The organism is Marinobacter sp. LV10R510-11A, assembly GCF_900215155.1.
In the GTDB taxonomy this organism is placed as follows: domain Bacteria; phylum Pseudomonadota; class Gammaproteobacteria; order Pseudomonadales; family Oleiphilaceae; genus Marinobacter.
This window is the reverse complement of the sequence record NZ_LT907980.1, coordinates 343,021-458,124: the sequence shown is the minus strand read 5'-3', so window position 1 is coordinate 458,124 and position 115,104 is coordinate 343,021. Positions and strand designations below refer to the sequence as shown.

General features: G+C 53.6%; 113 protein-coding genes and 2 pseudogenes (2 of these 115 cut by a window edge). 34 read left to right on the top strand and 81 right to left on the bottom strand.

Features of this window, described 5'->3' with window-relative positions; all coding sequences use genetic code 11:
* From CPH80_RS02285 to CPH80_RS02270, 4 genes are all read right to left on the bottom strand, one after another.
* Positions 1–131 carry the 5' portion of a DUF488 domain-containing protein gene (locus CPH80_RS02285; protein ID WP_413772257.1) on the bottom strand. The gene continues 250 nt to the left of window position 1, outside the view, so the window shows 131 of its 381 coding nt (coding positions 1–131); its start codon is at positions 129–131; its stop codon lies off the left edge, out of view.
* Positions 132–169: 38 nt separating this feature from the next.
* On the bottom strand, positions 170–1,312 hold the full coding sequence (locus CPH80_RS02280; protein ID WP_096275432.1) for an L-lactate dehydrogenase: 1,143 nt from the start codon (positions 1,310–1,312) through the stop codon (positions 170–172).
* Positions 1,309–3,294: a putative bifunctional diguanylate cyclase/phosphodiesterase gene (locus CPH80_RS02275; RefSeq protein WP_096275430.1), complete on the bottom strand. Its 1,986-nt coding sequence runs from the start codon at positions 3,292–3,294 to the stop codon at positions 1,309–1,311. Before CPH80_RS02275 ends, CPH80_RS02280 begins: the two co-directional genes overlap by 4 nt.
* Positions 3,295–3,372: 78 nt before the next feature.
* A complete protein-coding gene (locus tag CPH80_RS02270; RefSeq protein ID WP_197703599.1) occupies positions 3,373–4,308 on the bottom strand; it encodes an AraC family transcriptional regulator in 936 nt (311 codons plus the stop codon).
* Positions 4,309–4,424: 116 nt separating this feature from the next.
* On the opposite strand from CPH80_RS02270, the gene CPH80_RS02265 reads away from it, so the two are divergent.
* The 7 genes from CPH80_RS02265 (at position 4,425) to CPH80_RS02235 (ending at position 10,436) form a co-directional block, all read left to right on the top strand.
* Positions 4,425–5,555, top strand: coding sequence for an acyl-CoA dehydrogenase family protein (locus CPH80_RS02265; RefSeq protein ID WP_096275427.1), 1,131 nt, complete (start codon positions 4,425–4,427; stop codon positions 5,553–5,555).
* Positions 5,552–6,943 (top strand): acyl-CoA dehydrogenase family protein, encoded by a 1,392-nt coding sequence (locus tag CPH80_RS02260; protein ID WP_197703598.1) that lies wholly within the window; start codon positions 5,552–5,554, stop codon positions 6,941–6,943. Before CPH80_RS02265 ends, CPH80_RS02260 begins: the two co-directional genes overlap by 4 nt.
* 2 nt (positions 6,944–6,945) lie before the next feature.
* Positions 6,946–7,731 carry an acetoacetate decarboxylase family protein gene (locus CPH80_RS02255; protein WP_096275426.1) on the top strand — a complete coding sequence of 262 codons (786 nt, stop codon included), beginning with the start codon at positions 6,946–6,948 and terminating at the stop codon, positions 7,729–7,731.
* A 90-nt stretch (positions 7,732–7,821) separates the two neighbouring features.
* A complete protein-coding gene (locus CPH80_RS02250) occupies positions 7,822–8,283 on the top strand; it encodes a cytochrome c (RefSeq protein ID WP_157746840.1) in 462 nt (153 codons plus the stop codon).
* Positions 8,284–8,345: 62 nt separating this feature from the next.
* Entirely contained in the window at positions 8,346–9,059 is a 714-nt protein-coding gene (locus CPH80_RS02245) for a succinate dehydrogenase iron-sulfur subunit (RefSeq protein WP_096275424.1), read from the top strand.
* A gap of 118 nt (positions 9,060–9,177) precedes the next feature.
* Entirely contained in the window at positions 9,178–9,579 is a 402-nt protein-coding gene (locus CPH80_RS02240) for a PA2779 family protein (protein WP_096275422.1), read from the top strand.
* A 5-nt stretch (positions 9,580–9,584) separates the two neighbouring features.
* The gene (locus CPH80_RS02235) at positions 9,585–10,436 is read left to right on the top strand and encodes a PA2778 family cysteine peptidase (RefSeq protein WP_096275420.1); all 852 of its coding nucleotides are present in this window, start codon (positions 9,585–9,587) and stop codon (positions 10,434–10,436) included.
* Here the strand turns inward: CPH80_RS02235 and CPH80_RS02230 are convergent.
* The 3 genes from CPH80_RS02230 to CPH80_RS02220 all read right to left on the bottom strand — a co-directional run bounded on the left by CPH80_RS02230 (position 10,433) and on the right by CPH80_RS02220 (position 15,796).
* On the bottom strand, positions 10,433–10,978 hold the full coding sequence (locus CPH80_RS02230) for a DUF5610 domain-containing protein (protein WP_096275419.1): 546 nt from the start codon (positions 10,976–10,978) through the stop codon (positions 10,433–10,435). The two genes, CPH80_RS02235 and CPH80_RS02230, sit on opposite strands and share 4 nt — an antisense overlap.
* A gap of 106 nt (positions 10,979–11,084) precedes the next feature.
* Complete coding sequence (locus tag CPH80_RS02225; protein WP_319823060.1) at positions 11,085–11,186, bottom strand: hypothetical protein; 102 nt, start codon at positions 11,184–11,186, stop codon at positions 11,085–11,087.
* 1,088 nt (positions 11,187–12,274) lie between these two features.
* Complete coding sequence (locus CPH80_RS02220; RefSeq protein WP_096275417.1) at positions 12,275–15,796, bottom strand: indolepyruvate ferredoxin oxidoreductase family protein; 3,522 nt, start codon at positions 15,794–15,796, stop codon at positions 12,275–12,277.
* A 158-nt stretch (positions 15,797–15,954) separates the two neighbouring features.
* On the opposite strand from CPH80_RS02220, the gene CPH80_RS02215 reads away from it, so the two are divergent.
* On the top strand, positions 15,955–16,434 hold the full coding sequence (locus CPH80_RS02215) for an Lrp/AsnC family transcriptional regulator (protein ID WP_096275416.1): 480 nt from the start codon (positions 15,955–15,957) through the stop codon (positions 16,432–16,434).
* 34 nt (positions 16,435–16,468) lie between these two features.
* Here CPH80_RS02215 and CPH80_RS02210 read toward each other — a convergent pair whose 3' ends face one another.
* Positions 16,469–17,620 (bottom strand): MFS transporter, encoded by a 1,152-nt coding sequence (locus CPH80_RS02210; RefSeq protein ID WP_264754814.1) that lies wholly within the window; start codon positions 17,618–17,620, stop codon positions 16,469–16,471.
* 117 nt (positions 17,621–17,737) lie between these two features.
* Positions 17,738–18,664, bottom strand: coding sequence for a DMT family transporter (locus tag CPH80_RS02205; RefSeq protein WP_096275414.1), 927 nt, complete (start codon positions 18,662–18,664; stop codon positions 17,738–17,740).
* Between the two features lie 129 nt (positions 18,665–18,793).
* Between CPH80_RS02205 and CPH80_RS02200 the strand changes: the two genes are divergently transcribed.
* Together CPH80_RS02200 and CPH80_RS02195 are read left to right on the top strand one after the other, a co-directional pair.
* Positions 18,794–19,657 carry a LysR family transcriptional regulator gene (locus tag CPH80_RS02200; protein ID WP_096275413.1) on the top strand — a complete coding sequence of 288 codons (864 nt, stop codon included), beginning with the start codon at positions 18,794–18,796 and terminating at the stop codon, positions 19,655–19,657.
* Between the two features lie 61 nt (positions 19,658–19,718).
* Positions 19,719–19,943 (top strand): SDR family oxidoreductase, encoded by a 225-nt coding sequence (locus CPH80_RS02195; RefSeq protein WP_197703597.1) that lies wholly within the window; start codon positions 19,719–19,721, stop codon positions 19,941–19,943.
* On the opposite strand, the gene CPH80_RS02190 is transcribed toward CPH80_RS02195, so the two are convergent.
* The 5 genes from CPH80_RS02190 to CPH80_RS02170 form a co-directional block, all read right to left on the bottom strand.
* A complete protein-coding gene (locus CPH80_RS02190; RefSeq protein ID WP_096275412.1) occupies positions 19,944–20,495 on the bottom strand; it encodes a hemerythrin domain-containing protein in 552 nt (183 codons plus the stop codon).
* Between the two features lie 317 nt (positions 20,496–20,812).
* Positions 20,813–21,115: a death-on-curing protein gene (locus tag CPH80_RS22230; protein ID WP_227520322.1), complete on the bottom strand. Its 303-nt coding sequence runs from the start codon at positions 21,113–21,115 to the stop codon at positions 20,813–20,815.
* 160 nt (positions 21,116–21,275) lie between these two features.
* Entirely contained in the window at positions 21,276–23,087 is a 1,812-nt protein-coding gene (locus tag CPH80_RS21920) for an ADP-ribosylglycohydrolase family protein (protein ID WP_197703596.1), read from the bottom strand.
* A 100-nt stretch (positions 23,088–23,187) separates the two neighbouring features.
* Positions 23,188–25,293: a DUF262 and DUF1524 domain-containing protein gene (locus CPH80_RS02175; RefSeq protein WP_096275411.1), complete on the bottom strand. Its 2,106-nt coding sequence runs from the start codon at positions 25,291–25,293 to the stop codon at positions 23,188–23,190.
* 332 nt (positions 25,294–25,625) lie between these two features.
* Positions 25,626–26,540: an ADP-ribosylglycohydrolase family protein gene (locus CPH80_RS02170; RefSeq protein WP_096275410.1), complete on the bottom strand. Its 915-nt coding sequence runs from the start codon at positions 26,538–26,540 to the stop codon at positions 25,626–25,628.
* A 113-nt stretch (positions 26,541–26,653) separates the two neighbouring features.
* Between CPH80_RS02170 and CPH80_RS02165 the strand changes: the two genes are divergently transcribed.
* From CPH80_RS02165 to CPH80_RS02155, 3 genes are all read left to right on the top strand, one after another.
* Positions 26,654–27,559 carry an ADP-ribosylglycohydrolase family protein gene (locus CPH80_RS02165; protein WP_157746839.1) on the top strand — a complete coding sequence of 302 codons (906 nt, stop codon included), beginning with the start codon at positions 26,654–26,656 and terminating at the stop codon, positions 27,557–27,559.
* A 22-nt stretch (positions 27,560–27,581) separates the two neighbouring features.
* Positions 27,582–28,556 carry a helix-turn-helix transcriptional regulator gene (locus tag CPH80_RS02160; RefSeq protein ID WP_096275408.1) on the top strand — a complete coding sequence of 325 codons (975 nt, stop codon included), beginning with the start codon at positions 27,582–27,584 and terminating at the stop codon, positions 28,554–28,556.
* A 227-nt stretch (positions 28,557–28,783) separates the two neighbouring features.
* On the top strand, positions 28,784–29,152 hold the full coding sequence (locus tag CPH80_RS02155; protein ID WP_096275406.1) for a hypothetical protein: 369 nt from the start codon (positions 28,784–28,786) through the stop codon (positions 29,150–29,152).
* A 58-nt stretch (positions 29,153–29,210) separates the two neighbouring features.
* Here the strand turns inward: CPH80_RS02155 and CPH80_RS02150 are convergent, their stop codons facing one another.
* The 9 genes from CPH80_RS02150 to CPH80_RS02115 all read right to left on the bottom strand — a co-directional run bounded on the left by CPH80_RS02150 (position 29,211) and on the right by CPH80_RS02115 (position 39,164).
* On the bottom strand, positions 29,211–31,565 hold the full coding sequence (locus CPH80_RS02150; RefSeq protein ID WP_319823050.1) for a type I restriction endonuclease subunit R: 2,355 nt from the start codon (positions 31,563–31,565) through the stop codon (positions 29,211–29,213).
* Positions 31,566–31,577: 12 nt separating this feature from the next.
* Complete coding sequence (locus CPH80_RS22880) at positions 31,578–32,324, bottom strand: type I restriction endonuclease (RefSeq protein WP_264754813.1); 747 nt, start codon at positions 32,322–32,324, stop codon at positions 31,578–31,580.
* Positions 32,321–33,238, bottom strand: a complete 918-nt coding sequence (locus CPH80_RS02145) for a virulence RhuM family protein (protein ID WP_227520321.1) — start codon at positions 33,236–33,238, stop codon at positions 32,321–32,323. The genes CPH80_RS22880 and CPH80_RS02145 overlap by 4 nt, the downstream gene beginning before the upstream one ends.
* A 135-nt stretch (positions 33,239–33,373) precedes the next feature.
* The gene (locus CPH80_RS02140) at positions 33,374–34,519 is read right to left on the bottom strand and encodes a restriction endonuclease subunit S (RefSeq protein WP_096275403.1); all 1,146 of its coding nucleotides are present in this window, start codon (positions 34,517–34,519) and stop codon (positions 33,374–33,376) included.
* Entirely contained in the window at positions 34,516–36,087 is a 1,572-nt protein-coding gene (locus tag CPH80_RS02135) for a type I restriction-modification system subunit M (protein ID WP_096275402.1), read from the bottom strand. Before CPH80_RS02135 ends, CPH80_RS02140 begins: the two co-directional genes overlap by 4 nt.
* A gap of 89 nt (positions 36,088–36,176) precedes the next feature.
* Positions 36,177–37,190, bottom strand: coding sequence for a metallophosphoesterase (locus CPH80_RS02130; RefSeq protein WP_096275401.1), 1,014 nt, complete (start codon positions 37,188–37,190; stop codon positions 36,177–36,179).
* 104 nt (positions 37,191–37,294) lie between these two features.
* Positions 37,295–37,933: a hypothetical protein gene (locus CPH80_RS02125; protein ID WP_096275400.1), complete on the bottom strand. Its 639-nt coding sequence runs from the start codon at positions 37,931–37,933 to the stop codon at positions 37,295–37,297.
* Entirely contained in the window at positions 37,930–38,196 is a 267-nt protein-coding gene (locus CPH80_RS02120; protein WP_096275399.1) for a hypothetical protein, read from the bottom strand. The genes CPH80_RS02125 and CPH80_RS02120 overlap by 4 nt, the downstream gene beginning before the upstream one ends.
* A gap of 320 nt (positions 38,197–38,516) precedes the next feature.
* Positions 38,517–39,164: a hypothetical protein gene (locus tag CPH80_RS02115; RefSeq protein WP_096275397.1), complete on the bottom strand. Its 648-nt coding sequence runs from the start codon at positions 39,162–39,164 to the stop codon at positions 38,517–38,519.
* Between the two features lie 128 nt (positions 39,165–39,292).
* Between CPH80_RS02115 and CPH80_RS02110 the strand changes: the two genes are divergently transcribed.
* From CPH80_RS02110 to CPH80_RS02100, 3 genes are all read left to right on the top strand, one after another.
* Positions 39,293–40,240: a 5'-nucleotidase gene (locus CPH80_RS02110; protein WP_096275394.1), complete on the top strand. Its 948-nt coding sequence runs from the start codon at positions 39,293–39,295 to the stop codon at positions 40,238–40,240.
* 94 nt (positions 40,241–40,334) lie between these two features.
* Positions 40,335–40,559: an addiction module protein gene (locus tag CPH80_RS02105; protein WP_096275392.1), complete on the top strand. Its 225-nt coding sequence runs from the start codon at positions 40,335–40,337 to the stop codon at positions 40,557–40,559.
* Complete coding sequence (locus CPH80_RS02100; protein ID WP_197703595.1) at positions 40,559–40,774, top strand: type II toxin-antitoxin system RelE/ParE family toxin; 216 nt, start codon at positions 40,559–40,561, stop codon at positions 40,772–40,774. Before CPH80_RS02105 ends, CPH80_RS02100 begins: the two co-directional genes overlap by 1 nt.
* 188 nt (positions 40,775–40,962) lie before the next feature.
* Here the strand turns inward: CPH80_RS02100 and CPH80_RS02095 are convergent, their stop codons facing one another.
* Together CPH80_RS02095 and CPH80_RS02090 are read right to left on the bottom strand one after the other, a co-directional pair.
* Positions 40,963–41,451 carry an acyl-CoA thioesterase gene (locus tag CPH80_RS02095; protein WP_096275390.1) on the bottom strand — a complete coding sequence of 163 codons (489 nt, stop codon included), beginning with the start codon at positions 41,449–41,451 and terminating at the stop codon, positions 40,963–40,965.
* 13 nt (positions 41,452–41,464) lie between these two features.
* Positions 41,465–42,268, bottom strand: a complete 804-nt coding sequence (locus CPH80_RS02090; RefSeq protein ID WP_197703594.1) for a DMT family transporter — start codon at positions 42,266–42,268, stop codon at positions 41,465–41,467.
* A gap of 235 nt (positions 42,269–42,503) precedes the next feature.
* Here CPH80_RS02090 and dusA point away from each other — a divergent pair, with 235 nt between their 5' ends.
* The 5 genes from dusA to CPH80_RS02065 all read left to right on the top strand — a co-directional run bounded on the left by dusA (position 42,504) and on the right by CPH80_RS02065 (position 47,152).
* The gene (dusA, locus tag CPH80_RS02085; protein WP_096275389.1) at positions 42,504–43,574 is read left to right on the top strand and encodes a tRNA dihydrouridine(20/20a) synthase DusA; all 1,071 of its coding nucleotides are present in this window, start codon (positions 42,504–42,506) and stop codon (positions 43,572–43,574) included.
* A 162-nt stretch (positions 43,575–43,736) separates the two neighbouring features.
* Positions 43,737–44,696, top strand: a complete 960-nt coding sequence (gene tal / locus CPH80_RS02080; RefSeq protein WP_096275387.1) for a transaldolase — start codon at positions 43,737–43,739, stop codon at positions 44,694–44,696.
* A gap of 63 nt (positions 44,697–44,759) precedes the next feature.
* Entirely contained in the window at positions 44,760–45,209 is a 450-nt protein-coding gene (locus CPH80_RS02075; RefSeq protein ID WP_096275386.1) for a TerB family tellurite resistance protein, read from the top strand.
* A 24-nt stretch (positions 45,210–45,233) separates the two neighbouring features.
* Positions 45,234–46,361 (top strand): 3-deoxy-7-phosphoheptulonate synthase, encoded by a 1,128-nt coding sequence (locus CPH80_RS02070; protein ID WP_096275384.1) that lies wholly within the window; start codon positions 45,234–45,236, stop codon positions 46,359–46,361.
* Positions 46,358–47,152, top strand: a complete 795-nt coding sequence (locus CPH80_RS02065; protein WP_096275383.1) for a glycerophosphodiester phosphodiesterase — start codon at positions 46,358–46,360, stop codon at positions 47,150–47,152. Before CPH80_RS02070 ends, CPH80_RS02065 begins: the two co-directional genes overlap by 4 nt.
* Before the next feature lie 50 nt (positions 47,153–47,202).
* Here CPH80_RS02065 and sthA read toward each other — a convergent pair whose 3' ends face one another.
* From sthA to CPH80_RS02015, 10 genes are all read right to left on the bottom strand, one after another.
* Entirely contained in the window at positions 47,203–48,594 is a 1,392-nt protein-coding gene (sthA, locus tag CPH80_RS02060; protein ID WP_096275382.1) for a Si-specific NAD(P)(+) transhydrogenase, read from the bottom strand.
* A 66-nt stretch (positions 48,595–48,660) separates the two neighbouring features.
* Positions 48,661–48,903, bottom strand: a complete 243-nt coding sequence (nqrM, locus tag CPH80_RS02055; RefSeq protein WP_096275381.1) for a (Na+)-NQR maturation NqrM — start codon at positions 48,901–48,903, stop codon at positions 48,661–48,663.
* A gap of 12 nt (positions 48,904–48,915) precedes the next feature.
* The gene (locus CPH80_RS02050; protein WP_096275380.1) at positions 48,916–49,968 is read right to left on the bottom strand and encodes an FAD:protein FMN transferase; all 1,053 of its coding nucleotides are present in this window, start codon (positions 49,966–49,968) and stop codon (positions 48,916–48,918) included.
* A gap of 9 nt (positions 49,969–49,977) precedes the next feature.
* The gene (gene nqrF / locus CPH80_RS02045; RefSeq protein ID WP_096275379.1) at positions 49,978–51,204 is read right to left on the bottom strand and encodes an NADH:ubiquinone reductase (Na(+)-transporting) subunit F; all 1,227 of its coding nucleotides are present in this window, start codon (positions 51,202–51,204) and stop codon (positions 49,978–49,980) included.
* A gap of 37 nt (positions 51,205–51,241) precedes the next feature.
* The gene (gene nqrE / locus CPH80_RS02040; protein WP_072796844.1) at positions 51,242–51,850 is read right to left on the bottom strand and encodes an NADH:ubiquinone reductase (Na(+)-transporting) subunit E; all 609 of its coding nucleotides are present in this window, start codon (positions 51,848–51,850) and stop codon (positions 51,242–51,244) included.
* Positions 51,850–52,515: an NADH:ubiquinone reductase (Na(+)-transporting) subunit D gene (locus CPH80_RS02035; RefSeq protein WP_096275378.1), complete on the bottom strand. Its 666-nt coding sequence runs from the start codon at positions 52,513–52,515 to the stop codon at positions 51,850–51,852. The genes nqrE and CPH80_RS02035 overlap by 1 nt, the downstream gene beginning before the upstream one ends.
* Before the next feature lie 2 nt (positions 52,516–52,517).
* Positions 52,518–53,321: a Na(+)-translocating NADH-quinone reductase subunit C gene (locus tag CPH80_RS02030; RefSeq protein WP_096275377.1), complete on the bottom strand. Its 804-nt coding sequence runs from the start codon at positions 53,319–53,321 to the stop codon at positions 52,518–52,520.
* On the bottom strand, positions 53,314–54,522 hold the full coding sequence (locus tag CPH80_RS02025) for an NADH:ubiquinone reductase (Na(+)-transporting) subunit B (RefSeq protein ID WP_096275376.1): 1,209 nt from the start codon (positions 54,520–54,522) through the stop codon (positions 53,314–53,316). Before CPH80_RS02025 ends, CPH80_RS02030 begins: the two co-directional genes overlap by 8 nt.
* A gap of 5 nt (positions 54,523–54,527) precedes the next feature.
* Positions 54,528–55,874: a Na(+)-translocating NADH-quinone reductase subunit A gene (locus CPH80_RS02020; RefSeq protein WP_096275375.1), complete on the bottom strand. Its 1,347-nt coding sequence runs from the start codon at positions 55,872–55,874 to the stop codon at positions 54,528–54,530.
* A gap of 262 nt (positions 55,875–56,136) precedes the next feature.
* Positions 56,137–57,651, bottom strand: coding sequence for a glyceraldehyde-3-phosphate dehydrogenase (locus CPH80_RS02015; protein ID WP_172898578.1), 1,515 nt, complete (start codon positions 57,649–57,651; stop codon positions 56,137–56,139).
* A gap of 141 nt (positions 57,652–57,792) precedes the next feature.
* On the opposite strand from CPH80_RS02015, the gene mfd reads away from it, so the two are divergent.
* Positions 57,793–61,323, top strand: coding sequence for a transcription-repair coupling factor (gene mfd / locus CPH80_RS02010; RefSeq protein ID WP_096275373.1), 3,531 nt, complete (start codon positions 57,793–57,795; stop codon positions 61,321–61,323).
* Between the two features lie 29 nt (positions 61,324–61,352).
* Positions 61,353–62,060: a CsiV family protein gene (locus tag CPH80_RS02005; RefSeq protein WP_227520319.1), complete on the top strand. Its 708-nt coding sequence runs from the start codon at positions 61,353–61,355 to the stop codon at positions 62,058–62,060.
* Here CPH80_RS02005 and CPH80_RS02000 read toward each other — a convergent pair.
* The 5 genes from CPH80_RS02000 to CPH80_RS01980 all read right to left on the bottom strand — a co-directional run bounded on the left by CPH80_RS02000 (position 62,035) and on the right by CPH80_RS01980 (position 66,264).
* Entirely contained in the window at positions 62,035–62,829 is a 795-nt protein-coding gene (locus CPH80_RS02000) for an S-methyl-5'-thioinosine phosphorylase (protein WP_096275372.1), read from the bottom strand. The two genes, CPH80_RS02005 and CPH80_RS02000, sit on opposite strands and share 26 nt — an antisense overlap.
* Positions 62,829–64,112: a mechanosensitive ion channel family protein gene (locus CPH80_RS01995; protein ID WP_096275371.1), complete on the bottom strand. Its 1,284-nt coding sequence runs from the start codon at positions 64,110–64,112 to the stop codon at positions 62,829–62,831. The genes CPH80_RS02000 and CPH80_RS01995 overlap by 1 nt, the downstream gene beginning before the upstream one ends.
* 33 nt (positions 64,113–64,145) lie before the next feature.
* Complete coding sequence (locus tag CPH80_RS01990) at positions 64,146–64,610, bottom strand: L,D-transpeptidase family protein (RefSeq protein WP_413772282.1); 465 nt, start codon at positions 64,608–64,610, stop codon at positions 64,146–64,148.
* 91 nt (positions 64,611–64,701) lie between these two features.
* On the bottom strand, positions 64,702–65,379 hold the full coding sequence (locus tag CPH80_RS01985; RefSeq protein ID WP_096275369.1) for a TetR/AcrR family transcriptional regulator: 678 nt from the start codon (positions 65,377–65,379) through the stop codon (positions 64,702–64,704).
* Positions 65,380–65,439: 60 nt separating this feature from the next.
* Positions 65,440–66,264, bottom strand: a complete 825-nt coding sequence (locus CPH80_RS01980) for a hypothetical protein (RefSeq protein ID WP_096275368.1) — start codon at positions 66,262–66,264, stop codon at positions 65,440–65,442.
* Positions 66,265–66,402: 138 nt separating this feature from the next.
* Between CPH80_RS01980 and CPH80_RS01975 the strand changes: the two genes are divergently transcribed.
* Positions 66,403–67,023, top strand: a complete 621-nt coding sequence (locus CPH80_RS01975; protein ID WP_096275367.1) for a riboflavin synthase subunit alpha — start codon at positions 66,403–66,405, stop codon at positions 67,021–67,023.
* A 13-nt stretch (positions 67,024–67,036) separates the two neighbouring features.
* On the opposite strand, the pseudogene CPH80_RS22225 reads toward CPH80_RS01975, so the two are convergent.
* The 5 genes and pseudogenes from CPH80_RS22225 to CPH80_RS01955 form a co-directional block, all read right to left on the bottom strand.
* Positions 67,037–67,558 (bottom strand): annotated as a pseudogene (locus CPH80_RS22225) (class I SAM-dependent methyltransferase).
* A 95-nt stretch (positions 67,559–67,653) separates the two neighbouring features.
* Positions 67,654–67,845 carry a hypothetical protein gene (locus CPH80_RS22220; RefSeq protein WP_227520317.1) on the bottom strand — a complete coding sequence of 64 codons (192 nt, stop codon included), beginning with the start codon at positions 67,843–67,845 and terminating at the stop codon, positions 67,654–67,656.
* On the bottom strand, positions 67,846–68,913 hold the full coding sequence (locus CPH80_RS01965; protein WP_096275366.1) for a class I SAM-dependent methyltransferase: 1,068 nt from the start codon (positions 68,911–68,913) through the stop codon (positions 67,846–67,848). It abuts the gene before it with no gap.
* Between the two features lie 30 nt (positions 68,914–68,943).
* Positions 68,944–69,624 (bottom strand): carbonate dehydratase, encoded by a 681-nt coding sequence (gene can / locus CPH80_RS01960; protein ID WP_096275365.1) that lies wholly within the window; start codon positions 69,622–69,624, stop codon positions 68,944–68,946.
* A 124-nt stretch (positions 69,625–69,748) separates the two neighbouring features.
* Entirely contained in the window at positions 69,749–74,617 is a 4,869-nt protein-coding gene (locus tag CPH80_RS01955) for an NAD-glutamate dehydrogenase (protein ID WP_096275364.1), read from the bottom strand.
* 151 nt (positions 74,618–74,768) lie between these two features.
* Between CPH80_RS01955 and CPH80_RS01950 the strand changes: the two genes are divergently transcribed.
* Genes CPH80_RS01950 through CPH80_RS01925 form a run of 6 tightly spaced genes read left to right on the top strand, consistent with a single transcriptional unit; the run spans position 74,769 to position 81,726 of the window.
* Entirely contained in the window at positions 74,769–75,731 is a 963-nt protein-coding gene (locus CPH80_RS01950; RefSeq protein WP_096275363.1) for an AAA family ATPase, read from the top strand.
* An 8-nt stretch (positions 75,732–75,739) separates the two neighbouring features.
* A complete protein-coding gene (locus CPH80_RS01945; RefSeq protein WP_096275362.1) occupies positions 75,740–76,672 on the top strand; it encodes a DUF58 domain-containing protein in 933 nt (310 codons plus the stop codon).
* Positions 76,669–77,139 carry a DUF4381 domain-containing protein gene (locus tag CPH80_RS01940; protein ID WP_096275361.1) on the top strand — a complete coding sequence of 157 codons (471 nt, stop codon included), beginning with the start codon at positions 76,669–76,671 and terminating at the stop codon, positions 77,137–77,139. The genes CPH80_RS01945 and CPH80_RS01940 overlap by 4 nt, the downstream gene beginning before the upstream one ends.
* Positions 77,133–78,116 (top strand): vWA domain-containing protein, encoded by a 984-nt coding sequence (locus CPH80_RS01935; RefSeq protein WP_096275360.1) that lies wholly within the window; start codon positions 77,133–77,135, stop codon positions 78,114–78,116. The genes CPH80_RS01940 and CPH80_RS01935 overlap by 7 nt, the downstream gene beginning before the upstream one ends.
* Positions 78,113–79,948, top strand: coding sequence for a VWA domain-containing protein (locus CPH80_RS01930; RefSeq protein ID WP_096275359.1), 1,836 nt, complete (start codon positions 78,113–78,115; stop codon positions 79,946–79,948). Before CPH80_RS01935 ends, CPH80_RS01930 begins: the two co-directional genes overlap by 4 nt.
* The gene (locus CPH80_RS01925) at positions 79,942–81,726 is read left to right on the top strand and encodes a BatD family protein (RefSeq protein WP_096275358.1); all 1,785 of its coding nucleotides are present in this window, start codon (positions 79,942–79,944) and stop codon (positions 81,724–81,726) included. The genes CPH80_RS01930 and CPH80_RS01925 overlap by 7 nt, the downstream gene beginning before the upstream one ends.
* Positions 81,727–81,736: 10 nt before the next feature.
* Here CPH80_RS01925 and ccmI read toward each other — a convergent pair whose 3' ends face one another.
* From ccmI to ccmA, 9 genes are read right to left on the bottom strand one after another with little or no spacing between them, the layout of a single operon-like run.
* Positions 81,737–83,026: a c-type cytochrome biogenesis protein CcmI gene (ccmI, locus tag CPH80_RS01920; RefSeq protein ID WP_096275357.1), complete on the bottom strand. Its 1,290-nt coding sequence runs from the start codon at positions 83,024–83,026 to the stop codon at positions 81,737–81,739.
* 43 nt (positions 83,027–83,069) lie between these two features.
* Positions 83,070–83,549 carry a cytochrome c-type biogenesis protein gene (locus CPH80_RS01915; RefSeq protein WP_172898577.1) on the bottom strand — a complete coding sequence of 160 codons (480 nt, stop codon included), beginning with the start codon at positions 83,547–83,549 and terminating at the stop codon, positions 83,070–83,072.
* Positions 83,549–84,085 carry a DsbE family thiol:disulfide interchange protein gene (locus CPH80_RS01910; RefSeq protein WP_096275356.1) on the bottom strand — a complete coding sequence of 179 codons (537 nt, stop codon included), beginning with the start codon at positions 84,083–84,085 and terminating at the stop codon, positions 83,549–83,551. The genes CPH80_RS01915 and CPH80_RS01910 overlap by 1 nt, the downstream gene beginning before the upstream one ends.
* Positions 84,082–86,097, bottom strand: a complete 2,016-nt coding sequence (locus CPH80_RS01905) for a heme lyase CcmF/NrfE family subunit (protein ID WP_197703593.1) — start codon at positions 86,095–86,097, stop codon at positions 84,082–84,084. The genes CPH80_RS01910 and CPH80_RS01905 overlap by 4 nt, the downstream gene beginning before the upstream one ends.
* Positions 86,098–86,136: 39 nt before the next feature.
* Complete coding sequence (ccmE, locus tag CPH80_RS01900) at positions 86,137–86,610, bottom strand: cytochrome c maturation protein CcmE (protein ID WP_096275355.1); 474 nt, start codon at positions 86,608–86,610, stop codon at positions 86,137–86,139.
* Positions 86,611–86,625: 15 nt separating this feature from the next.
* Positions 86,626–86,862, bottom strand: a complete 237-nt coding sequence (ccmD, locus tag CPH80_RS01895; RefSeq protein WP_096275354.1) for a heme exporter protein CcmD — start codon at positions 86,860–86,862, stop codon at positions 86,626–86,628.
* A 3-nt stretch (positions 86,863–86,865) separates the two neighbouring features.
* Positions 86,866–87,609, bottom strand: a complete 744-nt coding sequence (gene ccmC / locus CPH80_RS01890) for a heme ABC transporter permease CcmC (protein ID WP_096275353.1) — start codon at positions 87,607–87,609, stop codon at positions 86,866–86,868.
* A 32-nt stretch (positions 87,610–87,641) separates the two neighbouring features.
* Complete coding sequence (gene ccmB / locus CPH80_RS01885) at positions 87,642–88,367, bottom strand: heme exporter protein CcmB (protein WP_096275352.1); 726 nt, start codon at positions 88,365–88,367, stop codon at positions 87,642–87,644.
* Entirely contained in the window at positions 88,357–88,998 is a 642-nt protein-coding gene (gene ccmA, locus CPH80_RS01880) for a cytochrome c biogenesis heme-transporting ATPase CcmA (RefSeq protein ID WP_096281308.1), read from the bottom strand. Before ccmA ends, ccmB begins: the two co-directional genes overlap by 11 nt.
* A 145-nt stretch (positions 88,999–89,143) precedes the next feature.
* Here ccmA and CPH80_RS01875 point away from each other — a divergent pair, with 145 nt between their 5' ends.
* Complete coding sequence (locus tag CPH80_RS01875) at positions 89,144–90,502, top strand: flagellar hook-length control protein FliK (RefSeq protein ID WP_096275351.1); 1,359 nt, start codon at positions 89,144–89,146, stop codon at positions 90,500–90,502.
* Positions 90,499–90,810 carry an EscU/YscU/HrcU family type III secretion system export apparatus switch protein gene (locus tag CPH80_RS01870; RefSeq protein WP_096275350.1) on the top strand — a complete coding sequence of 104 codons (312 nt, stop codon included), beginning with the start codon at positions 90,499–90,501 and terminating at the stop codon, positions 90,808–90,810. The genes CPH80_RS01875 and CPH80_RS01870 overlap by 4 nt, the downstream gene beginning before the upstream one ends.
* A 17-nt stretch (positions 90,811–90,827) precedes the next feature.
* On the opposite strand, the gene CPH80_RS01865 is transcribed toward CPH80_RS01870, so the two are convergent.
* From CPH80_RS01865 to flhA, 14 genes are all read right to left on the bottom strand, one after another.
* Positions 90,828–91,220 carry a DUF2802 domain-containing protein gene (locus tag CPH80_RS01865; RefSeq protein WP_096275349.1) on the bottom strand — a complete coding sequence of 131 codons (393 nt, stop codon included), beginning with the start codon at positions 91,218–91,220 and terminating at the stop codon, positions 90,828–90,830.
* A gap of 67 nt (positions 91,221–91,287) precedes the next feature.
* Positions 91,288–91,776, bottom strand: a complete 489-nt coding sequence (locus tag CPH80_RS01860) for a chemotaxis protein CheW (RefSeq protein ID WP_096275348.1) — start codon at positions 91,774–91,776, stop codon at positions 91,288–91,290.
* 134 nt (positions 91,777–91,910) lie between these two features.
* Positions 91,911–92,675, bottom strand: a complete 765-nt coding sequence (locus CPH80_RS01855; RefSeq protein WP_096275347.1) for a chemotaxis protein CheW — start codon at positions 92,673–92,675, stop codon at positions 91,911–91,913.
* Positions 92,668–93,465, bottom strand: coding sequence for a ParA family protein (locus CPH80_RS01850; protein ID WP_096275346.1), 798 nt, complete (start codon positions 93,463–93,465; stop codon positions 92,668–92,670). The genes CPH80_RS01855 and CPH80_RS01850 overlap by 8 nt, the downstream gene beginning before the upstream one ends.
* Positions 93,466–93,563: 98 nt before the next feature.
* Positions 93,564–94,346 (bottom strand): flagellar motor protein MotD, encoded by a 783-nt coding sequence (gene motD, locus CPH80_RS01845; protein WP_096275345.1) that lies wholly within the window; start codon positions 94,344–94,346, stop codon positions 93,564–93,566.
* A gap of 18 nt (positions 94,347–94,364) precedes the next feature.
* Positions 94,365–95,105, bottom strand: coding sequence for a flagellar motor protein (locus CPH80_RS01840; RefSeq protein ID WP_096275344.1), 741 nt, complete (start codon positions 95,103–95,105; stop codon positions 94,365–94,367).
* Positions 95,105–96,238, bottom strand: coding sequence for a protein-glutamate methylesterase/protein-glutamine glutaminase (locus CPH80_RS01835; protein WP_096275343.1), 1,134 nt, complete (start codon positions 96,236–96,238; stop codon positions 95,105–95,107). Before CPH80_RS01835 ends, CPH80_RS01840 begins: the two co-directional genes overlap by 1 nt.
* A gap of 77 nt (positions 96,239–96,315) precedes the next feature.
* Positions 96,316–98,391: a chemotaxis protein CheA gene (locus tag CPH80_RS01830; RefSeq protein WP_096275342.1), complete on the bottom strand. Its 2,076-nt coding sequence runs from the start codon at positions 98,389–98,391 to the stop codon at positions 96,316–96,318.
* Between the two features lie 17 nt (positions 98,392–98,408).
* A complete protein-coding gene (locus CPH80_RS01825; protein WP_096275341.1) occupies positions 98,409–99,194 on the bottom strand; it encodes a protein phosphatase CheZ in 786 nt (261 codons plus the stop codon).
* 20 nt (positions 99,195–99,214) lie between these two features.
* Positions 99,215–99,598 carry a chemotaxis response regulator CheY gene (gene cheY, locus CPH80_RS01820; protein WP_096275340.1) on the bottom strand — a complete coding sequence of 128 codons (384 nt, stop codon included), beginning with the start codon at positions 99,596–99,598 and terminating at the stop codon, positions 99,215–99,217.
* A 25-nt stretch (positions 99,599–99,623) separates the two neighbouring features.
* Positions 99,624–100,367 (bottom strand): RNA polymerase sigma factor FliA, encoded by a 744-nt coding sequence (locus tag CPH80_RS01815; RefSeq protein ID WP_096275339.1) that lies wholly within the window; start codon positions 100,365–100,367, stop codon positions 99,624–99,626.
* A 29-nt stretch (positions 100,368–100,396) separates the two neighbouring features.
* The gene (locus CPH80_RS01810; protein WP_096275338.1) at positions 100,397–101,209 is read right to left on the bottom strand and encodes a MinD/ParA family protein; all 813 of its coding nucleotides are present in this window, start codon (positions 101,207–101,209) and stop codon (positions 100,397–100,399) included.
* A 72-nt stretch (positions 101,210–101,281) separates the two neighbouring features.
* Complete coding sequence (gene flhF / locus CPH80_RS01805; RefSeq protein ID WP_096275337.1) at positions 101,282–102,601, bottom strand: flagellar biosynthesis protein FlhF; 1,320 nt, start codon at positions 102,599–102,601, stop codon at positions 101,282–101,284.
* A 60-nt stretch (positions 102,602–102,661) separates the two neighbouring features.
* Positions 102,662–104,839 (bottom strand): flagellar biosynthesis protein FlhA, encoded by a 2,178-nt coding sequence (flhA, locus tag CPH80_RS01800; RefSeq protein ID WP_096275336.1) that lies wholly within the window; start codon positions 104,837–104,839, stop codon positions 102,662–102,664.
* Positions 104,840–105,065: 226 nt separating this feature from the next.
* Here flhA and upp point away from each other — a divergent pair, with 226 nt between their 5' ends.
* Both upp and CPH80_RS01790 read left to right on the top strand, forming a co-directional pair.
* A complete protein-coding gene (upp, locus tag CPH80_RS01795; RefSeq protein WP_096275335.1) occupies positions 105,066–105,704 on the top strand; it encodes a uracil phosphoribosyltransferase in 639 nt (212 codons plus the stop codon).
* A 2-nt stretch (positions 105,705–105,706) separates the two neighbouring features.
* A complete protein-coding gene (locus CPH80_RS01790; protein WP_096275334.1) occupies positions 105,707–106,963 on the top strand; it encodes a uracil-xanthine permease family protein in 1,257 nt (418 codons plus the stop codon).
* Between the two features lie 83 nt (positions 106,964–107,046).
* On the opposite strand, the gene flhB is transcribed toward CPH80_RS01790, so the two are convergent.
* From flhB to CPH80_RS22875, 13 genes and pseudogenes are all read right to left on the bottom strand, one after another.
* A complete protein-coding gene (gene flhB, locus CPH80_RS01785) occupies positions 107,047–108,180 on the bottom strand; it encodes a flagellar biosynthesis protein FlhB (protein WP_096275333.1) in 1,134 nt (377 codons plus the stop codon).
* A 27-nt stretch (positions 108,181–108,207) separates the two neighbouring features.
* Positions 108,208–108,993: a flagellar biosynthetic protein FliR gene (fliR, locus tag CPH80_RS01780; protein WP_096275332.1), complete on the bottom strand. Its 786-nt coding sequence runs from the start codon at positions 108,991–108,993 to the stop codon at positions 108,208–108,210.
* 3 nt (positions 108,994–108,996) lie between these two features.
* Positions 108,997–109,266 carry a flagellar biosynthesis protein FliQ gene (fliQ, locus tag CPH80_RS01775; protein ID WP_096275331.1) on the bottom strand — a complete coding sequence of 90 codons (270 nt, stop codon included), beginning with the start codon at positions 109,264–109,266 and terminating at the stop codon, positions 108,997–108,999.
* Positions 109,267–109,293: 27 nt separating this feature from the next.
* Entirely contained in the window at positions 109,294–110,058 is a 765-nt protein-coding gene (gene fliP / locus CPH80_RS01770; protein ID WP_096275330.1) for a flagellar type III secretion system pore protein FliP, read from the bottom strand.
* A gap of 8 nt (positions 110,059–110,066) precedes the next feature.
* Complete coding sequence (gene fliO / locus CPH80_RS01765; protein ID WP_096275329.1) at positions 110,067–110,522, bottom strand: flagellar biosynthetic protein FliO; 456 nt, start codon at positions 110,520–110,522, stop codon at positions 110,067–110,069.
* Between the two features lies 1 nt (position 110,523).
* Entirely contained in the window at positions 110,524–111,027 is a 504-nt protein-coding gene (gene fliN / locus CPH80_RS01760; protein ID WP_096275328.1) for a flagellar motor switch protein FliN, read from the bottom strand.
* Complete coding sequence (gene fliM / locus CPH80_RS01755; protein WP_096275327.1) at positions 111,020–112,018, bottom strand: flagellar motor switch protein FliM; 999 nt, start codon at positions 112,016–112,018, stop codon at positions 111,020–111,022. The genes fliN and fliM overlap by 8 nt, the downstream gene beginning before the upstream one ends.
* A gap of 53 nt (positions 112,019–112,071) precedes the next feature.
* Positions 112,072–112,581: a flagellar basal body-associated protein FliL gene (fliL, locus tag CPH80_RS01750; RefSeq protein ID WP_096275326.1), complete on the bottom strand. Its 510-nt coding sequence runs from the start codon at positions 112,579–112,581 to the stop codon at positions 112,072–112,074.
* A 173-nt stretch (positions 112,582–112,754) separates the two neighbouring features.
* A complete protein-coding gene (locus CPH80_RS01745) occupies positions 112,755–113,906 on the bottom strand; it encodes a flagellar hook-length control protein FliK (protein ID WP_096275325.1) in 1,152 nt (383 codons plus the stop codon).
* A gap of 125 nt (positions 113,907–114,031) precedes the next feature.
* Positions 114,032–114,388 (bottom strand): Hpt domain-containing protein, encoded by a 357-nt coding sequence (locus CPH80_RS01740; RefSeq protein WP_096275324.1) that lies wholly within the window; start codon positions 114,386–114,388, stop codon positions 114,032–114,034.
* Positions 114,389–114,421: 33 nt separating this feature from the next.
* Positions 114,422–114,841 (bottom strand): ATP-binding protein, encoded by a 420-nt coding sequence (locus CPH80_RS01735; RefSeq protein ID WP_413772281.1) that lies wholly within the window; start codon positions 114,839–114,841, stop codon positions 114,422–114,424.
* Positions 114,842–115,003, bottom strand: a pseudogene (locus tag CPH80_RS23250) (hypothetical protein); the annotation flags it as partial. It abuts the gene before it with no gap.
* A protein-coding gene (locus CPH80_RS22875) for a hypothetical protein (protein WP_264754809.1) crosses the window boundary here: on the bottom strand, positions 114,996–115,104 show its 3' portion. The gene runs 23 nt beyond the window's last position; 109 of the gene's 132 nt are visible here — the last part of the coding sequence; its start codon lies beyond the right edge, outside the window — the gene reads right to left on this strand; it ends in the stop codon at positions 114,996–114,998. The pseudogene CPH80_RS23250 and the gene CPH80_RS22875, both read right to left, overlap by 8 nt.

Below are 115,104 nucleotides of genomic sequence, written 5' to 3'. Positions count from 1 at the left end.
CCTTTCAGCCAGGTCTCAAGCTCTGCGTCTTCCTTGGCAACGCCACGGGGCCATATTCTATCGACAAGAATACGCGGCCCATCAGAGCGCGCAGCCTCTTCGTAAGCTCTTTTGATTCGAATTTCCATCATCAAGCCTCCGTTTCACCACTCAGAAAAACAAACACCGGTTAGATAATATCGTCCGGGCTCAACTGTTCTACCGAATTTTTACCCAGCAGTGCAAGCGTCAACTCCACCTCATAACGAAAGTTTTCCAGCATTTTAGACACGGCTGCCTCGCCACCGGCTGCCAGCGCATAAGCCCAAGCACGGCCCACCAGGCAGGCGTCTGCGCCCAAGCAAAGTGCTCGCACAATATCCTGGCCCGACTGTATGCCACCATCAAACAAAATCTCGGTTTTCCCGGATACGGCTTCTACGATAGCTGGCAACGCCGAGATGGTTGAAGGCGCGCCATCAAGCTGTCGCCCACCGTGGTTAGACACAACAATCCCATCAGCCCCAACATCCACCGCCGAACGGGCGTCGTCGGGATCCATAATCCCTTTTATCACAAGCTTGCCTGGCCAATGGTGCCGTACCCATTCCAAATCCTTCCAGGTAACAGATGCATCAAACTGTTGATCAACCCAGGCTTTAAAATCCTCCGGGCTGCGGCCCGAAGGAACCGCATCGGAGAGATTACCAAACGTGAGAGGCTTACCCTTGATGGCAACGTCCCACAGCCAGAGTGGATGGTAAAGCAGGTCAGACAGTTTCTGCATTTTCCCCCAAGCTGAAAGCCCCCCATTCATGCCGTTGCGCACATCCCGATACCGCACGCCAAGTTTGGGAAGATCCACCGTGAAAACCAGTGTGGAATATCCGGCTTTGTGCGCCCGATTGAGCAGAGCTTCTGAGTAGGCCCTGTCCTTCAGCACGTACAACTGAAACCAGTTGGCCGAATTAGTTGCCTCAGCAACCTCTTCCAGCGAGCAGATGGAGACGGTGCTCAGGCAAAACGGCACGCCTCTGTTCTGAGCTGCCCGGGCCGCCTGCACCTCTCCCCGACGCGCGAGCATGCCGGCAAGGCCAACCGGTGCGAGTACCAGTGGCAGTGAAACGTCCTGGCCCAATATCCGGGCTGCGGCAGAAGCGCTGGAAACGTCCCGCATAACCCGCTGGCGAAAATGCAGGTTTTGGAAATCCCCCGTGTTCTCTCTGAGAGTTTGTTCAGAAAAAGCACCGCCATCAAAATAGTCGAACATCATCCGGGGCAACCGGGCTTTGGCAAGTTTGCGGTTATCCGTTGTATTGGCAGGTGTAATCATAGCGTTGCATTCTCTCCGGCAGACCATTCAGGGTAAGGTCGCCACTGGTTTTTCCAGGCTGCTATTTTCTCCGGTTTCATCGGCCTGGCAATGGCATAACCCTGAGCATCGTAGCAGCCAAGGCTGATCAGTAGCTCCCCGTGCTCTCTGGTTTCCACGCCCTCAGCGACCAACTTCCTGTCAAATGCCTTAGACAGGCCGATGATGCCTTTAAGTATGGCAATGTCATCCGCGTTCGAGAGTGCGCCTCTCACAAAACCCTGATCTATTTTCAGGGTTTTAACCGGTAACTGCTTAAGGTATGAAAGCGAAGAGTAACCCGTGCCAAAATCATCCAGAGAAAAAGTTACGCCAAGGCTCTCGCAGTCCCGGATAATACTGCATGCTTTATCAAGCTCGCTAAGTGCCGCCGTTTCAAGTATTTCGAGGTCGAGCCGTTGCGGGGCCACATGGGGGTAGCGTGCCAGAATTCCCGCCAGATTTTCCGCAAAGCCCGATTGCTGAAGATGCATTGCCGCGATATTCACCCCGACATCCAGAGTTAGCCCTTCGCTATCCCAAGTGGTCATCTGCCGGAACGCCTGTTCAATAACCCATTCGCCAATATCGATAATCAATGGGTGGTGCTCAAGTGCCGGTATAAAGTGTATCGGGCTTAACAAGCCTTTTATCGGATGATCCCAACGGATAAGCGCTTCCACACCAACCACATTGCCCGACCGCATGCAAACTTTGGGCTGGTACTCCAATCTGAACTGGTTGTCGGCAAGCCCTGCTCTAACGTCGGCCAGAAGCTGCTGACGCTCCACGGATTGGCGCTGTTCGTCAGCATCCAGAAACAGCCAGTCGCCCTTTTGCTCCTGCTTGGCACGAAACAGTGTGTTATCTGCTTGCCGCAGAACCGTATCTGCATCACCTGCGCCACCATGGGGGAACAGGACAACACCGGCGGTGAAGGCTATAGAAATACTGCCACCATCCAGAATAAACGGTTGCCCCGCTGTGAGTCTCAGTGCGTTTAACTGGGCTTCCACTTTCCCGCTGTCGGCCAGCAGCAGCACAAACTCGTCTCCACTAATTCGCGCGAGCTGCCCGCCTTGGGCTAAGGTCTCCCCCCAACGCCTCGCAAGCAAGCCAAGCAGCCGGTCGGCAGTCTCTTCACCAAAACGGGCATTCACTTTATGAAAATTATCCAGATCGATGGAGATCAACGCTGCGGATCCAGCTGGCAAATGGTTCTGCTGCATAACTCCGCGGATTTCCCTGAGCATTCCGTTACGATTCATCAGGCCGGTTACAGGATCTGAATACGCCAAAAACTGAAGCTGTTCCTCATGGTCCGACGCCTGTTCCTCCAGTGCAGCATGGAGTTTTTCATGCTGCAGCCGGGCCAATTCATCCTCGGCTCTGAGCCTCGCCATTTTTTCGCGCATCAACTGTATGGTGCTGGAAGAGAGCCTGCCGTATATCTCCAGCAAAGCCGAGACCATGACGGATACCGCCCCGCTCAGCTTGCCATCAACTTCGCTTCTGGCTTCAGAAATGGAGGCTCCGCGCTCTACTGCTTTGATAGTCATGGCCATTCGACGATCCGACTCCAGAATATGAAAAGCCAGCCATCGGGTCAGATAGCTGAAGAGCTCACCCATCACTTTCTCCTCTGGCTCATCGCTTGAGCGGTACATCTGGATCTGTACAAAAAAAAGCTGGTGGCCATCATGATGACTTCGCACCATTTCCTGCTCACCCAGAGCCGTTTTCCATATTTCCTCCTCCGCTTTGAAGTGATAGGCGGCATAAGAAAGCAGTTCATCAAGAATATGACCGCATTCAAGCTCCGAATTGCTAGAAGCGAAATGCCAGGCGAGCCGATTCAGAATTTCAACAAGCACCTTGTGCTGTTCGTCGATCTTCGCGATACCCGTTTCGAAATTCCGGTTCCACGGAAAAATTTCAAAAACTGTGTCGGCGGCATCACTCATGTCGGAGGGCTCTGCAGTAAAAAAGGAAATATTCTCAATAGCATAGCCTATGAACGTAAGGGCTACACTGGGTTTATCTCATTTTCCAGCCCAGTAGCTGGGAGCCTCTCCTGTCCAGCGTTTGAATGCCTGAGAGAATGTCGAGGCATCGCTGAAGCCCAAGCGGTCTGCAATCTCAGAAATGCTCATTGCACCCTGATTCAGCAGGCGCTCGGCTCTGTTTTTACGGACGAGCTCTAGCAATTGCCGGAAACTGACTCCTTCGGCCTGCAAATGGCGTTTCAGGGTTCGTTCGCTTATATGAAGATGGCGCGCGGCGGCCGTTAAAGTAGGCATACGCGTACCGGAATTTTGCAGATAATGCATGACGATCGCTTGAACTCCGGCAGTGCTGCGCCGCCGCTCCATTAACGTACGACACTGTTGTTCGCATAATTCTGCGGTTACCGGATTCGCCTGCGGCAATTTTCGGGACAATTGCTCTCTGGCAAACACAAACGTGTTGTCGGAAACCTCCGCAACCTCGAAAGACTCCCCCATCAACTCCTGCATCAGAACGGCTGCTGCCGCCATATCCCGTGCGACAACAAACTGCCTCAAGCGATCCTCAAGCTGCGGCTCACCGAAATCCAGAACGCCCATACCATTTTCTTCGTGATATGAAATTACCGTATAAGCATAGGTGAGTGGTAAAAAACGCAGCGCCAACTGCAGGGCATCTCTTGCTGTAGCACTACACATGAGGCCGTAGCCCCATAGCCCGTAGGCAGAACAGTGGTATCTTTGTCCAATATTCCGGGCGGTGCGCTCCACATCATCAAGCTTGTCTACGAGATTCCGGATTACCTGCAATTCCTGGCTCGCCGTGATTTCAGTGTTTGGATTCATCAGCAACGCCGGGGATATCTGGCTGCCCTCGAGCAACTCTCCGATAGTCACTCCGTGTTCAACGCCATAATCAGCCATCAAACGGACACTGGTGATACTGCGCCTGAAATTCAAGAATCCGGTCATGCAAGCCTCCATGGCCCAGAAACTAAAATTATTGACCCTGTTCAGCATTCACGCAAGGTAATTAAAGAAATACTCTGAGCCTGACCAGACAAAAACAACAGATCAGGTACCTTTTTATGGCCCCCTCCCTCCTTTCGGCCGACGACCTTCAGCCACTGCTGGACGAGGTCTCTCGATTCTGCAGTGCCGAAATGGCCTTAATAACCATCCGTCCGGAAACACCGGCTTCTGTTGAAGATATTTCGAAGCTCAGTCAATCTGCTTTCGAATTTGGCATTCTGCCCGGGGATTCTCAGGAGCCAGATTTTGCTCTGTGGGAGCAGCCTGAGAATGTGAATGCAATCGCTTTCAGTATCGACGCCCTTAAACAGATAGCTTCCGTTAATGCCAGTATAGCTCTGGCATGGCACCGTAATGCATTAGCCCGTTTCCTGGCACGGTCTATCGAATCCCGCCTTACCGCAGCGCAGCAAGCGCCACTGGCCTTAACAGTAATCTCAACGGGCCACCATGGCCTTGCCAGAGGCTCTCTGGCCCGCTGGCTAAACCAGAAAGCTGTGAACGAGGATCAATCCATGCTGGCCGACTGGCTGGATCGAGATGTTCACAAGACGACCGTCACAGCACCTTCACAGTGGCAGAACCTGATCTGGCCTGTATGGCACAACGGCGTTATGAGCTGGCAATTTCTGAACCGCAGGGAGATTGCAATTACGCCATGCCTTCCGCAGCACGGGCTCGATGAACTGAACACTTGGCAAGTCAGCGCAAGTTTAGAGGCAGGTGTAGTCAACAAAGCAACGCAGCAACAGGTCTCCTCCATGCTTATTCTGGACGCCTTGGGACTGCTTGCCATAGCGGCTGGCATCAACCAGCACGGCGAAACCATGGCGCAGGCATTTGCGAGTCAGCGCCGTCAGGGTGGCCAAGTCATCAATCAGCACGCCGCTGTCCAGTCTATGCTGGCAACCATTGAGCAAGCTCAATGGGAAACTGAGATCACCCTTGGCAGTCTTACGAAGCCGCTTTCCGCCCTAACCGTCAAAGATGCGCTGATGGCACGCCAGCAACTCCATCCTAAACTATGCCTGGCTGCCAATCTTGTGATGCAAGTTCACGGCGGCCTCGGGTATATGCAGGATTGTGGGCCGGAGAAACTGTTGCGAGATCAGAATATGTTGCGCTTACAAAGTGGCGGTATCCGAGAGATACCCTTGTTCACTCACGCATGGGGAGAAGGTAAATGATGACCCGAGTAACGCATTTGGAAGGCCACCTCCCGGCAGACCACAGACTGGCGCCCCATTGGCAGTTCCGTGATCTGTCCAAGATCGCTCAACAGATCACCAGTTACCAGCGTGATGACTTGTGGGAATCTGATACCCGCACACTACCCGCGCCACTGGCCGATCTTCGACGCCGAGCCCGAGCTTTCGCCGAAACACATATCGCTCCTCTTTCTGCAGAAGCTGATCTTGCCGCACACAAGGCGCCGGGAAAGCCTTCACAGGCAATCACCGACATGCTGAAAACTGCCGCACGCGAGGGATGGTTGAGTTACTTCCTGCCCAGCCCCTTGGGCAGCATGAAATGGAGGAGAGGCCTTTACCCGCCCGTGTGGCAATCCAGCTTGGTGGTTGAGGAGTTCAGCAGGGCCTGCGGCGGGCTTATGCTTTTGCTCTCAGCTCACCATCTCGGCTGTATACCACTATTACTCTCTGGAGATATAGGTGTTGTTCGGCGCTTTTTGGCGCCCGTGTACCGCTCTTGCCACAAAGGCGATCCGCATCTAGTGGCTTTCGCCATTACCGAGCCAGGCGCGGGCTCGGACGCCGAGGACGGTCATGGCGCCCAGGATTACCGCCCAGGGGTCGTTGCCACCCGCTGCCATGGTGGCTGGAATCTCAATGGTCGCAAGTGTTTTATAAGTGGCGGAGATATAGCGCGAACCCTGACTGTATTCGCAGCGCTCGAAGGCGAGGGTATGGAGTCCTGGACGTGCTTTTATGTGGACGCGGCAAGCCAGGGATTCAGGGTTGCGCGAAATGAAATGAAAATGGGTATGCGCGCATCCGGGGCCTCAGAGCTGGAGTTCATGGATGTATTCGTACCAGATAGCCATGTTATCGGCGGCTTGCGCAAAGGCTGGGTGCTAAACCGGGCAAGCCTGAACACATCTAGAATCCCCGTGGCCTCGATGGCTGTGGGATTTGCCCGTGCAGCAACCGAACAAGCCATCACCTTCGCTTGCCGCTATCAGCTCGGCGGCAAACCGCTGATCCAATATCAGGATGTGCAGCAACACATTGTCACCATGCTCGCGGAAACCCGGGCATTACGCAGCCTAGTCTGGCAAGAGGCGCGGAATGCTTGGAAGCCGCGCCAACTAAACGCTTCAGCCTGCAAATTCCACGCGACAGATCGTGCTCAAGTTGTTGTAGAAATGGCACTGGATCTGCTTGCCGATCAGGGCGGTCTGCATGAGCAGAACGTTGAAAAGATATTCAGAGACGTTCGTCTAACCCGGATTTTCGAAGGCACCAACCAGATCAATCAGCTTTCTGTTATCGAAGACTGGCAAGACCAGCTAGTTCCACTTTGTTCGCAATCATCAACAACAGGCATTGGAGTGTAATCATGACCAACTGGCAGCAGGATCCGTTTTTTCAATACCCACTTATCCCCTTCAAAACCAGTGAAGGCGAAATAGATTTACCCATTCTGTACTATGACAATTCGAATTTTCTGGCGCTTTATGAAATCGAACTGGATAAAGCAAGCTCGATGTTGAATAGCCAAGCCGTTGAGGCAGTGAAATTTCCGGGTGGTAAGGCCCTGCTTGCCATTGCCACGTACGAGTACCGCGACACGGCTGTTGGTGTCTATAACGAAGTCGGTGTCGCCATTGCCACGGTACCTGCCGGAACGCCTCAGCCCAAACAACCATGGCTGGCGATGTATCAGGCCCTGGACACGCGCAGGCTTGGGCTCACAGTCATTGACCTTCCAGTCACCACAGCCGCAGCCTGCAGCGCCGGCAAAGAAGTCTGGGGATTCCCGAAGTTCATCACCAACATCAGCTTCTCACTTTCCAAAACCGGGTTTTCCAGCACGACTAAAGACCCGGAAGGCGAAGAAAGCATTCTAACCATCAGTGGCAAACCGGGCGCTGGCTTACCCGGCCCGCAGCTGGATCTTGTTCTTTATTCAGAACACAAAGACGAACTATTGAGAACTCTGGTGGTTACTCGTGGTGGTGGTCGCTTGTGTTTGCCGGGCAGCATCCGGGCTTCCGTTGGCGCAAGCTCCCATGCAATGGCCCAGCGGCTGCGGGATCTGGGGATTCATGGGCAAAAGCCCAAGCTGGTATTTTATAGCCATGGCTTGCAGCTGCGACTGAATGCAGGAGCGAAAGTTGCTTGAGGTCACGACGGCTTCTTGAAGATATCTCGCCATGTAGTAGTATTTCTCATGGACATTTATTCCGCATACTTCTTTAAAAAGGTCAGGCTCATGAAAACTCACGTCTTAAGATTATCAGCTGTGCTTGTGGCAACTCTACTTTTCTCCACATTCGCCACTGCAGCTGAGCCTGTTACTCCAAAACTGACAGAAAAACTGGACAGACTCCTGCGGGAGGAAATGCGGTCAATACAGTCCGCAATGGGCCAAGTGCATTCTGCAATTGTAATGGGTGACCACGCCACCGTTGCCAAGAGTGCACAAGCCATTCATGACAGTTTTATTCTCCAGCAGTCGCTGACCGACCAAGACAAGAAAGATCTTATGTCCGCTGTCCCAGAGGGCTTCATAAAACTCGATAAAGAATTCCACCAGCTGGCTGCAGAACTGGCCGCTGCTGGAAGCAAAAACAATACCGGCAAGCAACTCACAATATTCAATGAAATGACGCAAAACTGCGTTCAGTGTCACGAAGAATATGTTTCTGATCGTTTTCCCGGGCTTTCCAAGTGACTCCAGCGCTAAGTTAACCACACGGCTAGCCGTGACCGTGACCAGCAAAGGATGATTATTCCATGGATACAATCACCGTTCAGCTTTATCGCTACAACCCGGAAACCGACAATGCGCCCTATGTGCAGGACTTCGAGGTGGATTCGAGTTACCGAAAGCGCATGGTTTTGGATGTTTTGGAGCACCTGAAAACAATTGATCCCACCCTCTCCTTCCGCCGCTCCTGCCGCGAGGGTGTTTGCGGCTCCGATGGTCTGAACATGAACGGTCGCAACGGGCTAGGTTGTATCACTCGAGTAACCGACGCGCTTGGCAAATCCAAAAAACTGGTCATTCGGCCGTTGCCCGGCATGCCAGTTATTCGTGATTTAGTGGTCGACCAAACGCTCTTCTTCAAGCAGTACGAAAGTATTCAGCCGTGGTTAATCAACGACACGCCCCGGCCGGCCATTGAGCGGCTGCAGAGCCCAGAAGACCGAGCAAAGCTCGATGGTTTGTATGAATGTATTCTGTGCGCCTGTTGCTCTTCTGCCTGCCCATCTTGGTGGTGGAACCCAGAAAAATACGTGGGGCCCGCAGGCTTGCTGCAAGCCCATCGTTTTCTGCTCGACTCGCGAGACACAGCGACCGCAGAACGGCTGGCAAAGCTGGAAGACCCGTTCAGCGTGTTCCGCTGCAGGGGGATAGGCAACTGCGTAGCTTATTGCCCAAAAGGGCTCAACCCTATGAAAGAAATTGGCCGAATCAAGGCTATGCTCGTTCGACACCAAGTCTAAACTGGCCATTAATGCTTCTTAATCCGATTTAATCGGCAAATGGCGCGCAAGTGTTTACACTTGTGCGCTAACTGACCCCAAGCACGAACCTGAATAGGTCAATAGAAGGAGCAGCCTGATGCAAGCAATCCGATCCTATACCCAGTCCGTTTCAGCGATTATGACGCTGGTAATGATCTTGAGCTCAATGTGGGCAATTCCCGCCTCTGCCAGCATTGTCGGCACGGGCGAACTCCTCACTGAGCAACGCGCTGATATCGATCGCGAGGCTTTAACGGGCATGCTAGAGCGCGAAGACGTTAAAAATACCTTGACCAGCATGGGCGTGGGCGAACAAGAAGTGCGCGACAGGATTCAAAGCCTCACACCTTCTGAACTTTCTGACTTCAAACAGCAGCTGGCCGAAGCCCCTACCGGCGAGGGTGTCGTGGGTATAATCGTGCTGTTCCTGCTGGTTTTCATCATTACAGACATGCTGTGCGCAACGGATATATTTCCGTTCATTAACTGCGTCCGCTAAGCGGAATGGCCTTTCAGGCTTTGCGGCTGAAACCAGCCCGGCTTCTTTTGGCTGCGCTCCTGGGAGTCATACTCTCAGGCTGCGCCAGCCAGCCGCCATGGCCAGACTCCTTTAACACCACCACACTCATCGATGTGCCGTTTCATCCACAGGAGCAATACCAGTGTGGGCCTGCCTCACTGGCGATGATGCTCAATACACAGGATGTGGAGGCTACGCCCGATGAGTTGGTAAGCAAGGTGTACCTGCCGCAACGCAAAGGCGCCCTGCAAGTAGAGATGGTTGCAGCTGCACGCCAATACGGAATGTTGGTTTATCCCCTGGCACCCGAGCTAGACGATGTTTTGGAAGAAGTTAAAGCCGGGAACCCGGTTCTAATTCTGCAAAACCTGCGCTTTGGCTGGTGGCCACAATGGCATTTTGCAGTAGTGATTGGTTACGACAGACAAACCAAAGCGCTGATCCTCCATACAGGTATGGAAGAGAATTACCGCCAGCCCGCCAGCGCGTTTATGGCAACCTGGGATCGCTCAGAACGCTGGGCACGGGTAATCCTGCCACCAGAGCAGATTCCCGCAACAGCCGAACCGCTCACTTTTTTGATGGCGGCCCACGACTTAGAAACAACACAACAAACTGCAGCGGCAAAATCTGCTTACAAGGCCGCAGCCGGCGTTTGGCCGGACCAGCCTGCCGCTTTGTTAGGTTTGGGTAACATTGCCTACCAGCAAGGCCTGTGGTCAGAAGCAGAAAATTACTACCGCGCCATGACCGAGAAGTTCCCGGACATTAACGCCGGCTGGAATAACCTAGCCGAGGCATTGGCCAAACAAGGCAAGCCCAAGGCAGTCGATTAACCGGTTTCGGTTGGGCTATCCACTTCCGGTTCTTTACCTAAAAAAAGCTTCTCTAAATTCAGAATGCCTTCTCGGATAAGATTGAAACCTTCGTCGATTTCCGCGCCAAGGGTCTCGTTCATCATGCCCAGAGCCGCAATTTGATCTCGGGCTTCCGCATAGCCTTTCTCAATACCCGCGCGGGCTTGTTCCATCAAACCGGCAAGCTTCTCAACGTCTGCGCCGCCGTCTGCCTCTTGTTGTAGGCGATTTTGCACAAATCCAAGAATCACACCGGCAACGTCAGAAGCGGTGGGAGGTTGTGCCTGCGCGGCGTACTTATCGGCCCCAGCGACAGCCTTGTTCTGGCCGCCCATGGCTTCCTGTAACCGCTGTTCTATGCGCGCACGCATAACATTAATGGCATCTGCGGGTGTGCGGATAGAGGCCTGCTTATCGACACGTGCCTCTGTGGCTACACGCCCGGCGGGTTTAGCCTCTAACTGCCCAGTATTCACTCGACCGGCTACATCCGGCCCGCGACCAATGATTGGCGCTACCATAGCCTTTACCTCCTGCAAGGTTCTATCTGTAACGTTTATCGGCAGGCATTGGCTCGGCATTAAGATCGATTGGTTATAAAGCCCTCAAACAGCTAACGGTTGGCTCCTATTTTTTTATCCAGTGCTCATCTACCTGGATATACTGCCCAGACGGCGTTTTTTCGACCGCTTTCTGGCCTGCGACTGTCTCTACTTTGGTAGCCGTAATACCATGTTTTTCCGCAATTTTCTTGTAAGCCTCGCGCCGGCCATGGCTGGGGCACTCGCGCCTGAGCGCTCACGCTCCCCGTCGCCTGCGCCAAAAAATTCTCGTCTCCAGGGCCTTCCAGCTTCCAACTGGCTTCTACTGAACCCGTCTCCGGCTGTTCTGGCCACTGCTCCATGGGAATACTCTGCCAGGTTTGCAGCCAGGCCAGTAACCAGTCTGTCTGGGGTAGATCCGGCATTTCAACTGAGCCACGCCAAGACACCAGGGCACTCGCATTCCGACGACTGAAGCCCGAAACCGCAGACAGATAGCGCTTACCGTCAATCGACAGTTCTGCGGTAAAGTTCAGGTCATCGTTCGGGGAGCCATCAAGAGTCGCCAATACATCCACTCGATGGCTTTCGTGATCAAGCTGCACATGGGCTTTGATTGGAAACCGTCTGCTTATGACCGCGAGCAAAGGATCAGCAGATGCAGCCTCAGAAACCGGCCCCTGTTGCGAACTGGTAACCGACAGGCTCCCGGCCAGCGGGCAACGCCCTGCTTCACAGGGAAGAGTCACCTCAAACTGCTGAACGGTTACTTCCGAAGGCAGCCAGGCTAGCAATTCTGACCGCCATTGATTCTTTTGTCGCGGCTCAGCTTCGAGCGGCTCACCCAGTTTTGTGTACAAATCGAGCCTCAGATACCCGGCCGTCAGTGCCGTCAACTGCGGCTGCCACCCGCCTCCCCATTCAGGCAAGCGCCAACCCAGTGACACATCCCTGCCGTGCAACGCTACATCCCTTGCCGGAACGGACTGGGTAAGCGTTAGCTCGCGCACCGATACGCCACTGAACGAGAGATCCAGCCCCTGCCACTCCAGCGTTTCAATACCGTTTTGTTGCAGCGTCTCGTTCCAGAAGTGGCGAACCGCCAGAGCACTCAACAGTATGGATACTACCCAAACCGTGAACAGACCCCATGCAAGTGGTTTCCAGGCAATGCGCATTGCGGGCTATCTCCTGAGCCTTTACCGATTTGATAATACAGCTCTACCGCACATTGGTCGCTATAGCTGAAAAGGTTATAGTAACTGCTCAAATGCCTCAAACATGATCTGCCTCCTTGTTGTCTGCCTGGCTGGTTCGTATCAGTGTCGGGCGGCCTGTATCCAGCGCTTTGATCAACTGGCCTTGCTTCTCCTGAATACCCTGTGCAGCCTGCTCACGCACCGGGCCATAGCCCCGCACTTCACTAACCAGTTCCGCCAGCTGAAGGAAGGTGTCGTAATTGCTGGCATCCAGCTCTCTGACAATCCGCTCAACCAATTGCCGATAATCTTTTAGCTGAGCCCGATCCATCTTCCGGTCGGCGGAATAGCTGAACGGATCAATAGCCGTGCCACGCAGCACGCGGAATTTTGCCAACAGTTTGAATGCGCGGAACATCCAGGGACCAAACTGGCGCTTTTTAGGCCGGCCCTGGACATCAGTGCCCCGATTCATAATGGGCGGAGCCAGGTGGAAGTGAACCTTGAAGTCGCCTTCGAAGGTGTTGTTCACCTCCTTCATGAAGTCAGTTTCCGCAAAAAGGCGGGCCACTTCGTATTCGTCCTTGAAGGCCATAAACCGATATAACTGCTGGGCTACGGCACGAGTCAGCAAGTTGTTGCTCTCGCCCAGTTTCGCCTCTGCTTTACGAACGCGCTTTACCATCTCCGTATAGCGATCCGCCCAGCGCCGGTTCTGATAGTTCACCAGATGCTTGTGGCGGATAGCGATCAGCTCGTCCAGCCCCGGCTCCGGCTTCACGTCTTCTACTCTGGCCTCGCCGGTATTCAGCAGGTCGGTAATGACCTTCACATCTGTAGCGGCCACGCGCCCCCAGCCGAAGGCTTCCTTGTTGCGCTCAACCGCCACGCCATTCAGCTCAATGGCTTTCATCAGCGCAGCCTGAGACAGAGGTAACAGGCTGCGCTGCCAGGCAAAGCCCAGCATCATCACGTTGGAAAACACCGTGTCGCCCAACAGCTTCTCGGCAATGCCATTGGCATCCATCTGTGCAAAGTTATTATCGCCAACAGCGTTACGGATCAGATCCAGGCGTTTGTCTGCCTGCATGTCCGCATCCCTAAACAGCACATAATCTGCAGTAGGCAGTTCCGCTTCGTTGGCCACTACACGGGTGTGATTGGGCCGCAGAACGCTCAGCGCTTTCTGGGAAGAAGCAACTACCAGATCACAGGCAATCACTGCATCGGCCTGGCCGTTACTGATACGAACCTGATGCAGTTTGTCTGGAGACGGTGCCATGCGAACGTAACTGAGTACCGTACCGCCCTTCTGGGCAAAGCCGGTGAAATCCAGCACCGAGGTGCCCTTTGATTCAAGGTGCGCCGCCATGGTGATGAGCTGGCCCACGGTTACGACGCCGGTGCCGCCGACACCACCCACCAACAGATCGTATGAACCCGTCAGCTCCGGCAAAACTGGCTCCTGGATATCGGTAAGCTTGCCTGTGAGCACAGAGCCCGTATCCATGCCGCGGGATTTGCGCAGCTGGCCACCTTCGATGGTGACAAAGCTCGGGCAGAATCCATTCAAGCACGAGAAATCCTTGTTGCAGGAAGACTGATCAATCTTGCGTTTGCGGCCCAGCTCCGTTTGGCGCGGCACCACCGAAAGACAGTTCGACTGCACAGAACAGTCGCCACAGCCTTCACACACGTGATGGTTGATAAACGCCCGCTTGGCGGGATCCGGATACAGGTTACGCTTGCGCCGGCGACGCTTCTCTGCAGCACAGGTCTGGTCGTAAATCAGAACGGTACAGCCGGGAATGTCACGCAGTTCCCTCTGTACTCCATCCAGCTCGGACCGGTCATGAAAGGTTACGTCATCTGGAAACAGCTGCTTGTGGCCATCGTACTTTTCGGGCTCATCACTAAGCACCACAACCCGGCGCACGCCCTCAGCGGCAACCTGCTGCGCGATCATCGGTACGGTGATCTCGCCATCCACGGGTTGGCCGCCGGTCATGGCCACCGCGTCGTTGAACAGGATCTTGTAGGTAATGTTGATGCCGGCCGCCACCGCCTGGCGAATAGCCATGGATCCGGAATGAAAATACGTGCCCTCACCCAGGTTCTGGAATATATGGGGGTTGCCGATGTACCGGCTCTTGCCGACCCAATTAACCCCTTCGCCCCCCATCTGGGTCAGCGATTCCGTGTTACGGTCCATCCAGGTCGCCATAACATGGCAGCCGATACCGGCCTGTGCCTTACTGCCGTCCGGCACTTTGGTAGACGTATTATGGGGGCAGCCCGAACAGAAATACGGCAGGCGTTTTACGCCACCCGGGTCCTGAGCGTTGCTCATACTGTTTATAGCGGCCAGACGCTCGCTGAAATCCTCGCCGAAGAAGCGGCCGAGGCGGGCGGCCAGAAAGCCGGCTATCAGAAGGGGGCTCAGCTCGCCGACATAGGGAATCAAGGGGCGGCCCAGTTCATCCTGCTTACCGGTAATCAGCACCTCGCCGGGGCGATCCGGTTCAGACATAGCCTCTTTGATCTGGCTCTCAATAATGCCCCGCTTTTCCTCGACAACCAGCACTTCTTCCTTGCTGTGCACAAAGTTGAGAATACCACGGCGCTCGATCGGCCATACCAGGCCCACTTTGTAGATATCCAGCCCCATCTCACGGGCACGATCTTCATCAATACCCAGCAGATCAAGCGCTTCCAGCAGATCAAGGTGGCCTTTACCGGTGGTGACAATGCCAAAACGTGCCTGGGCATCATTGAACAGGCAGCGGTCGATGGGGTTAGCGCGAGCAAACGCCTGCACAGCCGCCAGCTTGTGCTCAATGCGGGTTTCCAGCTGAGGGCCCGGCAGATCCGGCCAGCGATAGTGAAGGCCGGTTTCAGGCGGAGTGAAATCGTCCGGGGTTACAAACTCCGGCAACGGCGGCAGCTCTACCGACGCAGCACTTTCCACGGTTTCAGACACCGCTTTGAAGCCCACCCAGCAGCCGCTGTAGCGCGACAACGCAATACCCCAAAGCCCAAACTCCAGGTACTCGGCAATATTAGCCGGGTTAATCGTGGGCATGAAAAAGCTCATGAACGCCACATCAGACTGGTGCGGCATGGAGGACGACACACAGCCGTGGTCATCACCGGCAACCACCAGAACGCCACCATGAGGTGAACTGCCATATGTGGTGCCGTGCTTCAATGCATCCCCGGCACGGTCAACACCGGGCCCTTTGCCGTACCAGATCCCGAATACGCCATCCACCTGGCGATCATCATCGGTCTCCACCTGCTGAGTACCCAGCATGATGGTCGCCGCAAGGTCCTCATTAATCGCGGGCACAAAATCGATGCGGTTTTCATCAAGGTGCTTTTGAGCTTGCCAAAGGGCCAGATCATAAGCACCCAGGGGTGAGCCTCGATAGCCGCTCACCATACCGGCCGTATTGAGCCCCAGCTTGCGATCCAGCGCGGCCTGCATCAAAGGAATGCGAACCAGCGCCTGGGTTCCAGTCAGGAATACCCGGCCCGAGTCCCGCAGGTAGCGATCTTCAAGTGTGTAATTATCTAGCTGAGAGATGTCGGCTGACATGGCACCCTCCTTCATTGTCGATTTTATGACCAAAAGTCTAGAGGGAAGTTCGCAAAAGGTGCTTGCTTATTGGGCGAGAATTTTTACTGATTGCACAAGATTCTTTGATGAATGACAATTCTACCGAAGATCCTTTTGTGAAAATCAGGTGTTACTAAATGAAACAGGTGGGACTGGATAAACTCGACCAGCGCATTCTTGCGATACTGCAACAGGATGGCCGAATCAGTAACCAGCAACTGGCAGAGCAGATCGGGCTATCACCAGCAGCCTGCTGGCGGCGGGTAAGAACGCTTGAAGAAAGCGGCGTCATCACAGGTTATAGCGCACACCTCGCCGCGGAACGCATCGGCCAGGGGCTGTGCGTACTGATCAACCTTTCCCTTCTGCGGCACACCATAGACAGTACGGCGGAGATCGAACAGCAGGTGAGCAGTTACCCGGAGGTACTGCAATGCTTCGCAGTTACCGGTAATGCGGATTTTGTATTGCGGGTAATCGTGCCGGATATGGCCAGTTACGACCGCTTCCTGAACGAAAAAATCTTCACCTTGCAGGGCATTGCGCAGGTTAACTCCAACTTCGTGCTGCGGGAGATCAAAAACACCCAGACGATTCCTCTAGGGAGTGCTGTGTAGAGAGTGCTACGTAGAGCGCGCTATGTAGCGATTGCTAAATAGCTCTGCGCTGGCCGTGAAGCCACAGCAGTACAACGGCAACCAAGGCTATGAACATGCCTGAAAGCCCAAAAGACAAACCAAAACCACTCATTCCAAGAACCGCGCCGAACAGTAGCGGTGCCACAAAGTGAACAGCCCGGTTGGCCATCAGGCGCATACCCAGCGCCCCGGACCTCTGCTCCCGCCCTACACTCTCAGCCAGAACAACCATCGACAGGGGTTGCGTGAGACCCCCACCCAGCCCCACCAGCATCGACAAGAGTGCAATTGCAAACACATTACTCGCGAATCCCATACAGGCCAGGCCTGCCGACATAGTGCACAACGCCAGAATTGTTGCTTTCTCGCGCCCGCCAACGGCGTGAATAATCCGGGGAATAAACGGCCGTATCACCATGGAAACGCCCGACCTCAGGCTGATCAGCACACCGATCATCACCGCGCTCATTTCCAGGCTATCAAGGTAGACGGGCATATAACTGCCGTAAACACCCAGAGCAAACATACCCGCCACAGTAATGGCGATTGATACCTGAACACCTGTATTGCCGCGTATCAGTGAGGCCTGGGCACGAAACCCGGTCTGCTTGCCGCTAACAGACATGCCCAATGTTGCATCACCGGTCAGCGCCAAGCCTGAGAGCCCGCCCAGCAAAGCAATACCGGCCATAACCAGAAACAGGTTATCGACGCCACCTGCCCAATGAATCCAGCCACCTGCCAGCAAAGGCCCAATCACCTGCCCGCCAGACAGCCAGGTGGCATACCAGCCAAAATAGCCTTCCAGCTTTGGGCCGGTTGCCAGCGACGAGATGATCGTCTGGGCCGACAACACCATCTGAAGGTGTGCCAGCCCTATTAACAGCTGGCCGCCAATGAGCCCGTAATAGCCGGGCAGAAGCTGCATAAGCAGCAGGCCCGCAGTCATTACAAGCGCGCCGGCCACCAGTGTAATCCGGCCTCCGTGGCGCGCCACCAAGCCGCCCAGAGGAATGGCCAGCAAAAAAGGAAGCAGATACTGAGAACTAAGAATGACACCCAGCATCAGGGGAGAAGCACCGAGCTCGAGGCCGTAAACCGGTACGGTCACCAGTAGCATCGAGTAAACAACGAAGCAGAAAGTGAGCGATACACACACGGCCACGAAGTTCTGGCCGGCTTCATCAGTCGGCCGTCTCAGGAGGTTTTGCAGCGTTGGTTTTTTAATAGGTCACCGGGTTGCAGCGATAAATCCGTCAACCTGCAGTCTATTACTTTTGCATCAACATTTCAGACGGTCATCACTGCGCTTCATGGTCGCCACAATCGATCCGGCGACCACCAGTAAAGCCGCAAGTGGTAACCGCCAATCCGGAGCCGTAACGCCAGCAATCACCAGAAACGCAGCCGCCAGCACGGGCACTCCATAGGCGAGGCTACCCACCAGGGCCGCCGGTCCATTACGGAGCGCCAGGTCCCATGCCACCATGGCAAGCCCATAAGGCCCGACGCCAAGCGCAACGCCGGCAACAAGCGCCAGGCCGGATGGCAACCCGAAAGCGCTACCCGAAAGAACATCAGCGATTGCCGCTCCCACCGCCGCCAGCAGAAAAAGCCCGGGCATTAGCGGTGCAATCGCAACAGGCGCCGCCTGGCAAATCCACGAATACAATGCCCAGCAGCAACCGGCCATCAGAGCCAGCGCGTACCCGACCATGTATTGCGAAAGTCCCGCACCTCCCGCTTCCGGGGAAAGTAACACCGCAGCGCCAGAGAACGCGATAAGTGCGCCACACAGAACAGGAAGAGGGAGCCGGTGATGGAAAAGCCACTGACTCATCACAATGAACATCACCGGCCAGGTGTAGGTAATCAGCGCTGCCTCGGCGGTCGGCGCCATTCCGATACCCGTCAGATAACCGCCAACAGCCCCAAGTATCAAAGCCGGTAACAGGCCATAAATAGCCAGTTTCCACTTAAGGGACATCGGCGCATGAACCTTTTGGTCACCACGGCTACGCCGTTTGCGAATGCTCATCGGCAAAGCCACTATGGCACCACTGAGCAGAGCAATGGTGGTGAGCTGGAACGGCGGTACCGAACTGGCAATATCCACCAGCAAGGGCGCGCCAGCCCAGAGCACAACGGCAAAAAGCGCGGCAATAATACTGATAACTAGTGGGCGGGAAGGGCTTGTCAATGTGCGCACCGTCGTGACTCCTGTTGCTGTGGGTGGATTGAAAAGAGATGGATTGGACTCGACAGTGACAGCCTATACACCTAAGATTCATCACAACATCAATGGTTTTTGATAGGTTACATCAACAGGATTGATACATTGAGAACACGAGTACTGGACTTGAACATGCTGCTCACGCTGGTGACCATCGCAGACACCGGAACCGTGACAGCAGCAGCGGAGCGCCTGGCCTACACCCAGTCCACGGTAAGCATGCAGTTGAACCGACTGGAAGCCGCGCTTGGCGTTCCGCTTCACGAAAAGGACGGGCGGCGCATCCGGTTTACGGCCGAGGGCCAGAAGCTGGCGGGGTATGCCAGAAAGATGCTGGAACTCAACAACGAGGCCGTTGATGACGTGCAGCAACGCCAGGTTTCCGGGCAGCTGAACCTTGGTATTCCGGAGGATTATGCGTTCCTGCTGACCTCGGTCCTCTCTCACTTCAACCGACAGTTTCCCGCGGTACAGTTACAGGTTACCTGCAGATCAAGCGTGGAGCTGGTGAAGCAGGTACAGGCGGGAAATATGGATCTGGCCGTGGTTACGCGCCAGTCGCGATCCCCGGGAGGTGAAGTCATCCGGCGGGAGCCACTGATGTGGGCTGTCGGCGCCAACGCCCAACCCTCTCTGACCGATCCGATACCGCTGGCGCTCTACTCCCCCGGCGCCGACGTATTCCGCGAGGTTGCCGAGCAGGTTTTGGCAAACGCGGGGCGGGATTGGCGAATGGCCTACTCCAGCCAGTCAATGACTGGCCTCATGCCGGTAGTCGCAGCAGGGCTGGCAGTCGCCGTTATCACCCGTAATATGCTCACGCCCCAGTTGCGAGTGCTGGACGAGCGCAGCGGCATGCCCGCGCTGCAATCCGTGGAGATTGCCCTGCACCGGCCATCCGGCCGGCCGTCGGAGCCCGCGAAGCAATTAGCTGAACTGATTCGGAGCCACTTGTCGACGGGGGAGTAGTCCTGCATCTAGACTTGCTCTAAAACCCAAACCAACCAAACGCGAGAACAAAAACAAGCGTATGGCTTCTTACGGGTCATCAAAAGCAGCCATCCGCACCGATGCTCTTAAATCTGTGTTGAACGACGACATCGAGAAAAAAATGCTGGAACACACCCCTATTCAGCGACTGGGCGAGCCCCAGGACATGGCCAACGCCGCCCTGTTTCTGTGCTCACCTGCCGCAGGCTGGGTCAGCGGGCAGATTCTGACGGTATCTGGTGGCGGCGTTCAGGAACTGGACTGATCAGGCAAATGGCGAAGGCGCCGCCTTAAACTCCGCATAAAGCTCTGGATGATCCTCACGGAGTCGTGACAGGTTGGCTTGTGCGCCGCCTGGCAACATCTTGAGTAAGTCCTTCTGCTCTGCATCGGTCAGATGTTTACGGAGGAACGGGAATAGCTGATCACGCTCGACCTGCAAGTAGGCGCGATGAGCATCGAGATAGGCCTTGAGGTCGGCGGCGAAACGATCCATGGGCACCACGGCATCCATTAGGATCATGTCGACATTCTTGGAAAGCAGGTCCAGGCGCTTACGCAAGGCTTGGTAATCCTCGGCCATTTGACGGCTCAACGCCTCGGCGTCGGGCTCCTTGGCTAGCAGATGCTCGCTGTACAGACGCTCCAAGGGCATGATGAAGCCGTCCATATACTCGAGAATGTAGTCCACGATCTCACGTATCAGATGAAAGTCTGGGCGCTCTCCCTGTTCCAAGGTCGTGTGCCTGAGCAAGAGTACATGCAGCAGCCGCGCCATATTGACGTGATCGCGACGCAATTGATTAAAGGTAGCCATGATAACGCGTCCTATATTGGTGGTTCGTGTCGTGGTTATCTCACACTATAAGCAGGAGTGGATTCAACAGTAGACAGCAGGCCACCACGGCCAATTTCTGTTGAGGGATAATTCTCCGAGTCCCATATTGGATTGTTCGTTATTGTAATGCCAGACCTACAGAGGGTGGCGTAACCCTAGACGCTTTAATACAGGCTTTTCTGAAATCCAACGAACACTTCCCGGAAATTCCCAACCGGCGCACCCAGCTAGCATCCACCACGCCCCAGCCGGAAGTTTTCAAGGCCGAGTCGATCAGCTCTGTGTGGGTTTCGGCTTCATTTACGGTAGCTTCCTGAAATAACGGCATCCAGACTGTAGTGTTTGCGCTTGCGTTCAACGCTTCGGCCACCTTCGGATTGAACCTGTAAGAAATCCTTACAAGTTGCCGGCTCTGCCAACTCACCTTCCGCATAGATATTTTTCAGGTGCGTCGTGATGCTTTGTGGTTTGACATCAAACAGAATTCCCATCTGTGCCTGCGTCAGCCAGAGCGTTTCGTGGCCCGAGTCTAGCCGCACTTCAACAGCATTCTCGGAGTTTTCATAAATGATGATTGGGGTTTCGTTTTCTGTGGTCATATCATGGCCTCCCTAGCCTAGCTTTCCATGTTTCCGCTGTGAGTTCGCCGGCGAATGCCTTTTGTAGCAAAGATTGTTTGAGTTCAGCAAGCGCTGATGAATTTTTGTTGGTACATAGGAGAAATGTCAGATTGGGCTATTAATTGGTAGATCGGCACTTTCATGATTTGTGCTCCGCCAAAAGCTTGAAGTTCCACAGATCCTCAGCAACGGCCTCGATGACCGGCTTGAGTTCCAGCGGTTTCAGCCACCGTTGCGGGATTACATTCACGCCTAGCATCGTGCCTAGAATATTCCCAGTGATGGCACCAGTCGAATCCGAATCACCATCATGATTTACCGCCAGAACGATAGCCTGCTCAAAGCTCTCTGCAACTAGTGCACAGTAAAGAGAAATGGCGAGAGCTTCTTCAGCTACCCAGCCCTCCCCCAACTGAGTTATTGCCTCGTGATGCGAGGTGCCTGCCTTGCTAAGCCGAACCGCATCATCGAGTGCATTAAGGGTTTCCCCATGGCCTCGGTGAGACATTAACAGTATTTTGGCGTGCTCAAGGGCTTCCAACAAAGTGGCGCCATCAGCCAGCGCGTATATCATCGCCGCAAGCACCCCACCAGTAAGGTATCCACTTGGATGGCCGTGGGTGAGAGCAGCAATGTCTGCGCCCATCTCAAAGACTTTTTCCGTCTCGGACTTATCGGTAAAGTGCCAACAGAAAAGCCCTACTGGCGCTACCCGCATAACCCCACCGCAGCCTTTGCTGTCATTTACCGCAGGTTCACCCGCCTGTTCCATATCTCGCAGCGCACTCAGGCATGTCATCCCTGGGGCACGCTGATTGTGAAGCTCCCGTTGTTGATGCAGCCAACCATCCATATGCGCCGGCACGCGCTGGTTACGCTCACCTTGAGTAGCCAGCCAGCGAATGTAGGCGTGAGCTACGGTGCTCGTAAAGCTCGTAATTCCCTTGTGAAGCCCTTGCACCTGCCCCCTCAGCAAACCTTCAGCTGTATACAGGGTCATCTGAGTATCATCGGTGATCTTGCCCTTGCCTCCGTAAGCATCGGCATAGTCCGTCAGACCGTTTTCACCGAACCGCTGAAGGATCTCGGAGCGAGACATGAATTCCACGGCACCACCCAGAGCGTCGCCTACTGCGCCACCCAACAGGCATCCTAGAAAGCGCTCTCTGGTGCCGCTCTTGGGTTCAGTGGTCGAGTTCCAAAGCTGAGAATTGTCTTCCATTGTTTCACCATGCCAGATCGTTTCCGCCTCGGGTTCATAATCAGGCGCCAGGCTGTAAAAAAGACCGATTTCTTGCACAACAGATCCGACATTACGAGGTTGATAGTTAGCCTGTGGCCGAAATTCGGGACTTTTTCCACCATCGCTAAAAACACCCAGCCCATATTGCCAGTAAGACAAATAGGGGCGGCCTGCATCCGCCGCATAAAGCTGTCCATTGCCAGCAGATGCATCCAAGGCGTATTCCCAGTTATTCTCACGCGTAGCAACCCCATGCTCCGGATGAGGTTTTCGCGCCAGACCAATCAGTGAGCGAATAGAGCCTGCATCCAACGGCTGATAGACCGCCACCCTCAACCTGCCATCGCTTCTCGGAATTATAGCCGCCAGCACACGCTCAGCCCGCTGGACGGCAATCAGTCCATCGTTCAGATTTACCGGCCCCACTTCCAGCCACCAGGTATCGCCCGCAGCCGTGATCGATTCACGCTCATCAGCGGTGTCGAGAAGGCCGAGTAACCGGCTCTGTGCTACTTCCAGAATTTGCCAGTTATGGCCAGCTTCGTCGCTTCGCAGCTGCAGTCCATAAAGCATCAGCTCGAAAGATAGCTGGCCATTACCCGCTACTGCCTGGGTGAGATGCTCCTCAGAGATAGGGTAAGCAATATTGGGTAAACCGAGCCGATCTAGTAATTCAGGCTTCAGGTGAAGATCTATAAGACTTTCCATGGAACAGATTACTCTTCAAAAAGTGGAAAACTCTCATTAGCGGTAAACCTAAGCCGGGATCTACACATTAGCGCTCGCGGTTTCAAAATCTTAATTCAATTCAATCAGCTTTTTCGTCCAATTGTTGCTGTAGTGCCTGCCTAATCAGTCCCATTGCATAAGGAAGCTCCTCTTTTGAGGCCAAGGGTAGCTCTACATCACCGTTACCCCAGCGACCAATATTAGTAACATCGCGAGTCAGGCTATGGGGATCATCCAGGTCGGAGACTGAAATATTCAGTGAAAGAAGCAAGCGTTTGGCCTGCGGTATAACATCCACAAAATTGGTCTCAGCTTTGAAGGCGATATAGAGCTTTCTAATGTCCATGTAGACACAAGGATCAAGCGCTAACACCTCTTGATTCAGTGCGTCGAATAACTCTCTAGCGTGCCCGCCGGCAAGGGAAGGATGCGTTTCCAGAGTATACTCAACGGCGTTAGGTTGTACGGGGTTACGATAGGCGTCTAAAACATCTTCACTCAAAGACGGCGCTTTCCAGACGCTTGCTGCTCGTTTCGAAAGCGCTTCCGCGCGCTCTTCGATCGCTTCCACACCCCATGAGTCTCTGTGCCTCAGTTCTTCATTGAGGTGCAGTGGACTGTGGGCGAAGCCAATAAATTTTCCCTGTTTATCCTTGGCGTCACGCTTCTGCAAAAACGGCTTATCGGAATAGGAACTGTTGTAAGCCGTCAGTGTAAGATTGCCGAGGGTGTGTAAGTACTTCCCGTGGATGTTCTCCCAATCTAAACCCAATGCCTCGCGCCACTCAAGCGATAGCTCCGGGTTCTGAGGCATCACGTGTTCGACTGTAAATTCATCTACCAAGACAGGTTCTTTGCGACCATAATTCTCCAAGCGTCTCAGCCAGTAGCGTTGATTGCGGAAGTGATAAAGATCCCGTTCACGGAGTAGCTCTTGAAACTCGCTATCACGCGGGAATCGACGGTAGGATGGCAAAAACAAAAACGCGGCTTTGAGACTCTCTAAGTATCTGTCTTTTTTGAGGCTGTGCGTAAAGCGCGCGAAGGTCCGGTTGAGGGAGTTGGTAGGTATACTGCAAATAGCGCGGCGAAAGACGTAGCTCTCTATGAGTCTGACGATCTCTTCCAGCTCCTCGGCGCTTAACAGAGCCCTCTCTTTGTAATCATGGTAGACCTCAAGCAGGAGTGGGTAAGCTACATCTACCTTTAACTCCCGCAAATCTCTGAAAGCTGCTTTCAAAGACGTATGGGGCTCTTTGCCCAGAGCCATGGCACAGTAATGCTTGGCGTAGGTGTGGACTTCAGCCACTAAGTTGCGGGTAGTTCCATTATAGCGTGCTGCATAGCGCTTAAAGGCAGCGTAAACATTGTTAATATTTGGGATATCACCGGTTACTGTCGTGAGATAGTGGCGCATAAAACTGTCGAAGTGGCGGTCATATGCCGCTTGCCCAAAACCATCCTCCATGCTTCGCCAATAATGGCAATAAAGGTATTCCTGCTCATCCGGATTTTGCCCCATTAGGATGTAGTTACGAATCAGATCGGCCTGGCTGAGATCCAGTCCGGTGGAGTTCATGCTCTCGAAAACGAGTTGAGGATTGTCGCGTTTACGCTCTAACGCTACTGCAACGATTTCTAGTTTAGATAATCCAAGGTACACATTATCCAACTTCTCTGGGTTGGCTTTAAACCACTCCTTAAAGAAATCATAATTTGCCATGACACACGTGCTGTGCGGCTCTGGCATCGGGGTCTTGTCAATTAGGGAAATCAAGGTAGGGCGGTCGACGTCAGACAACACGACCTTGTACATCATGTCACCGCTCTCATTTGGATTGATTAAAAATCGGCGACGGAGCATTTCAGCCTTTTCATTAACACCATCATTGGCAAGATGATCATAGAGGGCAAGGAGCATCAAGGTAACGGTTGTCAGGCGCTGCTGACCATCAATCACCATAAGCGGTTCTTGTTTAACCAAGATTGATTGCGCGCGCTCGACGTAGACGATTGTTCCTAGAAAGTGTGCGGCCGCATGCTCATCGTTGCCGACGGCAAGCACGTCTTTGAGGAGTTGCCAACACTGACTTTCTCTCCAGGAGTAGTTGCGTTGGTAGATCGGGATCCGGAATTGGCGCGGCTTTTCCAGAACTTCCATTAGGTTGGCTTCTCCTGCCTTCATTTTTGCTCCTTTGATGTATCGGGCCGATTGATATCTGAAAGAACACCGTCGGTAAACATGTTGTCCCGTTTAGCTTTTTGAAGAAATCATTCACGCATTGTGTGTCCGCGAGCTTTTAGGTTTGCGTAACTCTTGCGTTTGTCGTGATCGGTGAGCGCTATAACGATCCTGCCGCTCTTTCCAACTGCCATAGCGCTTGAGTCCTCTATGACTAGCGGTGTTATGTGACAAAAACACGCTAGCATGTAGCATTGCAGATCGCACTAGCATCTACTCCACCACTGGATGACAGGCGTCACCAAGAGAACTAAGCGGATATATGCCGCATGTGATTAGCCCGATGTGCAACTTGCCAGCCGCCCCAATCCATTCGCCATGTCCTCAATTTGGCTCCGCCACGCCAAACTGTTTAGCCACCGCGAGGGTATGCTGGCGTCGCCCCATGCCGCACCCGCGACCTGTCCCGTAACCGCCCCAACCGTGTCGGCATCGTCTCCCAGATTCACCGCTGTAATGAGTGCGGTTTCGAAGTCCTCCGAGTGGTAACAGGACCAGAGTGCGGCCTCCAAGGTGTCGATCACGTAGCCACTTGATGAGACCTGCTCACGCCCAAGCTTACGAAAAAACCCGCGCTTGATTCGGCCAATTTTCATACCTCGCTCGCAAGTGTCAGGCAGATTTTCAAGCACCGCTTTCAACTCCGCGCCCTCTCGCAGCTCCCAGAGAATTGCACCCAGTAACTCCGCCGCATCCAGGCAGTCTGCACTGGAATGTGTTGTGCGGCTGCTGTCAATCACATGTTCCAAAGCCTTAGCGCGGTCCGTGCTCGCAAAAATGGCTGGCGCCAGGCGCATAATTCCACCGTTGCCGCTTTCGAACGGGTTATCCGTGCCGGCATAACTCACACGAGTTTGCTCAAAACGTTTTAAGGCGTTGCGAGTGGTACCGCCAATATCAATGCAGCAGCCGTGGCACGACAAATACCCGTCATTCATCCAACGAAGATAGCGTTCAAGCTGGTCTTTCGAGTCAAACCCTTGGCACTGAACTATGCTCTGTGCCAGGCACAAAGCCATAGAGGTATCATCCGTCCACTCGCCAGGCTTTACATTGAATGCGCCACCTCCGGTCATTTCCGTATGCAACGGGAAGGTATCCCGGCGTCGAAACTCGACGGTGGTCCCCAGCGCGTCGCCACAAGCCAAACCCAGCAGTATACTTTTCGCAAATTCGGTATTGTCTTTCATTTGCCGTCTCCTTAATGATGGAAGCAGCCTATACACTCTATGCGTCACATTTTGTCGCAACGGGCTATAATAATGAATTGCACAGCGACATCACCCAAACAACCGGAAAACCCATGACCCTGAACGATCGCGCGCTTGGTGGACTTTTAGCACTGGCTTGTGGAGATGCTCTGGCCAACGGCGTTGAATTCAGTCCCCGTGGAAGCACTGAAATCACAGATATGCACAGCACCCGCCGCTACCTTCCGGTCGGCCAATGGTCTGACGATACGGGACTGGCGTTGTGCCTGGGAGAAAGCCTGGCTAAGACAAACGGCTTTGATCCCGCCGATCAAATGCGCCGTTACGAGGGGTTTTACGATCGCAAAGAAGGTTGGCCGTGTGAGCTGGCACTCACCCCGGGCAACACCCTTGGTGCAGCACTGAACAAATTCGAAAACACCGGTGAAGCCTTTTCGGGTTCCACTCACCCCCTAGCGGCAGGGAACGGCGGTTTGATGCGCCTTCTTCCTGTTGTGCTGGCCGCCCACCCGGACATGGCACTTGTGCGCCTTTGGGCGCGGGAAGCCACACGCACCACGCATGGTGCCCAAGAGTGTCTGGAAGCCAGTGAATTGCTCGCCTTTATCCTCCACCTCTTACTCCTTGGCGAGGACAAATCCGACGCGCTATCAGCAGCGGCTGACCAAGCCTGGCAAAGCAAAAAAATCCTGGCACTAGCCCGAGGCGAATACCTCAATAAACCGGAGACGCTGATCAAAGCTAAAAGCTATGTGGTCGACACCCTGGAAGCTGCCCTTTGGTGCTTCGCATCAACCAGTTCGTTGGAATCCGCATTGCTCACCGCCGCCAACCTTGGTGACGATTGCGATACGGTCGCCGCCGTAACAGGCCAGCTTGCTGGATGCCATTATGGCATCGACGGAATTCCCAAAGACTGGCTAAACGTGTTGGTGGGCAAACGTCGCATAGAAACATTGGCCAAGCAGTTAATCGGCATGACGCCTCAAGGCGAATAACGACAGGGAATGCATCGTACCCATGGCGACTCAGCTTCAACGGCAAATTGAAATACTTAAAATTCTCCCTCGCCCGGGCCAGGCGAAGTCCACCAAGGAAATCCACAAAATCCTCGGTGAGCGTGGCTATGCCACCAGCAAACGCAGCGTAGAGCGGGATCTGGCCAGCCTTCTCGATACGTTCCCGCAAGCCATTTATTGTGAAGACAATCAGGGCGATAACGGGCGAGCAAGTTACTGGCATTTAACGAGCCTTAAAGGCCTGTTGCCGGAAACGCTAATCAACAACAGCGACGCGGCTTTAGCCCTTACCCTGCTAAAACAGCAGGCCTACAACCGATTACCCCGCGGCGTTTACAATCGCCTCGACTCCCTATGGGAACAAGCAACCGCTACGGCCGCTCAAAACCGCGACACTCAACAGTGGATGCAGCTGATTCAGTACCTGCCTGACCCAATGCGCCCGGAGTCTCCGCCCATTAGTGCAGAAGTACAAAGCATCGTCGAAGATGCGCTTAGGGACACCGATGCACTAGACCTGATCGTCACAACACTGAATGGCGAGACAACCTACAGCAAACTTCAGCCATTGCGCCTGCTGCTACAGGAAGAAGTTCTGTATCTACTCGCCGAAAACCCCGGCGCCAACACCATCGACGACAGCATTAAACTGATCCCGCTGCACCGCATTACCCAAGCAAGCGCCAGCCTGAGCTTTAACGACAGCTCACTGGAGCCGGACCTTGCGCAACAGTTCGCGCTGGGTATGGAAGGCTCGTTTCGTTTAGTCATACGCGTAAATCAGCCCTTGGCCGAAGCCCTGTTCAACCGCCCCATTGGCCGGGAGCAGAACCTGGAGCGGAGCAGCGACAGTCCGAGCCATTACATCGTTACCACCTATATAGAAGACAGCCCGCAGCTACGCCGATGGTTGTCGCGGCGAATAGAAACAGAGCTGGAAATTCTGGAGCCAGAGGGGTTTCTGAAGCAAAGCTGACCAAGCGCGAGTTGTAGAACTCCCCGTCAGTGCATTTATCGTTCGAATCTAGACTTGCGATACGTTGCGACATAATCTGTCGCAACGTATCCGCTATTATCGTGTTGTTCTTTGGAACAGCTGGCAATAAATAATAAATAATAAATAAGGCAAGTCAGTTAACAAAGAAAACAACACAACGCGATGACCTTTCGTATCAGCATCAAACAACCTGCCAAGGAAAACCTATGAACCGCCTTAAAAAAGAAGAAGCCCGCGCGTACCAAAAAGCACGCGAGGGTTTGAGCGAAGCTGACATCAAACGGGTAAACGAAGAAGATGCCCGTAACCAGCAAATTTCACAGCTTGCACGTACCCTGCATTTTGAATTGTTTCCGGAAGAGTCCGATAACCAACTTGATTCAATTTCCGACGCCGCCGACCGCCGGCGCGGCATTAACCCAATGAACGCTGAATACACGGCGAAAGTGAATGCGCGTCGTGAGGAACTCGGGGTAAGCCCACTTGGACCAAACGGCATGCCAACCAACAATGACAGCTGGGATTTCGCCTATCGTGAAGCCCGGAATCAGGTTACGAGGTCAGAGACAATCTAAAGCTACTGAACTTATGCATACCAGTCTCGTCGCCTCATTGATTAGCCTGAAGCCACGCCTAAAAATGCCCGCCGACACCTCTAAATTTCTCAACAAAACTTGATATCTTTTGAAAAACGCTCTGCTTCTTGGCTTTGTACTGTGGATTCAGCGGGCTCATTTTAGGCAGTGTTGCATTTAACTCTGTACCGTTCTCGCTGGCATATTCTCGTTTCAGCGAGGCGCTGATATAGCGTTTAGCCGCTGTTTTATTCAAGCCCTCTGAACGAATCAGCTCTTCTGCCTCACGGCTCTGCTCTGCCTGTGCAAATTTAAAGAACTCGTCAATAATAGTGGCCTTATCGCCAATATCGTCGAGGTCGGTCTGGCTGATAAAGTCGACAATCAGGATTTCTTTCGCTCGATTATCCAGGCTCGCACGAATCAACCGGCGCACTTCTTCGATTAATTCACTCTTGGTTTTTTTCTTTTTGTTTTGCTCGAAAATTAGCTCGAGTATATAATCAAGGTTAATTTCTTGCGACTTAAGCAAGTCCACTTCAAATACCACATCGTCCCAATCAAGGGTAGATTGAGCCTGGTTTTCAGCTGATTTTTCGCGGCGCAACCAATCCCGAATGTCATTATAGGTTGAACGATAATCCTGAATCTTTCGTTCAGCTGGCATCCTGATAGTTTGTAACGTCGCTAAATCTTCATCACCTAAGTAGTGCTCAGCCTTGAAGACTTCAACTGCCTCTTGGTCGCTTACATCAACGTTTTGCAAGGCCTTAAGGCTGGCAAACTCGTCGTAGTTTTGCAGGATGTTCTCTGCGCGCAAGTACTCGCCAAATACTTTAGTAAAGTCTTTCTTGTCTTTTTCTAAAACAATCTTATCCGGGTCAGGAAAGCGTTGTTCCAATTCCGAGACCACATCCATAAAACCACGCCGCGCTTCACCCGTGACAACATCGGTAAAGCCATCCATGTATTCTCTGTAACTTTTTTCAAGCACCACATTTTTGGTGTTTTTAACACCGAACAGGGTAATGGAGTCAATCGTCGCTTTTTCCAAATCCCGAAAAGTCACGATATTGCCGAAGGTCTTGGTGGCATCATAAATACGGTTGGTGCGCGAATAGGCCTGCATTAAACCGTGGTAACGCAGGTTTTTATCCACAAAAAGGGTGTTCAGCATGGGGGCATTAAAGCCGGTTAAAAACATGCCGACCACAATCAGCAGGTCAACTTCCTTAGATTTAACGCGTTTGGCCAAGTCACGGTAATAGTTTTGAAATCCGTTGCTATCTACACCGAAGTTGGTTTTAAAAAGGACATTGTAGTCGGAAATCGCGGCGCTTAAAAATTCTTTGGCGCTGCTGTTCATGGCCGACACGTCAAAACTTTCGTCCGGAATGTCGCCCACAGCATTTTGTTCTTCATTGGCGGCAAACGAGAAGATGGTGGCAATTTTCAGTGGCTTATTCTTTTCTTGATATAAAGGATCGGCCTGCAACTGACTCAGCGTTTCATAATACAGCTTCGCGGCATCAACACTGCTGACGGCGAACATGGCATTAAAGCCGTTGCTGCCCGCTTGTTTGCGATGGGTTTTTTGGCGATAGTTATTTAAAATATACCGAGAAATTTCCCGAATACGGTCTGGGTGCAATAAGGCTTGCTTGTTTTCCGCCGCCGTCAGCTTTTTCTCGTCTTGTTCAGCTTCAAACACTTTAAACTGCGGGCGCACATCATTGTAATCGACCTTAAACTTCAACACCTTTTCATCACGAATAGCGTCAGTAATCACATAAGAGTGCATCTCACGGCCAAACACGTCGGCGGTGGTTTCAGCACCCAGGGCATTTTCTGGAAAAATCGGCGTACCCGTGAAGCCAAACTGATAATAGCGCTTAAACTTTCGCTGCAAATTTTTCTGCGCTTCACCAAACTGGCTGCGGTGGCATTCATCAAAAATAAATACCACTTGCTTGTGGTAGATGGCTCGATCGCCTTCTCCCTTTATCAGATTGTTGAGCTTTTGGATGGTGGTGACAATGATTTTATTGTCGTCTTTATCCAGATTACGCTTTAGCCCCGCGGTGCTGTCAGAACCGTTGACACTATCGGGTGAAAAGCGCTGGTATTCTTTCATGGTTTGGTAATCGAGGTCTTTTCGATCGACCACGAAAAACACCTTGTCGATAAACTCCAACTCGGTGGCCAGACGCGCCGCTTTAAAACTGGTTAAGGTTTTACCAGAGCCGGTGGTATGCCAAATAAAACCACCGCTTTCTGTGTTGCTCCAATTCTTGGCTTGGTACGCACTACTAATTTTCCATAAGATACGCTCGGTGGCGGCAATTTGATAAGGGCGCATCACCAGTAAGGTATCGTTGACATCAAACACCGAGTAATGCAACAGCACATTCAATAAAGCGTTTTTTTAAAAAAACGTCGCGGTAAAATCCTTTAAGTCTTTAATTAATGAGTTATCTGCACGCGCCCAGTTCATGGTGAAATCGAAACTGTTAATATTGCGCTTCACGGTATTAGCAAAATAGCGGGTGTCGGTACCGTTGGAAATCACAAATAACTGCAAATATTTATACAAAGAGTTATCTGTGTTGAAGCTCTCCTTGCTGTAACGGTGTACTTGATTAAACGCCTCGCGAATTGCCACACCGCGTTTTTTCAGCTCAATTTGCACTAGCGGTAAGCCATTCACCAAAATAGTGACATCGTAACGGTTGGCGTAACTGCCGGTTTGTTCAAACTGTTTAATAACTTGCACCTTGTTACGGGCAATGTTGTTTTTATCAAGCAAGTAGATGTTTTGAATACGGCCATCGTCAAACACAAAATCATAAATATAGTCGTCATGAATTTTGCGGGCTTTATCGGTAATGCCGTCGCTGGGCCTATCCAAATAGGTTTCCACAAAGCGCAACCACTCACCCTCTGCAAACTGCACATTATTCAAAGTTTGCAACTGCACACGCACGTTAGCCAGCATCTTCTCAGGCGTGTTCAAGCCAGGGACAAATTCATAACCCTGGTTTTGCAGATCTTGAATAAGTTCACGCTCCAACGCGTCTTCGCTTTGGTAGCTATCAGCCACCTGCCATGCCTTGGTGTATGTATCCAGAACGATGAAGTTGTTCGATTCGGCGATGGGGGTGTAGGTAATCATTTCTGTGCATCCTTTTTCTGCAGTAGTTTTTGCACTTCTCGGTCAAAATCCGATTCGATTTTTTGTTGCTGGTTAAATTGCTCATATTCAAGGAAAGCTTTTTGCTCAGCAGCTTTGCGCGACATGCGACCATAACCTTCCAGTACTTGATATTCATTGAAGGCTAGAAACTTATTAACGCTCTCGGCAAAGGCTTCCATGGTAAAGGTGTTGCGGCGCTCAATAATGCCTTCGATGTAATCAAAGAACGACGATACTGTGCGTTCCAATTTTCCAATATCGCTTTCGCTCAAATAGTTTTTCGCAACAACAGTGTCTGATTTTAATACGCGACCTGCCGGGGCATTCTTATAGCTGGTCATACCCATTAGCGGCATATTCGCATCAGCATTCAGCGAGATAATTTCCGCTGCCGTATGGCCGGTGATGGCAAAATGAAACTTGTCTTGCACATGGGCATAAAACAATCGAGTGGTTTCTGATTTGCGGTCGTAATCAATGCTGCACTCGGCAAAAATGTCGGTAATCTGTTGATAGACACGACGCTCACTGGCGCGGATTGAGCGTACCCGCTCCAGCAGCTCTTTAAAGTAATCTTTACCAAAAAACTGGCCGTTTTTAAGGCGCTCATCATCCATGGCAAAGCCCTTGATGACGTATTCTTTAATCAACTGCGTTGCCCATATCCGGAACTGGGTGGCTTGCGCAGAATTCACCCGATAGCCAACAGAAATTACCGCGTCGAGGTTGTAATATTTGACCTTATTGGTTTGGGTTTTTCCCGCGATGGCGCCGTGCTCTGTGGTTTGTTCCAAAATGGAACATACCACTTGTTCCTCTAATTCACCGCTCTCAAATATATTCTTTAAGTGCTTGGTAATCGCAGGGCGCTGTACGCCAAACAACTCGGCCATGCGCTCCTGCGTTAGCCAGATGGTCTCGTTACTCAGTAACACCTCTACCTTTATTTCGCCACTAGGTGCTGTGTACAGCAGAAACTCTGTGGTCTGGTCTTGCAAGCTGATATTTTTGGACATAGGGTTCCTTCCTTATGTATTAACGGCAGTTTCAGCTTCAGGCTTAGGAAAGCTCAACAGTAGATCGCGGTAATACTCGTATTGCTTTTGGCGCAATGCAATCTCACGCGGCAAGCCTTCGCTGATGGAGTTGGTCAGCGCGTCGAATTTATCGAGAATGGAGACGATATGCTTCTGTTCCGAGAGCGTGGGAACGGGTACCTGGAAATTTAAAAACATTGGCCTACGGAGAGAGGTAACAGATGAACTCACCGATGCTTTTTGGATGTACGCGTAAAAATATGCAGCTATATAGTGATATATAAATCTCGGTTCCATAACTTCCTTTGGAACGATACGATATGCTCGCTGATGTAACGCATATTTCCCCTCTGCATAGTGATATACTTTTCCTACTCCAGCACCATCTCCAGCAGTGATGATTGCAGTTTCATCAAAGTCAAACACGTCTAGCTTTAACGGTGCCCGACCGCGGGCATAGAAGATATAATCGCCACCCTCGATGGCATCCTTTGTGTCATGACTACCCGTACCAATTACGGCAACTTCTCCCAACGTCTTCCACTCCACTTCCCTTTCTTCAAAACTCAACAACTGGTCGCGATAGTAGTTGTATTGTTTTTTGCGGGCGGTGAGTTCGGCGGTCAGCTCGGTGAATGTGTCCAAAATGCGGACGATTTCGGCTTGGATTTCAAGTGATTTTTCTGGGTAGGCAGGGCATGGGATGGGGATTGGAATGTTTTTTATCATCGGCTTGGTAAGCTGCGGTATACCAGCCACTGGAACTTCATAACTATTTTCAATGGTTTTCATGAAGTAGTAGGCATACTTCAGGTCTAATTCAATCTTCGGTGTTAGCACTAGCAAACGGACAATCGGGAAAAAAGGTTTGGTTCTAAAGCTTGTCCAGCCAATTGTTCCTCTTGCCGATATAGTTAGACTCGGTTTTTCAATTTTTGATTTGTCAGTCCATCCATATAGAGATTTATTGCCGATTCCATTAGATAAAATGGGGATGTTAAATTCCTCGGTTTTAATCTCCGACAATGCACCTTTTGGAGCATCGCCGCCTGCGTAAACATCAAACACGCTATTCAATGCTTTCCATTCCACTTCAACGCCACCCAACAGCTTTTCCAAGCAGCTCATACTGCTCATACTTCAACCCCATCGACTTCGCTCACGTCGCCTTCTATCTGGGCCACAATGGCATCAATATCTTCATGTAGCTGGTCAATCTTGGCGACGGTAGTTTTTAGCTCGGCGTTCAGTTCCGTAATATCAACGACTTCGCGGGTGTCTTCGGCTTCCACATAGCTGCTCACCGACAGGTTGTAGTCGTTGGCGGCGACTTCTTCAAAAGGCACTGATCTAGCGAAGTATTCAGTATTCGCTTTGCTATCGAACACCTGCATAATCTGTTCGATGTTTTCATCGGTGAGGGTATTGTTGTTTGTTTCTTTTTTAAACAGGCCGCTGGCATCAATAAACTGTGTGGCGGTGTCGGTTTTATGTTTCGATAGCACCAGTATGGTCACCGAAATAGTAGTACCAAAAAAAAAATTGGGTGCGAGTGAAATTATCGTTTCCACATAGTTATTATCAACTAAGTATTGACGAATTTTCTTCTCTGCACCGCCTCGGTAAAAAATGCCGGGGAAACAGACGATGGCTGCACGGCCTTTACTGGATAAGTAGCTGAGTGCATGCAGTACAAAAGCAAAGTCGGCCTTGGATTTGGGCGCAAGCACACCCGCTGGAGCAAAGCGATCGTCGTTGATCAGAGTTGGGTCGTCTGAGCCTATCCACTTTAATGAGTAAGGTGGGTTAGAGACGATAGCATCAAAGGGTTTGTTATCACCAAAATGCGGATTTCGTAAGGTATCACCTAACATAATATTGAATTTATCGTAGTTGATGTTGTGCAAAAACATGTTCATACGAGCAAGGTTAAAGGTGGTGTGGTTGATCTCTTGGCCAAAAAAACCGTCTTCAATAATGTGGGCATCAAAGTGTTTTTTGGCTTGCAGCAGTAAAGAGCCAGAACCCGCAGCGGGGTCATAAATTTTATTGACGCTGGTTTGCTTGTGCATGGCGAGCTGGGCAATCAACCTAGACACATGCTGTGGGGTGAAAAACTCGCCGCCAGATTTACCGGCATTGGCGGCGTAGTTGGAGATGAGAAATTCATAAGCATCGCCAAACAAGTCGATGTGACTGCCTTCAAAGTCACCAAAATCAAGCCCGGCTACGCCCTTGAGTACAGCAGCCAAACGGGAGTTTTTGTCTTTTACCGTATTACCGAGGCGGTTGCTGGTGGTGTCAAAGTCGGCAAACAGGCCTTTGATGTCCGGCTCAGAGGGGTAGCCATTGGCAGAACTTTCAATGGCGGCAAAAATGGCAGCAAGGTCGGTGTTTAGACTCTCGTTGTTATTGGCACCCTTGGCGATGTTGGAAAACAGCTCACTAGGGTAAATAAAATAGCCCTTAGTCTTAATTGCGTCGTCTTTGATGTCGTTGGTGATGACGCTATCAGGCAACTCTGCGTAGTGGATACTGTCGTCACCGGCTTCAATGTAACTGGCGAAGTTTTCACTGATAAAGCGGTAAAACAGGGTGCCGAGTACATACTGCTTAAAATCCCAGCCGTCCACTGAGCCTCTTACATTATTGGCAATTTGCCAGATTTGGCGTTGCAGGGCGGCGCGTTGTTGGGTACTCGTCATTTTACTTTCCTGTTGAATACGTTTTAAGTCGCTATCGGCTCGAAATCCACTTGGAATTATAGGAGATGCTCCCCGGAAATTGCTCTGCGCTAATAACGATTGACCCAAACAAATCTGTTCGGATCAATCTTAGAATCGTTATTAAAACGATACGCGCATAGCTTTCCGCCGTTCTCGCCCGCCACACTATAATCTAAGCAGGCAATGTACTCAGTCAATGGCGCTGGCTCCCCTGTCCTCCAGTAATGGCCAACAAACACCGGCTTTTTCTCGTCGTAACCAGGAAGAATGTGCGCCTCCACAGGGTCGTGAGGGATCTTGTCAATCTCTGAGCCGGGCACCATGGCAAGAGCATGATAGGTCAGGTTCTCTGTTTGCCACCACCTGGTCCTGATTTCATGGCGAGGGTTCCCTTCTTTATCAAGGAAAAAGTGCGGTTTTGGCAGCAATATCTCCAGCCCTTTCAGCAAGGTTTCGATCATATCGTAGGCTTCACTGCCATCTCGACTGGCTTTTTCCCAAGAGTCCGACAACAATCGATTCTCTTTATCGATGTAACCACGAGCTTGCTCCAGATGCTCGGGAGACCAACAGGCGTGAACAACTCTGAGCTCTGGTAGGTCCAGAAATATTGGAAGAGTTTTAAACCACTCAACAAAATCCTCGTGAAGTTCACTGCCCTCAACTACCTGTTCCAGAAACTCCTTATGCTGGCGATGATTCTTGTCGGTATGAAGGCGTAAATATTTTTTCTGATTTTCTGGATTGGGAGTGTCCCCAGCAACGGCATTAAGTTCATGTTCGGGATCTTCAGTATCCCAACAATCGGCATCAAATTCATGATCGGGGTCTTCAGTAGCCCAGCAAACCGCATTGAATTCGTGGTTACCCATAACGGCCATTGCTTTGCCCTTATCGACCATCGCTTTGGCAATCTGAACCGTTTCAACCTGCTCCGGACCGCGGTCCACAAAATCACCCAGAAAAATCACCGTCCGCTCAGGATGCTGCCAAACGCCATCAATTTCTCGGTAATCCATTTTGGTGAGTAGCGCTTTCAACTCGGTGGCGTAGCCGTGAATATCGCCGATGATGTCATACATAGTGATTCCTCCATGAAGTGTCATTTTGTTAGTTAGCTGACTCTGCCAGCTCTTCGGCCAGATTGGTAATAGCGACAAGCGGACAGCTCAGGCTTATTTTTCGTTTATGAAAGGGCTTTATTCATGGCCTCAATTACTGGACTTCCCGCCCGGTTTCTCACCGGCCCCTCGTTTTTGGCAATAATTTCGCCGTCCGGTGCCAGCCAATAACTGCGATTGGGCGCATAAAAAAACCAGTACCGCTTGATCGTTCCCCAGATCAGCAATTCACCTTCCGTTTCTCGCATATGTTCCTGTACCAACTCTTGCGCTTGCACCAACTGCTGCTCAGGAGTGAGCCTTAAAAACCATTTTGGGAACCCTAGATAGCGCCTGCTTTCAAGAGCCGCCAACACAAACACACGCTGGTCTTCACGTTTAAAATCGGTATCTACCCACAGATAAGGCTTGAATGAAGCGCGGTCATCGTCGGTTTGGCGTTTGATACGAGCGATATTGGCGTCACATTCATCCAAAGGCAGCTCCAGTGCCCGGCACAGCTCATGAACAAATTCATGGCTCTGGTATCGCAGATCATAACCGCCAACATCCAGCCCCAAGGTTGGGCTGTTCAACACTTTTTGTAGGCGTTCGAGATTGGTTGCTGACGGTTTGTGGTATCCCATTTTTTTGAGAATGGCTTCGCGAGACCATTCTGACTCGTTAACCTGCACAATCAGGTCTGCTCTGAAGTTGTCGATCATGGCGCGCCCGCCTGCTCCAGCCACACAATTGTCGGCTCAACGATCGACTCACTTTTTGGCATGTCTTCGCCGTCGTAAAACCATTCGTTGATGGCTCCGGCCAGAGCGTCTTTCAGGGTTGATCCGGCCTCAAGGCACTGCGCTACATCTACGGCTACACGGTCGTATTCGTCGAAACAGTCATTTTCCTTGCAACAGGTGTTCATCGGATCGTTTTCAAACAAGGCTCTAGAGATTTGATCGGTGGTTAGCTGCATGTTCATTCTGCCCTCCTTTGTTGAATTCATCTTAAACCGGATATGCGACACATGGGGTCGCATCGGTCGGCCTGCTGGTGCTAGTCTGGCAATAGAATGTAAAGACAGGGAGAAAAAGTATTAACCGCGTAGAAAAAGAAATGGCCAAGAAACGTGCCGAAGCAGCCAAGTGTTAACACCGGAGTAATACTGACCCAAAACGGTCAAATTCCACTGTTGTTGACAGTTCCAGCAGGCCGAGATGAACCGGCAGGGATTTAAGCCTCCTTCGCATGGCCGTGAATATCACCAATCAGGTCGTACATCGATACCACATCCTTCTTCGATTACTGTTGGGCTTCGCGAGCGGCAGATGAAATTACATCCAACTCTTGGCTTCCAATGGCTTGGTTGGGAACAGGTCCCTCGCGCTTACCCATCACCTCACCATTGCGAGCTAACAGATAGGCGGCGTCTTTTTTGTAATAAAACGAATACTGCTCGATCCCACCCCAAATCCCAAGATCTCCGCCAGTTTCATAAACATGTTCACGAACCATACACTGGGCGCGACCCAGTTGTCTGTCGAGGGTCAGGCGCCAAAACCCTTTTGGAAAGTGCAGGTATCGCTGGTGCTCACAGACCGCCAGCGCAAATAGCGGCTGGTTTTTACGTTTGAATCCCGTATCTACCCAGAGGTAAGGCTGAAAGGCCGCCTTCTCTTCCGCGAGCCGCTTTTTCACGCGGGTTATGCGCTGGTCCGTCAACGCCATATCCATGCCGACCAATGTGCACATGGCTCTCAAAAAACCTTCGCTGCTAAACTTGAAGTCGAATCCAGCGTCATTTAAGCCAAACTCGGGGCTGTCCAATACATGCTGCAGGCGCTCGAGGTTTGCGGAGGTCCGCTTCTGATAACCCATGGCCTTAAGGAGTTCTTCTTGAGGAACAGCGGCCACGCGGATAACCAGATCGGTTTTGAAGTTATCAATCATAAGTTCCCTCCTGTTTGATATGATAACTATGCCACACGAATGCGACGGAACGTGTCGCATCGTGCGACTATAGTTCAGATTCTACAGATTTGAATTTCGATACCCGCAAAGAAAGGAACGCTCTGCCGATGCCCTACCCCATTGAAGACAAGCTCGTTATTGCGGTTGCCTCCAGCGCTCTGTTTGATCTGTCTGGGTCTGACCGTGTATTCCGGGAACAGGGTGAGCAGGCCTATCGGAAGTATCAGGAAGCTCACCTGAATGAGCCCTTGCGCAAGGGCGTTGCCTTCCCGTTCGTAAAGCGTTTTTTGAGCGTGAATCAGAAGTTTCCGGAGCAGTGCCCGGTAGAAGTGGTGTTGCTATCCCGAAACTCGGTAATTACCGGTAAGCGGGTGTTTCACTCTATTCACCACCACGGCTTGGACATTACTCGCGCGGCCTTTCTGGAGGGCAAATCGCCCTATGCCTACATTCCGGCGTTCAATGCTTCGCTTTTTTTGTCTGCCAATGCTGCTGATGTGTCGCAAGCAATAGACTATGGCCACCCGGCTGGTACTGTGCTGCCGAGCCAGGTAGTGGATGATGAAGGTGATGCAGAGCTGCGCATTGCGTTCGATTTTGATGGTGTGATTGCAGATGATGCCTCTGAGCAGGTATACAAAGCCGGCTCGCTGGAGGACTTTCAGGAGCACGAGACGTCCCGTTCTCAGGTTCCCCACAGCCCCGGCCCACTTGCGGGTTTGTTTCGCAAGCTGTCACACCTGCAAAAGCTTGAAGACAAAGCTGTAACGGACGATCCCGATTATCTGCGGGTATTGCGAATCGCCATTGTGACGGCCCGCAATGCGCCGTCCCACGAACGAGTGATTACAACGCTGGAACACTGGGGCGTGGACGCCAATGAGGTTTTCTTCCTAGGCGGGATGAAGAAAGACCGAATTCTGAACGTGCTTAAGCCTCACATGTTCTTTGATGATCAACGATCACACTTGGAATCCGATGCGGGGGATATTCCGATGGTGCATATTCCGTTTGGGGTGGCGAACTTGCGAAATCGGAAAGATAATCATGACTGAGCTTCTCGATTTTTTACGTAGAGAAAAAATATCAATAAAGCGTTAATATAACCCATATAATCAATCGCCCTTCACTATCTTGGGAGCGAATAGTATGCGTATACAAGAATTGATTGACGAAGCAAGCGCACTACCCGTCGACGATCGAACACTGGTTGTGGAATCACTTTTGAAAAGCCTCAATCCAATCGAAGCCGCCATTGATGAACAATGGGCGGAGGTAGCCCAAAACCGACTGGCGGAACTGGAGTCTGGCCAAGTGCAAGCGGTGCCAGGCGAAGAAGTTTTCAGAAAGATTCGGAGCAGGCTGAACAAGTAATGGACTACACTTTCCACCCCGCAGCGGAAGCGGAACTGAATGACGCAATTGACTATTATGAATCAATTCAACCTAGCCTTGGCATTGATCTGGCACAAGAAGTTCAACAAGCGATAGCCAGAGCCCTCAAATTCCCCCAAGCTTGGAGTTTCATTCGCAAGCCTGTGCGACGCTCCCTCGTTAAACGATTTCCATACGGCATTCTTTACGTCTAACGGGTCAATGGCATTTTCATTCTTGCAGTTATGAACCTTCGCCGCGAACCAGATTATTGGGCATGGCGGCAGTAACCGTAGATGCCCGTCATTAACGTGGTTTCGAGAGGTTATGGGCGCCATAGACACGAATTCTGACAGCCATAGTAGTGGTAAAACAGGCTCTTAAACTTCGCGGCAAGCTACGCTCATTCTACCTTTCGGGGTTCCAGTGCTTTATACCGTTCCGCTAACTCAGCGCGAATCTCACGACGTTGCTGGCCGTTAGTGAAGCGTCTGATTTCATCATCCGTGCCTGGCTCTAGTTTGGGTACCTTTATTGCTGCCCCAGTCTCATCCACCGCCACCATCGTAAAAAAGCAACTATTGGTGTGTCTGACCAGACTTTCACTGATGTTTTCTGTGATCACTTTGATGCCCACCTCCATTGAGGTGTTTCCGGTGTAGTTTACACTGGCCAGAAATGTGACCAGCTCCCCCACATGAACAGGCTGCCGAAAAGTCACCTGGTCAACAGACAGGGTAACGACATAGTTGCCTGCATAACGGCTGGCACAGGCATAGGCCACTTCATCAAGGTATTTAAGCAGGGTGCCACCGTGCACATTGCCAGAAAAATTGGCCTTATCCGGTGTCATCAAAACCGTCATGGTGAGTGTTGAAGATCCGAGTGACATAACGCTCTCTTAGTTAAGAAACCTCTGAACAAGCCCAGCGTAAACGTCGCTGTGACAACACTGCCTGAGTCACGCCCGATACGATGATCAAAGCACTCCCGCACAGTTGCAACGTGTTCAAGCTTTGATTGAACAGAACCCACCCCAGTGCGACAACGGTAATAGGCTCCAGATAAGCCAGGGTGCCAAAGGTCGCTGCCGGGAGTGCCTTCAGCGCCACCACTGCAAACATAATTGCCAGGAATCCCGGAACGACACCTGCGGCAATCAGCCAGCCCCACTGCCCCGCATCGATGCTGTCACCTTGTTGCAGCATAAAAGGCAACATGCACAGGGCTCCAGCCAGCATTTGAAAGCCACCACGAGTCAGCACATGTACCCGTTCGTGAATTAATCGATTGGTAAGAATAAAAGCTGCGTAACACAACATGGCACACAGTGCGTAAAAGAGACCAACCGCTTCTTCCTTTCGCCCTGAGAGATTAACGTTGAACTCCATCATCATAGCAAAGCCAAACAGCGCCACGCCTATCAAGGCAGTGCTGGTTCCCGACAACCGCTCACCCATAAAAAAGTGTGCAACAGTGGCCGCTGTTACGGAGGCCAGATACACCAACATTACAGCGTTCGCCATGCTGGTATAATTCATAGCCATAACATAAAAGACCACAAAGCCTGCGAGGAACGCGCCTGTTACCAAGACCTTAATGCCTGGCCATGTGAACACTTTATCTTTCTGGCCGGTAACCAGAAGGAAACAACCCATTAAAACGGCGCCAATAAACAGACGATAAAACGTAACCGTTTCGGCGCTCACACACATCGGCATAAATAGAAATCGCACCAATTGTGCCCATGAAAACGGCAGAAAGAACGGCCGCCAGTATGTGTGGGTTCATTCGATCAAGAATCCTTTAAGGTCTGGGAAAGGTGTGAATAATCGCCATTTTTGTCTTTGTCGGCCTAAAGAAGCAAACGTCTCTTCCCAATAAACCAAAGAAACCGCTTTCCTGATAGAATCAGTGATTCAAACGGGCACAACCGAGCAATAAATGATCAATAAGGCACCTTCAGAAATACACTCGACACCGTCCAAAGCTCCTAAAAACACTCGCCAGGAGCCATCCCGGCGCTTCTGCGTGGCTCCAATGATGGATTGGACAACCCCGCACTATCGCTATCTCGCTCGCCTGCTAAGCAAGCACACGCTGCTCTACACCGAGATGATTACCACCGGTGCGCTGATTCACGGGGATACTGAGCGGTTTTTGCGCCACAACTCTGCCGAGTACCCGCTGGCGCTTCAGCTTGGGGGCAGTGATGCTGGTGAGCTGGCGCATTGCGCAAGGCTGGCTGAGCAGTTTGGTTTCAGTGAGGTAAACCTTAACATTGGCTGCCCCAGCGACCGGGTGCAGAACAATATGATTGGCGCCTGCCTGATGGAGCACCCCGATAAGGTGGCTGAGGGCGTTCGCGCGATGATTGAGGCCACCAGCCTTCCAGTTACGGTTAAGCACCGCATAGGTATTAATGGTCGGGAGTCTTGGGAGGATTTGTGTGAATTTGTGGATAAAGTAAGCGCGGCTGGGTGCCGGACGTTTATTGTGCATGCTCGCATTGCCGTTCTTGAAGGCCTGAGCCCTAAGGAAAACCGGGATGTTCCGCCGTTAAAGTACAATTGGGTGTACCACCTTAAGCAGAAGTACCCGCACCTTGAGATCATTATCAACGGCGGCATAAAAACCTTTGCGGAGTGTCATGAGCACTTAGAGCATACAGATGGCGTGATGCTGGGTCGCGAGGCTTATCACAACCCTTGGCTTTTGGCGGGCGTGGATTCGGAATTCTTTGGTCAGGAAGCTCCTCTTACCTCACGTTATGAAGCGCTGGAATCTATGTACCCGTTTATCCAGAGCGAACTGGAACGCGGCGTGTTCCTCGCCCACATATCCCGGCACTTGCTTGGGCTGTTCCACGGCATGCCCGGTGGCCGGCTGTTTCGCCGCTATATTAGTGAAAATGCTCATAAATCGGGGGCTGGCTTGGAGGTGATTCAAACAGCACTTGAGAAGGTTCGTGAGCAGGAGCAGTCTGCACTTGCTCGCACGGCCGCCTACGCTTAACGGCTCTTTAATCGCTCGCCAATCGCTAGGTTAACGCTCTATTGCCAAAACCTTACTTTTTGCTGTCTTGTTCCTGCCTGTGCAGCCCGTTATTGTAGAGGTACAACCCGCATCCGGGAGTAGGATGTGCTGATAACAATATCAACTGGGACGACAGTACGAATGACCAACAAGCTTGACCAACTCAAAACCATGACCACGGTAGTGGCGGATACCGGCGATATCGATGCTATCGCCCAGTGGCGCCCGCAGGATGCGACAACCAACCCGTCGCTATTGCTGAAAGCTGCGGCTTCTGAGGCCTATCGGCCCATGCTAGAGAAAGCGGTTGCCCTAGCCAAAAGACAAGGCGGTTCGAACGCCGAGCGGTTAACCATGGCAACCGATATGTTGGCGGTTTTGGCGGGTCAAGAAATACTCAATCTGATACCTGGTGTGGTTTCCACAGAAGTGGATGCGCGATTGTCGTTCGATACTGAGGCCACTCTCAAGCGGGCACGTCGCCTGCTAGCGCTCTACGATCAGCAAGGCGTGGACACCAGCCGTGTTCTGATCAAGATCGCCTCTACTTGGGAGGGCATACGTGCCGCCGAGATCCTTGAGCAAGAAGGCATACATTGCAACCTCACGCTTCTGTTCTCTTTCGTTCAGGCGGCCGCCTGCGCTCAGGCCGGTGCCTTTCTAATCTCGCCGTTCGTAGGGCGCATTCTAGACTGGCACCTTGCCAGCAGTGGTCGTGAATGCTATCCCGCAGCGGAAGATCCCGGTGTGCTGTCGGTTGCCCGCATTTACAACTACTACAAAGCCAATGGCTTAAATACGGTGGTTATGGGTGCGAGCTTCCGCAATATCGGGGAAATCGAAATGCTGGCAGGTTGCGACAGGCTCACCATCAGCCCGGCGCTACTGCAGGAATTGAAAGACGATAACGGAAGCCTGAAACAACAACTCTCGTCGACCGGCGCCACGTCCACGGACGGCTTCGAAACGCTGGATGAAAAGCGGTTTCGTTGGGAGTCCAACGAAGATGCTATGGCTACGGAAAAGCTGGCAGACGGCATTCGCCGGTTCACCGCAGACCAGATTGAACTGGAGCATCAAGTTCGGCAACTGGTCAGCTAAGCGGCCTGATTTTCAACGTACGTTTAATGCACTTTCAATACACCCTAATGACCGTATCAAATTATGATTGAAAGCCTGAAAACACTGTTTAGCGCCCCCGAAACGGAGCATCGTAAACCCGATGATCGCCAGCTTGCGATCGCTGCAACCGCGTTGATGGTTCAGCTTTCGCGGGTGGATAACGATCAAGATGAGCGCGAGCTGCAAGCCATAGTAAACTGTGCGGTAAAAGCACATCAGGTAACTCGGGAAGAAGCAGAAGACATCCTCAAAAGTGCGTTGGCTCAAGCAGAGGATGCCACCTCACTCTATGAATTCACCGAGCAAATCAACGAATCCCTAGATCAAGAAGGTAAGCAGGTACTGCTAGAATGCATCTGGCATGTTGCTCTTGCAGATGACCGCATCGATAAATACGAAGAACACCTTATTCGCCGTATCGCCGATTTGCTGCATCTTAATCATCGGGAATTTATGCAGGCACGTCACAAAGCCGAGAGCACACGCTCTTAGCCTGCACATAGCTAAGGAGACAGCATGCTAGCCATTCTTCACCCCAACACTCCGCTGGACAGCGAAGCTTATCGCCAGACGATGCACTACCTGGAAAACCTACCAGGTGTCACTGTGCGGGTACACGAGATTCAGGGTGCCAGCCAGCGTCTGACCGAGCTATACCTGTTGGGCGATACCAAACCGCTTCTCAAGGAAGAGATTGAAGCTCTGCCCGCTGTCGAGCGTGCTATCCGCATATCCGAGGACTACCGGATTCTGGGGCGCCACAAGGATGACGACCGGCAAACGGGTTTCAGCTATAACGGTGTGGACTTCAACCAGTCCAACCTCAATGTTTTCGCCGGGCTTTGTGCGGTCGATGTTCCCGAGCATGTTGAAATGATGCTGAAGGCTCTGGAGGACAACGGCCAAGTGTGCACGCGTATGGGCGCCTACAAGCCGCGCACCAATCCCTATTCGTTTCAGGGGCATGGCAAGGGCTGCCTGCCATGGGTATTTGAAAAAGCCGGTAAACACGGCATCAAAGTGGTTGCCATGGAAATTACCCATGAAAGCCACATTGAAGAAATCGATAATTGCCTGGAAAAACTTGGGCGGCCCACCGGCGTTATGCTTCAGGTGGGCACCCGGAACACCCAGAACTTTGAGCTTCTGAAAGCCATCGGCCGACAAAGCACCTACCCGGTACTACTAAAGCGCGGGTTCGGCATTACTCTGAACGAATCCCTGAATGCGGCGGAGTATCTGGCCAGCGAAGGCAACGCAAACGTGATCTTCTGCCTACGTGGCATGAAAACCGAAGCCGGCCAGCCGCACCGCAACATGGTGGACTTTGCCCACGTACCGGCCGTTAAACGGCTAACTCGCATGCCTGTCTGCATCGACCCCTCGCACTCAGTAGGCACCCGTGAGAAGGCGCCAGATGGCATTCTGGATGTGATGCATGCCACCGCTCAAGGCGTGATCGCCGGGGCCAACATGGTGCTGGTGGACTTCCACCCGAAGCCCGAGAAAGCACTTGTAGACGGGCCTCAGGCGCTGCTTATGAACGAGCTGCCAGCCTATCTGGAAGACATCCAACTGTGCCACGACACGTGGACTAAACGCCAGGCCATTTACCAACGTTTAAAAGGTGAAACACCGGAATGATCGTCTACGGACACCGAGGCGCTAAAGGAGAAGCCCCAGAAAACACTCTGTCCGGATTCAGGCACGCCTACCGGCAGGGTGTTCGGTATTTTGAGCTGGATATCGTGCTGTCAAAAGATGGTAAGCCCGTTGTGATACACGATCTCACCACAGACCGCACAACCGGCCAGAAAGGCAATGTGGACCAGTATACGGCGGCCGAGCTTGGCCAAATGGACGCTCGCCGCAATACCAGCCCATGGCCGAATAAAGCCGGCATTCCGGAGCTGGAACAACTGCTCGATCAGTTTGATGAGGTTGAGCATTTTCAGTTTGAGGTGAAAAAGGATTCACGCGCTAGGCTGAATATTCTCGGCAACCGGTTAACAGAAATCATCCAAAGCCGAAATCTGTATCAAACAGCAGCGATTACGTCGGCAGACACGTGGTTTTTGAAAGAAATGCACCGAAGAAATAAGCGTATTCGCACCGGGCTGGTATCAGAGCGGCGCTTCCCTCGGCCCATGGGGCTTGCAACACGTTTGGGCTGCAAGTATCTGTGCATTAACTGGAAGATGTGTTCGACAGAACTTGTGGAAAATGCTCATCGCAAGGGTATGCACGTTTCCTGCTGGACCGTTAACCGCATCCAGGACATGCTTCGTCTTGAAGCTATGGGCGTAGACAGCATTATCACCGACTACCCCACAAGTACGCAGATGTTCTTTGACAACCGCGCAAGCTCGTCGCTAACGCTGCCTGATCGCCAGGAAAGCATGGCGGCGGGTAATGAAGCCTTACCCGCCAACTAAGTCTTAACCAATCAAAAAAAGTCTTAACCAATCAAAAAAGCCTGAACCGGTCAGAAGATCCGGTTCAAGCCGTTCAACGCGGCTACCCGATAAGCTTCCGCCATGGTCGGGTAGTTAAAGGTTGTACTGATGAAGTAGTTCAGCGAGTTAGCCTCACCCTCTTGGTTCATGATGGCCTGCCCGATATGGACGATCTCAGCTGCTTGGTCTCCAAAGCAGTGAATGCCCAGAATTTGCCGAGTCTCACGGTGGAACAGAATTTTCAGCATGCCGACATCCTCGCCGGTGATCTGTGCCCGGGCAAGATCCTTGAAAAAGGCCTGCCCGACTTCATAGGGCACTTTAGCAGCGGTTAGCTCACGCTCAGTTTTCCCTACGGAACTGATCTCGGGAATCGTATAAATGCCTGTCGGGACATCTGATACAAACCGGAAGTGATCATCTTTAACAATGTCCGAAGACACAGAGCGGCCTTGATCATAAGCGGCACTCGCCAAGCTCGGCCACCCGATCACGTCACCGGCGGCGTATATGTGCTCTACCTGTGTGCGGTAATGGTCGTCAATCGATAACTGGCCTCGGCCATTCGGTGTCAGGCCGATGTTCTCAAGCCCCAGGCTGTCGGTGTTGCCACTGCGGCCATTACACCAGAGGAACGCATCCCCGCGGATTTTTTTGCCTGACTGCAAGGAGAGAACAACGCCATGCTCATCTCCGTCTACAGACTCATACTGCTCGTTGTGTCGCACCAGCACGCCGTTGTTGCGCAGGTGATAGCTGAGCGCATCGGAGATCTCATCGTCAAGGAATGAGAGCAAGCGACTGCCTGGGTTGATCAGATCAACCTTCACGCCAAGGCCTGCAAAGATAGACGCGTATTCCGAACCAATAACGCCAGCACCGTAAATGATCAGCGTGCGCGGTGTGTGGGACAGGTCAAGAATGGTGTCTGAGTTATAAATACGGTGATGACGGAAATCCACATCAGGCGGCAGGTACGGGCGTGAACCTGTCGCGATCACTGCCTGTTTGAAGTGCAGTGTCTCGATGGACTTATTACCACGGACTTCAAGACGGTTCTCGTCTAGGAAAGATGCGCGCCCGTTGATCAAATCTACGCGGTTGCGGGCGTAGAACTGGGTTCTCAGCTTTACCTGTGTATCAATAACCTTCTGTGCGTTCTGCAGCACTCGGGGAAACGAAAACCAGCGAGGCTCGCCGATATCCCGGAACATCTGATTGGTATTGAACGTAATAATCTGTTTAACCGAGTGACGCAAAGCCTTAGAAGGAATCGTACCCCAGTGAGTGCAGTTTCCGCCCACGGTCGGTTTGTCTTCGATAATAGCAACACGCTTGCCGTGCTTCGTCGCATTCATTGCTGCACCTTCACCTGAAGGCCCAGAACCGATAACGACGACGTCGTAATGATGTTCCGCCATGCGCGCAGTGACTCCTTATCTACGTCGTGAAATTGTAATTATGATTATCTCAAACCCGGCCAGCGCTTAGTGGTTCTTGGCGCTCGCATCATAAGCCAGCCCCTTGGGCGCTTCTTCCGACGTCGTGCGCTGGTTTTCTTCGTCGCACTTTTGTGTGTTACCACCACAGATGTCGCACGAAGAGCTAATGCCCAGTGCGCCAATACCGCCACAAGTACCACTAATCGGCTTGCGACCAAAAATTACGCCGACAGACATACCTGCTATCAGCAAAACCACAATCATTAATACCAGAAGAAAGGTACCCATGTTGCCCTCCCCTTACTCAGTAACGTAGGACGAAAACGCCGGCGTTTGATGAGACTCAAACCCGTTTTCCGTCCGGATAATAAAATAGGCCGGAATGTTCTCCCGCGTTGCGAGCGCAATCGCCCGCTCATAACCCATTGCCGTAAAACCGGTCGCCAGTGCGTCAGCGCTCATGCTGTCATCTGCAATAACGGATACCGAAGCCAAATTATGCGCAATCGGTTCACCAGTTTCTGGGTCTATTGTATGTGAAAAACGGCGCCCTTCCGATTCGTAATAGTTACGATAGTCACCGGAGGTAGCCATGGCCCGGGACGGCAGAGTAACGATACGATTCACCGTATGTTCTCCGCCCTCTGCTGGCTGCTCAATGGCAAGTCTCCACACGCTGCCGTCGGGCTTCTTCCCCTGGGTGCGCACTTCGCCGCCTATTTCCACTAGGTAAGCCTTAACGCCCTCGCTATCGAGATACCGTGCCACCACATCCACACCGTAGCCTTTGGCGATGGCAGAAAGATCAATGTATTGAGGCAGTGCCGCTTTCACCGCAGGCGGATCGGCCCGTAGCCTAAGGTTTTCAAAACCCGTTGAAGCCAACGCCTGCGCGAGAGCTTTATCTGAAGGAACCTGGTCCGGCCGCGCGTCTGGGCCAAAGCCCCAAAGATTAACCACCGGCCCGATGGTTATATCAAACGCACCATCGGTTAGCCGTGATATCTGATCCGATCTGGCAAGCACTTCAAAAAGTGGATCGGATACGGGAATCCAGTCCGACTGATCTTCAAGGCGGTTTAGCTTCGACAGCTCAGAGTCTTCCCTCCAGGTCGACATAGACGCATCAACCCCATCAAGGGCTTCACCGATGCCTTCTGCCAGCGCCTCAATCCGCTCGCGGTCTTCCGGTAACACAACGCTGATGTGGTAACGGGTGCCGAACACAGGGCCTGAGACTTCCCAGATTTCTTCATCTGGCTGAAACGAGCAACCCGCCAGGGCCACCAGTGCCAGCATCATAACAATGCTGGCGCTGGCCACCCTGGCGGGTTGTAAAATACAAGATGTCATCTGAGCGGTTTAACCTCCGAAGTCATCCAGCATGATGTTCTCTTCTTCAACGCCCATATCTTTCAGCATCTTGATAACAGATGAGTTCATGATGGGAGGCCCACACATATAGTACTCACAATCTTCAGGCGCAGGATGATCCTTCAGGTATTTGTCGTAGAGTACGTTGTGGATAAACCCGGTCGGGCCGTCCCAGTTGTCCTCTGGCTGCGCATCCGAGAGCGCAACATGCCACTCAAAGTTTTCGTTCTCTTCTGCAAGCATGTCGAAGTCTTCCACGTAGAACATCTCGCGGACACTTCGGGCACCGTACCAGAAGGTAATCTTACGCTTCGAGTTCAAGCGCTTGAGCTGATCAAAGATATGGGAGCGCATGGGCGCCATGCCGGCACCGCCGCCGATAAACACCATTTCCGCTTCGGTCTTCTTGGCGAAGAACTCACCAAATGGCCCCATAACCGTAACCTTATCACCCGGCTTCAGGTTGAAGGTGTAGCTAGACATGATGCCCGGCACGTGATCAGTGCCCGGAGGCGGAGTCGCAATACGGATATTGAACTTGAGAACGCCCTTTTCTTCCGGATAGTTCGCCATGGAGTAGGCGCGGATGGTCTCTTCCTTGTTGATCGCCTTGAAGCGCCAGATGTCGAGCTTGTCCCAGTCACCGTGGAAATCCTTTCCAATATCAAAATCCTTAAAGTCGATTTCGTAAGGATCACACTCCAGCTGTACATAGCCGCCAGCGCGGAAGTCTACTTCCTCGCCTTCTGGCAGTGTCAGTATTAGCTCTTTGATAAAGGTAGCCACGTTGTGGTTGGAGGCAACTTCGCACTCCCACTTCTTAACACCGAAGAATTCCTCGGGCACTTCAATCTTCATGTCCTGTTTTACCGGAACCTGGCACGACAAGCGCCAGCCTTCCTTCTCTTCACGGTTGGTGAAGTGCGTTTTTTCCGTGGCCAGCATCGCGCCGCCGCCATCAAACACCTTACACTTGCACTGGGCGCAGGTACCGCCGCCGCCACAAGCAGACGACAGGAAGATACCACTGCCTGACAGTGTGCCCAGCAACTTGCCACCGGCTTCCGTTTTCACGGTATGTTCCGGATCGTCATTGATTTCGATGGTCACATCACCGGTGCTTACCAGTTTGGATCTCGCCGCGAGGATGATCGCCACAAGCGCCAGAACGATAACGGTGAACATGACCACGCCGAGTGTTATTTCTATAAACATGGTCTCGCCTTTTCGTTAAACCGAATCACCGGGTGAATTACAGGGAAATCCCTGAAAAAGACATAAAGCCAAGGGACATCAAACCGACTGTAATAAAGGTGATACCCAGGCCACGCAGCCCTTCTGGAACATCGCTGTACTTCAGTTTTTCACGGATACCGGCTAAAGCAATAATAGCCAAAGCCCAGCCCACACCTGCACCGAAACCATAAACCACACTTTCACTGAAGGTGTAGTCACGCTCCACCATGAACAGTGCGGCACCCATAATGGCGCAGTTCACCGTAATCAGGGGCAGGAAAACGCCCAGTGCGGAGTAAAGTGCGGGGATATATTTGTCCAGAATCATTTCCATAATCTGAACAATGGCTGCGATAACACCAATGTAGGTAATCAAGCCAAGGAAGCTAAGGTCTACATCAGGCAACCCTGCCCACGACAGTGCACCTTCACGCAGGATGTTGTTGTAGATCAGGTTGTTGACCGGCACGGTCAGCGTTAGAACAACAACAACAGCAATGCCAAGACCCGTAGCGGCTTCTATCTTCTTGGAAATAGCAAGAAACGTACACATACCCAAGAAGAACGCGAGCGCCATGTTCTCAATGAAGATTGCCTTGAGAAGCAGGCTAATATAATGCTCCATCAGAAGGCCTCCTTATGGGTATGGCGGGACATTTTGTAGTCCAGCTCTTCTACTTGCTCAGGCATCCACGTACGCAGGCCCCAAATCGCCAAACCAATAATGAAGAAGGCGCTCGGCGGCAGCAGAAGCAGGCCGTTGGTAATGTACCAGCCACCCTCGTTAACCGGAGTCAGCAGGGTTACACCGAATAGTGAACCGGCACCAAGAAGCTCGCGGAAAAATGCCACGAACAGCAGCATAATCGAGTAGCCCATACCGTTACCGATGCCATCCAAGAAACTCAGCCAAGGGCCGTTTTTCATGGCGAAGCCTTCGGCACGCCCCATAACAATACAGTTGGTGATGATCAGGCCAACGAATACCGACAGCTGTTTACTGATTTCGTAGGCATACGCCTTGAGTAACTGATCAACCACAATTACCAAGGACGCAATAATGGTCATCTGAACGATGATCCGGATGCTGGCCGGTATTTGGGTACGAACCAGCGATACAGCCAAGTTGGAAAATGCGGTAACCGCGATAACCGACAGACACATCACGATGGTGACGTTCATGCTGGTGGTTACGGCAAGCGCTGAACAGATACCAAGGATCTGCAGCCCGATTGGGTTGTTACTGAATATCGGTTCGAAAAGAACCTGTTTGGCGGTTATTTCGGCCATGATCAGACCTCCCCTTCGCGAAGTTTCTTGAGGAACGGCGCGTAACCCCGGTCACCCATCCAGTAATTGACCAAGTTCTGAACACCACGACTGGTCAGTGTGGCTCCGGAAAGCGCATCGACCTTATGCTCTTTGTCGGGAGTATTGGCGCCTACTCCACCCTTCATCAGGCGGATCTGCGGTTCAGTTTTATCCTCATCGTAAAGCGTCTTGCCAACCCACTGAGATTTCCACCGTGGATTATCCACTTCGCCGCCGAGGCCCGGTGTTTCTGCGTGCGCATAGAAACCCAGCCCTTCGATGGTGTTCAGGTCACTTTCTAGCGACATAAAGCCGTACAGGGTAGACCAGAGGCCATAACCATGAATAGGCAATACCACCCGTTTAACACTTCCGTTTTCGCTCAGAGTGTAAATTTTGGAGATGTTGGGCCGACGCTTGATGCCAGCCTTATCTGCAGTAGACAGAATTCTGGTAGACATCTCGGGATCCGAGGAGGCTTTGTACATGTCGTACTTCATCGGATCTTGTACACCCACGAAAGACGGTTCCACGTAGTCACCGGTTTCCAAGTCTACCAAGCGCACTTCGAACTGCTCAAAGATGCTCTCGATTTCCTCGGCGCCCGCGCCATTGGGCAACATGCCTGAGGCAGACAGAATATTGGTTTTGATGTCCAGATTCTGGTTCTTGATCTGGGCCGGGCGAAGTACGACCGCAGCGGTTGATACCACTACGGAGAACACGATACTCAGTACCAGAGCAACAAGCAGCGTTCTTGGGACAGTTTCTTTACCCTTAGCCACGAGCGAGCCTCCGTTTAACGTTTGCCTGAACCACGTAGTGATCCATAAGCGGCGCAAAAAGGTTAGCGAACAGGATCGCCAGCATGATGCCTTCTGGGAATGCGGGGTTAACAACCCGGATCAGAATGGTCATTACACCCACCAGAATACCGAAGCACCAACGACCCGTGTTGGTCATTGACGCTGAAACTGGGTCGGTAGCCATGAACATCATACCGAAGGCAAAGCCACCTATAACCAGATGCCAATGGGCTGGAACGGAAAACATCGGGTTGGTTTCAGAACCAACAACGTTCATCAGAACCGCCGTGGCGATCATGCCGATCAGCACACCACCTACAATCCGGTAACTGGCGATTCGCATACCTACCAGTATCAGGCCGCCAATCATGACAGCCACCGTGGAGGTTTCGCCCATGGAACCCTGAACAGAACCCATAAATGCGTTCATCCAGCCGATTCCCTCTTCCAGCGCCTCAAGGCCACCGCTCGCTGCCATGCTTAGGGCGGTTGCGCCACTGAAGCCGTCAACTGCGGTCCAAACTGCATCGCCGGAGATCTGTGCCGGATAGGCAAAGTACAGGAATGCACGCCCGGTTAATGCTGGGTTCAGGAAGTTTTTGCCGGTACCACCAAAGACTTCTTTACCGATTACCACACCAAATGTGATACCCAGTGCCACCTGCCAAAGAGGAATGGTTGGCGGGCAAATCAGTGCGAACAGGATAGACGTTACAAAGAAGCCTTCGTTCACTTCGTGACGACGCACGGTCGCGAACATGACTTCCCAGAAACCACCAACCACGAAAGTAACGACGTAAACGGGAACAAAGTAAGCCATCCCGTAAACAAAGTTATCCCAGATACCCGCTCCGGCTCCGGTCACGGCAAGTGCCTGAATGAAGGCTGTGCGCAGGCCACCGTCTGCAATCAACGCGTCCGGGTTGGTCGCCAGAAAGCTGTTGGCCTGAAAGCCAATGTTCCACATACCAAAGAACATCGCCGGAAAAGCACACAACCACACCGAAATCATAATGCGCTTGAGATCAATGCCATCACGCACGTGGGAGGTTGTAGCGGTTACCGAACTGGGCGTGAAGAACATGGTGTCGGCGGCTTCATACAGCGCATACCAGCGCTCGTACTTGCCACCTTTTTCAAAATGATGCTCGATTCCATCGAGAAACTGTCGGATAGCCATTCGTATTAGCCCTCGATCTCGATTCGGGTCAGGTTCTCGCGGAGAATCGGACCGTATTCATATTTACCCGGGCACACGAAGGTGCACAGCGCCAGATCTTCTTCATCCAGCTCCAGAGCTCCGAGTTTCTGAGCCATTTCTGTGTCACCCACAATTAGGGCACGCAGTAACTGGGTCGGGAGGATGTCCAGAGGCATAACTTGCTCGTACGAACCAACCGGCACCATGGCTCTCTCGCTGCCATTGGTGATGGTGGTGAAGTTGAACAGTTTGCCGCTGGTAAGCTTGGACAGGTAGATATTCAGAACCGAGAACTTGTTGATCCCTGGCGTTAGGTAGCCTAGGAACTCACGCTTACTGCCCTCTTCCAAAACCGAAACCTGATTGGCAAAACGGCCAAGATAAGCGCAGGGGCCATCGCCCCGACGACCACCGAATACCGAGCCGGAAACAGTTCGCACATCGCAGTCTGTGGCCACTTCGCCATCCAGAAGCTCAGATAGACTAGCGCCCAAACGGGTACGAACCAATCGTGGTTTCAGCACCTTGGGGCCGCCCAGCGCAATTATACGCCCAACTTGCAGTTCGCCGGTTGTAAACAGCTGCCCAATATCGATCACGTCCTGGTAATTAATCGTCCAGACAGACTTGGAGGCAGAAACCGGATCAAGATAATGGATATGAGTCCCAACGTTTCCGGCGGGATGCAAGCCATCAAATTGTTGAACTTCGATATTATCGGCCTTGGGAACGGACACGTTAGACCCGGGCCGACCGGTTACAAACACCTTGCCTGAGGTAAGCCGGCCAAGAATGGTCAGGCCGCTCTCAAATGCTGCCGCGTTCTCAGCGATCACCGCAGTGGGATCAGCTGCCAACGGGTTGGTGTCCATAACAGACACAAAAATAGAGTGCGGAGCGGTATCGATTGCCGGCACCTTGCTGTAAGGACGCGTTTTAAGCGCCGCCCACAGGCCAGACTCAACCAGGTTATCGACTACCTGTTGGCGCTCCAGCCCGGCAAGTTCCGAGTCACTAAAGCGGGCAAAGGTCTCAGCATCGTCGCCATCTATTTCGATGACAATAGACTGGAACACTCGACGCTCACCACGATTAAGCTCTTTAACCACACCAGCGGCAGGTGATGTATAACGAACGCCCTCGGTCTTCTTGTCCGTGAACAGCAGCGTACCGCGCTTAACACGGTCTCCTTCTTTCACAGCCATCGTCGGCTTCATGCCGATGTAGTCGAAACCAATTAACGCCACGTGGCGAACTGGTTTGCCGTCTGAAATGGTCTGTTCGGGAGCGCCGCTGATGGGAAGATCCAGGCCTTTTTTGATCTTAATCATTAGCCTCATCCAATCATCAGAAACTATTCTATGGATTAGTAGTGCCTGACCCCTGCGGCCCAGAAACAGTTGAGTAACGGGGAGACAGACATACCCAAAATCTTGCCAATTATAGAGTTTAAGGCAAGCTATTTCCACCTGAAACGAGAACAGGTTTGTACCGGAACGTAAAGCCGAAACAACATACCATCATTAACAAAAACCCGGCGACTTTCGGCGCCGGGTTTTTGGAGAAAACAGCGCCAACGCAAGCGCACTACCGTCAGTCGCGTGCGCGCTTCGGGAAGATGGGGTAATCGATACCGGCCATCTGACTTACTACACGGATCACCTGGGCGCTGTAGCCAAACTCGTTGTCGTACCAGACATAGAGAATCAAGCGCTTGCCCCCGGCAATCGTCGCCTGAGCATCAACAATGCCAGCATGGCGTGAGCCTACAAAGTCTGAAGATACAACTTCTGGAGAGTTCACAAAATCGATCTGCTTCTGCAGTTCGGAGTGCAAAGCCATCTCGCGCAGATAGTTATTTACACCTTCGACATCCACCTCTTTCTTCAAATTGAGGTTCAGGATGGCCATGGAAACGTTCGGTGTTGGCACCCGAATGGCGTTACCGGTCAGTTTGCCTGCCAGCTCCGGCAGAGCTTTGGATACCGCTTTTGCCGCGCCTGTCTCGGTAATTACCATGTTCAGCGCAGCACTCCGGCCACGACGGCTACCTTTATGGTAGTTATCGATCAGGTTCTGGTCGTTGGTGTAGGAGTGAACCGTTTCAACGTGCCCGTCTACGATGCCGTACTCATCATAAATCGCTTTCAACACCGGCGTAATGGCGTTGGTCGTACAGGAGGCAGCCGACAGAATTTTGTCTTCGTCGGTGATAGAGTCGTTATTAATGCCGTAAACGATGTTCTTGATATCGCCTTTGCCCGGTGCCGTCAGCATAACCCGGCTTACGCCCTTGGATTTCAGGTGCAGACCCAGACCTTCTTCGTCACGCCACTTACCGGTGTTATCAATAACGATGGCGTTTTTGATGCCATACTGGGTGTAGTCCACTTTATCCGGGCCATCAGAGTAGATCACTTTGATGAAGTTGCCGTTGGCAATCAGCGCGGATTCTTTCTCATCTACGCGAATGGTGCCATCAAAGGGGCCGTGTACCGAATCGCGGCGCAAAAGGCTGGCACGCTTCTCCAGATCGTTGTCTGCGCCACCCTGGCGCACCACAATGGCTCGCAGGCGAAGGTTGTTACCACCCCCAGCTTTTTCGATCAAAATGCGGGCAAGTAAGCGGCCGATGCGACCGAAGCCGTAAAGCACGACATCTTTGGTGCCGTTATTGGCGTCTTCTTCTGACTGTAAGGGATACTGACCAATCACCGGGCCGATTTCTTTTTTAAGAAACTCGGCCAGATCATCGCTTTGTGCCTTAAATTTCACCGCCAACTTACCAATATCGACGTGCGCACGCCCGAGCTCCATCTGATCCATGGCCTGCAGAATTGGCAAGGTATCGTTCACGGACAGCTCACTGTCCTCTACCTGACGCACAAACCTGTGGGCGCGGATAATATCGATAACCGATTGGTTGATAATGGCGCGACCGTATACGGAGGTAACAACGTTGTTTTTCCGATAAAGACGGCCAATCAGCGGAATCATAGCCTCCGCTGTAGATTCTCTGTCCATCCAGTTGGACAGGCACTGGTTCATCTGTTCGTGGCTCACGGTAGAGACCCCTGTTTCGCACGTGGAATAATTAAGGACGGGCATTATCCAACTTAAACCGGCTAACGGCAAATACGAACTGACACGGACATCGTAGGTTTATCGCCATGACACCGCCATCTGCGGGCGTTAGAATAGCCGCCATATTGGCTCCCCCACACCCAAAGCAGGAGAACACGACTGCCCATGAATCAAGGTGCCCCTACTTCCGCTTCACTGCAAACACTGATTGCGCCGGCATTCCCTGCGAAACCCGCCGATCACCGCACCTGGGGGCAGTTACATGGCAGCAGCGATGCCCTGGCCATTTGCGAGAGCGCCCGGGCGCATAAGGGGCTAACCCTGGTGATTACTCGCAGCACGGCTGAGGCGATTCGCCTGGAGCAATCCATGCGTTTTTTCCTGGGGTTACCGCCAGAGGAAGATGGAGCCACCGTGACAGAGGGCGGTTTGGAGCTGCTGTCGCTGCCAGACTGGGAAACCCTGCCCTACGATCTATTTTCCCCACACCAGGATATTACCTCCCGGCGCATCCGCACCTTACACCGGCTGCCTGGCATTGCGCATGGCGTTATTGTGGTGCCCGCGCGAACTCTGATGCACCGGCTGCCGCCGGTCGGTTATCTTCAGGGCAATACGTTGTTGCTTGAAACCGGCCAATCTCTGGATATCGAAAACTGGCGCATGCAGCTGACAACGGCCGGCTACCGGCACGCCGAAAACGTATACGAGCATGGTGAGTACGCGGTTCGCGGCTCGATACTCGACATATTCCCCATGGGCTCCAACCTGCCCTACCGAATTGATCTGTTTGATAACGAGGTAGAAACCCTTCGAACGTTCGACCCTGAAACACAACGTTCCATCGATCGGATTGAGCGCATCGAACTCCTACCCGCTTACGAATTCCCATGGCACAAGGAGGCTCGCTCTGGCTTCCGGAATCGTTGGTTCGAGCAATTTCCAAACGCCAACAAGGATTCAACTGTTTATCAGGATGTCAGCCACGGCATTACGCCACCGGGTATTGAATATTACCTGCCATTGTTTTTCGAAGAGACGGCTACGCTTTTCGACTATCTGCCTGGAACGACGCACGTTTTTACCGCTGAGGGCCTGAACGAGGCGGTCACGTTGTTCGACGCTGAAACCCGAAATCGTTACGAAGACCGGCGTCACGACCTACACCGGCCCATACTTCCGCCCGCCAGTTTGTTTTTGCAGCAAGATGAATTGTTTGGCTACCTCAAGGCCTTTCCCCGGGTAACCACAACACCGGAAACGGCAGAAGGCGGTGGCGCTGTAAATTGCACCAGCGACGCACTTCCGGATATTGCCATCAACGCTCGGGCCGCGGATCCTGCGGGCCACCTGAAGCGTTTTATAAAGAACTTTGCTGGGCGGGTGCTGATTTGTGCAGAGTCTTCAGGCCGCCGAGAAGCTCTGATTGAAAACCTGGGCGAGCACCAGCTGCGACTTAAGGGTTGCGACAACTGGCGGGACTTTCTGGCTGATGAAAGTTGCACGCTGGGCATCACCATCGCACCCATGGAACAGGGGCTGGTGCTGCCTGAGCACAACATTGCTCTGATAACCGAAACAGCTCTTTTTGGCGAACGTGTATTGCAGCGCCGCCGACGCGAAAAGCCTACTGAAATCAATGATGACGGCTATCGAGACCTGTCTGAGTTGCGAACTGGCTCACCTGTGGTGCACATAGATCACGGCGTTGGGCGCTACCTGGGCCTGGAAACCATTACGGTTGAAGGGGAAGCCAGTGAGTTCCTGATGCTCGAATACGCCGGCGGATCAAAACTGTATGTGCCGGTATCCAGCCTGCACCTGATTTCTCGTTATGCCGGCGCAGATACAGAATACGCGCCCCTACACAAGCTAGGCACGGAACGCTGGAGCAACGCCAAGCAAAAAGCGCTAGAAAAGATCCGCGATACCGCCGCAGAGCTTCTGGATGTATACGCTCGCCGGGAAGCCCGAAAAGGTTTCGCGTTTGAGGATCCCAAAGAAGCCTACCGAGCGTTTGCATCTGGATTCCCATTCGAGGAAACGCCTGATCAAGAGATTGCGATCGAGGCTGTTTTTGAGGACATGACCAACGAAAAACCCATGGACAGGCTGGTGTGTGGTGATGTTGGCTTTGGTAAAACCGAAGTTGCTATGCGCGCAGCCTTTCTAGCCACCTGGTCTGGGAAGCAGGTCGCCGTGCTGGTGCCCACAACACTATTGGCCCAGCAACATTTCGACTCCTTCCGGGATCGCTTCTCGGATACACCGGTTAACATCGAGCTGTTGAGCCGCTTTCGCAGTACAAGCCAAACCAACAAAGCCTTGGAAGCCATTGAAGGCGGCAGAGCCGATATCGTCATAGGCACTCACAAGCTCTTGCAGGGCGACGTTCGGTTTAAAAACTTGGGACTGGTGATCATTGATGAGGAGCACCGGTTCGGCGTGGGGCAGAAGGAAAAACTCAAAGCTCTGCGCGCTGAAGTGGATATGCTTAACCTCACGGCAACGCCGATTCCCAGAACCCTCAACATGGCTATGGGTCACCTCAGAGACCTTTCTATCATCGCCACACCCCCTGCCCGACGGCTTTCGGTGAAAACCTTTGTGCGTCAAAGGGACGATGCAATGGTAAAAGAAGCGGTCCTGCGTGAGGTTCTGCGGGGTGGTCAGGTCTACGTTCTACACAACGATGTGGCAAGCATCGAAAAAACCGCCAAGGATTTGCGAGAGCTTGTCCCAGAAGCCCGTGTGGGCGTAGCCCACGGCCAAATACGGGAGAGGAAGCTTGAGCAGATTATGTCGGATTTTTACCACAAGCGCTTCAACGTCCTGGTGTGCACCACCATCATCGAAACCGGTATCGACATCCCCAGCGCCAACACCATTATTATCGAGCGGGCAGATAAGTTCGGCTTGGCCCAGCTGCACCAACTCCGTGGCCGGGTTGGTCGCTCACACCATCAGGCTTATGCGTATTTGCTTACACCGCCACCGAAAGCCATCTCGGCAGATGCCAAAAAAAGGCTCGAGGCGATTTCTGAAGCCCAAGATTTGGGGGCGGGTTTTATGCTCGCAACTCAAGACATGGAGATTCGTGGTGCGGGCGAATTGCTGGGTGACGAACAAAGCGGGCAAATCGAGAGCATCGGCTTCACCCTGTACATGCAATTGCTAGACGAAGCTGTAAAAGCCATTCGCGACGGCCGCACACCCAACGCACAACTGCCTTTAAGCCACGGCACGGAAATGAACCTGCGCATACCGGCGCTGATCCCGGAAGACTATCTGCCAGATGTTCATAACCGCTTAATGCTCTATAAGCGCATTGCCAGTGTGAGCGACCGTAGCGCATTAAAAGAGCTTCAGGTTGAGATGATTGATCGCTTCGGATTATTACCAGAACCGGCAAAAAATCTTGTGCGGCAAACTGAGCTTCGGCTCCAGGCGGAAGCTCTGGGCATAGTGAAAGTAGACGCGGGCAAAGAGTGGGCTCGCCTTGAATTTGGCAGCTCCACACCCGTCGACCCGCTGGTTTTGGTTAAAAAAATGCAATCTGCACCGGACACTTACCGCCTTGAGGGCGGCAACAGCTTCCGTTTTCGGCTGAAGGACACCTCAACCAATGGTAAGCTCGACGGTATTTCCGGAATGCTGGACGAACTTGTACCCGCGCAGGGCGCAGCCACTGCCTAAAACGGCCTGAATATAACTGGAGCAATCTCTTGCAGACTGATGGTAATCGCTTGTGTCGGCTATTGGCACACACACTACTGACCGCCCTTTTGGTGGCCACCTCAATGCTGAGCCATGCGCAGCAGACGCCCGACGATTACTACCGGGCCGAGTTCGTGATTCTGGAGCGCATCATTGACCCAGATGCCGTAAACGAACGCATGATTAACCGAAAGGTCAAGCCACCTGTAGAGACAGATAAGACTCTTTACCGTGTCGCTCAGGGTGGGTCCGTGAGCTCCTCCCTAGAACTCGTTAACCGCAACCAGCTGCATCTTGGCAACGCTGCCAACCGGCTTGAAAGCAGCGGCAAATACCGAGTGCTTATGTCTGCAGGTTGGTACGAGGCCTTCCCGCCCGATTACAAAGGCGAGCCGCTGCGCATCGAGATAGGAGACTGGCTGGAGCAAGCAGACCAGCGAGAGATCGAGGGGAATATCACCATCGATAGGCAGCGTTACCTGCACGTTGCCGTGCACCTGAACCACTGGCAGGAAGGAAAGGTTGCGGCTGCGGCTGCGGCACCAACCACCCTCCCTACAACAGGCGCCGAGCTGAACCTTCAGCCTGAGATACCGCTGGAACTACTGACATGGATTCGGGAGACCCGCAGGATGCGGAGTGAGGAAATCCACTTTTTGGATTCCCCCACCCTTGGGGTTCTCGTGTTCTTCAAGAAGGTTGAGGCAGAGCAGTAAGAGCACCAAGATCGGCCATCGACGCTTCGAGTATATGCCTTACACCAGACATACCTTGCTCGATGGCCGCTTCGATTTCTTCCATGGTAATGATGTGGTCTGACTTCCCGGCGGCCCAGTTGACCACCAGCCCCAAACACACGTATCGCATACCCAGTTCGGCCGCCAGAGCGGCTTCGGGCATGCCGGTCATCCCTACCAGATCACACCCGTCGCGCTCCATACGGCGTATTTCTGCCGCTGTCTCCAGCCTGGGGCCTTGGGTTGCACCGTAAACCCCAAACCCGGCAAACGATACGTTATGGGCTGTAGCGGCCTGCGCCAGAATGTCCCGCGCGGCCTGGTCATAGGGCCAGGTGAAATCAATGTGGGTCACTTTATCCAGATTGCCCTCTAAACTGCCCTCAAAGAAAGTGCTGGGCCTGCCCCAGGTGTAATCAATAATCTGCTCGGGGATGACCACACAGGCGGGGCCCATATCCGGGTGTATCCCGCCTACCGCATTTACTCCAACCACCGTGCGCACGCCAGCGTCGTAAAGCGCTTTTAAGTTCGCCCTGTAGTTCACTTCATGGGGCGGTATCCTGTGAGGATTACCGTGCCGGGACAGGAACACAACAGGCTGGCCATCGAGACGCCCTTCCGTCAACTCAGAGGAAGGTGCCCCCCAGGGTGTTTCCACGGTTCGCGTTCCGGTAATCTCCAGGCCCGCTAGGGTGGTCAGGCCGGTGCCACCAATAATACCTATCGCTCCGCTGATTTCAGACATCAATCGCCATCCCCCTCTCCTTCTCCCGCGTCCAGAGACTGCTCACCCACGTCGCCCGCCTGGGTATCTTGGCGGCGGCTACGTTCGTGCTTGTTGACACTTTTATTACTGCGGGGCGCCTGGTTTCTATCGCTATCCCCTTCGCTTTCAGCTTGCCCGTCGCGACCGTTTTCATGCTCGGAAATACGGCTGTCTTCGTTGAGGTATATAGTTTGCGTTGGGAACGCTATTTCGCCACCGTAACCTACGATAACTTCGCTGATTTTCAGCAGCACGTCCTGCTTCACTTCGTGATACCGAACCCACTGGGTCGTTTTGGTGAAGGCATAAACCATGATATCCAACGATGACTGACTGAACGCCAGAAAAGTCACTATCAACGTTTGCTGGTTATCAATATCTTCATGCTTGTCCAGCATTGAGCGGATGTCTGAAACAATGGTCGCCATCTGGCTGACATCTGCATAACGGATACCGATGTTTTCGTATATACGCCGGTTGGTCATTCGAGAGGGGTTTTCTACTGCGATGGTTGTAAACACGGCATTCGGAACATAGAGAGGCCGCTTGTCAAACGTCCGCATAGTCGTAAGCCGCCATCCGATATTTTCTACAGTACCCTCGATATTGCGATCCGGTGAACGCACCCAGTCTCCGACCTTGAACGGCCGATCCAGATGAATAATAAAGCCGCCGAAAAAGTTGGCCAGCAGGTCCTTGGCCGCAAAAGCCACAGCAATACCACCCACGCCACCAAAGGCAAGCACGCCCGAAATACTAAAGCCCAGCGACTGCAGACTGATCAGCACGGCCGTAATGATCACCACGGCTCGCGAAAGCTTACTGATCGCGTTAATAGTGGTGTAATCCATGGGTTTTTTCATTTTTACCGGAGAGACAAGAATGCTCTCTCCTTCCTTTATTGTCCTGAGCAGGGCCCAGACAAAGATAAAAATGAAGCCGACCTGGAGCACAGTGTCATTGACTTTGAAGATCTCGGCGGATGAGTAGCGATGGGCCACTTCAGCAGCCCAGTACACACCTTGAAGCCAGACAAAAGCCACCACAGGTTTGCGGGCAGCATGCAGCGCTGTGTCATCCCAGAAGTTGCCGGTGCTCGCACATTTTCGTTCCAGCGCACGGATAATATGGCTGGCAATATAGGCAGCTGTGGCCGTGCCGAATACCAGTGCGAACACAACAATACCCACGCGCCATGCCTCAGACAGCAGACCGAAATTCTCGATCCAGCCGTTGAGCACGGACATCATTTCTCCGATCATCGGATTCCTCTAATCAGTGTTGACAATCTGGTGTCAGCGGATAGTAACCGGCATACCCGGCCGGGCAAAGTCAAACAGTTCAACGACATCGGCATTGCGCATGCGAACACACCCATGTGAAAGCGCCAGGCCCATGGGTTCCGTATCGGGGGTACCATGTATGTATATAAATCGACGGAAGGTATCAACGTCGGCACCGCGATTTTTCTCAAGCTCCAGCCCACAAAGCCAAAGGATTCGGCTCAGAATCCAGTCCCGCTCGGGGTGGCTGGCGGCCAGTTCGGGGCTGTATATCTCACCGGTGGGGCGACGGGCTCGGAAAACAGTATTGGCAGGAAGCCCGGCCCCCATCATCGCGCGTATGTAATGCTCGCCCTTTGGAGTACAACCGCTGCCGTTTTGTTCGCCCACGCCGTTCAGTGCAGTGGAAACAGGGTAGCTTGCAACAACACAGCCACTCTCATCCAGCAGAGCAAGGGTCTGATCATGCAGGCTGATGTCAATTGAGCAGGCAGTGCGGTTGTGATGATTCAAAACGGTATGGGCTCCCCCAAGAGTTCAGGAGGAAGCCTAACTGAGAGAGTACAGCTCAGGCAACCGGGATGTTGCTGTTGGCGGGGGAAACCAAGAAGGCGTCTTGGGCTTGCATACCAGCGGCCAGGAATGGCACGAGGCGCGCAGAAATTTCTTGAACAGTCGTCTCCACACCCAGCTTGTTGCGCAGAATGTCCTGCAGAGCATCGCTACTGGACATGGTAAACGCTGTGGCGCCGAGCATAAACTGGATGCGCCAGTACCGATCTACGGCTGAAAGCTGAGGTGTTGCCCCTTTTAACAGGCGCATGAAGCGGCCGAACGGCTGGCTGTATTCCTGCTCCAGAAACTTGCGCAAATGCCCTTGCGACTGGGTATATGCCAGCCCGAGGAGCCGCATGAAAATCGAAATACCCTTTTCATTCCGCTGGGGCATGCGAACAGCACTTTCCGTAAGCGCCCAGAGCGTCTGGTTCAGCGAAGGTGGGCTGCCTTCGCAGCTGGCCTCAAGCTCATCAAACGCGTTTTCAAGAGTCGCTGAAAACGGCGTCAGGAAGCGGCCAAAAACAGCTTGAATCAGCGCATTTTTGGAGCCAAAGTGGTAATTCACAGCGGCCAGATTTACTCTGGCCTTGCTGGTAATCATGCGCAGTGACGTCTCTGAAAAACCTCGCTCAGCAAACAGTTCTTCTGCGGCATTAAGAATTCGGTCAACAGTATCCGACTGGGCCATTTTGTTTTCAGTGCCTCTAGCAAACGTCTGTTTGAAACATACGTTTGACGCACATTTATGTCAAGTTCTGTGCTCTGGTTCCGCCGCGACTGTTTGCCAACCTTGGTCGATGGCGCTCTGATTACCCTCGAAGAAAGCCGTTTGAACCTGACCATAGGCTTTTTCGGCTTCAAGAAGATAAATCAGATAAAGCCTTATATGCTCACGTCGGGACAGCGCTCGAGGCAAAGCCTTCTGCTCCGATAAACGCAACAAACTGCTGAATCGGGCACTCTTCAAAGCGGGGTTGAAATCTGCCATGCGGGCGCATTGCCAAATCAACCCCTCTTTACCCTCAAGGTGCTCAGCATGCTTTCGCGCGTCTCGCATCATGCGCTGGCGTTTGATCAACAGGTCTAGATAAGAAGGCTCCGAGGTATAGACGCCGCGAACCACCGGGATGCCCAGCAATAAAATAATTACAAAAGCGCCGAATCCGCCACCAGCTATCCAGGCAGGTACAAAACCTGTCAGCCCGCTGAGAAATACGATTGCCGCCACTAACGCACTGAACAACCACAAATCCCGGCTACGGCGGGCGGCCGCAACAGTGAAGTTATCGGGCCAATCGTTCATTGCCATCAACTCAAAATCCATCAACAATACACGGTCGCACTGGCGCAACATTAACCTTAGCTTGCGCTGACGGGATTCTGCCGGCACCGGGCCCGATTCTTCATGGCCTTCTTGCTGGGTCGCAAGTGCAAGCGCTGACGGGCTATTTTGGCTTGCGTCCTGCGCAGCCTCTTCGGGCACAGGAACCGGGTCAGCCGCTCGCCCGGGCCGCAATACCGCGCCTTGAGCTGTTCCTGTTAGCGCCTCTGCGGCGTTCTGGTTCTGAGCCATGACAATTCTTCCAGCGCGTTAAAGGGCCTCTATTATTTGAGCTTCACCTACTAGCGTATCGACAGCGCTCGAAATATCTTGAATTTAGCCTTATCCTTTTGCTCCATGCCGCACTTCGCTCCCTCATGAGGCCCGCTTATGTTCACAGGTATTGTCCAAGGTATTGCGATTATTGAAGAGGTTACCGCTGCAACCGGGCTGAGTACTTTTGCAATCCGCTTGCCGGATAACCGTGCAGAGGGCGTCAGCATTGGGGCGTCGGTGGCTGTCAATGGCACCTGCCTGACTGTTACCCGCCAAGCCGGAAACACACTGTTTTTTGATGCCATGCAGGAAACCTTGAGCCTGACAACACTCGGCAGCTTGAAGCCGGGGCACACACTCAACTTTGAACGAGCGGCGCGGATTGGAGATGAGATTGGCGGCCATTTGCTGTCGGGGCACATACACACAACGGCTAATGTGGTGGATATTCTTCGGCCAGAAAACAACGTGACCATTTGGTTTGAAGTTCCGGATCAGTGGGCCCGCTACATCTTTGCCAAAGGCTATATTGCAATCAATGGCGCCAGCCTTACCATTGGCGAGGTTGCAGACAACCGATTCAATGTTCACCTTATTCCCGAAACTCTACGGGCGACAACCTTCGGCGCAATAGAAGAGGGAATGCGGGTCAACATCGAGATCGACAGCCAAACACAAACCATCGTGGATACGTTGGCGCGCCTGGGTTATGACCGCCCTGCTCCACTGCTTTAGCGCGGAGTAGCCATCACTCGTTCCAGGCTTCGAACACCACAAATTTGGGGTTAGCATCTAGCTGACGGACTTGCGAAAAAAAGTGTCGCAAACTTCGGTGGTAACCAAGATGCCGGTTGCCCACCATAAGCAGGCGGCCCGTTTAGGCCAGGTTCTGGGAAGCCTACTCAAAAAGCCTCAAGGCGATATGATCCCCCACCACACCGCCTTCATGAAACGGCGGATTTAACAGGATTCGCTCAAACGGCTCGCTGTCACCTGCAATTCCATCCACATGCACGAACAAAGCTTGGGCATCAGGAAATGCTGCTTCTAGGTTACTGCGAGCACTCAGAACTGCCTGACTGGACACATCACTGAAGGTTATTTCAATGCCCGGTTTCGCGGCCAACGCACTCAGGCCGAGAACACCGTTACCGCAGGCGAGATCCAGCACCCGGGCACCGGGGCGGCAGGACTTAAGAGTGGGCTTTAGGTGGGGCAGCATCAGCCGTGTGCCGATGTCCAGCTTTTCCCGGGCGAATACTGCGGGCATGGCCGAGACGCGAACGCCACTGCCCTCCCCAAGTTCGTAGCCCTTCCAGGTACCGGGCCAGTTGTCTAGCGTGGCTTGGCCGGAGCCACAGGTGATCACGCGCCATACTGGTCGTCTACCACCAGAACCTGGGAATCGGGCGCTGCTTCTAGGCGGCTACAAGATTCCTGCAAGAGCAGTTCGTCGGCGGCGCTCCAGCCACGAAGGCTCAGATCATCGGTTCCGGGGCGGCTCAAGGTCAGGCTACCACCGGGAAAATCCAGTACTGCAGTTGTCCGATCAGGCACCTATTTACCCCGAAAAGCGCGATAAACCGTAAAGCGCCGGTCTTCACGCAGGCGTTCAACGCGGCCGATGTGGCGTTTGATCAAGGACTCGTAAGGCAAAAAACTGTTCGCCACCAGACGCAGTTCGCCACCTGGTTTTAGGTGCCGTTTCACGTCCTGAAGAAACTGCTCGGTCATGGAGGTATCGGTTTTTACACCCGTGTGGAAGGGGGGATTGCTAATTATGCCCGACCAGAGGGCGTCAATGCCCGCGAGGCCGTCTGAGGCGTGAATCGTGCCGGTAACGCGATTGCGTTGGTAGGTTTCCCTTGCGCAGATAACCGCCTGCGCTTGAACATCCACACCGTCAACACTGGCAACGGGCTCCTCTCGCGCTACCTGCTTGGCCTGAAGCCAGGCACCAATAACGCCCGCACCACAGGCAAAGTCCAAAACCCGGTCAGCCCGAACTGGCTGTTCTGCCAGAGTGTCCAGCAGCATGCGCGTGCCATTATCTAAGCCATCTTGGCTGAAGATTCCGGGCAGCCCGGCAACCTCAACGGACATCCCTGCGCACTCCGCGACGCTCCAGGTTAACCAGTCCTGAACCCGAAACCCGGGAGCCGGCTCAATCGCTTGTGCACACCAGACCTGGCAGTGACGTGCGCTATCGACTTTTGCTACCTGCGGAGCAACCGCTTTGAGCTGTTTGATGGCACCAACAATGCCTTCCTTTTTTTCGCCCACCAGTATCAGCCGCGCATTTTCCGATGCCAAAGAGCGAGCAAGCGCTAAGCGCATCTCCAACTCGGCACGGGCCTTGGGCAGAAACACCACAATGCTGTCGTAGGTACCTTCTGCCAGTAGCGCAGGGTCTTCGTAGCCAAAACAGGCCTGCCAGGCTTCATGGCTCTGAAGCGCACGATAAACACCCGCGTGCTCGCTCATGGCAAGGCCGCCTGCAGGAAGCTCTGGCAACAGATGTGCGGATGCAACACCCAGTAATGCCAAGCGACCCGTTAACAGGTGCTGGTTTTTAAGCAACGCCTGATGCGAATTAAGCAAACTGGAAACAGGTAAATTCTGCATGAATTGGATGGTGCCGTTTTGCAGTGAAGGTTAAACTTTTTTCTCGCGACCTGAGCGCACCGGGCGCAATACCAGCTCATCTAAGCTGGTTTGCTTGCTCTGCTCCCAGTCTTTAGCGCCGGAAACCGACAAGCCCATATCCCGGAGTATGCCGTCAGCCACATCGTACACTACGCCGTGCACGTTAAGCTGTTGGCCACGCTTCCAAGCTTCCTGAACGATGCTGTTTTGGCACACGTGCCCTACCTGTTCAACCACGTTTAGTTCACACAAACGGTCAACCTGGTCAAGCTCACTGCTACTGGCATCTAGTACGGACTGATGGAGATCACGCACATCCTGTACATGCCTCAGCCAGTGACTGATCAGCCCAAAACCTTCATTGCGCAGAGCAGCTTTTACACCGCCGCAGCCATAGTGACCTACCACAAGAATATGCTTGACCTTTAACACCTCAATCGCAAATTGCAATACGGAAAGGCAGTTAAAATCTGTATGTACAACAACGTTGGCAACGTTCCGGTGCACGAACAGTTCACCCGGAAGCATATCAACAATCTGGTTGGCCGGCACTCGACTATCGGCACAGCCAATCCACAGATATTCTGGCGCCTGCTGGTTCGAGAGGCGATGGAAGAACTGCGGATCCTCGGCCTTGATGCCATCGGCCCAAGCCCGGTTTTTTTTAAGAATATGGTCAAGTTGACCCATTAACAGACTCCATTTGGTGATTCCCGATCGCAATTGAACGGGAATCACGACTCCAACGCAATACTCAGTTTATCTGGATCATGTCATCAGGTGCGTTTGGCCTGCCTAACGCCTTCAAACATCTTCAGGAACCTTCAGGCTGATACAGCGTACTTTGCGCCAAATCAAGCAACTCACGCAGGGCAACAGAGAACATCGCGTATTCCGGCTCTCCAACGCCCTTGAGCTCCACCAGCATGGACTTCCAACGACCGATCATATGCTCATGCCGCTGCATCCAGCTTTCAACGCACGCAGGTACGTCCTCTGGCTTGTCCGCTAGGTTAAGCACACCCGTGGTCAGTGCACGTTGCTGCCAGCCTAGGTCTTCACGAAAACTTTCCCGCGCCAGTGCCTGCCAGTGTGTTGCAGACGCAAGGCTGGCAATCGTGGTGCCAAACCAGCTGAGATCAAGAAGGTCACCCAGTTCGTAATAAAGATTAGCGACCGTTTTCAGCGGCATTCCCGTTGCCTTCTGAGCTTCAATAATGCCAAGCGACGAGTACAGGTACCCGGTGCCGGCCAAAACCGAAGCCAGATCTGCAGGCAATCCAGCTTTCTCCAGTGCTTTGTTGCGTTCTTCCCAATCGGTGCGGGCCTGCCCTCCTAAGTAGTCTGGCAGGTTAGAAGTCATGGCCCAGACACTGTCGGCAAAGCGCTCCATGTGCCCTTCAATGCTCAGCTCTGCCCGGCGGTTACGCAACAGCCACTGCACGGATCTGCGCATCAAGCGCATGAGATCGCCCATCAGCTCCATCTGCAGTTGTGCCGGAATATGGAAATCCAGATCTTCGATCTTGTCCCACCAGTTGTCTATCCTGAACACATCCCTGGTGATCAACCAAGCCAGAGCAATCGTTGCTGCGTCGGCGCCTGTGGACTGGGTCAGCCGCTCCACAAAGGTAATGCCCATGTGGTTGACCATGTCATTGGCAATCTGTGTGGCGATAATTTCCCTTCTTAGCTGATGCTCGCCGAGCTCTTTAGAGAACTTTTGCGTCAAGTCGCGGGGGAATACTTTGTACATTTCCCGGGCAAGTATCGGATCGTCCGGCAAGCTGCTGTTTATCAGAGTTTGCTTTAGATCTCCTTTCACATAAGCAATCATGACCGCCAGCTCTGGCCGAGTGAGACCTCGTTTGTTCAACTTGCGCTCGTTCAGCACCTCATCATCTGGCAGGAATTCTAGCGCCCGATTCAGCTTGCCTTCACTTTCAAAGGTATTCATCAACCTACGGTATTCTTCTAGGCGTGCTGGTGCGTCCACGTTGGCAATACTGATCGCTTGGGTTTGCCGGTAGTTGTTCTTGAGAACAAGCGCCGCCACATCGCCGGTCATCTCTTCCAGCATAACGTTACGTTGCTTGGCCGTAAGATCTCCCATGGCAACACAGCGATTGAGCAGGATCTTCATATTAACTTCATGATCCGAGCAATCGACACCCCCGGAGTTATCAATAAAGTCGGTATTTAATCGCCCACCCTTAAGGGCAAAGCCAATACGGCCAACCTGGGTCATGCCCAGGTTGGCGCCCTCACCTACAATCTTGCAACGCAAATCCACTCCGTTGATTCGCACACCATCGTTGGCTTTATCACCCACATCACTGTGGGATTCGCCACTGCCTTTTACGTACGTGCCGATACCACCTACCCAGAGCAAATCAACCTGAGCTTTCAGGATATGGGAGATCAGCATATTCGGAGGCACCCGATCAGAATTGATGCCTAGGAGCTTCTTGATTTCCGGGCTGATGGGTATAGATTTAGAGCTTCGGCTGAACACACCGCCGCCCTTCGAGATCAGCTTCTCGTCATAGTCTGTCCACGCCGAGCGCGGCATCTCAAACAGCCGCTTACGTTCTTTGTAGCTCTTAGCCGCATCCGGTGACGGATCCACAAAAATGTGGATGTGGTTAAACGCTGCCACCAACCGGGTTTTCTCGGAGCTCAGCAAGCCATTGCCGAACACATCCCCGGCCATGTCGCCGATACCGATGGCGGTAAACTCGTCCACCGCTGGGTTGATGCCTACTTCGCGGAAATGCCGCTCAACAGACACCCAAGCACCGGAGGCGGTAATGCCCATCTTTTTGTGGTCGTAGCCATTACTACCACCAGAGGCAAACGCATCACCCATCCAGAAACCGTATTCTGCAGCCAAGCCATTGGCAATGTCGGAGAATGTGGCAGTGCCTTTGTCTGCTGCAACCACCAGATAGTGATCATCCGAATCATGGCGAACAACACGCTCGGGCGGTTGAATGCCTGAATCTACTAGGTTGTCGGTAATATCGAGCAGGCCGCGGATAAACATTTTGTAGGCCGCAATGCCTTCCGCTTGGAAAGCTTCGCGATCGGACGAATCCGGCAGCTGTTTGGCGACAAAACCACCCTTGGCGCCCACCGGAACGATCACCGCGTTTTTCACCTGCTGAGCTTTTACAAGGCCCAGCACCTCGGTTCGATAATCCTCAAAACGATCGGACCAGCGCAGACCGCCTCGGGCGACCTTGCCACCGCGCAGGTGGACGCCCTCCACTCGAGGCGAGTATACGAAGATTTCGTACACAGGCCGCGGTAGCGGCATGTCTGGAATTCCGGAAGGATCAAACTTCACACTGATATAAGATTTTGGCCCACCAGCCTCGTCGAGCTGATAGTAGTTAGTGCGCAGCGTGGCCTGCATTAATTCTAGGTACAGGCGCAGAACACGGTCCTCACTGAGGTTTGCCACCTCTTCCAGCCCTGCATTAAATTCGATCTCGAGCTTCTGTTGTGCAGCTTGGCACTTGCCCTCGCTTTGAAAGCGATCAGGATTGAAGCGTACCTCAAAGTACTCCAACAGAATCCGGGTGAGCGCGACGTGGTTGACCAGCGTATTGGAGATAAACGTTTGGCTGTTGGAGAAACGGATTTGGCGCATGTATCGGGCATAGGTGCGCAACAGGGCAATTTCCCGCCAGCTCATGTACGAGGTGATGAGCATCCGGTTAAACGCATCGTTTTCTGCTTCGCCGTACCATACCCGGTGGAACAGCTCCTCAAATATCGGCCGAACCCGATGGATATCAATCACCGTCCCGCCATGGGCGTAGAGAGTAAAATCGTGAATCCAGACGGTTTTGTTATTGCGATCGGTTACCTCAAATGGGTGTTCGCCCAGCACCCGGAAGCCCAAATTGTCGAAAATGGGCATAACATCAGACAACGGCAGCGGCTGGTCGGGATAGAACAGCTTGAAGTGTAGCGTGCTTTCATCTTCCTCCAACGCCCGGTAAAAGCTCATGTTCAAGTCGTTGTCAGTCGACGCGGCGGAAATATGTTCTAGGTCAATCGCGGCGCGACGCGGCGAGAACATTTCAGTGTAACTCGCTGGGAAACCACCGGCCCAACGCCGGTACAGCTCATTCCCCTGCTCTTCACCGCAGGTCTCAGTGAGTGCGCTCGAGAGGCCGTCGCGCCAGGACTGGGCCATCTCGATGACCTTTGCCCGGATCTCGGCAATCGGCAGTGTGCGGTTTTCAACTTGGGGTACACGAATTGTGAATTGGACCCGAGCCAGCACGGATTCCGAGAAGTGTGTAACGAACTCAATGTCTTCGGCTTCCAGGCTATCCATAAGCACCTGTTGCACCTTCAGGCGAAGCTCGGTGTTGTAGATGTCCCTCGGGAAAAACGCGAGGCAGGTAACAAACTGGCCGTAAACATCTTCGCGCATGAACAGCTCAATGCGGCGACGCTCTTGTATGTACAGGATGTTCTTTGCCACCTTCAGCAACTCGCCCTCTTCAATCTGGAACAACTCGTCCCGGGGATAGAGGGTAAGAATTTGTTCCAGCTCCTTGCCGGCATAGTCTTCACGCATGAACCCCGAGCGCTTTATGACATTCTGGAACTTGATTCGAAGCAGCGGAATCTCGTCTGGCCGTTCGTTGTATGCCCGGGCGGTATACAGGCCCAGAAAACGGCGCTCACCAACAACTTCGCCTTTTTTATTGAATTTTTTGACCGCAATATAATCTGGGTACGCAGGGCGATGTACTCTGGAGCGCTGTGCAGATTTGGCAAAAATCAGTAGATCATCCGCGCGGGTCATCTCGTTGCGGGTGCGCTGCGGGAGTTCATTGAGCCGAACCCGATCAGGTCGCTCGTTGTGTACCCGTAATATACCCAACTCGGAATTCTCTACTCGGCTGACGGTCATGCCCGACTTATCTTTAACGAAGTCGTACTCATCATAACCAAGGAAGGTAAAGTGATCGCGCACCAGCCAGTTGAGAAACGCCTTTGCTTCTTCCTTTTTCTCGCTACTGATACCCGCCGTAATGACATCTAGCTCTTTGACAATCTCGTTTACTTTGTCAGTAACCAAAGGGAAATCAGACACGGCAATTCGCACTTCGTGCAATACCGTTTGCAGAGTTTTCTCAAGCTCTCTTAGGTCTTCGGGATTGCTGTGTTTGTCTATTTCCAGAACGATGAACGCTTCATAGGCGGACGACGGCTGGCTTTTTTTGGTCGGCATCAGCTCTTTTAGCTTACCGGCTTTGTCACGTTCCACCCGCAGTATGGAATGCTGGATAGAGTGGGTTCCGATTTCTTGCTGGTTAACGGCGACACGCAGAGAATCAATCAAAAACGGAATATTCGGGTGCAGGATGAACACAACAGTATGAGTAGATTGCCAGCCGTCGCTTTCCAATTCCGGATTGAATACCGACACAGATGTTTCTTCGGCACTGCGCTTTTGCAGAAATTGCCAAGCAGCCAATGCCGCGCCGTAGGTATCCGAGAGCCGCCGACTGAGCAGCTCCTCTAACGGAATATGCGCGTAATGCTGTTTTACAAATTCGCTGATTTTTTCGGCTTCGGCTTTAGCAATCTTTTTGGAGAACTCATCAGTTAAACGCTCGAAAAACTGATCTCTGCTAGCCACTGTCAGCGCATTCATGGGCAACCTCAGGTAGTGTGAAATAAACGTAATCGGGATATCGTGAGATAAGCATAGTCAAACCCTTGATTTTTGCCGGGCAGACGCCAAAACTGCGGCAACTACTTATCACGCATGAGAGTAATCACTTCCAAGAGAGTAATCACTTCCAATGTCGTTACAGCATACGTTCGGTGAGCTACGTTCACAGTTAGCAAAAAGGATTATTGGGCAGGAAAAGCTGGTTGATCGTCTTCTTGTCGCATTGCTTGCCGATGGGCACCTTTTAGTTGAAGGTGCGCCGGGGCTGGCAAAAACCACAGCCATAAAAGTTCTGGCAGATCACCTCATGGGTGACTTTCACCGCATTCAGTTCACACCAGACTTGTTGCCGTCAGACGTTACCGGCAGTGAAATCTACCGTGCTGAAACCGGGCTGTTCGAATTCCAGCGCGGGCCGATTTTCCACAACCTTGTGTTGGCAGATGAAATTAACCGGGCACCCGCAAAAGTACAGTCCGCGTTGTTGGAAGCCATGGGCGAACGCCAGGTTAGCGTGGGTATGCGCACGTTCCCGCTTGATCGCCTGTTCATGGTGATGGCCACCCAGAACCCCATTGAGCAGGAAGGTACCTATCCTCTGCCCGAAGCCCAGCTCGATCGCTTCTTAATGCACGTGGTGATTGGCTACCCGTCGGCACAGGCCGAACAAGCAATTCTGCATTTGGCCAGAAACGATTATCGCCAGGGCCAGCCCGCCGCTGATACTCGCCTGACCGCCGATCAGGTTTTCGAAGCTAGGGCCCAGGCAGCAGATATCTACATGGCTGACTCGGTAGAGCAGTATCTGTTGGCTCTGGTGCTAGCAACCAGAGATCCTGGCGTATTGGATCCGGAGTTGGCACGCTGGACAGCGTTTGGCGCCAGCCCGCGGGGCACCATTGCCCTAGACCGCTGCGCCCGCGCCATTGCGTGGCTAGAGGGCCGGGATTATGTAACCCCAGACGATGTTCGAGCGGTGGCGTTCGACGTACTCCGACACCGTATTCTGCTGACCTTTGAAGCCGAGGCGGAGGGCATAACGTCCGACACAGTGATACAACGCCTGATTGATCGTGTGCCGGTGAGCGCCTGAGGCTCAACATGGATGTAACCGATAGCGATGCAACAACCCACATCAGCCTGCAGGCACTCATTCGCCTGCAGGCTGATGCTAGGGCGCTGAAACTGCCATCGGCACGTCCGGCGCGAGCACGGCAGGCCGGGCTGCAGCAATCTTCCCAGCGCGGGCGCGGGATGGCGTTTTCTGAGGTGCGACTGTACCAGCCGGGAGACGATATCCGCAGCATTGACTGGCGTGTGACTGCCCGGCGCCAGGCACCTCACACCAAACTGTTCGAAGAAGAACGGGAACGCCCGGTGCTACTGCTGTGCGATCTCGGGCCTACCCTGTTCTTTGCCAGCACCGGCGCCTTCAAACAGGTACGCTGTGCCCAGCTTGCCAGCATTCTTGCTTGGCTCGCTCTGTCGGCAGGCGATCAGGTCGGCGGCATTGTTTTTAACGGCAACACCTTGACCGTTCAGCGCCCGGCTCGGCGCAAAAAATCTGTGTTACGGCTGCTGGATACACTTGCCAGCCAACAACGCACGTCTGTGGATAGCTTTGCAGCAGAAACCACCCTTGATACAGCGCTTGTGGAAGCCCGGCGGGTCGCCCATACCGGCAGCCGGATCTTCGTAATCAGCGATTTCCTCAGCCTTTCGGAGAAGACCACATCTTTGCTTGGTGCGCTGGCGCGTCACAATAGTGTCAGTGCACTGCGGGTTGTCGACCCGCTGGAACAGGAGCTGCCGCAGAGCGGGCGCTTTGCCATTGCGGGAGCGGAAGGCCCGGTGTGGTTTGATGCATCCAACAGCAGCTTTCAGCAAGCTTGGCGTGCAAAGATCACCGATCATGAAGCGAAGCTTGAGGAGTGCTTTCGTTTGTCTGGCGTCAGAGCAACAGACGTTTCAACCCAAGAAGCACCGGCTTTAAGCCTTAAATCTATACTCGGGCCAGGGGGGCGAATCGGATGATGCCAGACGATCCCCTAAGTCAACTTCGTGATATTCACTTGCCACAAGCCGGCGGCTTCTGGCCACCGGCTCCGGGTTGGTGGATTCTGGCGCTTGTTATCCTTGTTGCCGTGGCTGCTCTGGTTTGGTTAGCCCGCCGTCGTCACCGCCGAAACCGTTGGCTGAGGTTGGCTAAGGCTGAATTGGCCAGCTTAGAGCACACAGCTGCGAAAGAGCCCCAGTGGTTTACGCAACTCAATGCGCTGCTCAAACGAGTGGCGCGGGAGCGCTACCCGAATGAACACCCTGAAGCGCAATCTGGCGAGCAATGGGCCGCTTGCCTTTTACGCCACCTCCCTGATGGCCGCATTGCCCAGCAGCCGATTGTGAATGCGCTGGTGAACAGCGCCTGGCAGCCGACACCAACGGCCGAACCCGCACAATCCCTAGATTTCGCGCGAACCTGGCTGGAGGCACAAAAATGCTGAGCCTGGCCTACCCTTGGGTGCTGGTGCTGTTTTTGGTACCCCTGCTTTTGCAATGGAAAAAACCCGCCGTACATACCGTGGATGCTCCGGTGTTCCCGATTGGACACTGGCTATCGGACCTGCCCGGCGTTACCCGCCAGGGCAATGGTGTGCCTCGCTGGCAAACTCTTGTGCTACTAATGGCTTGGGCATTACTGGTGGCGGCAATGGCACGACCGCAGCATGTGGGCGAGCAGGTTCAAATGCCCGTGTCTGGGCGCGATCTAATGCTGGTAGTGGATATTTCACCCAGCATGGAAGAGCAGGACATGATCATTCAGGGCCGAAGCATTAACCGCTTGCAGGCCGTTAAAAGAGTGCTGAATGAATTCATTGCCCGCCGGGAGGGAGACCGGCTCGGCCTCATACTGTTCGGCACAGAACCCTATGTTCAGGCGCCCCTGACATTTGATCTCGCAACCCTTGAGACGCTTTTGCAGGAAGCCGGTATCGGCATGGCCGGGCGAGCAACCGCTATAGGTGATGCGGTTGGTTTGGCCACCAAGCGTTTAAGAGACAGGCCCCAGCAGCAGCGGGTGGTGGTATTGCTAACAGATGGCGCCAACACCGCCGGTGAGATCACTCCCGATAAGGCCACAGAGATAGCCGCAGCCGCAAGTGTCCGGCTCTATACCATCGGCATTGGTGCGGAATCGATGATCCAGCGAGGGCTGCTCGGATCACGGCGAGTAAACCCCTCGAGGGATCTGGATGAAAACCTGCTGACCCGAATGGCCCAACAAACCGGCGGCGAGTATTTTCGCGCCCGTAGCCTGCCAGAGCTGGAGCTGATTTACGAAACCATCAACCAACTCGAACCCATTGAGCTGGATGGTAAGTTTTACCGCCCGGTTACCGATCTTTTCTTTTGGCCTGCAGGCATAGCCGCTGCACTCTGGCTAAGCCTTTTTCTTTTCCGGCGGGCGCGTGAACAATGACTGACTTTCACTTCCTTCGCCCGCTCTGGCTTCTGCTATTGCTGATTGTGCCCGTGCTTTACTTGGCACTGAAACGCAAAGGTTCTGGTGACAGCGGTTGGTCTAGCTTAATCCCTGACCAGTTTTTGTCCCCGGTCATCCGGCGATATGGCAGCGCTTTAAAAAAACGCGGATCACGGCTCTTCCCGGCAATCAGCGCCGTTTTCATCCTGGCTGTCGCTCTTGCCGGGCCAGCCTGGCGTGAAGCGCCCACGCCCCTGAAAAAACCGGGAGACAGCCTGGTGATTGTGCTCGACCTGTCGTTGTCCATGCTGGCAACGGATCTGGAGCCAGATCGCCTTACCCGGGCAAAACGCAAGATTCGAGATATCCTAACGATTCGTGAAGGCAGCCTCACTGGGTTGGTTGTGTATTCCGGCGATGCGCACGTGGTGACACCCCTGACAGACGACAGCAACACACTGACAGGTATGCTCAACGTACTCGAGCCCGTGATCATGCCGGTTCAAGGCAACCGCTCCGACCTGGCTATTGCGAAGGCCCGCACTCTTCTGGAACGCGGCGCTCCGGGCAAAGGGCGCATTCTGTTGATTACAGATGGCGTGTCAGATCGCTACATGGGGCCGATTAACGATGCGCTAACGGGTACCGGCTTTGCACTGAGCACTTTGGCGGCAGGGACCCGTGATGGCGGCCCTATTCCCCTTGCACGGCGTGGTTTCATCCGGGATAACGGCAATATTGTCATAGTGCGCACCGACCCGGACATGCTCGCAAAGATTGCCCGCAAAAATGGCGGCAAAAGCCATGAACTGACACTGGATGCCAGCGACATAGCTACCCTGAACCTAAGCCCCATTGACTCAGACGAGTGGCAAGACACAGACACCGGGCTCACCATCAACCGCTGGACAGACGACGGCTACTGGCTGCTATGGCTGGCTCTGCCGCTGCTATTGCTGGGCTGGCGCCGGGGAGCATTTACCGCAATGGCGTTGATTCTTTTACCCGCCATGCCACAGCCGGTCGCAGCCATGGACTGGGACAGCCTTTGGCAACGCGAGGATCAGAGGGCAGCGGAGCTGATTCGTGAAGATCCCGGAGCGGCCGCAACGATACTCGAATCATCAGAATGGCGGGGTTCCGCGCTTTACAGAGCCGAGCGCTATGATGAAGCCGCCAGTGCGTTTGCGGGAAAACCGTCGCCCTTGGCTGATTATAATCGCGGCAACGCCTTAGCCCGGGCCGACAAGCTGAAAGAAGCCGTTAAGGCCTATGACAGCGCTCTGGATCGCAACCCGGATATGGAGGACGCCCGGGTAAACCGACAACTGGTGGAAGACTTACTCAAACAACAAAAAAAAGATTCCAGCCAAGATCAGGGCGACGGCGATCAGAGCTCTTCCGATTCAAGCGAGGATAGCAGCCAACAGCAGGGGGACAGTTCCGATCCGTCCGGCAAAAATCAGAGCCAGGACGGCTCTCAGGGCTCCGAAAACTCCCAGGACTCGCAAAAACCTGATGGGGAATCTGAGCAGTCCCAAGATAATTCCCAAGAACAGGGGCAAAACGGGGCGCAAGAGGAATCTGGCGAGGAGCAATCTGAGGATTCCCCGGAAAACAGCGGTGCAAATGCGCAGGCCTCGGGGGCAGAGCCTGGCAGCGAAGAAGTCCAGGCACCCGCCTCGGTATCCGAAACACCTCTGACTCAAAGCCAAGAACAATCACTGCGGCGGATTCCTGATAATCCCGGCGGCCTTTTACAGAGAAAATTCCTGCAGCAATATCAGGAACGCCAGACACCATCCGATGAGGGCGATACACCATGGTAAAACGGCTGATCATTTCCACAATCTGGCCGGCGGTTTTGGCGGTTCTGATGGCTCTGTGTGTGCCTGCCCAGGCTGGCGAACTCACGGCGGAGCCGGACAGAACCCAGCTATATGAAGGCGAGGTGTTAACACTTACCGTGAAGGGCACCACAAAGATCGATATCAACCTGAGCAATCTATTTGATTTTGATATCTCAAGCCTACCCTCGCCGGATATTGAAAAGGTGTCTCCAAACTTTGACATACTGGCCCGCAACCAGCGCTATAGCATTCGCACCGTAAACGGCGACATGGTTGGAGAAATCACGTGGATCTACCAGCTTGCGCCCACATCAACTGGCGAGCTCACCATCCCTGCCCTCACCTTCAAGGATTCTGTGTCCAGCCCGGTAACCATCGAGGTAGTGGACGGCAACCCTCCGGATCAGGCGAACGCTAACCGAAACAGTTTCATTGAACTGACGACCGACAAAGCAGAAGTCTACGTTCAAGAGCAGCTTATTCTGACCGTGCGGCTGTTTTTTCGGGGTAACCTTATACGCGGCGAGCTGTCCGACCCTGAACACCCCAACGCCATCATAGAAACCCTGGGAAAGCAGAATGAGTCTTCCCGCCTGCGCGATGGTGTGCGCTATCGAGTGGTGGAACGACGTTATGCGGTGTTTCCACAAAAGTCTGGCACATTGAACCTGCCCGCCATTCGTTTTGAGGGCCAGGCGAGGGATGCTGACGGTTCGCTTAAGTTCCTGCGGGACAGCGCACAACTGTTTGAGGTGCAGGTGAACGATGTGCCTGCAGCGTTCAGCGGCTCAACCTGGCTCCCGGCGACCAGTCTTACGCTAGCTGAGGCGGGCATGCCGCCAACACTTAATTTGAAGACCGGCGACAACCTCACACGTACTCTTAGCCTGCAGGCCATCGGCTTACCTTCAGAAGCCCTGCCGCCCCTGCCCGATGCTGTTCCGGACGGGCTTCGCAGCTATCCCGAGAATCCACAAAGGGACACCAATGTCGGCCCCGATGGTATTACGTCGACTCTTACACAAACCAGAGCGCTGGTTCCGGTGGAAGCGGGCAGCCTCACTCTCCCCGCAATTCGTATTCCCTGGTGGGATACCGTGTCGAACAGCGAAAAAGTAGCTATTATCCCCGCGCAAACCCTGAACATAACCGGTGTGCGCAGTGACAAAAATAGTGAAGCGAGTAATGAAAATAATGCAGCTGTGCCTATAGCGGGCTCAAACGATAGCCAGAGCACGCCACCGGGAACCGGCAGCCAAGAGAGTGCCGCCAACGCTGAAGGTACAACCGCCAACAGTAACTTCTGGCAGTGGGTTAGTCTTACGCTGGCTGGCATCTGGGCGTTGACCATGCTGGTTTGGTGGCGAACCCGTAAAATGGCATCCGAGCCGTCGGCCAGTGGTAACTCATCAGATGTCAGGGACGAAAGATCAGCATTCGAGCAACTGCTTAATGCTGCAAAGCAGGGCCGTGTTTCCACACCCGGGCGGTTCGTAAGCTGGGCCAATTTACGCCTGCCTGGCCAAGATTTCAGCGCTGCAGGGGACGTTTTCCGTGTATTCCCAGAGCCACATCTGGAAAGGGAGCTCAACAAACTGCAGGCGCACCTTTTCAGCCGGGGCCATGCCGGTAGCGACAGGTGGGACGGCCGCGTTTTGATCTTAGCACTCAAGCAAGCCCGAGAAGGCATGGCAAACGCGTCTTCAGAAGCGGGCTTGCCGCCGCTCTACCCCGACAATCTTTCGGTGTCGGGATAGGTTTAGCGCCTCAGTCGATCAACTGCTGGTCAATAACCAGTGCTACCGGCGAACCCTGGTCTTCGGAAACTGCAATGGGCGAATCTGTGCTGCCCTGCCAATCTCCAGGCTGAGCATTAATATTGCCTGAACGTGTCAGCCGTGCAGTCACAACCACTTCTTCTACGCCGGATATCACCGCTTGCGGCGCCATGGCATGGCTGTCGTCCAACCGGATCTCAATGGGCAAATCGCCAGCGGTTAACCTAACAACGGCCAAGGGCGGGCCTTGCTGAATATTGGCCGCACGGGCAAAAAGGAACAACGTGGTATCTGCGGGAACATCCTTTTGGAAGGCGTCATCAAGAGCCACCCGAACGGTTACGCCCACACTCTGTGCTTCCAAACCGTCATTCGGAGCTGGAAAAGCAGGCTTTGCTGCAGGCGGCTGCTCGCCAAGACGCGTGTATGCTTCTTTTATGCCGCCCTGAATAGAAGCCAGCTGCGGATGGTCAGGCGCTACTGTTTGAACGCGCTCCCAGTAACGGATTGCCTCACGATAGTTGTTTTGGCTAAATGCGTGAATTCCAAGCAGCCCAAGCGAGTTAACCTCATCAGGGTTCAACGCCCTCGCCTCTTCAATCGCAGACGTTACCTTTTCGGTCATCGCGCCCTGGCTCCGGAAAAACTGTGCTTGAGCCGCCAAGCCCAGGGCGACCGCCCGGGATTCATCATCAGAGCTGACGCTATCAGCCAGCTTACGGAATGCCCAGGCTGCATCGTCATGCCGTTCCAGGCGCATATAGGTCTGGCCCAACATAGCCCAGCCATCTGGGTTGTCCGGGCTTGCTTCAAGCCGTTCACGCAGTTGCTGCGTCAGTTCATTCATTTGCGCGGACCGAGCATCATCCGAGCTGCCCAGCTCCTGCATAGCAACGAACGCTTCAACGCTGTCCATCGACCCCCACTCTTCGTAGAGCAGAACCGTGGCCGCAGGAATCACGAGTATTGAGAACAGCGCAACCGCCATGGCGGCTTTGCGACCTGGTACCGTTTTGGCAGGGGCTTCGTTATCCGGGACATCATCCAGCATGGCGCCAGCAAGCTCATCCCGAAGTTGCCGGTGGCTTTCTTTATCGATGATTCCTGCTTGGTGCTCTTTTTCCAGCTCCGCCATCCGGCTGCGATAGGCCATCAGGTTCTGGTTTCTGAGATCTGTCTGCTGTCGGGCGCCCCGACGGTGGAACATCACGGGGTAGAGTACAAATGCCAAGGCAATAATGATCAGTACCGTTGCGGCAATCCAGAAAGTTTCAGTCATGGAGATATCATCACAGGTTCAAAAATGAATAGAGCAGTGCAGATCAGGCGTTGCCGTTCTGATTTTTTTCCACAAGCATTTTATCAATCCGGGCTTGCTCTTCGGTGCTCAGCTCCGGCGCTGCTATGCCGGCCCTGCGGGAGCGTACAACAACGCCGCCGACCACAAGAAGGCCGCCCAGAACCGCAATCGCAGGTGTGGCCCAGAGCAAGAAGGTACGGCTGTCTAGGTCAGGCTTGTATTTCACAAACTCGCCAAAGCGGCCCACCAGAGATTCGACTATTTCGTCGTTGCTGGAGCCATCGAGCATCATCTGGTAGACAGCCGTTCTCATATCTTTGGAAATAGGCGAATTTGAGTCCGCAATATTCTGGTTCTGGCACTTGGGGCACCGCAGTTCCGAAATAAGATTTTGGTAACGCTGCTCTTCGCTGCGGCTTTCAAAATCGTAAACAGCAGCCACATCCGCAACGGCCAATCCAGATGCCGCTAAGGCTATGAACAAACACATAACGCGGAGCATCAGCCGTTCTCCCGCGCTTCGTTAATCACCGGCAACAGAACCTGCTCCCATACCTCATTGTTCACAACGCCCACATGGCGATAGCGCACAATACCGGCGGCATCGATTACAAAGGTTTCCGGTGCGCCGTAAACGCCCAGATCAAAACCCAGCGTGCCTTTGGGGTCGTAGATAATTGTGCGGTATGGATCGCCCAGCCTATCCAGCCAGATCAGCGCATCGTCGCGGCTGTCTTTGTAGTTCAGCCCAATGATCGCGACCTTCTTTTCCCGGGCAAGCCACATGAGGTCATCATGTTCATCGCGGCATGAGGGACACCAGGTGCCCCAAACGTTCAGCAGCGTAATCTCGCCGCTGAAAAGGCGCTCGTCCAACGTGCTATCGGGATTTTTCAGATCCTTAAGGCTGAATGCTGGAACCTGCTTTCCTACCAGCGCGGAGTCGAGCTTAGTCGGATCTTTGCCAATGCCGGCAAACAGAACAACACCCACTACGATGGCCACCAACAAGGGAAGGAACAGCAAAACCCGCTTCATGAAACCGCTCCGGCTGTGCCCTGTGCATCTTTCTGCGCAGGTGGCATTTTGGTTGAAGGTACCGAGGAGGGCTCAGTAACCCGCTCACGGATCCTGTAGCGACGATCTGATATCGCAAGAAAGCCGCCGGCAGCCATAAACAGAGCCCCAAGCCAAAGCCAGCGGATCAAAGGTTTGTACTGGAGCCGGATAGCCCAAGCGTCATCAGAAATCCGCTCACCCACGGCAACAAAGATATCCCGGAACAGGCCGCCGTCAATATCCGCTTCAGTCATAACGCTCATGCCAACCGCGTACTGGCGCTTTTCAGGGTGCAGTTCAGCAACAAGCTTTCCGTCTCGCATGACATCAAAGCTGCCGTACTGCGCCGTGAAGTTCTTGCCCTGCCGCTCACCGATACCCTTAAAGAGAAACTGATAGTCGCCCACTTCGGCAATATCGCCGGGCACCATGCGCACATCACGTTCGATGCCGTAGTTCGATACAACCGTTGCGCCGGCCATGGTGATGGCTAGGCCAAGATGCCCCAGCACCATGCCGTAGTAACTGCGAGATTGGCGCTTGAGACCATGGATACGCCCTTTTCTGGAGGAGGATTTGTCCCACAGATCCCAAAACGTTGCCGTGGTTACCCAAACAGACGCAAACACGCCAAGAAATGCCCAGGGTGTGAAGCCGCCATAACCAACCATAACAGCCGTGCTGATCAGCACACTCGCCGCCAGTGGCCACAACAGCTTGCGCGCAAGCCAACCGGCATCGGTCTTCTTCCAGCGAGAAAATATGCCGACGCCCATCAGAAGGCCGGCCGCCACTGCAAGCGGGCTGAAGGTGAGGTTAAAGAACGGCTCGCCGATGGAGATTTTCCCCAGATCGAAGAAATCGAGAACCAGCGGGTACAGGGTGCCTACCGCTACCAGCAGCGTTGCAGAAACCAGCAACACGTTGTTTAGCAGCAAGAATATTTCCCGGGACAGTGAGCCGTAGCGTGAGCGTACGTGAACAACCGGCGCTCTGAACGCGTAAAGCACCAAGCTTGCAATAATAGTGACTGCCAGCAGCGCCAGCAAAAAGGTGCCGCGCTCTGGATCCGATGCAAAGGCATGAACTGAGGTAAGCACACCAGACCGAACTAGAAAGGTACCCAGCAGGCTCAGCGAAAAGGTGACAATCGCCAGCAGTACCGTCCAACTTTTGAACACACCGCGTTTTTCTGTTACTGCCAGTGAGTGCATCAGGGCCGTACCAGACAGCCACGGCAACAAGGAGGCGTTTTCAACCGGATCCCAGAACCACCAGCCACCCCAGCCAAGCTCGTAGTATGCCCACCAGCTTCCCAGGGCAATACCAACGGATAGAAATGCCCAGGCCACGGTTGTCCAAGGCCGTGACCATCTGGCCCATGCCGCGTCCAAGCGGCCATTGATCAGTGCAGCAATGGCAAACGCAAACGCCACCGCAAAGCCGACATAGCCCATGTAAAGCAGGGGTGGGTGAACGATCAACCCAAAGTCCTGCAGCAGCGGGTTCAAGTCCGCCCCGTCAGCCGGCACATTGGGCAGCAAACGGCCAAACGGGTTTGATGTAACTACAATAAAGAGCATGAACCCGACACTGACCATACCGAGAACTGACAACACCTGCGAAATCATCACAGAGGGTAAGCGGCGGCTGAAAATGGCGACGGCCAGGGTCCAGCCCGTCAGCATCAGTATCCAAAGCAGCAGTGAACCCTCATGGCCGCCCCATACGGCACTGAACTTGTAGTACCAGGGCAGCATGCTGTTGCTGTTGTTGGCAACGTAGGCAACGGAGAAATCGTCAGTTAAAAACGCGTGGGCAAGCACAGCAAAAGCCAACGCGACAAACACGAACATGCCCGCCGCCAAGGGCCTGGCAAACGCCTGAAGGTTGTCCCGCCCGGTGAGCGAGCCAACAAGGGGTACAACCGAAAGAAGCACTGCCAGCAACAGCGAAAGTATCAGTGCAAGCTGTCCGAGTTCGGGATACATCAAAGCTCTCCAGGAGTCAGGCTGTTGATTGTGATGTGTTTAGTAGGTTGCCGGTTTGGTACTGCCAGGCGCGGCTTCACTCTTGTTTTGTGCGGCTTTTTCCAGGGCGCCGGCAACTTCTGGAGGCATATAATTTTCATCGTGCTTGGCCAGAACCTGATCCGCAACAAAGCGGCCTTCGTTGTTGAGCCGGCCCATGGCAACAATGCCCTGCCCTTCGGCAAACAGATCCGGCAGGATACCAACGTACTCAACAGGCACCGAGGCATTATAGTCGGTGACCAAAAACTCCACTTTCAGGCTTTCGGGATCTCGCTTTACCGAGCCTTCTTCCACCATGCCGCCGGCACGAATTCGCACATCAACCGGCGCCTCCCCGGCAGAAATCTGGGTTGGGTCGTAAAACAGATTAATGTTCTGGCGCAGGGCATAAGTTGTCAAAGCTACCGCGACAGACAGCCCTACCAGAAGAAACAGAACAATGGTCAGCCGCTTTTTACGGATCGGATGCATTTACATACCTGTCAGTCAGTCTTGGGAAACGTTTACGCGCGCGAAGGACGCAGAAGGTGTCGGAGCCGCCACTTTACTCTTGTCAGCCTGAAACTCATAACCACGACGGCAGGATTCGATAATCGCTTTCCTGCTCCGCACAGACCAGATCATCATCAGACCCATCAGCACGAAAAACACAGCGTAGCAGGCCCAGACATAAGGGCCGTGACCTTCCATCGCCATAAAGGCAGCAAAGGAATCAAATGCCATGGGTCAGATCCTTCCTTTCATTACGAATTCTTTTACCCAGCGGGTACGTTGCTCCCGGGACAGAATCTCTGTCTGCATGCGAACGCAGGCGAGCCAGCCAAAAATTAGGTACAGGCCCAACACGGACAGCAGCAGCGGCACCCACATTTCCGCCGGCATCGACGGTTTCTCTGTGAGTTTGAACGTCGCGGGCTGGTGCAGTGTATTCCACCATTCCACGGAGTATTTGATAATGGGGATATTCACTACCCCTACCAGCACCAGCACGGCAACCGCGCGGGCGGCAGACTTATCGTCATTGATGGCTCGATCCAGGGCAATAACACCGCCATATAAAAACAGCAGTATCAGCATGGAGGTAAGCCGGGCATCCCAGATCCACCAAGTGCCCCAAGTTGGCTTACCCCAAACTGCGCCGGTAAATAGCGCCAAAAACGTAAGAACAAGCCCCACCGGCGCCACCGCCTTAACGAACACGTCGGCCAGTTTCATTCGCCATACCAGTGTCACAATGGCTGCCGAAGCCATCATGATATACACAGACTGGGCCAAAAATGCCGCCGGAACGTGAATAAAAATGATCCGGTAACTGTTGCCCTGAAGGTAATCCTTGGGTGCAAACGCAAGGCCCCAGATAGCCCCAGCCAAAAGCAGCAGTATGCCGCCCGCCAGTAGCCAAGGCATGAACCGGGTGGAAATCCCGAAAAACCACTTGGGAGAACCCAGTTTGTGAAAAATTTGCCACATCAGTTGGTCACCGCCCTACCGTTTACCTTGTTTTATCCGTTCGACAAGCTGACTCTCAACGCGGCTGCCGCTGCAAACGGCGCCAGTGTCAGTGAGAGCATCAAAAAAGCCCCCATCAGAGCCAGATAGGCTCCTACAGACGCGCCATCTGCTGCGGCGGCAACTGTGCCCGTGCCGAAAATCAGCACAGGAATGTACAGTGGAATGATCAGCAGGGACAAGAGCACACCTGCCGATCGCAACCCAAGGGTTAGCGCAGCGCCAATTGCGCCAATCAAGCTCAGAACCGGCGTACCAATCAGCAGCGTTAGACACAAAACAGCGATAGAGTTCCCGTCGAGGTGCACCATTACACCAAGAACCGGTGTAAGCACCACCAAGGGCAATCCCGTTAGCATCCAATGCGCCATTGTTTTTGCCAATATCAGCAGAAACAGAGGCTGCGGCTGCAGTACAAGCTGCTCTAACGTGCCGTCGTCAAAATCATGGCGAAACAGATGATCCAACGACAATAATACAGAAAGCAGCGCCGCTACCCAGAGAATACCGGCTCCGGCTTCTCTGAGGAACGAAACTTCTGGGCTGACCCCAAGCGGAAACAGAGTAACAACCATAATAAAGAACAGCAGCGGGTTAAGTAGATCCTGGCGCTGCCGGAATGCTATCTTCATATCACGCGCAAAAACGCCTTTCATGGCAGCCAGCGCACCCACACTGCTACTGGCAAACCGAACGGCCGGGCAAGCTTCAGCGTTCATCAGACACGCCCCCCGCGCCAAGAATTAGTTTATGCATGCCCGGCAGTGCCAGATCATGGTGAGTTGTAACCAGCACCGCCCCACCTTCGGCTGCGCGCTGTTGCAATAGCGACTCGAGCGCTTGTACACCGTCTGCATCAATAGCGGTGAACACTTCATCGAGCAGCCAGAGGGGTTCGTCAGCAATCAACAGGCGGGCCAGTGCAACCCTACGTTGCTGCCCCGCAGACAGATTGCGACAGGGTACATCTTCATACCCCGCTAAGCCCGTACCTTGCAAAGCCTGACGAAAAACTGCATCAGACACAGGCCGACGACCAGCCATCAAGGCCCGGAGATTTTCCGTGGGGGTAAGCAGGGATTTGATACCCGGGCGATGCCCGATATACAACATGTTCCGGAGAAACGCCTCCCGCTGATTGACTACCGGAGACCCGCGCCACTTCAGCTCGCCTGTCCATGCATCGTTCAGGCCCGCCAGCATTCTCAGTAGAGTGGTTTTGCCGGAGCCGTTTGGCCCCTCGACACGGGTTATCGTACCGGGCAGTATGGAAAAGGATAGCTCACGGAAAAGTATCCGCGTGTCCCGCTCACACTGCAGATTAACAGCCTGTAGTAACGGCTCGGACATCAAGGGTAACGGCTCGGACATCAGGGCCCCGTAATCAGGACGATGCGCAAAAGCATCGGGTGTATTCACGACAATAGTTGCCGGCGCGGCGTATTATAACGAAAGCGTCTACAGATTACTCTTGTCTGGTATCAAGTCAGCAGCGATGAAACTACCCAGCGGCCAACAGTCTTCTACCCCACCGGCACCGGCTACCTCCAAGCCGACACAGACTCATGAGGCCACGCAGCCTGCCCGAGAAACGGCGGCCTTGTCTGCCCGGCAGCAGCTGGATCAGGTTCAGCTCGCTAATCGAGAGACCATACTGGCCCGAGTAGCAGAAGTCATCAACCGCCAGGGCAGCGCAAACGCCGAGGTTTTGCTGGATGTACGAGGCAAGTCGCTTCAGGTAAACGCAGCCATTGGCGCCACAGAGCTGACGCGGGGGGATTGGGTGAAAGTCATGCGGGCGGGCAATGAACTGCAACTGATGGGCAAGCTGGCTGCCACACCAGAAGCCGCCATCACTCGGGCATTAGCCCAGCGCATGCCCTGGCAGCAAAGCTTGGACAGCGGCCTAGCAAAGCTGATGACGGCACTGAACCAAGGCGTTATCCCCGAACTGACTCCCGGCCAGCTACCCGCAAGCCGAAGCCCGCAGCCGTTGCCCGAGGCAGCACGACAAGCTTTAGAATCACTGCTTGCGAGACTGCCCACCAGTAGTGCCTTGGCCCCCGGTGCCGGTACCCAGAACAACACCGTGCAGCAAATCCGGCAGTGGGTAGCCGAGAGCGGTCTGTTCGCAGAATCCCGCCTGGCCCAAACACCGTCCTCCGCCTTACCTGATCTTAAGCTTGCCATTGGCCGCATGATAACCAGCTTGTTGGCTGAGCAACCTGGCGACGCGGCAATGGCGTTTAACCGCCTCACGCCACTGGCAAGCCCCGGGCTGGCTCTGGCACCGCTGCAGTTCCCACAAGCACTGGCATCACCGCCGCCTAGTAGCAGCGCCGATCCCACCTCTGTGGGCCAGACACTGCGAATGTTGGCCGGCATGCTGAACCGAATTACCGTTAACCAACTCCACAGCCAGATACTGACTGCAAGGGCCGGGGGTGAAGCACCTGCACCCGCATCCACCATGCTCATGGACTTGCCCTGGGTGACGCCCCAAAACGAGCCTAGAGTGGCGCAATTGCGCTTAGAACAACACAAAGAAGACTCTGCATCTAAGGGCCGCGACGGCAAACGCGCTGCCATCAGCGAATGGCGCCTGAATCTTTCCATTGATCTGGAATTGGCCGGAGCACTAAATTTTGAGATCGCCCTGCGTCAACAGGAGGTAAGTGCACGGGTGTGGGCAGAAAAACAGGACACGCTGAAGCAGGTTAACGAAGAATTACCGCTTCTAAGGCGCAGCCTTATAGAACTGGGGCTGGAAGTTACCGATCTTGAATGCCGCCGTGGCAGCCCTTCGTACCCGGCAACGAAGCTGGAACACAGACTGGTGGATACTCGAGCATGAAAGAACAAAATGAAGGTTTCTCTTCAAGTTCCAGCGCTGCCGTTGCACTTAAATACGACGGCGAAAAGGCACCAACCATAACGGCCACGGGCACTTACGAACTGGCAGATGAGATTATCAGGATCGCCAGAGAGCACAATGTGCCTCTATATGAAAACGCAGAGCTGGCGGGCATTCTCGCGCGTTTATCCCTGAATGAGGAAATACCGGAAAATCTATACCGGGTTATTGCTGAAATTCTTGCGTTTGCGTTTCACATTCGCGGCCGAACGCCCGAAGACGCCGGCAGTCATTCTGATGACACCTGAAAAGTAGTCAAGCCAATTCAGGCCGCCTTACGTTTTCTCAGTGCTGATACCAGCTCGGCCTCGGGACGGGATATTCCGCACGTGTTCATAAGGTCGTCTATATCTGCACCAAGATCAACAAGCCGTGAAGCTTCATCGTAGGATATACGCAGAGGATCATTCTGGCGCATCTCATCAATGGTTGTGCGCAGTTCGTGCAGCTGCCGCTCGCAAACCACAAGGCGCTGACCTACACCCATACTGCCGCTGGCCGTGGCATGCAGCTCGCGGCCAAGAGTGTCACAACGCTCTTTGAGCATGTTTTTGAGTTGCTTGTTCTGACGCCCGAGCATAACGCCTTGAGCAAAAACCAGCGAAATCGCTGCTGCGGTCAACGCCCAGGGAATATAGGAAGGAATTTCAGTAAACATGATGGACGTCTCCGGTTATTAGCCACGGGAGGCGTCCATCATCAGGCTTGACCGGTATGGCTCCGGTTTACAGCCCTGCGATTTCAGCCCATTCGTGGTCTGTCAGCATTTTGTCGAACTCGACCAATATGATCAGTTCACCATCCTTATTACATACACCTTGGATAAACTTGGCACTTTCCTCGTTACCCACATTCGGTGCAGTCTCAATTTCACTGGCTTTCAGGTACACGACCTCAGCCACGGAATCCACCAGAATACCCATTACCTGATCGGCAGATTCCATCACTACAATCCGTGTGGCGTCTGTAATATCTGCATCCGCCAACCCAAAACGGCGACGAGTGTCGATAACCGTAACCACATTGCCCCGCAGGTTGATAATACCGAGCACGTAATCCGGAGCGCCTGGCACAGGCGCAATTTCGGTGTATCTCAGTACTTCCTGAATCTGCATAACGTTCAAACCGTAGGTCTCGTTATCCAGCCGGAACGTCACATACTGCAGAACCTGATCGTCCTGGGCCTGATTTTGCTGTCCGCTCGGGGATGCCATAGCCTGTATCTCCTATTCGGCTGCCCGGCGGGCAACCTGATCGTCAAAAAAACATCGTCAGTGCCCAATACTATAATTAAGGGCACAAACCGTGCCAGTACAGCACGGTTTCATTGCGTAACCGGGTGTGCCGGTCAGCTTAGGTCAAGATGGTGCTCCCGTTCGGCGCGCACCAGTAAGTCCGCCATGGTGCGTACATCCACCAGAGCACACATCTGCTCAATGACGGTTCCCGCCAGCCAAGGCCGCTTGCTGCGGGCCGTGCGCCAGCGCACATCCCCCGGGCTTAAGGTGAACGACTGAGCTACATCGTCGCATGCCAACCCCCATTCACTGTTATCCAAGCGAATAACAAACCGGTAGTTGTCCCGCGCACCGGCAGGCACTCTACCCGCCATAATCCATTCTGCGGTATCCACAACTCTCAGATTTTGATGAGAATTCGAGCGTATGCCCATGTACCAGCGAGGGCTACCGGGAATGGGCCGAATGTCCCCTTCTATTCGGTGAATAGCACCGAGTAACACGAGAGGAACCGCTAGCTGCAGGCCGGCTACGGTAAAAATCAAACATTCGAACGGCCGTTCTGACCACTCTGGGCGTAATGCGGGTGTTTCCGGCGCCAGTTCTATTGCTGGTGCTGGCGCGGAAGCCATTGCCTCTTGGGCTCGCAAGGGTTGAGGCGGTGCTTCCACCCGAGGCGCAGGTTTTGGCCTGGGCCGAGCCACAGGCTTGCGCACTGGCGCCGGCCTTGGTTCTGGCTTTATTTCGAGAGCCGGCTCCGGCTCTCGAATATCTTCACTCAAAGCCGTATCGGTTGCGGTATGCAGCAATTCATCCAGATAGCAGGCTATGGCGTTGGTGGGATCTGCCAGCATTGTCAATTTTTCGTCAGCCATTCTGGCGCTCCTCCACCGCACCTGTCCGTGCCAGCAATTCGTCCAGCAGATGCCGGTACGCCCGAACACCGTGGGTTTGCGCATCCAGTTTCGACGGAATAACCCCCGCCTGGCTGGCGTCGCGGAATTTTGTATCCACGGGCACGGCAGACTTCCACAGGGTGTCTTGGTAGGTTTTACGCAGCGAGTTCAGGCTCTTTACCGAGGCCTGAGTGCGCCGGTCGAACATCGTGGGCACGATGGTATAAGGCAGTTGATTCTTCTGAGAACGCATGATCATCTGCAGAGTATGCAACATACGCTCAAGGCCTTTGATGGCGAGGAACTCAGTTTGTACCGGAATAACCAAATGCTGCGCAGCCGCCAGTGCGTTAACCATCAACACCCCTAGCGACGGCGTGTTGTCGAGGATTACATAGTCGAAATCGTCCCACAACTGGGTAAGCGCCCGGGAAACGATCAGCCCCATGCCCTCCACGCCAACCATACGACGCTCCAGCGTAGCCAAGGCCGTGCTCGCTGGCAGCAAAGACAACCCCGGGCAACTGGTTTCAGTAATAAGCTGAGCGGGCAAACCCTCGGGCACCTTGCCCTGGTCCTGGAAAAGGTCAAAAACACTGTGTGCGAGAGTATCTGGGTCGTACCCGAACCAGCTGGTGAGAGAGCCATGGGGGTCGAGATCAACCACCAGAACACGTTTTCCACGCTCCGCCAGCAAGCCGCCCAAAGCGACCACTGAGGTGGTTTTACCCACACCACCTTTCTGATTGGCTACTGCCCAAATTCGCACGTGTTCACTCCAAAAATACGTTATTACGACCAACTAAAAACCCGTTGTATTCCAGCTTATCGGCCAGTTCCTGCGCAACTTGAACAGGGGTGGGGTTTCTAGCGCATGACACCTCGGATGCTGGCATCGCGGGAGATCAAAAGTACGACACGCCGGTTACGCCGACGCCCTTCTTCTGTGTCGTTGCGGGCCAAAGGCTGGTGCTGCCCGTACCCAACCGCAGCCATACGTTCAGGCTCAATGCCATCCATACCCAACATGCGCACAACTGCGGCCGCTCGCGCCGCTGACAATTCCCAGTTCGAGGGAAAGCGAGCGGTTCGAATAGGCTGATTATCAGTGAAGCCCTCAACCTTTAACGCGTTATCCCGATTCTTAAGAACTCGCGCTATTTTGTCGATCACATCAAAAGCATCGTAGTGTGGTTCAGCGTCGCCACTGCCAAAAAGTAGGCTATCCGGCAGGTTTAGCGCCAGCCACTGGTCATTGGTTTCAAGCGTAACCACCCCACGGTCGATCAAATCATCAAACTCCATGGCCAGCTGATCTGCCATGATACGTAGGGCCTCAGTACGTTCCTGCGTGTCCTGATCCGGGTTTCTGGGGGCTTCCGTTACCGCTGGAGGAATAATGTCTTCAGAGGGGCCAACCTCAGGGCGCGAAGGCTGATCACCCACTTCGATAGGCTGAAAGGATCGCTGGGGTGCATTAAAAACGCCCGAAAGCGTTTCTGAAAGCACTTTGTACTTGCCCTCGTTTACCGACGACACCGAGTACATCACAACAAAAAAAGCAAACAGAAGGGTTATGAAATCCGCATAGGAAATCAGCCAACGCTCTTTGTTGTGCAAATCGTCCTGGGGTGGCCTGCGACGCCGCATAATAGAAACCGGGTGTGCTTACTGCAGGAAGCCCCGCAGCCGCAATTCAATGGATTTAGGGTTCTCACCCTCCGCAATGGCAATAAGGCCGTCGATCATCATGTCCTCGTACCTTGAGCGCTCCTTAACCAAGCCGCGCAGCTTGTTAGCAACCGGGAAAAACAGCAAGTTCGCCAGCGCTACGCCGTATATGGTTGCTACAAATGCCGTAGCGATACCGCTGCCAAGGGACTGAGGATCCTCAAGATTGGTCATTACCTGAATCAGCCCCATAACAGCACCGATGATGCCTATCGTCGGTGAATAGCCGCCCATAGCTTCAAACACCCGGGCGGATTCCATATCGCGCTCTTCCCGGCAATCTAGATCGATTTCCATAATGCTACGTATGGTTTCTGTTTCTGCCCCATCCACCAGCAGCTGCAAGCCTTTTCGAGCGAAATTCTCCGGCTCTTTTTCAGCCAGCCCTTCCAGGCCAAGCAACCCTTGCTTGCGGGCTTTTACACTCCAGTCGATCACCTTACCAATGCCATCTTCAACGCTGATATAGGGTGGAAGAAACACCCATCGGGACTGCGTAGAGGCCCGCTTGAGCACCGGCCAGGAGGTTTGAAGAATGGTCGCAGCTAGAGTACCGCCAATCACTATAATCGCCGCAGGGCCATTGAAGAGCGAGCTTATAGCGCCGCCCTCAAGTAGATTGCCGCCGAGAATGGCCGCAAATGCGAGTACAACACCGAGGATGCTTAGAACATCCATCAGCAAACGCCTTCAATCAGGCGTGGGCCTATTTCGTCCAGCGAAAGAACCTCATCAGTAAGACCGGCTTTCGCAACCGCCATGGGCATGCCATATATCACGGATGACTTTTCATCCTGAGACCAGATTGGCGAGCCACTCTGCTTCATCATCCGGCAACCTTCTCGGCCATCAGACCCCATGCCGGTAAGAATCACACCAAGGGTTTTGCCTGGGTATGCGCGGGCAAGGGAGCCAAAGGTAACGTCCACACAGGGACGATAGTTCAGCCGCTCATCGCCTGGGAGAATTCGCACCCGGGGTTGGCCGCTGCGGTGTTCAACCATCATCTGTTTGCCACCCGGGGCAAGCAATGCCAAGCCAGGGCGAAGGATGTCGCCGTCCTCTGCCTGCCGTACTTCTATCTTGCAAAGCTTGTTCAGGCGCTCCGCAAAGGCTGGCGTAAAACTCGCTGGCATGTGCTGAACTAACACAATCGGTGACGGAAAAGACGCGGGTAAGGTTGTCAATACACGCTGAAGCGCCACTGGACCGCCGGTGGAGGTTCCAATACCCACAACGGCATAATGTCGCGCTGGGCTTTTGTGTGAGGCGCGCCTGGGAGGTGCCTCCTGCACCGGCTGTGCGCCCTTGCGAGCAGCCGGTGCAGGGCGGCGTGAAACAGGCGGCCTGACGGCCGCCGGGCGCGAAGTTGAAGGCGCTGCAGGTGGTGGCGAAGGTGTACGACTGGCTGGCCGGCTGCGTGCGACATCAAGCACTCGATCTATAAGAATTTTCTGCAGTTGGCCGTCATCCCGGGCGATTTCCTCAAAGTTTTTGGGCAGGAAATCCACCGCCCCGGCTTCAAGTGCATCCAGTGTGATTCTGGCGCCTTCATAAGTGAGCGAGGAGAACATCAGCACGGGTATAGGGTGCTTCGCCATGATTTCGCGCACAGCCGAAATACCGTCCATAATCGGCATTTCGTAATCCATGGTAATGACATCCGGGCGCAATGATTCTGCGAGCTCAACGCCTTCTCGGCCGTTGGCAGCCAAACCCACCACGCGGATCTGACCCGACGAGGTCAGTATCTCCGTCAGCCGTTTGCGAAAGAACCCTGAATCGTCAACGACCAGGACAGACACTGTCATCCGTTTCTCCTATCGAAAATCCTTTGTCCCTCAGAGCTCCGCTTTAATAGAGAGCTTTCAGCCTTAACAGAAAGCTCTCAACTGTAATGCTGCAGCAGACTAGGAACATCAATAATAAGTGCAATACGGCCATCGCCGGTAATCGTCGCGCCAGCCATACCCGGCGTTCCCTGAAGCCCCCGACCAAGCGGCTTAATCACCACTTCTTCCTGGCCAACCAACTGATCTACAACAAAACCAACCTGGCGAGTCCCCATGGAAACAATGACAACATGCCCGTTTTTAGTGTTGCCCGTGTCCGTAGAACCCTTAATCAACCAGCGTTTTACATGGAACAGTGGAAACACCTTGTCGCGCACAACAACACACTCGCGGCCATCCACAATGTTGGTGCGAGTCAGATCCAAGTGGAAAATCTCCACCACGCTCACCAGTGGCAGCGCGAAAGACTGATCACCCAACATAATCATCAGCGTTGGCATAATAGCCAGAGTCAGAGGCACTTTAATGATGATGCGAGAGCCCTTCCCCAAGGCTGAAACAATGCTGAGCTGGCCGTTGAGCTGGTTGATTTTGGTTTTCACCACATCCATGCCTACGCCCCGACCCGAGACGTCAGAAATCTGCTCCTTGGTGGAGAAGCCAGCAGCGAAAATTAGATTGAAACACTCTGTCTCGGTGAGGCGGTCAGCGGCATCTTGATCGTAAATCCCTTTCTCTACCGCTTTACGGCGTAGCACTTCGGGGTCCATGCCAGCGCCATCGTCATCGATGGACAGAAGAATATGATCCCCTTCCTGTTCTGCAGAAAGGGTAACCGTACCCTGCCGCGGCTTGCCGGCTTTTTCGCGTACATCCGGTGCTTCAATACCGTGATCGACAGAGTTGCGAACCAAGTGAACGAGTGGGTCTGAAAGGGCCTCGACGAGGTTTTTGTCGAGATCCGTATCCTCCCCGTGCATAACCAAGGCCACTTCTTTTTTCAAGCTCCGGGCAAGATCGCGAACAACACGCGGGAAGCGGCCGAATACCTTCTTGATTGGCTGCATCCGGGTCTGCATGACCGCAGCCTGAAGATCCGTGGTCACCACATCCAGGCTGGAAACCGCCTTGTGCATGTGCTCGTCTTCACTGTCGGAGCCAAGGCGCTGGAGCCGGTTACGCACCAATACCAGCTCACCCACCATGTTCATGATGTCGTCTAGGCGTTTGGTATCGACGCGTACGGTCGTTTCCGCCGCTGGCGCTGACTCTCTGGCGGGTGCTTTCGCCGCTGGTTTTACTTCAACCTTTTTCTCAGGCTCGGCCTTCGCGGGTTTAGCTTTCTGCGGCGGAGGATTCGCAGGTTTGCTACCGGAATCTTCAGTTGTAGGGCTTCCGCCCTTGCCATGAAGCTCGTCCAACAGGTTTTCAAATTCGTCGTCGGTGATCAGCTCGCCATCACTGCCCGCGGCCGGTTTAGCGGCCTCTGTGGCTTTGGTATTTTCGTCGGCAGCCGCTTGCGCCGCAAACTTGCCTTTGCCGTGCAGTTCATCCAGTAGAGCTTCAAACTCATCATCGGTGATGTCATCACCGGAATCACTGCCAGCCCCGTCGTTATTGCCCGCAGGTTGTTCGGTCGCCGGGCTCTTGCCAGCCCCGGAAATAGGCGCTTCTCCATGGAGGGCATCCAGCAGTTGCTCAAATTCGTCGTCGGTAATATCGCCGCCGTCCTGAGCATCTTCACTTGGCTCAGGGGTGTCGGTAGGTTCAGCGGCGGCAGCCTGGGGCTGGGCAAGGGCATCTAATGCGGCAATCAACTCGTCAGGCGCGGCGACAAGCTCTTCACCAGTACGCACCTGATCAAACATAGCCTTCACGTGATCCAGAACTTCCAGAACAACGTCCATTAGCTCCGAATCCACCGCACGCTTATGATTGCGCAGGATGTCGAACACGTTCTCGGCTGAATGGCAGCAGCTAACCAGCGCATCCAGCTGCAGAAAGCCTGCTCCACCCTTTACGGTATGAAACCCACGAAATATGGCGTTCAGCAGATCGCTGTCATCCGGATGTTGTTCAAGATCAACAAGCTGTTCAGACAGCTTCTCGATAATCTCCCCGGCTTCTACAAGGAAGTCCTGCAGGATCTCATCATCGGCATCAAACGCCATGGGTTAACCTCATATATTCAGAAACCGAGACTGGACAACAGGTCGTCTACGTCGTTTTGTCCCGAGACTACATCTTCACGCTCTTCAGCCTTCATCTGAGGCCCTACACCCTGCTCGGCAGACACTTCGTGGCTATCAATCTGATGCACCGTGCCGGTGAGCTGATCAACATGGCTGGCCATGACCACTAGGCTGAGCATCTGCTCTTCCACTTCTTTTACCAGCGCAGTAACGCGCTGAATCACTTGGCCTGTCAGATCTTGGAAATCCTGCGCCAACAGAATCTCGGACAGGCTGCTGTAAATAGTGTCCGCATCCTTAGTGACGCTCAGAAAAAACGCGTCGATACGCCCATAAAGTTCACGGAATTCAGCTGGCTGCATCTCGCGACGACGCAGGCGCTGCCATTCTTCCCTTAATGAAGTCGCTTCGTCGCGCACTACGTGGGCCAGTGGCATGCTTTCTTCAACCAGATCCATGGTGCGATTGGCAGCCTGGCCAGTCATTTGAACAACGTATGCCAACCTGTCTGACGCGTCTGTCATCACCGACAAAACTTCTTTCTGCTCTTGGCTGCGCGGAACTATCTGGAAGTTGCGGATTGCCTCATGCAGTGTTCGGGTCAGGCGGCCAACTTCGCGATAAAGACTTTGGTCTCTGACGTCGCTCAGCTCATTGATCAGGCTCATGGAGCGGGCATAATCCCCGCTTTCAACGCTTTTCACGAGCTCTGCAGCCTGCTGCCGGAGCTTTTCAGTTACCTCTGTCTCAAGACCTCGGTGGTCTTTCTTGTCATCACTCATACGAGCCGTCCGATAGCTGTTTACTGGATTCGCTCAAAGATTTTCTCGATTTTATCTTTGAGAACGGCGGCCGTAAAAGGCTTTACAACATAGCCATTCACGCCAGCTTGAGCAGCGGCCACAATCTGATCGCGTTTGGCTTCGGCGGTAACCATCAAGACAGGGAGGGTTTTCAGATTTTCATCAGCCCGCACCGCTTTGAGCAGATCAAAACCGGACATTCCGGGCATGTTCCAATCTGTCACCAAGAAATCGTACTTACCGCTTTTAAGCATGGGCAAAGCGGTATTGCCGTCATCCGCTTCATCAACGTTGGTGAAGCCCAGATCACGGAGCAGGTTCTTAATAATCCGTCGCATTGTGGAGAAGTCGTCCACAATGAGAATTTTCATGTTCTTGTCCAAAGGGACCTCCAGTTAGTAACATCCGTTAGCTGTCAGTTTCGTTGCGCCATTCCGAAAGCCGGCCACGCAGCCGCAACGCCGCTTGGCTGTGTATCTGGCTGACTCTGCTTTCACTGACGCCAAGCACTGCGCCAATTTCCTTGAGGTTCAGTTCTTCCTGGTAATACAAGCTCAGTACAAGCTTTTCCCGCTCTGGAAGCTGCTCTATTGCGGCAGCTAGACTGCTTCTAAATGCATCAGAAGACAGGTCATCCAACGGATTATCACTGGTCTCTAATTCTTGTATCGGCAGCTCTCCGGATTCATTGAGCTCATCAAGGCTAAAAAGTCGCCCACTGTTAGTATCGGACAGAGTGGCATGGTATTCAGAAAGCTCCATGTCGAGCTCTTCGGCCACTTCTACGTCCTGGGCTTCACGGCCTTCGCGATCCTCAACAGCCTTGATAGCGCGGGCTACACGACGTGCATTCCGGTGAACGGAGCGTGGGACCCAGTCGCCTTTACGAATTTCATCCACCATGGCACCACGAATGCGTATGCCAGCATAGGTTTCAAAGGTTGCGCCTTTGGTTGCGCTGTAGCGTTGGGCGGCTTCTAGCAGCCCGATCATTCCAGCCTGCATTAGGTCGTCTAGCTGTACCGAAGCCGGCAGCCGCGCCAAAAGATGGAGCGCAATTTTCTTGACCAGGAGCGCGTGCGTCTCAATGAGCTCTGAGGGACTTTTCACGCCTGACTGGTGGTAGATTCCCAGGTTTTTCGCCAATGTCATGCATCCGGTTTTGTTTGACGGGATCCGTTTCAGACTTCGACGAGCCGCTCCACAAAAAACTCTAAGTGTCCGCGGGGAGATGAAGGCAGCGGCCAGCTCTCAACCTTGTCAGCCAACGCTTTGATCGCAAGTGAGGCTTTGGCCCGGGGATAAGCATCCAGCACCGCCCTCTGGCGCTGAACCGCTTTCTTCACAGCTTCGTCGTAAGGCACCATACCCACATACTGTAATGCCACATCTAGGAAGCGCTCAGTCACTCGGGTAAGTTTTTCAAATAGATGGCGGCCTTCCTGCTCATTGCCCACCTGGTTGGCAAGGATGCGGAAGCGGTGGGTGCCGTAGTCACGATTCATCAATTTAATGAGGGCGTAGGCGTCGGTAATGGATGTTGGCTCATCGCAAACCACCAGCAGCAGTTCTTGAGAGGCCCGCAGAAAGCTCACAACCGACTCTGAAATACCGGCAGCGGTATCTACAATCAACACATCGATTTGATCACCCAGTTCGCTGAACGCGTTGATCAGCCCCGCGTGTTCCATGGAGCTGAGCTGAGTCATACGCTGAGTGCCGGACGAAGCCGGAACAATCTTGATGCCACACGGCCCATCCACCAGAACGTCCCTGAGATCGCATTTGCCCGCTAGGACATCCTGCAGGGTGTTGTTAGCCGTGACGCCAAGCAGCACATCAAGGTTACCAAGACCAAGGTCGGCATCGAGCAAAACAACACGACGACCCTTCTGGGCCAGAGCGATGCCAAGGTTGACCGAAATATTACTCTTGCCAACCCCGCCTTTGCCGCCGGAAACCGCTATTACCTGTACCGGATGTGCTTTGCTCATACTATTTATTATCTCTTGCCACGTTTAGCCGGATTTCATTTATAGCCGGGTATAACTTCGATATTCAGAGCCTTAGGCCATTTCGCGCGGGCGCTCTGTGCCAGGCACTCTCTGTGCAGCTGCCTGTTGCTGAAGCATTTTCAGGCGCTCGACCGCCAAGCGTACAAGCGGAACAGCTTCAGCATGATGCAGATCTCCCGGGATCTTCTGCCCATCTGTGTAATAAGCCACCGGCAACCCGGTTTCCATCACAAAGCCCAGAGATTCGCCTAGAGTTAGGCCTTCGTCAATTTTCGTTATCACGCAGCCCGTTAGATTAGCCATCTTATAGCAATGCCAGACGGATTTCATAATACGCGGCTGGCTGGTTGCGGAAACTACTAGGTGCGTGCGCACGTTGTGGTGACTGCGGGCCAGCTCTGTCAGCTGCTCCTGATAGCCTTTGTCAGAACTGGTTAGCCCTGCCGTATCAATTAGTACCAGATGGCGGTCCGACAACTCATCAAGAATATCATCCAGGGTGTTGCTTTCGTCCACCACCCGAACTGGTACGTTCAGAATGCGACCAAACACGAAAAGCTGCTCATGCGCCGCAACCCGGTAACGGTCTGTGGTGACCAGTGCCACGGAATCGGCGCCGTACTTCAGTACATAACGGGCGGCCAGCTTGCCAATTGTGGTGGTCTTGCCGGAACCCGTGGGGCCGACCAACGCATAAACACCGCCTTCGTCTAGCCACTCTTGGTGGGGCGTGCGTAAGCCGGTGACGAGCATTTTCAAGGACTGTTTCCAGCCATCATCCAGCTTTCCGCCCTTGTGGCGACGGGAAAGCGAGCCTGCCAACTCCGAGCTCAGGCCAAACTCTTGCAACCGTTCTGCTAGCCGTTGCTGAACCGCACTGACGCCGGTTTTTGCTGGCTCACTATGCTGGCCACTCATGAGATCCCGCAATGAGCTGATTTCTGCACGCATGCGAGCAAGCTCATCGGAATAGTCTGTATGACTGCTGACGCCAGAAGAAACCGGCTCATCAAAACTGCCATTCACCGCTTGGTGCAAATCTGCAAATGACGCTTCAGAATAGCCCTGGCTTCGCTCGGCCCGATTTTCGCGCACGTCACGAATGCGGGAACGGGAGCGGCTTAGCTCATCTTCCAGCCGGCGGTGACGCTCTGCCTGCATTTCAGCAAGGCGAGCACCATTGGTGGCTTCGCTGGCCTCCTCGCCCAGACTCTGCCGCGCCATATTTTCGTCATAATCCAGTGCCGTAACAATTTCAACGCCATCGTCTACCCGGCGGTTAGAAAGGATGACAGCATCGGGACCCATCTGTTCACTGACTTGCTTCAGTGCTTGGGCCATGCTTTTGGCAAAAAAACGTTTCACTTTCATGATATTGCATCCTCCACCGGCAACGCTGTACCCGCGCTGTCCGTTCTTTCATCCGCGTGCTTATTGGCCCACGGACGCCACGATCGTAATTTGCTTGTTATCCGGTATTTCCTGGTAGGAGAGCACGTGCAGCCGCTCCACACCGAAACTTGCAAACTTTGCGAGCACCGGCCTTAAGGGGCCAGATACCAGCAGGATGGCGGGTTTACCAAGCACTTCCTGGCGCTGAACGCTGTCTTGCAGAGAGCGCTGCAGCTTTTCCACCATATTCGGCTCCAGAACCATGCCTATATCCTCCTGGCCGCCAGATTGTTGACTCTGCTGAACAGACTTAAGCAATAACTGTTCCAGATCTGGATCTAAGGTAATAACAGGTATCTCCGGATCACTGCCACAGATGCTCTGAATAATCATCCGTCGCAGCGCCTGACGCGCCACAGTGGTCAGCAGCCTTGGGTCCTGACTCTTGGGGTGCACGTTCACCATGGCTTCGGCAATGGAGCGCATATCCCGAATGGGCACCTCTTCTTTGAGCAGGTTCTGCAGCACCTTCAACAGCAGGCTGATGGACATCGTGGTTGGCACCAGCTCTTCCGCCAGCTTAGGCGAAGCTTTTTCCAGCTGATCCAGCCATTTTTGAACTTCTTCGTGGCCCAACAATTCATGAGCATGTTTTTGCAGTACCTGGTTCAGGTGCGTAGCCACCACGGTGCTGGCATCCACCACCGTATAACCCAGCGTTTGGGCTTGGTCTTTTTTCTCTGGCTCAATCCAGCTCGCATCCAGACCAAAGGCGGGGTCCTTGCCTTCAATACCTTCTATTTTTCCGAACACTTGGCCTGGGTCGATTGCCAACTCGCGGTCGGGGTGAATGTCTGCCTCTGCGATGGTTACGCCCATCAACGTGATGCGGTACACATTGGGCATGAGGTCCAGGTTGTCGCGAATGTGTACGGAGGGCATAAGGAAGCCCATGTCTTGCGACAGCTTTTTACGCACGCCCTTTATACGGCTTAACAGTTGCCCACCCTGGGATTTATCAACCAGTGGTATAAGGCGGTAGCCGACTTCTAACCCGACGATATCCACCGTTGCCACGTCGTCCCAACCCAGCTCCCGGGTTTCTCCCGGCGCAGGTAACTGGCGGCCGGGGTCGCCACCGGCATCACCGGCCAGCGGTGCATCACGGCCCCCAGAGCCGGCCAGAGCACCGGCGCCTCGACCGGGGAACGCACCTCCATCTTCCACGGTCTGCCTATCTTTATTCCAGATAAACCAAGCGCCTGCGGCAGCGAGACCCCCAAGCCCAAGAAATGCCACATGGGGCATCCCAGGAATCAAGCCCAGGAGAATAAGAATGCTCGCCGCAATCGCCAGAGCCTTGGGCGCATTGAACAGCTGCTGAAGAATCTGCCCGCCCATATCCTGGCTGGTACTCACCCGGGTAACCATGATCGCAGCAGAGGTAGAAAGCAGCAGTGACGGAATCTGGGCAACCAAGCCATCACCTATGGTGAGCAGCGCGTAGCGCTCCATGGCGAGGCCGAAATCAAGGTCGTGCTGGAGCATACCAATGGCGACACCCCCAATAATATTGATGGCCAGTATCAACAGGCTAGCAACGGCATCACCCTTCACAAACTTGGAGGCACCGTCCATGGAGCCGTAGAAATCTGCCTCCTGTGCTATATCCTCACGCCGGAGCTTGGCTTCATCCTGATTAACCAGGCCCGCGTTCAGATCGGCATCAATAGCCATCTGCTTGCCCGGCATTGCATCTAGGGTAAACCGTGCGCTTACCTCCGAAACCCGGCCCGCACCTTTTGTGACCACCAGGAAGTTAATGATCATCAAAATGGCGAACACCACCAAGCCGACCGCGTAGTTGCCACCGATCAGAACCGCACCAAAAGATTCGATAACCTTACCCGCAGCATCGCCCCCCTCGTGCCCTTCCAGCAGCACAATCCGGGTAGAAGCCACGTTGAGCGCCAGGCGCAACAGGGTTGCCACCAGCAACACGGTTGGGAAGGACGCAAATTCCATCGGCCGCAGTGCGTAAACGCACACAAGCAGAATGACAATCGAGAGCGTAATGTTGAACGTGAAGAATACGTCCAACAAAAAGGCGGGCATGGGCAGTATCATCATGCCCAACAAACCCATCAACATAATGGGTACGCCGAGGTTGCCACGCGTCAGGAATTTGACGTTATTAAGGAGTAAAGCTTTGTCCATACCCTAAGCATCTCCGATTCACTGTTTCTGAAGGCGTTTTGAAGGTCGAGATTCTGACGCCAACGTGTCTTTCACTGTGTTACCGCAAGATCCATACCACTGTGTTCCGTTTTTCGTTCGAGAGGTGGCTTGGCCTGCCTGACTCACCTTGTAAGATGCGGTATCCTTGCGCCGCTTAAAAGCGATACTGAATCCCACAACCCCAGACCCAAAAACAGGTGAGCCCATGCCGATCCACGAGGTAAAACACCCCCTGATTCAACACAAACTCGGCCTAATGCGCCGTGCCGACATCAGCACTAAGAACTTCCGTGAACTGGCACAGGAAGTCGGCGCGCTGCTCACCTACGAAGCCACGAAGGATTTCAGCCTTCAAGAAAAGACCATTGAGGGCTGGGCCGGGCCGGTGACTGTGGAACAGATCCACGGCAAGAAAATCACCATCGTCCCCATCCTGCGGGCAGGCCTGGGTATGTTGGATGGGGTTCTGAGCCTGATTCCTGTAGCAAGAGTAAGCGTGGTGGGCCAGATTCGTGATGAGGAAACTCTGGAAGCCAGCACCTATCTGGAAAAGCTGGTCGGTGAACTAGACCAGCGTATGGCGCTGATCGTTGACCCGATGGTTGCCACAGGTGGTTCGATGATTTCCACCATCGACGTACTCAAGAAAGCCGGCAGCACTGAAATTCGTGCGCTGGTGCTGGTGGCGGCGCCAGAAGGCATTAAGAACGTGCTAGACAAGCACCCTGATGCGTCCATCTATACAGCGTCTGTAGACGACTGCCTGAATGAGAAAGGCTATATCCTGCCCGGGCTTGGTGACGCCGGCGACAAAATATTCGGCACCAAGCAAAAGGACGTTTGATCATGGAAGACCATACTAACGACTCAACTTGGAAACAGGCGCTCGCTGGCTCACAAATGCTGCTTGTGGCCTTTGGCGCACTGGTGCTTATGCCACTGCTCACCGGCCTCGACCCCAACGTTGCGCTCTTTACCGCTGGCCTTGGCACGCTGATTTTTCATATTGTAACCGGGGGTCAGATTCCGATCTTCCTGGCCTCATCCTTTGCGTTTATCGCACCGGTTATTGCTTCCAAGGGTAGGTTCGGCCTTGAGGAAACCATGGGCGGGCTGATGGCTGCGGGTATTCTTTATATCCTGCTTAGCGGCGCAATACGGCTGCGCGGCACCGGCTTTGTAACGCGCCTGCTGCCCCCTGTGGTTATCGGGCCGGTTATTATGGTGATTGGCCTAGGGCTGGCGCCACTCGCGGTACATATGTCTTCGGGCCGCACCGGCGATGGGAGCGTGCAGCTAATCCCGCAGAACACGGCACTTTGGATTGCGATGATCTCGCTGACCGTGACCATTGTTGCGTCAGTCTGGTCCAAGGGTATCTTCCGGCTGATTCCGATCATGTTTGGTGTGATTGTCGGTTATATCCTGTCCGCTTTCGCAGGCATTGTTGATACCACCCCGATTCAGCAGGCGGCCTGGCTCGCGGTTCCCAACTTTGTGGCACCTGAGTTCAGCTGGGGCGCCATCCTGTTCATGATTCCGGTTGCCATTGCGCCGGCGATTGAGCATATCGGCGACATTCTGGCGATTGGCAATGTTACCCGCAAAAACTATCTCGAGAAGCCGGGCCTGCACCGCACGCTCCTAGGCGATGGCCTGGCTACCAGCGCTGCGGCTTTGCTAGGCGGGCCACCCAACACGACTTACTCTGAGGTGACCGGCGCGGTGATGCTAACCCGTAACTTTAACCCGAAGGTGATGTGGTGGGCTGCTTGCACTGCCATCGTGCTGGCCTTTGTGGGCAAATTCGGCGCGGTTCTGCAAACGATTCCGGTGCCGGTTATGGGCGGCATTCTGTGCCTGCTGTTCGGTTCCATTGCAGTGGTGGGTATGAGCACGCTGATTCGACACCAGGTGGATCTATCCCAGGCACGGAATCTGGTTATCGTGGGTGTGACGCTGGTGTTCGGTATCGGCGGCATGGTTCTCGGCCACCTTGAGGGTATCGCGCTGTGTGCGGTGGCCGCCATTATTCTGAACTTGGTACTCCCCGGCAGCCGGGATGCCTGGGGCAAGGCGATTTACGAGCACAAAGAAGACTAACAATAACTCCTATGGTGCCTTCTGGCGCTGGTGCATGTCTGTAGGCAGCCTATTATTTTGATCCCTGCAGGCTAGAAACCAAATCAAATATCCCGCCGCAAGTCCGAAGGTATTGGGAAGTCAGGCATACCAGGCTTCTCGCCGCGCCCCTTGCGGAACTGTCGGAGCTGGAACACGTATGCCAGCACTTGCGCGATGGCCATGTATAAGCCATCGGGGATTTCGTCACCTATCTCGCTGTTGTGATAAACAGCACGAGTTAACGGTGGCGTGCGAAGGATTTCGACTTTGTGCTCACGGGCGATTTCCATGATCTTGAAGGCGGTTTGATCATTGCCTTTGGCCACGACCATGGGCGCGCCCATGGAGTCGGGGTTGTACTTCAAGGCCACCGCATAGTGGGTCGGGTTGGTAATAACCACGTCGGCAGTGGGCACGTCCTGCATCATACGACGCTGGGACATTTCGCGTTGAAGCTGGCGGATTTTGCCTTTGACCTCAGGCTTGCCTTCAGAATCTTTGTGTTCGTCTTTAACTTCCTGCTTGGTCATCCGCAGCTTTTTCTGATGATCGAAGATCTGGAACGGCACGTCTATCAGCGCAATGATGATGGTGGCGCAGGAGAGCAAAAAGAAGCTCCAGCCCAGTGTCCAGAGTACGTGCTCCATGGCGGGCATCGCGGGCTCATCCGCGATTGAGAGCAGGTCTTCGGTACGGGCATTCAGTATGAGAATAGCTAGCGTCATAACCAGCCCGACTTTGGCGATGGCTTTGACCAGCTCAATCAGGGAGCGCGCGGAGAACATCCGGCCCAAGCCTTTCATGGGGTCCATGCGGTTAAGTTTAGGGGCTATGGCCTTGCCACTAAACAGCAAACCGCCTATGCCGATAGAACCGGCAATGGCGGCGATGATCAGGAGTAATAAGATTGGCGCAAGTGCCCAAGCGGCTTCTTTGGCGGAAGCCAACAGCTGAACACTCATGTGCCGGGTGTCGAATATGGCAGAGCGTTCCAAGGTGAAACTATCACGCATGATGGCTTCCATGGAGGCCCCCAGTTGAGTGCCAAACATCAATAGGCCGCCGGCGCCAGCGATCAATACGGCCATGGTGGCCAGCTCTTTTGATCGGGCAGTCTGACCATCCTCCTTGGATTTTTCGATCTTTTTGGGGGTGGCCTCTTCGGTTTTCTCCTGACTATTGTCGTCTTCAGCCATATTTTGACTCTTGGGGTATCAGGCTCGCTAAGGCTGTCCTTGCAAGCCCCTCATAAACTCAAAGGTTTGCCGGGTGTATTCTTGGAAGTGCGGCAAGAAATTGGCGTGCAGCACCCATATAGCAAACAATCCAAACATCAGGCCAATCGGAAAGCCTAACGCAAAAATGTTCATCTGGGGGGCCGCTCGGGTCATTACGCCAAAGGATATGCTGACGATGAGTACGGCGGTCACTGCCGGCAACGCTAGCAACATGGCGGAGGTGAACATCCAGCTTATACGGTGCGCCAACTCCCATACACCTACCTGGCCCAGACCTTCCATGCCAATAGGCATTGTTCGGAAACTTTCGATAAAGATTTCAAATGCCACAAGATGGCCGTTCATGGCCAGGAACAGCAAGGTGACAGTAATGGTGTAGATTTGCGACAGCACAGGTACGTTAACGCCGTTGGCAGGGTCGACCATGGAGGCGAAGCCCAGGCCCATTTGCATGGCAATCATCTGGCCGGCAACGACGAACAGTTGCCAGAGCGCAGTCAGAGCGAACCCCATACCTACGCCAATCAGAATCTGTTGCAAGGTAATGACAACCGCATCGGCGCTCAGGGCTTCAACCCGCGGCACTTCTGGGATCATGGGCACGATCAATATGGTCATTAACAGCGCAAGCCCCAAGCGCACCCTGGCAGGCACCAGTTGGGTACCAAAAATGGGAATGACCATCAAAAAGCTGGCCAAGCGGAACAGTGGCCAAAGATACTGCCCAACCCATTGGCCGAGCATATCTGCATTGATTTCCGCAGGGGTCATGAATTAGCCAATCAGGTAAGGAATACGGGAGATAAGTCCGTGCGCATAGTCCAGAAGCTTGGTCAACAGCCACGGCCCCAGGACAATGAGCGCGATGAGCGTTACCAACAGCCGCGGCAGAAAACTGAGGGTTTGTTCGTTAATTTGGGTGGCAGCCTGAAAGGTACTGACCACCAGGCCAATCACCAAGCCAGGCCCAATGATCACGGAGGCAAAGAGAACAATCATCCACAAGGCTTCCCGGATGATGTCGATAACGGTTTCCGGAGTCATGGCGCTCTCCTGTATTTGATAACCGGCCTATATCCCATAACTGGCAGCCAGCGTACCCATAATCAGGGCCCAGCCATCCACCAAAACAAACAGCATGATCTTGAACGGTAGCGAGATGATGATGGGTGACAGCATCATCATACCCATAGCCATCAGTACACTGGCGACAACCATGTCGAGAATCAGAAACGGTATGAACAGTATAAACCCTATCTGGAACGCCGTTTTAAGCTCGCTAGTTACGAAGGCGGGCATCAGAATCCAGAAAGAGACGTCCTGCGCTGTATCGTACTGAACGTCTGCAATACGCATGAATAGCGCTAGGTCGTCTTCTCGGGTCTGCCCCAGCATGAATTCCTTAAAGGGTGCACTGGCAAGTTCGACAGCTTCCAGAGACGTCACTTCCTCCTGCAGATACGGCTGTAGCCCCACCTGGTTAGCTTCTTCAAGTACTGGCTTCATGATAAAAATACTGAGAAACAAAGCTAGGCCGAGCAATATCTGGTTTGAGGGCGTGCCCTGCAGGCCTATTGCCTGCCGTAAAATCGCAAACACCACGATGATGCGGGTGAAGGAAGTCATCATCATCAGCATGGCCGGCAGGAAGGTCAGCGCGGTCATTAATGCCAAAATCTGCAGAGTTACCGTGTATTCCTCAACGCCTTCGCCCTCACCGGGCTGAACCGTAAACGCAGGGATACCCGGCAGGTCTGCGAACGCTAATGGCGCCCAGAATAGGCCTGCGAGCACAACAAAGAGCGGAATGGATCGTTTGAGTGTTGCCACCATCATAGGGCTAATCATTCCTTGTTCGGAGCCGTCCAGGATTTGCCAATCATACTTTGCAGGCGCTTAGCAAAGTCTCCGGTATTCGCATTGCTGGTATCCACAACCGGCTCCTCAAAGACCTGTAGCGTCCGTATTGCAGATGGAGTGATCCCCAAAAGTATCTGCTGACCACCCACTTCAATCAGGGCGATGCGCTCCCGGGATCCTATGGCCATCACGGAGACCACCTTGATGGCATTGTTATTCATACCTGTCATGCCGTTCATCCGGCGAATGATCCAAGCACAGCCATAGATAATCGCGATCACCGCCAGCAAGCCGGCACCTAGGCTAAGCAAGGTGCCCATAGTATCCGGAGCATTGCCCGTAGCTTTAACCGCCGCGCTCTGTGGGGCTTTAGCCGTTTCTTCTGCGATCACAGGTGCGACCAATAAGAACAGTGACGCACCTGCTGTTTTTATATACATATTATTTTTGCAGCCGCTTGATGCGTTCGCCCGGGCTGATCACATCGGTCAGGCGGATGCCGAACTTTTCGTTAACCATAACCACCTCGCCATGGGCGATGAGCGTGCCATTAACCAACACGTCCAGTGGCTCACCTGCCAACCGATCCAACTCAATCACTGAGCCCTGGTTCAGCTGCAGAAGGTTGCGAATGGGTATCTGGGTATTGCCCACCTCCATGGAGATGCTGACAGGAATATCCAGAATCACATCCAGATCTGGTGGTGTCCCACCGCCCGGAGTCGCCAAGTCGCCTTCTTCGAACTCTTCCATAGGCGCTGCACGCACATTACTGGCGGTGCTCTCACCAGAATCGTCACCGGCCTTTTTCGTAGCCTGAGCCGGCTCATCGTCCGGTGACTCTTCGGAGCCTTCATCACCGGACTCGTCCATGGCCGCTTCCCATTCTGCTGCCAGCTTTTCGTCCTCGCTCAGCTCCTGACCGTCTTTATTGTCGTCAGCCATTGCGTCCTACCTTCAGTTGTTTTTTAACCTTGGGGCGTGTCGCCCGCTCATGAATTCTCAGCGCCAGTTTTCCGTCTCGGGTTCCCATGGTTGCCGTATAAATAGGAATGCCGTTGGCGGTGACTGTCAGATACTCGGGCACCTCTACCGGTATAATATCGCCGGCTTTCAGCTTGGCGATATCTCTCAGGGAAATCCGGCGTCGACAAACCGTCGTATTTACCGGGACATCGACCTCTTTGATATCTTCCTGCAGCGCATCAACCCAGCGCTCGTCCACGTCATCAACGTCGCTTTGCACACCAGAATCGAGCACTTCTCGGATCGGTTCAATCATCGAATACGGTAAGGCGAAATGCAGTTCGCCACCACCACCATCCAGCTCTATATGGAACGTGCTGACCACCACCACTTCACTCGGGCTGACAATGTTCGCCATGGCCGGATTAACCTCAGAACTGAGGTATTCAAAATCCACCTTAAGAACCGCTTGCCACGCTTCCTGCATGTCATGGAAAACCTGGTTAAGCACCATCTGCACAATGCGTGTTTCGGTGGGGGTAAATTCGCGCCCTTCAATCTTGGCGTGCCTGCCTTCACCTCCGAAAAAGTTATCTACCAGTTTGAAAACCAGCTTGGCGTCGAGAACAAAAAGCGAGGTTCCCCGCAACGGGCGAATCTTGCACAGGTTCAGGCTGGTGGGCACGTAAAGGGTGTGGATGTATTCGCCAAATTTCATGATCTGGACGCCGCCAGTGGAGACATCGGCATTGCGGCGCAGCAGGTTAAAAAGGCTGATCCGAGTGTAACGGGCAAAGCGCTCGTTGATCATTTCCAGCGTAGGCATCCGGCCACGGACAATACGATCCTGACTGGCGAGGTCGTAATCTTTTATGCCGGTCCCGTCAGCTTCTTCATCAGTATCAACGTCACCGTCATCCACGCCGTGGAGGAGCGCATCAATTTCATCTTGTGACAGTAAATCCTGCATACTTTGTCCTGCCGCTGAAAAGCTTTGCCCTTGTGTGGGCTCTATTACACAACCTACTGCACCACGAAGTTCCTAAACAGCACCTGGTTAACTGCGGGCTCACCTTCCTGCTCCAGCACCTGATTAACCGTGGCCAGCATATTGTCAGCCAAACCCTGCCGGCCTTCCGGCGTCTGCAATTCCGTAAAGCTGCTATTACTAAGTTGCATCACCAACTGACTGCGTATCAAAGGCAAGTGCAGCTTGGCTGCAGTTAGTGCCTGCGGATCTGTTGCCCCGAAGGCCACGTAAGCCTGGACGTAACGTTGACGCCCCTCACCCTGAACCGTCGTTACCAGAGCTTTTTCGATTGCCAGATAAACGCTGGGTGTAAAGGACTCTTCTGCCACCTCACCTTCCGACCCGGCATCGTCACCCATTCCGGGTAGGCCGCCACCAATGAACCACAGGGTTCCCCCGACCGACAGGGCAACCGCCAGTATCACCACAACGGTAAGAAGGATGATGAGCTTCAGTTTACCTTTTTTGGCCGGTACTGCCTCAGCTGTGCTGTTTTCTGCCATAGTGTTTTCGCCAGAAATCCGTCAATGAAGGTCGTTTTCCATGACTTTTAAAGATTGACTGCAAAGGGCGGGCCAGAAGGCCCAACCCTCCACTCAGAACCGCAGTTTAGCGTCGCAAGGGGGGATGGGCAAACGGGGGATTAGCGAGTAATGCTCAGTTACGGCAATACCGCTCAGGCAAAAATATCGACGGCGCCGTTCCAACTCAGATCAAGACTGCCGGCCTGCATCTCCTCACCACCACCTTCGACAGCTGAAAGCGCAGTACCTGAGCCGGGAGAAGAACCTTCTCCGTCGCCTGTACCCTGCTCTCCCGACTGGTTCTGGGAGTTGCTGGAGACGTCGAACTGAGCTAGAGAAAGCCCCTGCTCACCCAGCATGTCACGAAGCCGGTGCGAATGCAGTTCCAGCTGATCCCGAACCACCGGGTTCGCAGTGTGGACAGTGATGCTGGCCTGATCGTTTTGGACGCGAACACGGACTTCCATCGGCCCCATGTCAGGCGGAGTGAGATGAATCTCAGCAACCGACAGATTTTTGGCTGTGAGCCAGCTGAGTTTTCCCATCAGTTTGTCCCCCCATTCTGCGTGGTTTACAGGCACATCCACCGATGTCGCGTAACTCCTCAGGGGCACTTGCGTTTCTGTCGCCAGTTTGCCGGAGGTGTTGGTGCTTTGCTGAGAAACCAAATCTATAGCGGATTCAAACCGGGTGCCGGTCAGCAGGCTGGAGGGGTCCTTGGCACCCGCTTTTTCTCCAGCTGCCGGCATTAGTTGCAAGCCGGCCATCAATCCACCTGTCCCAGCCTGCCCAGGCTTACCTTCAACAAGCCCCGCGCCCTGCATTAGTACTGGATTATTCGCGGCCAGGCCGGCTGCACCCCCGGCCACTGTCGCCTGCCCAGTGGCGGGCTGTAACAAGGCCTGCAACTGGGTAAAGGTCAGCGGAGTTGTTAAGGCTTCCATTTCAGGCGCTGTCTCCGCACCCTTCCCGACAGCCTCATTAACCGCCTCTTCAACAGCCACATGGCCTTCGTCCTTTGCGGCGGCCTTGCCGCCGTTGCCAGATTCGCCAGTTTTTCGGGCCGGCTCGGCCTGGCTCGCTGACTGCGCACTGTCTTCTTTTCTGGCGTTTTTGGCGTCGGCTTGCCGGGCCTCGTCATTACGTTCGGATTGCTGGCGATCGAGACGTTTCTGCTCCGCACGGGAGACGGAGTCGTACCGGCTTTCACCCGCACCACTGTCACGACCGGAACCGGTTTTTGGTGCACCGGCATCATTCTGCATCCCTGGCGCAGGAGTCTGGGGAAGAACCATCTGTGTCATGGCAACCTCTTGCCGCTTTTGATCCGTAGATGCCTGATTCAGTCCATTTCAAGACTGCTTTGCAGGCGGTTTCCAAAACAGTTGCAAAAGCAATGCCAGCCAGATTCTGTCGTTGCCTAATAATTTTATCCGGCGCCGCGCGCCATCAACGTGTGAAGGCCATCTATCACTTGCTGAAACTCCGCCTCAATGGCGTCCAGCAAGGGGGGCGCGTCACTCAGGCGTTCGTCCTGTCCGGTTTTTTCCGCTTCCCGACACAGCTCTCCAAGACGCGGAGCCCCGATGTTGATACAACTACCCTTAAAACTGTGGGCAGTCTTGGCAAAGGCATCTGCCTCCCCCTCATTCATCGCCGCCTTCAGGCTCTCGATTCGCTCACGTGAGTCTTTAAGATAGGTTTGGATCAGCATCTCAAACTCGTCTTCCATTACGTCCTGAAGCTCTGCCAGAGCTTCTTCATCAAGGTGTGGCTTATCAACCATGACCAACTCCCTTGTATCTGTTAAAAGTGCTAATTAAAGGTACCAATCATAAACGATTTCCACCCGATTCCCCTGTTCGTGAAACCTGATAGATTTCGCTAGCCGCTTTAACAAAGCCAAGCCCCGGCCCCCATAACGGGCGCCGCTCTGCGCCATCTCCGTGGATTGCAGTACCGGATGCCTCTGGAAATCAAACCCTCGACCGCTGTCTTCACAAACAATACTCAAACGCCCACCCCAGTGCATAAGTTCGTGATAAAAGCTGAACCGAATATAATGGCCGCTCACTCTGTCCAAGCGCGCGGCGCGCTCGAAATAGTAGCGATGCCCGGTAAACCTCTGTATTCCATTCATCAGCGCATCGAACGGATGCCCATCAGAGCCCGCGCTTTCGACCGCACGGCGCACGCCATCGGTCATTAACAACAACCGGTCACCGGGCTGAGATCTCACGGGTATCATTTCAGCGTTAAACTGCTCAGCATCTAGAATACCCAGCGGTAAATGTCGAGATGGCAGAATAGACCGCTCCGTACACGACCGAATCAACCACATATCGGGCAAGCCGCCATTCCAAATATTTAGTTGATTGAGCTCAAAATTCGCTTCAACCATAACAGCACAGCAGAACATCGTGCCCAAGACGCCTGAGCAGCGCCTTCAGTATCAGGTGGTCACTATCGTTGTCGTCCGCAATGAGTATTTTCAGGGGGCCA

Coding starts and splice junctions, on each gene's coding strand:
- CPH80_RS02280 (WP_096275432.1), bottom strand. CDS start 1,312: ATGATTACACCTGCCAATACAACGGATAACCGCAAACTTGCCAAAGCC.
- CPH80_RS02275 (WP_096275430.1), bottom strand. CDS start 3,294: ATGAGTGATGCCGCCGACACAGTTTTTGAAATTTTTCCGTGGAACCGG.
- CPH80_RS02270 (WP_197703599.1), bottom strand. CDS start 4,308: ATGACCGGATTCTTGAATTTCAGGCGCAGTATCACCAGTGTCCGTTTG.
- CPH80_RS02265 (WP_096275427.1), top strand. CDS start 4,425: ATGGCCCCCTCCCTCCTTTCGGCCGACGACCTTCAGCCACTGCTGGAC.
- CPH80_RS02260 (WP_197703598.1), top strand. CDS start 5,552: ATGATGACCCGAGTAACGCATTTGGAAGGCCACCTCCCGGCAGACCAC.
- CPH80_RS02255 (WP_096275426.1), top strand. CDS start 6,946: ATGACCAACTGGCAGCAGGATCCGTTTTTTCAATACCCACTTATCCCC.
- CPH80_RS02250 (WP_157746840.1), top strand. CDS start 7,822: ATGAAAACTCACGTCTTAAGATTATCAGCTGTGCTTGTGGCAACTCTA.
- CPH80_RS02245 (WP_096275424.1), top strand. CDS start 8,346: ATGGATACAATCACCGTTCAGCTTTATCGCTACAACCCGGAAACCGAC.
- CPH80_RS02240 (WP_096275422.1), top strand. CDS start 9,178: ATGCAAGCAATCCGATCCTATACCCAGTCCGTTTCAGCGATTATGACG.
- CPH80_RS02235 (WP_096275420.1), top strand. CDS start 9,585: ATGGCCTTTCAGGCTTTGCGGCTGAAACCAGCCCGGCTTCTTTTGGCT.
- CPH80_RS02230 (WP_096275419.1), bottom strand. CDS start 10,978: ATGGTAGCGCCAATCATTGGTCGCGGGCCGGATGTAGCCGGTCGAGTG.
- CPH80_RS02220 (WP_096275417.1), bottom strand. CDS start 15,796: ATGTCAGCCGACATCTCTCAGCTAGATAATTACACACTTGAAGATCGC.
- CPH80_RS02215 (WP_096275416.1), top strand. CDS start 15,955: ATGAAACAGGTGGGACTGGATAAACTCGACCAGCGCATTCTTGCGATA.
- CPH80_RS02195 (WP_197703597.1), top strand. CDS start 19,719: ATGGCTTCTTACGGGTCATCAAAAGCAGCCATCCGCACCGATGCTCTT.
- CPH80_RS02190 (WP_096275412.1), bottom strand. CDS start 20,495: ATGGCTACCTTTAATCAATTGCGTCGCGATCACGTCAATATGGCGCGG.
- CPH80_RS22230 (WP_227520322.1), bottom strand. CDS start 21,115: ATGACCACAGAAAACGAAACCCCAATCATCATTTATGAAAACTCCGAG.
- CPH80_RS21920 (WP_197703596.1), bottom strand. CDS start 23,087: ATGGAAAGTCTTATAGATCTTCACCTGAAGCCTGAATTACTAGATCGG.
- CPH80_RS02175 (WP_096275411.1), bottom strand. CDS start 25,293: ATGAAGGCAGGAGAAGCCAACCTAATGGAAGTTCTGGAAAAGCCGCGC.
- CPH80_RS02170 (WP_096275410.1), bottom strand. CDS start 26,540: ATGAAAGACAATACCGAATTTGCGAAAAGTATACTGCTGGGTTTGGCT.
- CPH80_RS02165 (WP_157746839.1), top strand. CDS start 26,654: ATGACCCTGAACGATCGCGCGCTTGGTGGACTTTTAGCACTGGCTTGT.
- CPH80_RS02160 (WP_096275408.1), top strand. CDS start 27,582: ATGGCGACTCAGCTTCAACGGCAAATTGAAATACTTAAAATTCTCCCT.
- CPH80_RS02155 (WP_096275406.1), top strand. CDS start 28,784: ATGAACCGCCTTAAAAAAGAAGAAGCCCGCGCGTACCAAAAAGCACGC.
- CPH80_RS22880 (WP_264754813.1), bottom strand. CDS start 32,324: ATGATTACCTACACCCCCATCGCCGAATCGAACAACTTCATCGTTCTG.
- CPH80_RS02145 (WP_227520321.1), bottom strand. CDS start 33,238: ATGGCCGAGTTGTTTGGCGTACAGCGCCCTGCGATTACCAAGCACTTA.
- CPH80_RS02140 (WP_096275403.1), bottom strand. CDS start 34,519: ATGAGCAGTATGAGCTGCTTGGAAAAGCTGTTGGGTGGCGTTGAAGTG.
- CPH80_RS02135 (WP_096275402.1), bottom strand. CDS start 36,087: ATGACGAGTACCCAACAACGCGCCGCCCTGCAACGCCAAATCTGGCAA.
- CPH80_RS02130 (WP_096275401.1), bottom strand. CDS start 37,190: ATGTATGACATCATCGGCGATATTCACGGCTACGCCACCGAGTTGAAA.
- CPH80_RS02125 (WP_096275400.1), bottom strand. CDS start 37,933: ATGATCGACAACTTCAGAGCAGACCTGATTGTGCAGGTTAACGAGTCA.
- CPH80_RS02120 (WP_096275399.1), bottom strand. CDS start 38,196: ATGAACATGCAGCTAACCACCGATCAAATCTCTAGAGCCTTGTTTGAA.
- CPH80_RS02115 (WP_096275397.1), bottom strand. CDS start 39,164: ATGATTGATAACTTCAAAACCGATCTGGTTATCCGCGTGGCCGCTGTT.
- CPH80_RS02110 (WP_096275394.1), top strand. CDS start 39,293: ATGCCCTACCCCATTGAAGACAAGCTCGTTATTGCGGTTGCCTCCAGC.
- CPH80_RS02105 (WP_096275392.1), top strand. CDS start 40,335: ATGCGTATACAAGAATTGATTGACGAAGCAAGCGCACTACCCGTCGAC.
- CPH80_RS02100 (WP_197703595.1), top strand. CDS start 40,559: ATGGACTACACTTTCCACCCCGCAGCGGAAGCGGAACTGAATGACGCA.
- CPH80_RS02095 (WP_096275390.1), bottom strand. CDS start 41,451: ATGTCACTCGGATCTTCAACACTCACCATGACGGTTTTGATGACACCG.
- dusA (WP_096275389.1), top strand. CDS start 42,504: ATGATCAATAAGGCACCTTCAGAAATACACTCGACACCGTCCAAAGCT.
- tal (WP_096275387.1), top strand. CDS start 43,737: ATGACCAACAAGCTTGACCAACTCAAAACCATGACCACGGTAGTGGCG.
- CPH80_RS02075 (WP_096275386.1), top strand. CDS start 44,760: ATGATTGAAAGCCTGAAAACACTGTTTAGCGCCCCCGAAACGGAGCAT.
- CPH80_RS02070 (WP_096275384.1), top strand. CDS start 45,234: ATGCTAGCCATTCTTCACCCCAACACTCCGCTGGACAGCGAAGCTTAT.
- CPH80_RS02065 (WP_096275383.1), top strand. CDS start 46,358: ATGATCGTCTACGGACACCGAGGCGCTAAAGGAGAAGCCCCAGAAAAC.
- sthA (WP_096275382.1), bottom strand. CDS start 48,594: ATGGCGGAACATCATTACGACGTCGTCGTTATCGGTTCTGGGCCTTCA.
- nqrM (WP_096275381.1), bottom strand. CDS start 48,903: ATGGGTACCTTTCTTCTGGTATTAATGATTGTGGTTTTGCTGATAGCA.
- CPH80_RS02050 (WP_096275380.1), bottom strand. CDS start 49,968: ATGACATCTTGTATTTTACAACCCGCCAGGGTGGCCAGCGCCAGCATT.
- nqrF (WP_096275379.1), bottom strand. CDS start 51,204: ATGTTTATAGAAATAACACTCGGCGTGGTCATGTTCACCGTTATCGTT.
- nqrE (WP_072796844.1), bottom strand. CDS start 51,850: ATGGAGCATTATATTAGCCTGCTTCTCAAGGCAATCTTCATTGAGAAC.
- CPH80_RS02035 (WP_096275378.1), bottom strand. CDS start 52,515: ATGGCCGAAATAACCGCCAAACAGGTTCTTTTCGAACCGATATTCAGT.
- CPH80_RS02025 (WP_096275376.1), bottom strand. CDS start 54,522: ATGGCTATCCGACAGTTTCTCGATGGAATCGAGCATCATTTTGAAAAA.
- CPH80_RS02020 (WP_096275375.1), bottom strand. CDS start 55,874: ATGATTAAGATCAAAAAAGGCCTGGATCTTCCCATCAGCGGCGCTCCC.
- CPH80_RS02015 (WP_172898578.1), bottom strand. CDS start 57,651: ATGCCCGTCCTTAATTATTCCACGTGCGAAACAGGGGTCTCTACCGTG.
- mfd (WP_096275373.1), top strand. CDS start 57,793: ATGAATCAAGGTGCCCCTACTTCCGCTTCACTGCAAACACTGATTGCG.
- CPH80_RS02000 (WP_096275372.1), bottom strand. CDS start 62,829: ATGTCTGAAATCAGCGGAGCGATAGGTATTATTGGTGGCACCGGCCTG.
- CPH80_RS01995 (WP_096275371.1), bottom strand. CDS start 64,112: ATGATCGGAGAAATGATGTCCGTGCTCAACGGCTGGATCGAGAATTTC.
- CPH80_RS01985 (WP_096275369.1), bottom strand. CDS start 65,379: ATGGCCCAGTCGGATACTGTTGACCGAATTCTTAATGCCGCAGAAGAA.
- CPH80_RS01980 (WP_096275368.1), bottom strand. CDS start 66,264: ATGGCTCAGAACCAGAACGCCGCAGAGGCGCTAACAGGAACAGCTCAA.
- CPH80_RS01975 (WP_096275367.1), top strand. CDS start 66,403: ATGTTCACAGGTATTGTCCAAGGTATTGCGATTATTGAAGAGGTTACC.
- CPH80_RS01965 (WP_096275366.1), bottom strand. CDS start 68,913: ATGCAGAATTTACCTGTTTCCAGTTTGCTTAATTCGCATCAGGCGTTG.
- can (WP_096275365.1), bottom strand. CDS start 69,624: ATGGGTCAACTTGACCATATTCTTAAAAAAAACCGGGCTTGGGCCGAT.
- CPH80_RS01955 (WP_096275364.1), bottom strand. CDS start 74,617: ATGAATGCGCTGACAGTGGCTAGCAGAGATCAGTTTTTCGAGCGTTTA.
- CPH80_RS01950 (WP_096275363.1), top strand. CDS start 74,769: ATGTCGTTACAGCATACGTTCGGTGAGCTACGTTCACAGTTAGCAAAA.
- CPH80_RS01945 (WP_096275362.1), top strand. CDS start 75,740: ATGGATGTAACCGATAGCGATGCAACAACCCACATCAGCCTGCAGGCA.
- CPH80_RS01940 (WP_096275361.1), top strand. CDS start 76,669: ATGATGCCAGACGATCCCCTAAGTCAACTTCGTGATATTCACTTGCCA.
- CPH80_RS01935 (WP_096275360.1), top strand. CDS start 77,133: ATGCTGAGCCTGGCCTACCCTTGGGTGCTGGTGCTGTTTTTGGTACCC.
- CPH80_RS01930 (WP_096275359.1), top strand. CDS start 78,113: ATGACTGACTTTCACTTCCTTCGCCCGCTCTGGCTTCTGCTATTGCTG.
- CPH80_RS01925 (WP_096275358.1), top strand. CDS start 79,942: ATGGTAAAACGGCTGATCATTTCCACAATCTGGCCGGCGGTTTTGGCG.
- ccmI (WP_096275357.1), bottom strand. CDS start 83,026: ATGACTGAAACTTTCTGGATTGCCGCAACGGTACTGATCATTATTGCC.
- CPH80_RS01915 (WP_172898577.1), bottom strand. CDS start 83,549: ATGCTCCGCGTTATGTGTTTGTTCATAGCCTTAGCGGCATCTGGATTG.
- CPH80_RS01910 (WP_096275356.1), bottom strand. CDS start 84,085: ATGAAGCGGGTTTTGCTGTTCCTTCCCTTGTTGGTGGCCATCGTAGTG.
- CPH80_RS01905 (WP_197703593.1), bottom strand. CDS start 86,097: ATGTATCCCGAACTCGGACAGCTTGCACTGATACTTTCGCTGTTGCTG.
- ccmE (WP_096275355.1), bottom strand. CDS start 86,610: ATGCATCCGATCCGTAAAAAGCGGCTGACCATTGTTCTGTTTCTTCTG.
- ccmD (WP_096275354.1), bottom strand. CDS start 86,862: ATGGCATTTGATTCCTTTGCTGCCTTTATGGCGATGGAAGGTCACGGC.
- ccmC (WP_096275353.1), bottom strand. CDS start 87,609: ATGTGGCAAATTTTTCACAAACTGGGTTCTCCCAAGTGGTTTTTCGGG.
- ccmB (WP_096275352.1), bottom strand. CDS start 88,367: ATGAACGCTGAAGCTTGCCCGGCCGTTCGGTTTGCCAGTAGCAGTGTG.
- ccmA (WP_096281308.1), bottom strand. CDS start 88,998: ATGTCCGAGCCGTTACTACAGGCTGTTAATCTGCAGTGTGAGCGGGAC.
- CPH80_RS01875 (WP_096275351.1), top strand. CDS start 89,144: ATGAAACTACCCAGCGGCCAACAGTCTTCTACCCCACCGGCACCGGCT.
- CPH80_RS01870 (WP_096275350.1), top strand. CDS start 90,499: ATGAAAGAACAAAATGAAGGTTTCTCTTCAAGTTCCAGCGCTGCCGTT.
- CPH80_RS01865 (WP_096275349.1), bottom strand. CDS start 91,220: ATGTTTACTGAAATTCCTTCCTATATTCCCTGGGCGTTGACCGCAGCA.
- CPH80_RS01860 (WP_096275348.1), bottom strand. CDS start 91,776: ATGGCATCCCCGAGCGGACAGCAAAATCAGGCCCAGGACGATCAGGTT.
- CPH80_RS01855 (WP_096275347.1), bottom strand. CDS start 92,675: ATGGCTGACGAAAAATTGACAATGCTGGCAGATCCCACCAACGCCATA.
- motD (WP_096275345.1), bottom strand. CDS start 94,346: ATGCGGCGTCGCAGGCCACCCCAGGACGATTTGCACAACAAAGAGCGT.
- CPH80_RS01840 (WP_096275344.1), bottom strand. CDS start 95,105: ATGGATGTTCTAAGCATCCTCGGTGTTGTACTCGCATTTGCGGCCATT.
- CPH80_RS01835 (WP_096275343.1), bottom strand. CDS start 96,238: ATGACAGTGTCTGTCCTGGTCGTTGACGATTCAGGGTTCTTTCGCAAA.
- CPH80_RS01830 (WP_096275342.1), bottom strand. CDS start 98,391: ATGGCGTTTGATGCCGATGATGAGATCCTGCAGGACTTCCTTGTAGAA.
- CPH80_RS01825 (WP_096275341.1), bottom strand. CDS start 99,194: ATGAGTGATGACAAGAAAGACCACCGAGGTCTTGAGACAGAGGTAACT.
- CPH80_RS01815 (WP_096275339.1), bottom strand. CDS start 100,367: ATGACATTGGCGAAAAACCTGGGAATCTACCACCAGTCAGGCGTGAAA.
- CPH80_RS01810 (WP_096275338.1), bottom strand. CDS start 101,209: ATGAGCAAAGCACATCCGGTACAGGTAATAGCGGTTTCCGGCGGCAAA.
- flhF (WP_096275337.1), bottom strand. CDS start 102,601: ATGAAAGTGAAACGTTTTTTTGCCAAAAGCATGGCCCAAGCACTGAAG.
- flhA (WP_096275336.1), bottom strand. CDS start 104,839: ATGGACAAAGCTTTACTCCTTAATAACGTCAAATTCCTGACGCGTGGC.
- upp (WP_096275335.1), top strand. CDS start 105,066: ATGCCGATCCACGAGGTAAAACACCCCCTGATTCAACACAAACTCGGC.
- CPH80_RS01790 (WP_096275334.1), top strand. CDS start 105,707: ATGGAAGACCATACTAACGACTCAACTTGGAAACAGGCGCTCGCTGGC.
- flhB (WP_096275333.1), bottom strand. CDS start 108,180: ATGGCTGAAGACGACAATAGTCAGGAGAAAACCGAAGAGGCCACCCCC.
- fliR (WP_096275332.1), bottom strand. CDS start 108,993: ATGACCCCTGCGGAAATCAATGCAGATATGCTCGGCCAATGGGTTGGG.
- fliQ (WP_096275331.1), bottom strand. CDS start 109,266: ATGACTCCGGAAACCGTTATCGACATCATCCGGGAAGCCTTGTGGATG.
- fliP (WP_096275330.1), bottom strand. CDS start 110,058: ATGATGGTGGCAACACTCAAACGATCCATTCCGCTCTTTGTTGTGCTC.
- fliO (WP_096275329.1), bottom strand. CDS start 110,522: ATGTATATAAAAACAGCAGGTGCGTCACTGTTCTTATTGGTCGCACCT.
- fliN (WP_096275328.1), bottom strand. CDS start 111,027: ATGGCTGACGACAATAAAGACGGTCAGGAGCTGAGCGAGGACGAAAAG.
- fliM (WP_096275327.1), bottom strand. CDS start 112,018: ATGCAGGATTTACTGTCACAAGATGAAATTGATGCGCTCCTCCACGGC.
- fliL (WP_096275326.1), bottom strand. CDS start 112,581: ATGGCAGAAAACAGCACAGCTGAGGCAGTACCGGCCAAAAAAGGTAAA.
- CPH80_RS01745 (WP_096275325.1), bottom strand. CDS start 113,906: ATGACACAGATGGTTCTTCCCCAGACTCCTGCGCCAGGGATGCAGAAT.
- CPH80_RS01740 (WP_096275324.1), bottom strand. CDS start 114,388: ATGGTTGATAAGCCACACCTTGATGAAGAAGCTCTGGCAGAGCTTCAG.